This is a genomic window from Siculibacillus lacustris (assembly GCF_004328075.1).
Lineage (GTDB): Bacteria > Pseudomonadota > Alphaproteobacteria > Rhizobiales > Ancalomicrobiaceae > Siculibacillus > Siculibacillus lacustris.
In genome coordinates this window covers 1-112,526 of sequence record NZ_SJFN01000016.1, presented here as the reverse complement: position 1 = coordinate 112,526, position 112,526 = coordinate 1, and the positions used below count along the sequence as shown (strand labels likewise).

The window sequence follows — 112,526 nt, the reverse complement described above, 5'->3', positions numbered from 1 at the left end:
GGCTTGGCCGCGGCGACGTCGGGCAGCGACGGCGGCCGCGGGGCCGGCGACGGGACCGGCGACGGGCCGGCGACCAACGACCGCATCGCCGGCGTGGGTGCCGCTGCCTCGGCCTCGGCGCGCGACGGTTCGGCGGCCCGCGCCGCCGGCGTCTGCAGCACGTCGAGGCGAACCGGGCGCGGCGGCGAGAACAGGAAGCCCTGGCCGAGGCGGATGCCGAAATCGAGCACGTCGACGACGTCGGCCTCCCGTTCGATGCGGTCGGCGATCAGTTCCATGCCGAAGCGCTGGAAATAATCGGAAAGATCGGCGGGATGGATGTCGGTCGCCAACTCGTCCGGGCGATGGAGCAGGCGATCGGCCGAGATCTTGACGTAACGGAATCCGAGGTCGGCGAGATTCTGGAAGCTGATCTTGAGATCGGTGATCTGGTCGACCGAGAAGTGGAAGCCGAGGCCGGCCAGCGCCCGCAGGCCCTCGAGTTCGATCGGTCCGAGCGAGCGCACCGACGCCTGCGTGAACTCGAACACCAACATCTCGCAGAGGTCGCGGTTCTTCTCCATCACCTGGACGAAGTCGCGGAAGAAGTCGGCGTGGCCGAGACTGGCCCCGGACAGGTTGAGGAACACGCCGACGTCCTTCGAACGGGCGGTCAGGCGGCGCAGGATGTTGACCGACTTCAACAGGATCTGCTCGTCCAGCGCGGCGATGAAACCGCGGCTCTCGGCGAGCGGGATGTAGTCCGACGGGTGGATGACCTCGCCGTCCTCGGCGCGCAGGCGGGCGAGCGCCTCGTAGAAGCGGGCCTTGCGCTGCGGCAGGGTGACGATCGGCTGCAGCAGCAGCTCGATGCGGTCGGCATCGATGGCGCGGCGCACCAGATCGAGGAAGCCGTCGGGATCGAGATGGTCGAAACGATCGGGCACGAAGGCGGCGGCGCCGGGCCGCGGGACGCGCTCGGGCGGGGCCGCCTTCACCGCCGGCGCGGCGGCCTGACGGGCGGTCGTGCCCGCGGTCGAGCGGCCTTCGGCGACGGCGATCTCCAGATCGGCGACCGTCTCGATCACCTGACGGGTCAAGGTGCCGATCACTTCGATCTCGGCGATGACCTGATCGAGTTCGTCGCGGCTGCGACGCGGCTGTCCGTCCTCGAGGGCGGCCAGCCGCCGCTCGACGGCTTCGAGATCGCCGCCGAACACCTTCAACAGACGATCCATCGCGGCGAGGCGGGTCTCGGTCTCGCGCCGGGCGCGGCGGCGCAGCCCGTCGAGGCGCACCAGGATCAGAGCCACCAGGGCGAGACCGGCGAAGGCGATGGCCATGCGGCCGCTCGCCTCGAACTGGAAATAGGCGACGACACCGGCGGATGCCGCGGCGATCGGGAGACAGATCGCGATGAAGATGTCGGCGAAACGCTGCATGTACCAACCTGCGCCCCGACCCGCGGCCGTCCGCCGAGTCGATTCGGGCGAACTATGCGTGATTCAGCGCCGCGAGGCCAATCGAACCGGGGCGCCGCGGCGCGCCGACCGGGGTTTTCCACGGGCGCCGTACCGCGGGGGCGAGATCCCGCGCGACGCTCCGGCGGGCCGGCTCGCGCAGCCGTGAGGCGGCCCCCCTTGACCTCGACGGGGCGGCGTCGCCAATTGAACCGAAGAGCGGGAACCGCCGTCGCATCCGGCGACCGGCGGTGTCCGCATCCCTCGAGGAGTCTTCACCGATGCTCACCCTGGACGTCGACGGCATGACCTGCATGGGCTGCGTGCGCAGCGTCAAGGCGGCGCTGGAGAAGGCCGATCCGTCGGCCAAGGTCGAGATCGATCTGGCCAGCGGCCGGGTCGAGATCGAAGGGGCGATCGCCGCCCCGGCCGCCCGCCAAGCGATCGAGGCGGCCGGGTTCGACGTGCGCGGCTGACGCCGAGCCCGGGCTCCGCCCTTCGCGGTCCTTGTCGGCGGCCGGTCCGCCGGGCATAAGGCGCCGTTGACCCTCGGGGAAGGCACCGGCGCCCATGTCGTTCTTCGGCCTCTATCTGCGCGCGCTCGGTCTGGTCGGTCCCGACCGGCGGCTGGCCTACGGGCTCGCCGCGGCGGCGGTGATGCTGGCCTGTCTCGGCTTCGCCGAGCCGGTGCTGTTCGGGCAGGTGGTCGACGCGCTGACCGGCGACCGGCCGGCGCTCGGAATCGTCGCGATCTGGGCCGGCCTCGGCTTCGTCGGCATCGCCGCCAACATCTTCGTGGCGCTGCACGCCGACCGCCTCGCCCATCGCCGGCGGCTCGAGGTGATGAAGAGCTTCTTCGAACACGTGGTGCAACTGCCGGCGGCGTTCCATTCCGAGGAACAGTCGGGCCGCCTGATCTCGGTGATGCTGCGCGGCACCGACCATCTGTTCACCCTGCTCCTGTCGGTGTTCCGCGAGCACCTCACCGCCTTCGTGATGCTGGTGGCGCTGATCCCGGTGTCGATCTGGATGAACTGGCGGATGGGCCTGCTGCTGGTCGGGCTGATGGCCGTCTACGGCGTGCTGTCGGTGATCGTCGTCGCCAAGACGCGGTTCGGACAGGAGCGCGCCGAGGCCTATCATTCCGAACTGTCGGGCCGGGTGGTCGACGTGATCGGCAACGTCTCGGTGGTGCAGAGCTTCACCCGGCTGCAGGAGGAGGCGCGCGCCATCCAGCAGATCATGGGCAACCTGATCGCCGCGCAGTTCCCGGTGCTGAACTGGTGGGCGCTGGCCTCGGTGCTGACCCGGGCGGCGGCGACGATCACGGTGGTGTCGCTGTTCGCGCTCGGCGCGGCGCTGCACGCCCGCGGCGACATCACCGTCGGCGAGATCGTCGCCTTCGTCGGTTTCGCGACGATGGTGATCGGCCGGCTCGACCAGCTCACCCAGTTCCTGTCGACCCTGGTGTTCGAGGCCGGCGGCATGCGCCAGTTCTTCGAGGTGCTCGACGAACGCTCGACCCTGCTGGAGAAGCCCGGCGCCCCGGCGCTGGCGGTGACCGCCGGGCGGGTGGCGTTCGAAGGCGTCGAGTTCCGCTATCCCGGCGCCAGCTCGGGGGTGTTCGATCTGAGCTTCGTCGCCGAGCCGGGCCAGACGGTGGCGATCGTCGGGCCGACCGGGTCGGGCAAGTCGACGGCGCTGGCGCTCCTGCAACGGGTGCGCGACCCCGATTCCGGCCGCATCACCATCGACGGCCAGGATCTGCGCGACGTCACCGTCGACTCGATCCGCCGAGCGATCGGCGTGGTGTTCCAGGATCCCGGCCTGTTCGATCGCTCGATCGCCGAGAACCTGCGGATCGGCAAGCCCGACGCCAGCGACGAGGAGATCCGCCGGGCGGCGCGGTTCGCCGAGGCCGAGGGTTTCATCGAGGGCAAGCGGGCGGGCTACGACACCCGCGCCGGCGAGCGCGGCCGCGGGCTGTCGGGGGGCGAGCGGCAACGTCTGGCGATCGCCCGGGCAGTGCTGAAGAACGCGCCGATCCTGATCCTCGACGAGGCGACCAGTGCGCTCGACACCGAGACCGAGGCACGGATCAAGCGGGCGCTCGACCAGTTGATCGCCGACCGCACCACCTTCGTGATCGCCCACCGGCTGTCGACGGTGCGCTCGGCCGATCAGATCCTGTTCCTGGAGGCCGGGCGGATCGTCGAACGCGGCCGGTTCGACGAACTGGTCGCCCGCGGCGGCCGCTTCGCGGCGCTGGTCGCGGCCGGCCGCCTCGACGACGAGGACGCGGTCGATCAGCCGGGATGACGCCGCGGACACCTTTCGCAGCGACGGCGGGCTCGCACGGGGCGGCGCGCCTTGACTCCGACCCTCCCGCTCCCTATCTCCGACGAGCGGTTGGCACTCCGCTCCACAGAGTGCCAACGTGCAACCCGTTCTTCCGGTCGGAACGACTCTGCCGCGGCACCCCGAGGGACGCCGGCACGGTCGCCGGACCGGCGTCTCACGTTTCCCCGAGAGGATCTGACGATGGCCATCACCTTCCGCCCGCTCCACGACCGCGTCGTGGTCAAGCGCATCGAAGCCGAGACCAAGACCGCCGGCGGGATCATCATCCCCGACACCGTCAAGGAGAAGCCCCAGGAAGGCGAGATTCTGGCGGTCGGCCCGGGCGCCCGTGACGAAGCCGGCAAGCTCGTCCCCCTCGACGTCAAGGCCGGCGACAAGGTGCTGTTCGGCAAGTGGTCGGGCACCGAAGTCAAGATCGACGGTCAGGACCTCCTGATCATGAAGGAGAGCGACATCATGGGCATCGTCGGCTGACGCCGAGCCCTTCGCGCTCCCGCATTCCCCTTCCTCATCCGGAGTAGGCCCTCATGGCTGCCAAGGACGTCAAGTTTTCCTCCGATGCGCGCGATCGTATGCTGCGCGGCGTCGACATTCTCGCCAACGCCGTCAAGGTGACGCTCGGCCCCAAGGGCCGCAACGTCGTGATCGACAAGTCCTACGGCGCGCCGCGGATCACCAAGGACGGCGTCACCGTCGCCAAGGAGATCGAGCTCGAGGACAAGTTCGAGAACATGGGTGCGCAGCTGCTGCGCGAAGTGGCCTCGAAGACCGCCGACCTCGCCGGTGACGGCACCACCACCGCCACCGTGCTGGCCCACGCGATCGTCAAGGAAGGCGTCAAGTCGGTCGCCGCCGGGATGAACCCGATGGACCTGAAGCGCGGCGTCGATCTCGCCACGCAGGCGGCGATCAAGGACCTCGAGGGCCGCTCCAAGAAGATCAAGACCTCGGCCGAAGTCGCCCAGGTCGGCACGATCTCGGCCAACGGCGAACTGGCGATCGGCGAGATGATCGCCGAGGCGATGCAGAAGGTCGGCAACGAAGGTGTCATCACCGTCGAAGAGGCCAAGACCGCCGAAACCGAACTCGACGTCGTCGAAGGCATGCAGTTCGATCGCGGCTATCTCTCGCCCTACTTCATCACCAACGCCGAGAAGATGATCGCCGAACTCGAGGATCCCTACATCCTGATCCACGAGAAGAAGCTGTCGAACCTGCAGGCCCTGCTGCCGGTGCTCGAAGCCGTGGTGCAGACCTCCAAGCCGCTGTTGATCGTCGCCGAAGACGTCGAGGGCGAGGCGCTCGCGACGCTCGTCGTCAACAAGCTGCGTGGCGGCCTGAAGATCGCCGCGGTCAAGGCGCCGGGCTTCGGTGATCGCCGCAAGGCGATGCTCGAGGACATCGCGATCCTGACCAACGGCCACGTGATCTCCGAGGATCTCGGCATCAAGCTCGAGAACGTGACCCTCGACATGCTCGGCCGCGCCAAGAAGGTGACGATCTCCAAGGAAGCCACCACCCTGATCGACGGGGCCGGCGCCAAGGACGACATCACCGCGCGGGTCGCCCAGATCAAGGCGCAGATCGAGGAGACCACCTCGGACTACGACAAGGAGAAGCTCCAGGAGCGTCTCGCCAAGCTGGCCGGCGGCGTCGCGGTGATCCGCGTCGGCGGCGCCACCGAGACCGAGGTCAAGGAGCGCAAGGATCGCGTCGACGACGCGCTGAACGCCACCCGCGCCGCGGTCGAAGAAGGCATCGTCCCCGGCGGCGGCGTGGCTCTGCTGCGCGCCAAGAAGGCCGTGGCGGCGCTGACCTCCGACAACGCCGACGTCCAGGCCGGTATCCACATCGTCCTGAAGGCGCTCGAGGCGCCGATCCGGCAGATCGCCGAGAACGCCGGCTGTGAAGGCTCGATCGTCGTCGGCAAGCTGCAGGAGTCCGAGGACGAGAACCTCGGCTTCAACGCCCAGACCGAAGAGTTCGTCGACATGATCGCCGCCGGCATCATCGACCCGACCAAGGTCGTGCGCACGGCGCTCCAGGATGCGGCTTCGGTCGCCGGCCTGCTGATCACCACCGAGGCGATGATCGCCGAGCGTCCGAAGAAGGACGCGGGTCCGGCGATGCCGGGCGGCGGCATGGGCGGTATGGGCGGCATGGACTACTGAGGCCCGCCGTCCCCGATCCCGGGGGCGACGATCTCGGATCCTCACCTTCCGAACACCGAGAGAGGCGGCTCCCCCCGGGGGGCCGCCTTTTTCGCGTCGGAAACGCGAACTTCCACAAATCGGCGACTTCGTAACGGAAACGACAGGTCTCGCTGCGATCATGGCCCATTCCCTGCCGAGACCCCCGTGGCGCACCACGGTGTCGGGTCCAGAGGAGGGGCGCGGTGCCGTTCTTCTATTGGAACCCCAGCTTCGAGATCGGGATCGCCGCCGTCGATGCGCAACATCGGCGGCTGGTCGATCTCGTCAACGCGCTCGCCGCGACGATCACCGACGGCGGCAAATTACCGCAGGCCGAAGCCCTGCTCACCGATCTGATGCGCTACGCGGGCGAACATTTCGCCGACGAAGAGCGGCTGATGATCGGCGTGGCCCTGGCCGATGCCGAGTTCGACCGCCACTGCCAGTCCCATCGCGCCTTCGAGACCAAGGTCCGCGAGATCGCCCGGCGCAGCGACCTGATGCAGGCCGACGTCGCCGAGGAGGTGCTGGAGTTCCTCACCACCTGGCTGGTGTCGCACATCCTGGTCTCCGACCGGAAGATCGCCACGGCGCTGCAGGGCCGCGCGGAGCCGGAGGCCGAAGCCGAGACGCCGCTGATCGGCGTGTCGCTGGTCGAGCGGGTGCTGATCCGGGCGCTGGGGGAAACCGAACGGCGCTTCCGCCTGATCTCCGACTATACGCCGACGCTGATCTGGGTCTGCGATCCCCACGGCAACCGCGGCTACGTCAATCGCGCCTGGCCGGCGTTCGTCGGCATCGACGAACGCGGCGCGGAGAGCTGCGACTGGTTGGCCTTCGTCCATCCCGAGGACCGGCCGGGCTACGAGGCGCTGCTCGCCGCGGTGATCGCCGATCCGCGCCCCGCCGAGACCGAATATCGCCTGCGGCGGCCCGACGGCACCTGGGCCTGGGTGCTCGAACGCATCCTGCCGCGCCATGACGACGGCCGGACCTTCCTCGGACTGATCGCCTCGGCAACCGACGTCACCGCGATCAAGCGCTCGGAAGTGCTGCTCGCCCGTGCCAATCGCGAACTCGAACAGGAGGTGGCGCGGCGCACCGCCCAGCTCGAACAGCTGATGTTGACCGATCCCCTGACCGGGGTCGGCAACCGCCGCTTCCTGACCACCCGTCTCGACGAGGAGATCCAGCGGGCGCGCCGCGGCGGCCATCGGCTGACCGCCGCCTTCGTCGACCTCGATCACTTCAAACACATCAACGACCGCCACGGCCATCCGGTCGGCGACCGGGTGCTGACCCGGGTCGCGACCTGCCTCCGGGCCAATCTGCGCGAGACCGACATTCTCGGCCGCTTCGGCGGCGAGGAATTCGTGGTGCTGATGGTCGAGACGGGGTTGGACGATGCGATGCGGCTCGCCGAGCGCCTGCGCGGCGCGGTCGAACGCATCCGTCTGATCGGACTCGATCTGACGGTGTCGGCGAGCGCCGGGCTCGCCGAGTGGCGGGACGGCGAGAGCGGTGAGGCGCTGCTCGAGCGGGCCGACCGGGCGCTCTACCGCGCCAAGGAGAGCGGCCGCAACCGCTGCATCGCCGAACGCGCAGCGTGAGGCGCCGAAGGCGTCCTCACCCCAGAGCCGCCTCCAGCGCGTCGGCCATCTCGGCGTCGGCGGCGAAGACCCAATCGAGTCGCGCGACGGTGACGGTCGCGGCGCCGCGCGCCCGCAGCAGATCGGCGACCGCGGCGACGCGGGCGCTCGGGACGTGCAGGGTCAAGGGTCCGCCCGCGGCCGGCAGACCGAAGGGCGCGGTGGCGCCGAGGGCGGCGACCGCGGCGAGCGCGCCGGCGGCGTCGTCGAGGCGGGTGCGGACCTCGCGGGTGCGACGGGCGCGGGCTTCGGAGGCGACGCGATCGAGGATGGTGCGGGCCTGGGCGCGGGCGAGGTCGGACCAGGCCGCGTTGCGCGAGGCGACGAGATGGGCCTGGCTCTTCAGGATGACGCCGTCCGACAGGATCTTCAGATCGTTGGCGGCGAGCGTCGAGCCGGTGGTGGTGATGTCGACGATCGCTTCCGCGGCACCGGACGCCGGCGCGCCTTCGGTCGCCCCGAGGCTCTCGACGTTGCGATAGTCGGCGATGCCGTGCTCGGCGAAGAAGCGGCGGGTGAGGTTCAGATATTTGGTGGCGATGCGCAGCTGGTGGCCGTGGCGGGCGCGGAACTCGGCGGCGACGTCGGCGAGGTCGGCCATGGTGGCGACGTCGATCCAGGCCATCGGCACGGCGACCACCACGTCGGCGAAGCCGAAGCCGAGTTCGGTGACGAGGTGGACCTTCTGAGCCCAGGCCGGCACGGTCTCCTGGACCAGATCGAGGCCGGTGACGCCGAGATGGACGTTGCCGACGGCGATCTCGCGGGTGATCTCGGAGGCCGAGAGGAAGGCGATCTCGACGTCGTCGATGCCGCCGAGGCGGCCGCGATAGTTGCGGGCGCCGCCGGGCTGCAGCACCGGCAGGCCGGCGCGTTCGAAGAAGGCGTTGGCGTTTTCCTGCAGCCGACCCTTGGAGGGAACGGCGATGACGAGGCGATCGGTGCTCACGCCCGTTCCTCCCGTTGCGGTTCGAGACCGTAGCCGGCGACGCCGAGGCGATCGAGCCACATCGAGAAGCCGCAGGCCGGCACCGCCGCCGAGGCCCCCAGGCGCTCGAGCAGGCCGTCGTAACGGCCGCCGCCGATCACCGGTCGATCGTCGGTGCGCTCGGGATCACGCATCTCGAAGACGAAGCCGGTGTAGTAGTCGAGGTTGCGGCCGAAATGGGCCGAGAAGATCGGCCGGTCGAGATCGAGGCCGCAGTCGCGGAAGGCGTCGTTGCGGGCGGCGAAGAGATCGAGGGCCGGCCCGAAGGAGAGACCCGTGTCGCGCTGGAAGGCGTCGAGGGCGTCGACGGCGCGGTCGGGCGAACATTCGATCGCCAGATAGCGCTCGAGCACCGTCGCGGTCGCCGCGGTGAAGCCCTTGTCGGCGCCGAGCGCGGCGCGTTCGAGGAAGCGTTCGGCGATCTCGTGGGCGGTGCGGCCGCCGACGGCACGGATGCCGGCGAGGCCGATCAGGTCTTCGACCACCTGACGCGCCGCTTCCGGTTCGGCCCCGGCCAGCGCGCCGAGCAAGCCGGCATGGCGGACGATGTCGCCGGCGTCTTCGCCGGCCAGCCGCCGGATGGTGCGGGCGAGGCGGGCGGGGTCGCCGAATTGGCCGCGCAGGCGGCGGCGCAGCGGCGGCGCGAGCCCGAGGGCATCGAGCAGCGCGAGGAACAGGCCCTCGTCGCCGATCTTGACGATCGGTTCCTCGAGCCCGAACAGGCCGGCGGCGCGATGGGCGAGAGCCGCCACGTCGGCGTCGGCGGCGGCGCGGTCGGTGTTGCCGAAGAGTTCGATGCCGGCCTGGAGAAACTCGCCGGATTCGTCGCCCCTCTGGCGGAACACCGGGCCGAAATAGCCGAGCGCCGCCTCGCGGCCGAGTTCACCGGCCTCGAGATAGTGGCGGCAGATCGGGATCGTGAAGTCGGGGCGCAGGCAGAGCTCGCGGCCGTCGACGTCGGAGGTGAGGTAGAGCCGGCGGCGGATCTCCTCGCCGGCGGTGTCGAGGAACAGATCGGCGGGCAGGAGGATCGCCGGCTCGACCATCTCGGCGTCGACCTCGCCCTGGAACAGGGCGATCAGCTGCGCGGTCGGGTCGGCGGAGGCCAACGCGTCGTCGTCGTCCTCGCCGGCGAGCAGCGCCAGAGCCTCGGCGAGGTCGTCGGGCGTGGCGATCCCGGCCTCGGCGAGCATCGCCACCATCTTGTCGGCGTGCGGCGCGCGGGCGCCGGGCTGGTAGGGCGTGCCGGCGGGGGTGAAGCCTTGGGGACGGCGGGGCGCCATGACGGGATCTCCCGGGGTTCGGCGTCAGGAACGGGCGGCGGGCTTGCGCAAGATGCCGCCGTGGCTCTGCCAGATGTCGGCGACGACCTCGACGAAACCGGGGGTCTCCGCGGTTCCGACGAGCGGCGCTTCGACCTGGGCGGGCCGGGCGGCCTTGTAGTCGGCGTTGGACTTGTAGGCTTCGGCGGCCTTGGCGCCCTCGATCAGGTCCTTGATCTGGACGACGCCGGCCTCGCGCTCGTTGGAGCCCTGGATGACGACGCAAGGCGACTTGCGGCGGTCGGCGTATTTCATCTGGGCCTTCATGCCGGAAGAGCCGAGATACATCTCGGCGGGGATGCCGGCGTCGCGCAGCTGCTTGGTCAGATTGAGATAGTTGCCGGCCTGATCCTTGTCCATCACCAGCACCACGACCGGGCCGAGATCGGCGGCGTCGGCCAGGATCGGGCTGTTCACCGCCTTCAGGGCCGACATCAACCGCGATACGCCGATCGAGAAGCCGGTCGCCGGCACCGGTTCGGGCAGGAAGCGCGAGACGAGGCCGTCGTAACGCCCGCCGCCGCCGACCGAGCCGAAACGGACGATCTGGCCGTCGTCGTTGGGGACTTCGAAGGTCAGTTCGGCCTCGTAGACCGGGCCGGTGTAGTACTCGAGGCCGCGGACGACGGAGGGGTCGATGCGGATGCGGTCGGAGTAGCCGCCGGCTGCCACCAGGGCTTCGATGTCCTGGAGTTCGCGCAGGCCTTCGACGCCGCGTTCCGCGAAGAGGGCCGTGAGCTTGGTCACCAGATCGGCCGACCACGGCTCGCCGACGAACATCAGGACCGGCTCGATCTGCTCGTCCGTCAGTCCCGCACCCTTGGTGAAGTCGCCGCTCTCGTCCTTGCGCCCCGCGCCGAGCAGCAGCCGGACGCCGTCGGGGCCGAACTTGTCGAGCTTGTCGATGGCCCGCAGCACCGACAGACGCCGCCCGGCGTTCTCGTCGCCGGAGAGGCCGATCGCCTCCATCACGCCGTCGAGGACCTTGCGGTTGTTGACCTTGATCACATAGTCGCCGCGCTTCAGGCCGACCGCTTCCATGGCGTCGGCCATCATCATGCAGATCTCGGCATCCGCCGCGACCGATCCGGTCCCGACCGTGTCGGCGTCGAACTGCATGAACTGGCGGAAACGGCCCGGGCCGGGCTTCTCGTTGCGGAACACCCAGCCGCAGCGGTAGCTGCGATAGGGCTTGGGCAGCACCGCCCAGTTCTCGGCGGCGTAGCGGGCGAGCGGCGCGGTGAGGTCGTAACGCAGGCTCATCCACTGCTCGTCGTCGTCCTGGAGTGAGAAGACGCCCTCGTTGGGACGGTCCTGATCGGGCAGGAACTTGCCGAGCGCGTCGGTGTATTCGACGAGCGGCGTCTCGACCGCCTCGAAGCCGTAGAGCTCGTAGACGGCGCGGATCGCGGCGAGCATCGCCTCGGTCGCCTTGACGTCGTCGGGACCACGATCGACGAAGCCGCGGGGCTTGCGCGCCTTCAATCTCGCTTCGTTTGCCATGGGTCCCTGCCTCGTCACGTCGCCGACACGAAAAGCCCGCGGCGAAGGCGGGCGAGAGGTTCCTAGACCGGATCGCCGGGCGCGACAAGCACCGCCGACCGTCGCCCGCGACCCGTGGTCGCGGGGGCTGGCGCGAGAAGCCCTGCAAAAGCCGCACAGAGGATTGAAACCTCCCCACAATTCCGCCACGGTACGCCCACATCAAGCGCCCGCGGGTCGCCGTCTCCTCGGCGCGCCGTCCGATATCGTTGCGCCGCACGTCCCCCCGCCGTCGATCGAGAGGCGATCTGCCCCATGGAGCTCGCAATTCAGGCCGCCCCGGTTCCACCGACCGCTCCGGAACTGTCGATCGTGGTGCCGACCTTCAACGAGAGTGCCAACGTTCCCGAACTGGTGCGGCTGCTCACGCTGGCGCTCGACGGAATCGCCTGGGAAGTGATCTTCGTCGACGACGACAGCCCGGACGGCACCTCGTCGGTGGCCAAGGCGGTGGCGCAGCGCGAACCGCGGGTCCGCTGTCTGCGCCGCGTCGGCCGGCGCGGTCTCGCCGGCGCCTGTATCGAGGGGATCCTGTCCAGCGCCGCGCCGATCGTCGCGGTGATGGACGCCGACCTCCAGCACGACGAGACGATCCTGCCGACCATGCTCGCGGCGATCCGCGACGGCGCCGAGCTGGTGGTCGGCAGCCGCTACGTCGACGGCGGCTCGTCGGGCAGCGGATTGTCGTCGATCCGCCAATGGGGCAGCGAGACGGCGACCAAGCTCGCCCGGCGCTTCCTCCACATCGAACTCGGCGACCCGATGAGCGGCTTCTTCATGCTGCGCCGGGAGAAGGTCGAGGCGATCGCCGGCAGTCTGTCACGCGAGGGCTTCAAGATCCTGCTCGACATCGTCGCCTCCAATCCGGAGCCGCTGAAGACCGTCGAAGTGCCCTTCACCTTCCGCGAGCGCCAGGCCGGGGAATCCAAGCTCGACAGTCTGGTGACCGCCGAATATCTGGGGCTCCTGTTCTCCAAACTGTCCGGCGGCTTGGTGCCGGTGCGCTTCCTGATGTTCCTGGCGGTCGGCGCGTCGGGCGTAGTGATCCATCTGGCGGCGCTCAAGGTGTTCTACCACGGCCTGTTGATGCGCTTCTCCTGGGCCGAGTTCGCCGCGACCATGGTGGCGATGACCTGGAACTTCGTGCTCAACAACCAGCTGACCTATCGCGACCGCCGGCTCTCGGGCTTCAGCTTCCTGGTCGGGCTGGTCACCTTCTACGTGGTGTGTTCGCTCGGCACCTTGGCCAACGTCGGCGTGGCGAGTTGGCTGTTCGAGATGCATTCCGGATTGTGGCTGGCCGGCTTCGCCGGAGCGGTGATGAGTTCGGTGTTCAACTACGCCGCCTCGTCGGTGCTGACCTGGCGCAAGTGAGCGCGGCGGTGACGTCTCCGGCGGTGCCCCGGCTGCCGCCGCGGCGGCTGATCGCGGCGCTGCTGATGCTGACCGCGGTGCGGCTGGTGTTCGCCGCGGTCGCCGGCTCGACCGACGACGAGGCCTATTACCGGCTGTGGTCGACGACCCTGCAGGCCGGCTATTACGACCATGCGCCGATGGTCGCCTGGGTGATCCGGGCGGGCCGGGTGATCGCCGGCGACGGCACGTTGGGCATGCGGTTGTTCGCGCCTAGCTCGACCCTGGTCGGCTCGCTCCTCCTGTGGCGGACGGTGGCGCTCGCCGAAGGGCCGACCATCGCGACCCGGGCGGTGCTGTGGTTCAACGCGACGATCCTGATCGGCGCCGGATCGGTGCTGATCACCCCCGACACGCCCTCGGTGTTCTTCTGGGGGGTGACATTGTGGGCGCTGGCCGAGCTCGCCGCGTCGCGTGAACCCGGCTGGTGGCTGGTGGTCGGGGCGGCCGCGGGCCTCGGGCTGGCGTCGAAATATTCGGTGCTGTTCCTCGGGCTCGGAATGCTGGTGTGGCTGGCGGGGGTGCGCTCCGAGCGGCGGTGGTTCGGCTCGTGGCAATTGTGGGCGGGCGGCGCGCTGGCGCTGGCGTTGTTCGCGCCGGTGATCGCCTGGAACGCCGCGCACGAGTGGATGTCCTTCGCCAAACAGTTCGGCCGCACCGTGCCGCACGGGCTCCGGCCGGAGAAGCTCTTCGAATTCCTCGGCGTGCAGATGCTGCTGATCGGCCTGCCGATGGTGCCCTTCGTCGGGCTCGGGTCGCGTCGCGCGTATCGCGCTTGGCGGGCGGGCGAGGCGCTGCGGGCCCTGCCGCTCGCCACCTCGCTGCCGTTCCTCGCCTATCTCCTGTTCCATTCGCTGCACGGCGGCATCGAGGGCAACTGGCCGGCGCCGCTCTATGCGGCCGGTGCCTGGATGGCGGCGGCGGCGGTCGGCGAGCTCGGGCCGGCGCAGCTCCGGCTGCGGAAACTCGCGGCGGCGGTGGCGCCGATCGGCTTCGGGCTCGGTGCGCTGCTCTATGTCCACGCCAGCCTGCCGATCCTGGTGTTGTCGCCGGAGCGCGATCCGACCGCCCAGATGCGCGGCTGGGACGCCTTCGCGGCGGCCGTGGACGCGCGGGCGCGGGCGGTGGGCGCGGCATGGATCGCCGTGCCGACCTATGCGACGGTCGGCCAGTTCGCGCTGCGGCTCGGGCCGGAGCGCGTGCTGCAACTCGGCGAGCGGGCTCGCTGGACCTATCTGCCGCCGCCCGATCCGGCGCTGGTGGCCCAGCCGGCGCTCTACGTGGCGCGGGTCCGGCGCGATCCGATCGACGCCTATCGCGACCGTTTCCGCTCGGTGGAAAACCTCGGCACGATCGACCGGGTCGCCGGCGGGCGGGTGGTCGACACCTATGCACTGTGGCGGCTGGCCGATCCGATCGGCGCGCCGCTGCGCTGAAGCCTCACGGGCCGGTGACCACCCAGCGCTTCAGAAAGAACAGGCTGCGGTCGTAGGCGTGATCGGCGGCGGTCTTGTTGAAGCGGCGCGAATTCGGCTCGGAGGCGAAACCGCTCTGGGTGTCCGGATAGACGAAGGCCTCGAACACCCGGCCGGCGCCGATCATCCGCTTCTCCAGCGCCTCGAGCGCCGGGGCGCTGCGCGGATCGCCCTCGACCCAATGGAACTGCACCGGCACCTTGAATTCGGCGGCGCGGTCGGGCGACGGCGGCTGCACGTAATAGGCGACCGCCGCCTTGACCCGCGTCCCGCTCAGGGCGAATTGCAGCGCGAAGGAGCCGCCCCACACGAAGCCGAGGGCGGCGATCGCGCCGGAACAGTCGGGATGGTGCTGGAGGAGATCGGCGGCGGCGTCGAGCACCAGGAGATGCTCGGCGGGAACGATCCGGGCGAGGATGTTCTGGCCCTCGTCGGAATTCTCCTGGGTCAGGGTGTAGGGCGACAGCAGATCGGGCACCATCACCACGAAACCGTCGAGGGCGAAGCGGCGGGCCAATTGGCGGAAGAACGAATTGGGGCCGCGCTGGTCGGGGATCAACAGCAGGCCGGGCCGCTTGGCGCCGCCGCGCGGGCGCACCAGGAGGCCCTTGTAGACCTGTTTGCGGGCCTGGAAGGTCACCGTCTCGGTGAGGAGCCGCGGGTCGGAGGCGTCGGCGTCCTGAGCGCGGGCCGGGCGCGGCGCGCCGACGGCGACGGCCCACACCGTGGCGAGCGCGCCGGCCACGAAGCCGCGACGGTCCGGCGCGGCGGGCGTCGGAGCGGGGCGAGCGGGCGGCAGCGGCGAGCGGGAATCCGACATGAGGTCCGACTTCGGTTGCGTCATCAAGGGCGGGCGCGCCGACGCGAGTCGCAGCCCGCCCGGCGGCGCCACTATGGCGAAGGGCGCGGGCAAAGACAAAGCGCCGCGTCGCGGGACCCGGGCGGCGCGAGAATGCGTCAGCGCGGGCGGACGAAGCGGGCGCGCTCGGCCTCGACCGCGTCGCGGCACGCGTAGCCCTCGAGGTGATCGTTGACGATCCCCATCGACTGCATGAAGGCGTAGCAGGTGGTCGGCCCGACGAAGGCCCAGCCGCGGCGGCGCAATTCCTTGGACAGCGCGGTCGATTCGGGCGTCGCCGCGAGGGCCGACGCGGCAGCCCTGGTCAGGCGGGCCGGCCGGCTCGCAGGATCGGGTTCGAAGCGCCAGACGAAGGCGGCGAGCGAACCTTCACGGTCGACCAGCTCGAGGCAGCGCCGGGCATTGGTCAGAACCGCTTCGATCTTGCCGCGGTGGCGGACGATGCCGGCGTCGGCGAGAAGGCGGGCGCGATCGGCGTCGTCGAACTCGATCAGGGCGCGGGCGTCGAAGTCGGCGAAGGCTCGGCGGAAGGCCTCGCGCTTGCGCAGGATGGTCAGCCATGACAGGCCGGACTGGAAGCCCTCAAGGCAGAGTTTCTCGAACAGGCGGCGGTCGTCGGCGACCGGCCGGCCCCATTCCTCGTCGTGATAGGCGACGTAGAGCGGATCGGCGCCGGGCCACCAGCAGCGCACGCGATCGTCGGCGCCGCGCGTCAGGCCGTCGGCCAGGTCGGTGGCGGCGGGCCCGCCGGCCGGTTCGATCGTCCCCATCGCTGCGCCCTCCCCGGTGCGAATCGCCGTTTCGCACTCGATCTTAGTCGACGAGAACAAAATGAAAACGGGCGCCGTCGGGCGCCCGTCGTCGAAGGGGTGGTGCGCGATCCTCAGGCGAACAGCGCGTCGATGTCGTCCTGCGAGGCGATGCCGGCGTCGTTGTCGAGCGACGGTCCGTTGAGCAGAGCCTGATCGCCGAGGCGATGTTCGAGCTCGACCTCGATCTCCTTGAAGCTCTCGACGCCGCCCCAGATGTCCATCATCTTGACGATGCGTTCCTCGACGAAGCGCAGGGTGTTGACCACCTTGGTGATGCGCTGACCGGTGAGGTCCTGGAAGTTGCAGGCTTCGAAGATCTGGACGATCTGTTCCTGGATGTCGGCGGAGATGCCCTGATCGTCGCCCTTGAGCTTGGCGGTGAGGATCGCGGCGCGTTCGTCGATGTGTTCGGCGGCGGCGAGGATGGTCTCGGTCGCGTGCTCGGTGCCCTCGACGACGGCGTCGAGTTCCCAACTGACCCGGGACAGTTCCTGACCGTTGCAGCCGGAAACGTGCAGCGTGGCGATCTCGCGCTTGGTGCGGTTGATCGCCTCGTAGATCGCGTCCATCTCGGCCTTGATGCGCAGCGCCTCGTGCTGATCACGGCGGAGCTGTTCGAGAGCCTTCTCGCTCAGTTCGTGCGCCGGTTCGACCTGGGCGCGCAAATTTCTGACTTCGCGCAGGAGCTCCTGGTGGCGCTCCTCGGCGCGATCGCCCGCAGTCGATCCCGACGATCCGCCGGCTGCGAACGCCTCGATGCGGAACACCTTCCTAGTGGCCATGGGGCAGAGCCTCGTGCGTCGTATCGTCCTACTGCCGACATGGTTAGCCGGGCGTCCTTAAGGAATCGTTCCTGTATGCGACGAGCGGAACGGCGATCTCCAGGAATGGCGCCGTCGCCTCGATCCGCCCCCGAGATTCGGTGTCAACCATCCGTCAACCATGACGAAACCTTTCCGAGAAGGTTGCGATGAAAAGCCTTCGCGTTCACGGATCGTCGACCATGGCGGGCCAGTCTCTGGGGGAAGACACCCGGCCGGGTGCTCCCCGGCGAGCGAATCGGACACCGACGATGCTGCGACCCCTGCCCTTCTCTCTGGCGACGCTGTGCGCCGCCGCGACCCTCGCCGGCCCGGTCTCGGCCGACGATCGTTACGTCGAACGGCCGCCGGTGGTGCTGTCGGCCAATGCGATCGAGCCGTGGACGGCGCAACTGCGCCCGAGCTACCGCGACGTGACCGGACCGGTGACCTTCGCGCCGTTCCGGGCCGGCGCGCCGGCGGTGGTTCACTTCTCGGCCGGTTCGGCGATCATGCCGGCGGCGCCGCGCGAAGCGCCTGTGCGCCAGGCGGCGCTCGCCGCGGCCCCCGACGAACACGCCATCGAGCCGCGACTGCTGCCGACCGAGGTCGACTATCACGGCCGCGAGGCCCCGGGCACGGTGGTGATCGATACCGGCGAGCGTTATCTCTATCTGGTCGAGGCGGGCGGCAAGGCGCGTCGCTACGGCGTCGGGGTGGGACGACCGGGCTTCCAGTGGGCGGGCGTCCACACCGTCACCCGCAAGGCGGAATGGCCCGATTGGACGCCGCCGCCGGCGATGCTGAAGCGCAAGCCCGACCTGCCGCGCCACATGGACGGCGGACCCGACAATCCCCTCGGCGCGCGCGCCCTCTATCTCGGCTCGACCGAATATCGAATCCACGGATCGAACGAGCCCTGGACGATCGGCAAGGCCGTCTCCTCGGGCTGCATCCGGATGCGCAACGAAGACGTCACCGATCTCTATCGCCGGGTGCCGGTCGGCACGCGCGTGATGGTGCTCTGAGCTTCGGGGCTCGGCCCGAGCCCCGCCCCTTTCGCCCGCGCTCCCGCGCCGGCGTCCCGACCTTCCCCCTGGAAGGACGTGAACCCCCGGAAGGCACCGATCGTTCGATCGGGCGCCGCCGGGGGTTCCTTCGTTCGGGGCATGGTCAGACCGCGGGCACGGCGCGGCGGTAGAGGTGCCAGGTGGCGTGGCCGAGCCAGGGCAGCACCACCAGCAGGCCGAGGAACATCGGCAGGATGGCGATCGCCAGCATGGTGCCGATGAACACGCCCCAGCCGAGCATCACCCAGGGGGCGGCGAAGACGGCGCGGATCGACACGATCATCGCCGTGACGAAGTCGTGATCGCGGTCGAGCAGCAGCGGATAGGACAGGGCGCTGAGCGAGAAGATCACCGTGGCGATCACCCCGCCGATCAGATTGCCGGCCATCAGGAAGGCGACCCCGCGCGGCGTCGAGACGATCGCGGTGATCAGGTCGGGGGCTTCCAGCGGTCGCAGGCCGAAGAACAGCGCGTAGACGAAGCCGGCGGCGTAGATCCAGCCGATCAGGCCGAACACCGTGACCAGGGCCATGTAGCCGAGCTCGCGGCGGGCGTGCGGCGGCACCGCTCCGATCAGCGAGACGAAATCGGTCGATTCGCCGCGGCCGAGCCGGCGGCTGGTCTCGTAGAGGCCGGTCGCCGCGAAGGGCGCGACCAGCGCGAAACCGGCGGCCAGGGGATAGGCCAGGAACATCATGTCGAAGGTCGCGGCGATCCAGAACAGCACGTTGCCGGCGAGCACATAGACGGCGCCGACCAGCAGACCGAAGGTCGGCGCGGCGCGGAAGTCGCGCAAGCCGTCGGCGAGGCTCGCGGAAATGTCGTCGACGGTGATCGCCCGGACGCGCGGCTCCGTGGGGCGCAGGTCGAGGGGGCTGGTCGCAGCCACGAGGTCGGTCATGTCTTTTCCACCCGATCGGGCTCCATCGTGGGATGCGGAGCCTCCTGATGCGACAGATTGCCACAAGGGCGCGTGTTTTCAAACGATTCGAAAGGTGGGGGTGTCCCGGCGAGCCCGCGCCGATTTCCGGGCTTTCCGCGCGTTTCCGAGGATCGCGCGCCGAGGCGATCGGCCGCCCAGCGACGCTTTGCCGCGTCTCCGAGGTTCGACCGGGGCTGGACGGGCGGTTCGGAGCGGCCGGCGGGGCGGTGGGGCGTGGCCGCGCCCGGGTCACGACATGGCCCAATTTCCCGGTAGGACTCCTCGTCGGGGTCGGCTAGACACGGATTCGGAGTTCCGTCCTTCACCCATCGGAGTTTTCATATGAAGAAAGTCGTCATGCTCGCCGCGCTCGGCTTCGTCGCCGCCGCCGGTTCCGCTTCCGCCGCCGACGTCGCCGCGGGCGAGAAGGTCTTCGCCAAGTGCAAGATCTGCCACGCGATCGGCGAAGGCGCCACCAACAAGGTCGGCCCGCAGCTGAACGGCGTGATCGGTCGCAAGGCCGGCTCGACCGACTTCAAGGGCTACGGTGAAGGGCTGAAGAAGCTCGGCGACGAAGGTCTGGTGTGGGACGAAGCCAAGCTGACCCAGTACGTGAAGGACCCCAAGGCCTTCAACCCGACCACCAAGATGGCCTTCGTCGGCGTCAAGGACGACACCGATCTCGCCAACGTGGTCGCCTACGTCGCCCAGTTCGGCGCCGACGGCAAGCCGAAGTGATCCTCGGGCGCGCGCTACGAGCGCCGCCCGTCCGAACCGCGCCGCAGAGCCCCGGTCTTCACCGGGGCTCTTTCGTTTCGGACGCCCGGCTCACTCGTGATCGGGGGCGTGGGCCCGGCGGATGCTGCGGACCACCCAGAACACCAGTGCGACCACCACCGGCACGGCGAGGCCGGTGGCGAGGTTGGGGTCGAGGGCGAGGAGGTGGGCCTCCTTGGCGGCCTTGAACAGGTAGCCGAGCAGACCGACCACGTAATAGCTGACCGCCGCCACCGACAGACCCTCGACGGTCTGCTGCAGCAGGAGCTGCTGGCGCGAGCGGCGATTCATCGATTCCAGGAGATCGCGGTTCTGCTGCTCGAGGTCGACGTCGACCCGGGTGCGGAGCAGTTGCGCCGTGCGCGACAGTTTGCGCGACAGGGTGTCCATGCGCTCCTGCAGACCGGTCACCGTGCGCATCGCCGGCTCGGAGCGGCGCGCCAGGAAGTTCGACCAGGTGCCGTAACCGGGCACGTGGTGCTCGTGCAGGGTGGCGAGGCGATCCTTGACGATCTGGTCGTAGGCGCGGGTCGCGCCGAAGCGATAGGAGGCCTCGGCGGCATGGGCCTCGAGGTCGGCGGTCAGGCCCGACAGGCGTTCGAGCAGGCTGCGATTGGCGGCGAGACCTTCGGTCGAGCGGATCTCGGCGGTGAGGCCGGCGAGTTCGCGCTCGACGCGGCGCACTTCCGGCGCGCGTTCCTGGGCGGTCGGCAGGCCGAGCATGGCGAGGGTGCGATAGGTCTCGATCTCCAGCAGGCGCTGCACCAGGGCGCCGGCCTGCTGGTCGTTGAGCCCGCGATCGAGGCACAGGATGCGGGTGCGGCCGTCGCCGTCCTGGCGGAAGTCGGTGAGCGCCACGCCGCTGCCGCCATAGGCTTCCGAGACGCACAGTGCGGCCGGATCGAAGGGCGCGGCGGCGCCGGCGATGTCGCCGCGGTCCGACAGGAAGTCGAGGCGCACCGCCACCAGCATCGGGCCGGGGGCGACGAAGTCGCTGCCGAAGGGATGGCTCGACGGCAGTTCGGGAAACAGCCGGACGGGGTCCACCGCGGCGCCGTCCCAGGTGTAGGTGACGAATTCGGCGTGGCGTTCCCACTTCAACGAGCCGCCGCCGAAGGCGACGACATGGTGGCGGCTGTCCGGCCCCGGTCCGGGGGCGCCGCGCGCCCGGCAGAAGCGCTCGAGGAACAGGCGATCGTCCTCGAGCCGCTCGCGGTCGACGGCGAAGGCGTGGTGGAGGAACACCCGCGGCGCCCGGGTCGGGCGGAACGGCCGGGCATGGACCTCGCCGAGGATTTCGGCGCGGCGGGGATGGGGCTGGAACCCGTGGGGTGCCTCGGTGGCGGCCGGCGGCTCGACGGGGGGCGGGACGAGGCTCGTCATCGGGGCACTCTCGGGTCGGCGGCCGGCCGCGGCGGGCGCGGAAGGCACGGAGACCGTCGGGGGACGACGGCCGGGTCGGCGGCGACCGGCAGGGCCGTCGCGTGGCCGATCCTAGCGCGGCGAATCGGCCGGAGTCATCCGCCTTCGCCGCCCCGCGAAGGGGGCATTCGTCGATTTGACGGGGTCGCGAGGCGTCGTCTATGGTCGCCCCCTTCGCCCGAGACGATCGGGGCGGAGCAGAACCGGTCGCAGAGCCGGACGCGGCGATCCCCGAGCCGATCACGGCTCGATCGCCTGGGAACGAGGACCGGGGACCGCCATGACCACGCCCGCCACGCGCCCGAAGGTGGCGCTGTTCGTCACCTGTCTCGTCGACCTGTTCCGACCGACCGTCGGCTTCGCCGCGGTGAAGCTGCTCGAGGACGCCGGCTGCGACGTCGAGGTGCCGGAGGCGCAGACCTGCTGCGGCCAGCCGGCCTACAACAACGGTGATCGCGCCGACGCCCGCGACCTCGCCAAGCAGGTGATCGCCACCTTCGAGGGCTACGACCACCTGGTGGCGCCGTCGGGCTCCTGCGCCGGCATGATCCGCCACCACTATCCGGATCTCTTCGAGCGCGACGACCCGTGGCGGGCCCGCGCCGAGGCGCTCGCCGCCAAGACCCACGAGCTGGTGTCGTTCCTCACCGACCAGCGCGGCGTGACCGCGACCGGCGCCGCCCACCACGGCACGGTGACCTATCACGACAGCTGCTCGGGGCTGCGCGAGCTCGGCATCCACGATCAGCCGCGGCGCCTGCTGGCGGCGATGGACGGGGTCGAGCTGATCGAGATGAAGGACCCCGACGTGTGCTGCGGTTTCGGCGGCACCTTCTCGGTCAAATATCCCGAGATCTCGGGGACGATCGTCGACAAGAAGGCGGTGGCGGTCGAGGCCAGCGGGGCGACGACCCTGCTCGCCGGCGACCTCGGCTGCCTGCTCAACATGGCCGGCCGGCTGACCCGGCGCGGCTCGAAGGTCGCGGTGCGCCACGTCGCCGAGGTGCTGGCCGAGATGGCCGACGGGCCGGCGATCGGCCGCGGCGCCGGCGAGCCGACGGAGGACGCGCGATGAAGATCACGTCCCCGTCCTTTTCGGACAACGCCCACGCGGCGCTCGGCGACGCCAACCTGCAGAAGGCCCTGCTCAACGTCGAGAAGGGCTTCATCGGCAAGCGCCTGAAGGCGGCGGCGGCGCTGCCGGAGTTCGAGGCGCTGCGCGACGAGGGGCGCGACCTCAAGAACCACGTGCTCGCCCATCTCGACCTCTACCTCGAGGCCTTCGAGCGCAAGGTGGTGGCCTCCGGCGGTCAGGTCCATTGGGCCGAGACCCCGGCCGACGCGCGGGCGATCATCGCCGACATCTGCCGGCGGCTCGGCGCCAAGACGGTGACCAAGGGCAAGAGCATGATCTCCGAGGAGATCGAGCTCAACGAGCATCTGGAAGCGATCGGCATGCGGCCGGTCGAGACCGATCTCGGCGAATACATCATCCAGCTGCGCGGCGAACATCCGAGCCACATCATCGCCCCGGCGGTGCATCTGACCAAGGAACAGGTGGCGGCCGACTTCCGCCGGGTCCACACCCATCTCGACCCGGCCCGCGATCTCGGCGAGGCGGTGACCATGCTCGGCGAGGCGCGCACCGTGCTGCGCGAGCAGTTCCTGGTCGCCGACGTCGGCATCACCGGCGCCAACTTCCTGGTGGCCGAGACCGGATCGACGGTGATCGTCACCAACGAAGGCAACGGCGACCTGACCCAGACCCTGCCGCGCGCCCACATCGTGCTGGCGACGCCGGAAAAGGTGGTGCCGACCCTCGAGGACGTCGACACGCTGATGCGGCTGCTGGCCCGCTCGGCGACCGGTCAGGAGATGTCGGTCTACACCACCTTCTCGACCGGGCCGCGGCGCACGGGAGATCCCGACGGGCCGGAGGAGTTCCACGTCGTCCTGCTCGACAACGGCCGCTCGGCGATGCTCGGCACCGAGTTCGAGGAGATGCTGCGCTGCATCCGCTGCGGCGCCTGCATCAACCATTGCCCGGTCTATCATGCGATCGGCGGCCACGCCTACGGCTGGGTCTATCCCGGGCCGATGGGCTCGGTGCTGACCCCGACCCTGGTCGGCGTCGACAAGGCCGGCCATCTGCCCAATGCCTCGACCTTCTGCGGCCGTTGCGAGGCGATCTGCCCGATGCGTATCCCGCTGCCGCGGATGATGCGGGCGTGGCGGACCCGCGAGTTCGATCGCGCCCTCAATCCGGCGACCCAACGCGCGGGACTCGCGGTCTGGGCGTTCTTCGCCAAACGGCCGCGGCTCTATCGCTGGGTCAATCGGATCGCCGCGACGGTGCTGACCCGGTTCGCGGGCAAACGCGGCCGCATCGCCAGACTGCCGCTGGCCGGCGGCTGGACCAGCGTTCGCGACATGCCGGCGCCGCAGGGCGGGACGTTCCAGGATCAATGGAAGGCGCGCCGCCGCGCCGCCGCCGCCACCGACAGCGAGACCCGCCGATGACCGCCCGCGACGCCATTCTCGCCAAGATCCGCCGCTCGCTGAAGGTCGGCGGCGCCGACGACGGCGATCGCCGCGCCGCGGTCGCCGAGCGGCTGCGGGTGCACGCCCCCGGCCTCGTGCCGGCGCGCGGGCACCTCCCCGCCCGGGCCCGCGTCGATCTGTTCGTGACCATGGCCGAAGCGGTGTCCTCGACGGTGACCCGGGTGGCTTCGGCCGACGCGGTTCCGGCGGCGATCGCCGATTATCTGCGGTCCCACAATCTGCCGCAGGCGATCCGCCGCGGCGCCGATCCGCGCCTCGCCGCCCTGCCCTTCGCGGACCAGCCACAGCTGACCGTCGAAGTCGGCGCCTCGCGCGGCGGTGACCCGGTGGGACTCAGCCATGCGCTCGCCGGCGTCGCCGAATCCGGCACGGTGGTGCTGACCTCGGGCGCCGACAATCCGACCACGCTGAACTTCCTGCCCGAGCACCATCTGGTGGTGGTGCGGGCCTCGGAGGTGGTCGCCGACTACGAGACGGTGTGGACGCAGGTGCGCGGAACGTGGGGCGAAGGCCAGATGCCGCGCAACGTCAATCTGATCACCGGCCCGTCGCGATCGGGCGACATCGAGCAGACCATTCTGCTCGGCGCCCACGGGCCGCGGTCGCTGCATCTGATCGTCGTCGACGATCTCGAGCCGACGGACTCGTGAGCGCCCATCAAGGGCGTTGATCGATCGGATCAGCAAGATTCGCTGGATCTCGCGACGCGCTTCGGCGCCATGGTCGCGGGGTCGGCCGCGCGTCGCGGCTCCCATCCCTCGATCGCGAGGCCAACCGATGTCCACTTCCGTGCCGCCCGCCGATCGCCCGATCGACGCCGCCCCGGCGCCGGCTCCGGCCGCGCCGCGCCGTGGCGAGGGCCGCTTCGGCCCGTTCGAGGTGGGGCTCTACGCGATCACCGTGTTCGCCTGGTCGACCAGTTGGATCGCCATGAAGGCGCAGATCGGCGTGGTCCAGCCGGAGGTGTCGCTGCTGTGGCGCTTCCTGATCGCCGCCGGGGCAATGTGGATCTGGGCGGGGATCAAGGGCAGCCGGCTGCGCTTCGGGCTCGGCGATCATCTGCGCTTCGCCGCCCTCGGGGCGCTGCTGTTCTCGACCAACTTCGATCTGTTCTACCATGGCGCGAGTCACCTGCCGTCCGGCCTGCTGTCGGTGGTGTTCTCGCTCGCCTCGGTGGTCAACCTGCTGATGGGGCGGGTGCTGTTCGGCCATGCGATCTCGGGGAAGGTGGCGCTCGGAGCGCTGATCGGCTTTCTCGGCGTGGCGGCGATGTTCCGGCCGCAGCTGATGCAGGCCGACTTCGCCGCCGACGGGGCGCTCGGCCTCGGCCTGTGCGTGCTCGGCACGATCTGCTTCTGCTCCGGCAACATGGTGTCGAGCCGCATCCAGTTGCGCGGCGTGTCGGTGGTGTCGGCGAGCGCCTGGGGCATGAGCTGGGGCTGCGTGTTCCTGGCGATCGCGACGGCGGTCGGCGGCCTGCCGGTGGCCTTCGACACCGGCGCGCCCTACGTGATCTCGCTGCTGTGGCTGTCGCTGGTGTCGTCGGTGGCGGCCTTCTGGGCCTATCTGACCCTGCTGGGGCGGATCGGCGCGGGGCGGGCCGGCTATGCCACGGTGATGTTCCCGGTGTTCGCGCTGGCGATCTCGACGGCGGTCGAGGGCTACGTCTGGACGGTCTCGGCGGCGATCGGTCTCGCCCTGGTGCTGGCCGGCAACCTGTTCGTGCTCCGGCGCTGACATTTCGAGGCGAATGGTCGGCAAAGCCTTCACGGAGTGTGAACGTCCTCGGCGTAGAACGGAATCCGGGAACGTTTTGGAGTAATTTCGATGCCCGTCTCTGCGCCGGCGCGGACGCCGGCTCGGCCCCTCAATCGGGCTCCGCCCCGGCGCGGAGGCCCGCCCCACGCGGCGGCACACGCGGCGGCGCACTCGGCCCCCCATGGGATGAGCCTGCGCGAGACGACCACGCTGGTGGCCGAAGGGGTGGGCATGGGCGCGGCGGTCCTGGCGCTGGTCGCGCTGGTCTGGTTCGTCGGCAATACCGGCCTGAAGTTCGATCCCAACGCCCGCTTCGGCGAAGCCTCGGCACCGCCGCCGGTCCCGACCCGCACCACGACGATCTACCGCGATCTGCACAACGGTCAGGTCATGGTCACCGAGATCGACGGCAACACGATGCGCGTCAAGGGAACCATGGCCAAGGAAGACCTGCCGATCGCCGGCAACATGTACCGCGAGCCGCGGCGCATGGGCATCGACCCGTCGTCCGACGCCAACGACCGGCTCAACGCCTTCAGCCAGACCTTCAAATAACCGCCGCGGTCACGCGCCGACCGGACGCCCGTTCGACAGGTTGTCGAGCGACGACACGATGTGGCCGGCGAGCGCCGCGACCACCTCGGTCGGCCGCCCGCGGCTGCGCAGCAGGCCGATCTCGACCGGCGGCAGGCGCGGCAGACCCTCGGCCTCGCCGAGCACCCGCATCCCCGGGCGCAGCGCCGATTCCGGCAGCACCGACACCGCCAGCCCGGCCAGCACCGCGGCGCCGACGGCGCTGGAGTTCCAACTGACGTAGAGCAGGCGATGGCGCCGGCCGACTGCCTCGAGGGCCTCGAGGGCGGCGCGACGCCAGTCGCAGGTCGGCCGCCCGAGGGCCACCGGCAGCGGATCGAGATCGGCGGCACAATGGCGTTGCGACGCCACCCACAGCAACGGCTCGCGGCGGATCACCTCGGCGGTGCCCCTGTCGCGGACATGGGTGATGATCGCCACGTCGAGCTCGCCGGCGACGATCGCCTCGGCCAACATCGGCGTCGGGGCGCAGACCACGGTCACCTCGGCACGCGGGTTGGAGGCGGCGAAGCGCGCCAGAATCTCCGGCAGGAAGCGATCGGCATAGTCGTCGGCGGTGCCGAGGCGGACGCGACCGGTGAGCTCGGCCTCGCCGAACAACGCCAGGGTCTCGTCGTTGAGCCGCAGCAGCCGACGGGCATGGGCGAGCAGCCGTTCGCCGTCCTCGCTGAGACGCGACTGGCGGCCGTCGCGGGTGAAGATCGGTTTGCCGATCCGCTCCTCCAGCCGACGCATCTGCATCGACACCGCCGACTGGGTCTTGTGCACGGTGTCGGCGGCGCGGGTGAAGCTGCCGCTCTCGGCGATCGCCACGAAGGTACGCAACTGGTCGAGGTCGAGGGTGGCCGGCATGGGGAGCCTCATCAAAATTCTTGAAGCCCGACATTAAAAACATTCGCTGGATCGATCAATCGTCCTCCGGCATGGTCGCGATGTCCACATCGGCACGTCGATCCGCCGCGGGAATCCTCGGGATTCCGGCGCCGGACCCGCCTTGTCCGAATTCCGACCGCCTCCGGCCCTCGCCAAAGGAGAGTCCCATGTCGTTCTCGCCGCGCCTCGCCCTCACCGCCCTCGTTCCGGCCGTCGCCGCCACGACGAAGCGCGTGATCGCCGCCGGTCAGGCGATGTGGCGGATCCGTCGCCACCGCCGCGAGGTCCATGAACTGCTGAATTACGACGCCCGGGCGCTGGCCGACATCGGCCTGACCCAGGGCGATCTGATGGCGGCACTGTCGTTGCCGGCGCTCAGCGATCCGTCGCGCCGGCTGGTGGTGCTGGCGGTCGAACGGCGCGCCGGACGGCGGGCGCAGATCCGCGAGCAGCTCGCCGCGCGGATCGCCGGGCCGGCCCCGGCCTCGCCGCTCCCCGGGCGTCTCGACGCGGTCTGCCGCTCGACGGCGGGCGGCTGAGCGACCGCCGCGGCGCGCGCTCAGAGGGCGCCGGACGGTCCGGTGCCGTCGGCGCTCGCCCGACGGGCCTCGGCCGCGGCGGCCTCCGCCCAGAAGCGGTCGAACATCACCTCGAAGGCCCGGGCCTGTTCGACCTGGGCCTCGCGCCCCGCCTCGAACAGGCGGCCGACGGTGTCGCCGGGCGGCGGCACCACGTCCTCGGGGCGCAGCGGTTCGTCGATCGGCGGGCCGCCGTTGTTGAAGCCGCGCATGAACTCGCCGAGGATCTCGCCGAAGGGATTGCTCGGGCCGAGCGGATTGGGCGTCTCCTTCAGGGTCTTGCCGACGAGCCGCGCGGTGTTCGGGCCGATCGTGTCGGTCAGGATCTCGTCGAGGGTCGGGGCCGCCCGCGGCTTGGGCTCGAAGGCCGCGCCGAGCGCTTCGGTCAGCGGATGGCTGCGCAGGCCGGCGGCGAAATTGGCCATCAGCGTCTCGCCGGCGATCGGCAGGACGATCTCCAGGGTGCGTTTGTCGACGCCCGAGAAGCCGGCGACCTGATCGATCACCAGGCCGGTCAGCTCGCGCGAGCCGAACAGGCGACCGAGCGCCTCGCCGCCCGGCATCGCCGCGGCGAAGTCCGGCTTGGGCTTCACGAAACCCATCATCTCGGCCAGCCCGCGCGGATCGGCGGCGCGGCGGCGCAATGCCGCGGCCAGCGCCGGGCGCAGCGCATCGACCGCCGAGGTCGCCTGATCCGGGGTCAGACCGAAGCGCGCGGCGGCCTCGCCGACCTTGGCGAGATCGACGAATCGACGCATCGTCTCGGCGGGTTCGAGCATGACGTTCTCCTCCTCGAGAAATTCGCGAAAAGATCATCCGCCGTCGCGGGTACGACGTCAAACGAACTCGGAAATCGCGTCGATCGTCGCATTCGGCTGAACGATCCCACGACGATTTCGCATTTGTCGCTGCTCCACCGCCCCGCTATGGTTCCGGCCCGAAACAGGAAGGGCGGCGAGATGGCGCGCGATACGACCGACGAGCGACCGATCGAGGGCCGCGATGACCTGATCGCGTGGATCGCCGCGGGCTCGAAGCCGGCGGCGGCGGGCCGGATCGGCACCGAACACGAGAAGTTCCCCTATTTCACCGCCGACCACGGCGCGGTTCCCTACGAGGGGCCGGCCGGCATCGGCGTGCTGATCGAGCGGCTCGGCGAGCGGCTCGGCTGGGAGGCGATTCGCGACGGCGAGGCGGTGATCGGTCTCGCCGATCCGCACGGCGGCGGCGGCGCCATCAGCCTGGAGCCCGGCGGCCAATTCGAACTGTCGGGGGCCCCGCTCGTCGACCTGCACGCCACCGCGGCGGAGCTCGCCGCCCATCTCGCCGACGTGGCAGCCGTCGCCGATCCGCTCGGCATCGCCTTCGCCGGGCTCGGCACCTCGCCGAAGTGGACGCTGGCCGAGACGCCGGCGATGCCCAAGTCGCGCTATCGGATCATGGCCGGCTACATGCCGAAGGTCGGCACGCGCGGCCGCGACATGATGTTCCGCACCTCGACCGTCCAGGTCAACCTCGACTTCGCCTCGGAAGCCGACATGGTGGCCAAGCTCAGGGTCGGGCTGGCGCTGCAGCCGATCGCCACGGCGCTGTTCGCCGCCTCGCCGTTCCTCGACGGGCGGCCGAGCGGCTATCTGTCGACGCGCTCGGCGATCTGGCTCGACACCGACCGCCACCGCACCGGCATGCTGCCGCAGGCCTTCGATGCCGGTTTCGGCTTCGGCGGCTATGTCGACTGGGCGCTCGACGTGCCGATGTATTTCGTCAAGCGCGGCGACACCTATCACGACGTCACCGGCACGACCTTCCGGGCCTTCCTGGACGGCGCGCTGGCCGAGCGCCTGCCCGGCGTGGTGCCGGAGATCGGCGATTGGACCAACCACGTCGGCACGCTGTTCCCGGAAGTGCGGCTGAAGCGCTACCTCGAGATGCGCGGCGCCGACTGCGGCCCGGCGAGCCACGTGGTGGCGCTGCCGGCGCTGTGGGTCGGGCTGCTCTACGACCCCGGCGCCCTCGAGGCGGCCGGCCGGTTGATCGCCGACTGGACGACGGCGGAGCAGCAGGCCTTGCGCGACGCGGTGCCGCGTTCGGCACTGGCGACGCCGTTCCGGTCCGGCACGGTACGCGACGTCGCCCGCGAGCTGCTGGCGATCGCCCGGAGCGGGCTCGCGGCGCGGGCGATCGTCGATTCCACGAGCGGCCGCGACGAGACGGTGCATCTCGACGTGCTCGACGAGATCGTCGCCTCGGGCCAGACGCTGGCCGACCGGCTGCTCGCCGATTTCCACGGTCCCTGGGCCGGCGCCATCGACCGCGTACTCGACGCGACGCGGTACTGACTCCCTCACCAGTCGCCGAGCACCGCCTGGACCACCGCCAGGGCGGCGACGGCGGCGGTGTCGGCGCGCAGGATGCGGGGGCCGAGGGGGATCGCGGTGACGAAGGGCGCGGCGTGCAGGCGCGCCCGTTCCTCGGCCGCGAATCCGCCCTCCGGGCCGATCAGCACGGCGAGCGGCCCGCGCGGCAGGCCGGCGAGAAGGCCGAGCGGATTGGTGGTGTCGGCGTGTTCGTCGCAGAACAGCAGGCGCCGGTCGGGCTCGCGGGTCGGCCAGGCGTCGAGCAGGGTCGCGAGGTCGACCGGTTCGGCGACCTCGGGCAGTGCCACCAGACCGCATTGTTCGGCGGCTTCGACGACGTTGGCGCGCATGCGCTCGAGATTGAGCCGGGTGACCTGGGTGTGGCGGGTCAGCACCGGGCGCAGGCGCGCCGCGCCCATCTCCACCGCCTTCTGCACCATGTAGTCGAGGCGGGCGTGTTTCAGCGGCGCGAACAGCCAGTCGAGATCGCCGAGGGGGGCCTGCGGGCGGGTCTGTTCGAGGAGCGTCAGGCGGCAGTCGCGGCGGCCGATCGGATGGATCTCGGCCAGCCACTCGCCATTGCGGCCGTCGAACACCAGGACGCGGTCGCCTTCGCCGAGGCGCAGCACGGTCAGGAGATAGGCGGCCTGTTCGCGCTCGAGCGCCGGCTCGGCGCCCGTCGTGAGCTCGGCGGCGAGGAACAGACGCTGGAGGCGGTGATCGGAACGGGGGGGCATGGGCGGCGTCACGGTTCGAGGGCGATCCGAGCCTTATACCCGCCGCGCGGGCGTCCGGCGCTGCCGAATTTCGGGCCGCGGACGCCCGCGTGCCTCAGCGCGGCTTGGCCAATGCTGCGGCACGCAGGGCGGTGAGCGTCGTGGTCGGGGTGATCGCTTCCGGCGACACCTTCAGATGGACCAGCGCCGGCCGGTCGGCGGCGAGCGCCGCGGTCAGCGCCGGGACGATCTCGTCGGCGGTCGACACCGTCAGGCCGAGGGCGCCATGGGCGCGGGCGAGTGCGGCGAAGTCCGGGTTGGCGAGCGTCGTGGCGTGGACCCGAGCCGGGAACTCCCGCTCCTGGTGCATCCGGATGGTGCCGTAGATGCCGTTGTCGACGACCAGCACCACGATCCGGGCGTCGGCCTGGACCGCCGTAGCCAGCTCCTGGGAGGTCATCTGGAAACAGCCGTCGCCGGCGAAACAGATCACCGGCCGGTCGGGGTGGGCGAGCTTGGCGGCGATCGCCGCCGGCAGGCCGTAGCCCATCGAGCCGGAGGTCGGCGCCACCTGCGTGGCGAAGCGGCGGAACCGCCAGAAGCGGTGGATCCAGGTGGCATAGTTGCCGGCGCCGTTGGTCAGGATCGCGTCCTCGGGCAGGCAGGCCCGTAGCGCAGCGATCACCGCGCCCATCTGCACCGCCCCCGGAGTCGCCGGCAGGTCCTCGCTCCAGGCGAGATAGTCGGCATGCGCCGCCGCCGTCCAGTCGGCCCAACGAATCCCGGCCGGCGGCGGCTGCAGCGCTTCCGCCGCCGCCGCGAAGGCCGCGGGCGTGGCGTGGATCGCCAGGTCCGGGCGATAGACCCGGCCGAGTTCCTCGGCGCTCGGGTGGACGTGCACCAGGCTCTGCTTCGGCACCGGAATGTCGAGGAGCGTATAGCCCTGGCTCGGCACCTCGGCGAGCCGGCCGCCGATCAGCAGGATCAGGTCGGCCCGGTCGATGCGCGCCCTCAGCGCCGGATTGAGCCCGATGCCGACGTCGCCGGCATAGTGCGGATCGAGGTGATCGAACAGCATCTGGCGGCGGAAGGAACAGGCGACCGGCAGGTCGAAGGCTTCGGCGAAGCGCGCGAAGCGGCGCACCGCCGTCTCGCTCCAGCGGCTGCCGCCGAGGATCACCAGCGGCCGCTCGGCCGCCCACAGGCGCTTCTGCAGATCCCACATCTGATGCAGGCCCGGATGGGTCTCGGTGGCGACCGCCGGCCGCACGTCGCGCGCCGTCGCCGCCTCGCCGAGCACGTCTTCCGGCAGCACCACGACCACCGGCCCCGGTCGGCCGGCGGTCGCCACCGAGAAGGCGCGGCCGACCATCTCGACCATCCGCTCGGGATCGTCGATCACCGCCACCCACTTGGCGACCGAGCCGAACACCCGGCCGTAGTCCATCTCCTGGAAGGCGCCGCGTTCGCGAAAGCCACGATCGATCTGGCCGACGAACAGGATCATCGGGGTGCCGTCGTGCTCGGCGACGTGCAGGCCGGCGAAGGCATTGGTGGCACCCGGCGCGCGGGTCACCATGGCGATGCCCGGCCGGCCGGTGAGCTTGGCGGTGGCCTCGGCCATGATCGCCGCGCCGGATTCGTGGCGGGCCACCACGGTGGCGATGGGGCTGTCGGCGAGGGCGTCGATCACCGCGAGATAGCTCTCGCCGGGCACCAGGAACACCCGTTCGACGCCGTTCACCTCCAGCGTCTCGACGAGCAGGCGGGCCACGGTGGTGGGGTGGGTCGGGGTGGACATACGGGATCTCCCTGAGTCGGTGCCCCGTCGTCTTCTCACGCGCCGGCCCGCGCGGAAAGAGAGTCCCTCGTCGAAGATCACAGGGATGTTCGCGTCCGCCCGGTCGATCTCACGGCGGCAGGACGGTGACCACCTGGAAGGTGAACAGATCGCCGTCCTCGTCCTTGATCGACACGTATTCGCCGACCACGAAGGGATGGGCGCCGAAGCGGTAGCCGGCCTCGGCATCGTCGTTGCCGCTGATGTCGTAGCGGAACGCCCAGGACCCGCCGGGGCGATGCACCAGATGGCCGATGTCCTGGACCTCCGCTCCCCAGAACCGCCGCACCCGACACTTGTCGCGCAGGCGCCGCCAGGCCTCGGCGTCGATGCGCCCGTCCTCGGCGAGCGGCGCCAGGAATTCGTAGCCGTGGCGGGCCGAGCCCATCGGGAATTCCTTGGTTCTGGCCAGATTGAGTCTGATCTTCTTCAATCCCGAATTGGGCATCGACGGAGCCTCCCTCGCGCGACGTCGCTCATCTATCGACCGGCGGCGCGTGAACGACATTGACCTCCGTCAACGCGATCCTGCGCGAACCATGCGAGGATGATTCACGTGGGGGATTCCGCCGACGGATCGAGGATGCGACGGCATGTCCGAACCAGACCGCCCCGCCACCCGGCAGGTTCCCGCGATCGGCTCGCCCGCCGATGCCGCCGCCGATCCCCTCTGGGCCGAAGTCGCCGCCTTCCTCGGACGCGCCGAGACCCATGGGCTCGCCGCGCCGCCGACCCGCATCGACACCCATGCCGCGGCGGTGTTTCTCGCCGGGCCGCTCGCCTACAAGATCAAGCGGCCGGTGCGCTTCCCCTATCTCGACTTCTCGACCCCGGCCCGCCGCGCCGCCGCCTGCCGCCGCGAGATCGCCGTCGATCGGCCGATCGCCCCGGAGATCTATCGCCGGGTGGTGGCGATCACCCGCGCCGCCGACGGTGGTCTGGCGATCGGCGGGGCCGGCGAAGCGGTCGAATGGGCGGTCGAGATGAACCGCTTCGACGAGGCCGCGACCCTCGACCGGCGCCTCGCCGCCGGTCCGCTCGACACCGCGCTGGTCGACCAGCTGGCGGTCGTGGTCGCCGACGCCGAGGCGCGCGCACCGGTCGGCGACTGGCGCCGCTGGCGCGCCGATCTGGCGGTATGGGTCGGGCAGAACGCCGACGCCTTCGCCGCCCGGCCCGACCTGTTCGCCCCCGACGCCGTCGCCACGCTGACGCGGGCGACCCTCGCCCGCCTCGACGACCTCGCCGAACTGCTCGACGAACGCGGCCGGCTCGGCTTCGTCCGCCTCGGCCACGGCGACCTCCACGCCGCCAACGTGGCGATCGTCGACGAGCGGCCGCTGCTGTTCGACGCCATCGAATTCGACGACCGCATCGCCACCGGCGACGTGCTCTACGACGCCGGCTTCCTGGTGATGGATCTGATCCGCCGCGGCGATCGCGCCGCCGCCCGGCGCTTCCTCGATCGCCTGCTGATCGAGACGGCGCGGCGCGAGGCGCGGCCGCCGCGCGGCCGGCCGGTCGCCGCCGCCCTGCTCGCCGAGATGGACGGGCTCGCCGCTCTGCCGACCTTCCTGTCGATCCGCGCGGCGCTGCGCGCCAAGATCGCCGTCGCCACCGCCGCGTCGCTGGTCGGCGAGGCCCGCGCCGCCGGCGAGGCCGCGGCCCGTCGCCTGTTCGCGGCGGCCGAGAGCCATCTCGACCCGTGCCCGTCGATGTTGGTGGCGATCGGCGGCCTGTCGGGCTCCGGCAAGTCGACCCTCGCCCGGGCGCTCGCCGACGATCTCGGGCCGGCGCCGGGCGCGGTGGTGCTGCGCTCCGACGAGATCCGCAAGCTCCTCGCCGGGGTCGAGGATCGCACCGCCCTCGATCCGGCCGGCTATACCGCCACCGCCTCCGACCGGGTCTACGACGTGCTGACCGCCGCCGCCGGCCGGGCGCTCGCCGCCGGGCGCTCGGTGATCGTCGACGCGGTGCACCTGCGCCCGCGTGAACGCGACCATCTCGCGGTGCTGGCCCGCGGTGCCGAGGTGCCGTTCCTCGGCCTGTGGCTCGACGTCGATCCGCCGATCGCCGCCGACCGGGTCGGGCTGCGCAGCGGCGACGCCTCCGACGCCTCGCCGGCGGTGGTCGCCTGGCAGGCCGCGGTCGATCCCGGCCGGCTCGACTGGCAGCGCCTCGATGCCAACGGCGACGCCACGGCACTGGTCGCGGCGGCCCGCCGACGCCTCGCCGCGGTGGTGCCGTCGCGCAGCGACTCCGCGCCGCCCCGGCCCTGACCTCGCCGTCGTCCCGCGACCGACGCCGCGGGCCTCGCCTCAGACCCCCATCGCCGGATCGAGATCGGCGATCATCAAGGTCACCACGGCGATCGATTCGTCGTCCGGCGACGACTTGACCTTGAAGCCCAGCGCCTCGCACATCTGGATCATCACCCGGTTCTCGCGCAGGATCTCGCCTTTGACCGCGGTGATGCCGTCGGCCTTGGCCCATTCGATCATCAGGCGCATCAGCTTCCAGCCGAGCCCCTGGCCCTTGAGGTTGGAGCGCAGCAGGATGGCGTATTCGCCGGTGACGTGATCGGGATCGGCGTGCAGCCGCACCGCGCCGAGCAACTTGCCACTCTCCTTCTCGATCGCCGCGAAGGCGATCGCCCGCTCGTAGTCGAGCTGGGTCAGCTTGGCCAGGAAGGCGTGGTTGAAGTCCTTGATCGGCGCGAAGAACCGCAGGCGCAGATCCTCCGGCGTGACCTCGGTGAAGAAGTCGGCGTAGAGCGCCTCGTCCTCCGGGCGGATCGGCCGCATCAACACCTCGCGCCCGTCCTTGAGGCGGGTCTCGCGTTCCCACTCCTTGGGATAGGGGCGGATGGCCAGACGCGGGTGACCGATCTTGCCGATCCGGCCGGTCACCGGCGCCAGCCGGACGCGGGCGTCGAGGGTGATCACCCCCTGATGGTCGGCGACGATCGGGTTGAGGTCGAGCTCGCGGATCTCGGGGATGTCGGCGGCGAGCTGGCTGAGCTTGCACAGGGTCAGGGCGATCGCATATTCGTCGGCCGGCGGCCGATTGCGATAGCCGGCCAAGAGCTTGGCGACGCGGGTCTGGGCGATCATGGCATGGGCGAGGTTCATGTCGAGCGGCACCAGATCGAGCGCCCGGTCGGCGATCACCTCGACCGCGGTGCCGCCGCGCCCGAACACCACGGTCGGCCCGAACACGAAGTCGTCGGCGATGCCGGCGAGCAGTTCGATGCCGAAACGGCGGTCGATCATCGGCATGACGATCACCCCGTCGACAGTCTTGTCGGGGAAGCGGGCGCCGATCCGGTCGATCAACTCGCGGGTGGTCGCCGCCACCGCCGCCTCGTCGGCAAGTCCCAGGCGCACGCCGTCGACGTCCGACTTGAAGGCGATGTCGCGCGAGGCGATCTTGACCGCCACGCGGTGGCCTTCGGCGAAGTGGACCCGCGCCACCGCCACCGCCTCCTCGGGCGTCGCCGCGAAGGTGGTCGGCACCACCGGGATGTCGTAGCTCTGCAAGAGCGCCCGCACGTCGACCGGGCCGAGCCATTCGCGGCCTTCCGCGATCGCCGCGCGGACGATCGCCCGCGCCGCTTCCGGGTCGGGCACGAATTCCGCCGGCAGGGGCTCCGGCATGGTCATCAGCCGTTCCTGGGCCGCGACGTAGCGCACCAGATGGCCGAAGGAACGCACCGCTTCCTCGGGCGTCGGATGGCACGGCACCCCGGCGACGTGGAGGATGTGATCGACCTCGTCGGAGAGATCGAGAAACGAGGTCAGGATCGGCTTCTTGCGGCCGAGCCGCTTGGCCTGATCCTGGGCGATCGCCGCCACCGAACGGGCGATCGCCGCGGTGTCGGCGAAGGCCGAGGGCGAATGCAGGACGATCACCGTCTCGACGCCGGGATCGGCGAGCATCGCCTTGATCGCCGTCTCGAAGGCTTCCGCCGGCGCGTCGTCGGGCAGGGTCATCGGATTGGCCGCCTCGCGACCGCTGCGGGCCACCGTCGACAGCGCCGCGACCGTCGACTCGGCGATCTCGACCAGGATGCCGCCGGCGGTCTGGAGGTGGTCGGCGGCGATGGTCGCCAGACTCCGGCCGTTGGCCACCACCGCCACCCGCCGGCACGGCGTCGGCTTGACCCGGGTGATGGTCTCGGCGGCGTCGAAGAGTTCGTCGATGCTCTCGACGCGGACCAGGCCGGCTCGCCGGAAGGCCGCGTCATAGACCCGGTCGGACGCCGCGAGCCGGCTCGAATGGGTGGCGCCGATCATCTGCTTGTCGCGGGAGAAGCCGGAGCGCAGCACGATCACCGGCTTGGTCCGCGCCGCGGCGCGGGCCGCCGACAGGAACTTCGACGGCGACCAGATCTGTTCGAGATGCACCAGGATCGCCCGCGTCCGATAATCCGCGGTGAAATGGTCGAGCAGGTCGCCGACGTCGACGTCGACCTTCTGGCCGAGCGACACCACCGCCGAGAAGCCGACGGCATGGCGTTCCGCCCAGGCCAGCGTCGAGTTGATCACCGCCGCCGAGCGCGACAGGAGCACCAGATCGCCCTTCTTGGCCGGTCGATAGCCGAGGCTGAGGTCGAGCCCGGCGTGCGGCGCCATCACCCCGAGGCTGCCCGGGCCGACCATCCGCAGGTCGTATTGGCGGGCAATCTGCATCGCCCGGCGGGCGATGGCGAAAGGCCATTCGTCATAGCCGCGCGACAGGAACAGCACCGCCTTGGTGCCGCGCTTGCCCAGCGTCTCGACCACGTCGACGGCGGTGCGTCCGCCCGACATCACCACCGCGAGGTCGGCGGCGCCCTCGAAGGCGTCGAGCGAGGCGACCACCCCCTGGGTCCAGCCCTCGGGCGGCGTGATGCCGGCCAGCGTCACCCGTCCCTTGAAGTCGGAGCGGGCGAAATTGGCGAAGAAGGCGCTGCGCGCCGCCTCCCCCAGGGTATCGGGTCCGACCACGACGATCGAGCGCGGTTGAAACAGGCCGTCGAGATTGCGAGTCGACATGAGCGCTCCACTTCCTCCCGTCGGCGCGACGCGCCCTGTGGCGGGTCGCCGGCCGACCCCGATCCCGGCCTCGCGGCCGGCTCGGTCGTTCCCCCCCCGAAAGCCGCGCGACCCGGCCTCCCGCCGGTCCCGCCGCTCCCTCCTCGCGCCCGCCGTCGCGGACACACGAACGACGCCGCCCCATCGATCATCGGGACCGAGGGGACGCCGTCGGACGTCGTCTGGCCGGTGCGGGCGCGCGCCCGCCGCCGGAATCGGATCAGTGCGCCATCAGGACCGGCAAGGTCATGGAGGCGAGAATGCCGCGGGTGGCGCCGCCGAGCAGGAATTCCCGGACCCGCGAATGACCGTAGCCGCCCATCACCAGAAGATCGAAGGAGCGATCGGCGGCGTGGTCGAGCAGGGCGTCGGCGACCGGGATGTCCGGCGCCTCGATCGGCGTCACCTCGACGTCGAGGTCGTGGCGGGCGAGCCAGGTCGCGAGTTCGGCGCCCGGCTGACCGGAGGCGGAACCGGCACGGCCGACCAGGACGATCGCGATCTTCTCGGCGCCGACGAGCAGCGGCAGCGCCGCATGGACCGCCCGCGACGCGGCGCGCCCGCCGTCCCAGGCGATCATCACCCGGCGGAAACCGCCGCCGCCGCGGTTGATGTAGGGCACCAGCAACAGCGGCGCGGTGCCTTCGAACAGCGCCGCCTCGATCATCATGTCGCGCATCGGCTCGGAGCGGTCGGGGTCGTCCTGACCGATCACCACCAGATCGGTGGTGCGGCAGGCCGCGACGAAGCCCTCCGGGGCGCCGCCCATCAGGATCTCGGCGGTGCGGGTCTCCGCCGACACGCCGCTCTGGCGGGCCGCCTCGGCGAAGCGGGTCACCGCCGACTGCGCCGCCTCGACCGCCTGGGTGCGGGCGCGTTCGATCACCTCGACCGGCAAGGGCGCGACCACGAAGCCCGGCACGATCGGATCGACCGCCAGGGCGACGCCGGTGGCGTGGGCCCCGAGGCGGGCGGCGAGGTCGAGGGCCAGCGACGGACCCGGCCCGATTCCCGGCACCGTCGCTTCGGCGCCGGCCTTCGGCTTGCCACGACGCACGTCGTCGGTGGCGTGGCCGTTGTCGAGCAGCACCAACATGTCCTTGATCGCCATGGCGGGCCCTCCTCCAGAGGTGGTCCTGCCCCGCGCGTCGGGATGGTCCCGCGCGTCGGGAGGACGTGGTCGAGACTGTCGCCGATCCGCGCGCGAGGTGCCTTGATCGACCGCAATCGTCACATCGTGCCCGGATACTTCCCCCCGTCGACCAGAATGTTCTGGCCGATCAGAAAGGCCGCCTGGACCGAGCACAGGAAGGCGCAGATCTCGCCGAATTCCTGCGGATCGCCGAGCCGGCCGGCGGGGATCTGGCGAACTGCCGCCGCGCGCGCCGCCTCGAGCGAGATCCCGGTCCGCTCGGCCTCGGCCTTCAGGGTCGCTTCGATTCGGTCGGTGGCGAAGGTGCCGGGCAGGAGGTTGTTGATCACCACGCCCTTGGGCGCCATCTCGCGGGCGAGCCCGGCGGTGAAACCGGTCAGGCCGGCGCGGGCGCCGTTCGACAGGCCGAGCACCGGGATCGGCGCCTTGACCGCGGCGGAGGTGATGTTGACCACCCGCCCGAAGCCGCGCGCCGCCATGCCGTCGACGTAGGCCCGCATCAGCATGATCGGCGTCACCATGTTGGCCTCGATCGCCCGGGCCCAAGCCTCTTCGTCCCAGTCGCGGAAATTGCCGGGGGGCGGGCCGCCGGCGTTGTTGACCAGGATGTCGGTCTCCGGCCGGGCCGCCAGGATCGCCGCGCGGCCTTCCTTGGTGGTGACGTCGCCGGCCAGCGTGGTCACCGTCGCGCCGGTCGCCCGGCGGATCTCGTCCGCCGTCGCCTCCAGGCGTTCGGCGCCGCGGGCAGTGATCAGCACGTCGCAGCCAGCCGCCGCCAGTGCCATCGCCGAGGCCCGTCCGAGCCCCTTGGAGGCCGCACACACGACGGCGCGCCGTCCCGCGATTCCGAGATCCATGGTCGTCTCCCCGAGTGTCGCGTCGCCATGAGGCGACGCCTCTAGAGCGGTTTCCGATCTGATTGCATCAGTTCGAAAACCACTCTGGTCTTCTGTCGGAGCAAGTTCTCGTCGATCAGGCTGTTTCAGCCTGATCGGAACATGCTCTAGAACAGCGATCCCTGGCTCGCGCCGGGGGGGCGCCGGCGTTGCGGCCGCGGTGCGTGGCGGGCCTCGCCCGTCGCCGCGTCGCCCGAGCCCTCTGGGCCGGCACCGGCGGTCACCGCCAGGCGGCCGTCGGCGAATTCGAGGGTGAGGCCGGCGCCGACCGCGACGCCCGCCGCCGCGCGTACCGGCCGATCCTCGGCGTCGCGCACCAGCGCGAAGCCGCGCGCCAGCACGCTGCGATAGGACAGCACCGCGAGCAGCTTGCCCGCCCCGTCGAGCCGATCGCGGCGGCGTCCGAGGGCGACCTCGACGGCGCGCGCGGCGCGTTCGCCGAGCCGAGTCAGGCGTTCGCCGCCGGTGGCGATGGCGCGGGCGAGCGTGGTCGGCGACAGCCGGCCGGAGACCCGGGCGAAGCGCGTCGCATGGACCCGCGTCGCGGTCTCGAGCGCATGGGCGAGCCGGCCCGAGGCGAGGTCGAAGCGCTGCTGCGCCGTGGCGATCAGGTTGCGGCCGGCGGGCAGCGCACGAGCCGCCGAGCGCAGCTCGCCGCGCCGGCTCTCGAGGCCACGCCGGGCGGCGCCCGACAACCGTACCCCGAAGGTCGCGACCTGATCGAGCAACTCGCTGCGCACCGGCAGGGCCATCTCCGCCGCGCCGGTCGGGGTCGGAGCGCGCAGGTCGGCGACATGGTCGAGCAGGGTCCAGTCGGTCTCGTGGCCGATCGCCGAGATCAGCGGGATCCGGCAGGCCGCCGCGGCCCGCACGACGATCTCCTCGTTGAAGCTCCACAGGTCCTCGAGGCTGCCGCCGCCGCGCGCCACGATCACCACGTCGGGCCGCGGGACGGCGCCGCTGCCGTCCTCGGGCAGGGCATCGAAGCCGGCGATCGCCGCCGCCACTTCCGCCGCAGACGTATCGCCCTGGACGCGCACCGGCCAGACGATCACCCGCACGGGAAACCGATCGGCGATGCGGTGCAGAATGTCGCGGATCACCGCGCCGGTCGGCGAGGTGACCACCCCGACCACCTTGGGCAGGCGCGGCAGCGGCCGCTTGCGCGCGACATCGAACAGGCCTTCGGCGGCCAGCGCCTTGCGCCGCGCCTCGAGCAGGGCCATCAGCGCCCCGACCCCGGCGGGTTCCAGCGCCTCGATGACGATCTGGTACTTGGACGATCCGGGGAAGGTGGTGAGCCGCCCGGTGGCGATCACCTCCATGCCCTCTTCCGGCTTGAAGCGCAGCTTGCCGAACGACCCGCGCCAGACCACCGCGTCGATCCGCGCGCCGTCGTCCTTCAGCGAGAAATAGGCGTGGCCCGAGGAATGCGGCCCGCGATAGCCGGAGATCTCGCCGCGCAGCCGGACGTGGCCGAACCCGTCCTCGATCGATCGCTTGACCGCCTGGGCGAGCTCCGAGACGGAGAATTCGACGACGTTGGGAGTGGCGGAATCGCTCAAGGGGGATCCTCGGATGGTCGGCGGGCGAAGGTGGAGCGCCGCCCCCTCCGCGTCAAGCGCGGCGGGGACCCGACACGCGGGCGGCCCCGAGCACCGCCCGTGCGCGGAGCCCCTCCCCGCGTCACCCCAACAGGTCGGCGAGCGCCAGGGCGACCACCTTGGTCGCGCCGCGCAGATCGGCGAGCGGCAGGCGTTCGTCGGCGCGGTGGGCGTTGGCCTCGGTGATGGTGCGCGGGCCGGCGCCGTAGAGGACGATCGGCACTCCGGCGGCGGCGTAGTGGCGGGCGTCGGTGTAGAGCGGCACGCCGACGGTGGCGACCGCCACGCCGAAGATCTCGCCGGCCCGGGCCGACAGGGCGCGCGCCAAGCGCTCCGAGCCCGGCAGCGGGGTCAGGGGGCGAGCGAGCAGGATGCGGTTGATCGTCACCCGGGCGTCGGGATGGGCGGCGGCCGCGGCGGCGATCAGTTCGCGCAATTCGCTCTCCACCGCCGCCGGGGTCTCCTCGGGGATCATCCGGCGATCGAGACGCAGCGTCACGCGATCGGGCACGACGTTGGTGTTGATGCCGCCCTCGATCAGGCCGACGGTCAGCTGCGGCGAGCCGATGCCCGGGGTCGCCGAGACGCGGCCGGCGAGCGAGCCGCGGAAGGCATAGAGGGCGGTGAGCACGCCGGTCGCCGCCTCCAGCGCGTCGACGCCGGTATAGGGAATGGCGGCGTGGGCGGAGCGGCCCTCGACGACGATCTCCAGATGCAGACAACCGTTGTGGGCGTCGACCACCGCATAGGAGAAGCCGGCGGCGATCGCCAGATCGGGGGCCGAGATCTTCTCGTCGAGGAGCCACTTCGGGCCGATCTCGCCACCGGCTTCCTCGTCCCAGGTGCCGTGCAGTTCGATCGTGCCGTTGAGCGCGACGCCGGAACGTTCCAGCGCCAGCAGGGCGAAGGCGTAAGTGGCGAAGTCGGACTTCGACACCGCGGCGCCGCGCCCGTACATCCAGCCGTCGCGGATCTCCGCGCCGTAGGGGTCGGCGGTCCAGCCGTCGCCGGGCGGCACCACGTCGCCATGGGCGTTGAGGGCGATCACCGGGCCGCCGGTGCCGAAGCGGCGGCGGACCACCAGGTTGGTCGCCGAGATCATGCCGGCGGCGGCGACCGCGGCGGTGGGCACGGGATGGCGCTCGACGGTGAAGCCGAGACCTTCGAGCAGGCCGGCGGTGACCTCGGCGTGGTGCGCGCAGTCGCCCGGCGGGTTGTCGGACGGGGTCCGGACGAGTTCGGCGAGGAACGCCACTTCGGCTTCGAAGGCCTCGTCGACGAGGGCGGGGATGCGCTGCAGTGCGGGGTCGGCCATGGAAAGTCGGTCCTCGGGGGCGATCGCCGGAATCGGCAGGGGCGACCATAGCGTCTCGCCGCGCTTGCCGCGACCCTTTCGCAAGTCGCTTCGGACGCGAAAAGGGAGGCCTCGCGGCCTCCCCCTTCGGATCTCGCAGGTCCGCGATGCGGTCAGGCGGCGCGCACCGTCGCCAGGAAGCGCGACAACTCGTCCTTGAGGGTCTCCGACTGCTGCGACAGGTCGCGCGCCGAGGCGAGCACTTCGGTCGCGGCTTCGGAACTCTCGGAGGCCGCGCGGGTGACGCCGCCGATGTTGGCGGAGACCTGCGACGTGCCCTCGCTGGCCTGAGAGACGTTGCGGGCGATCTCACGGGTGGCGGTGCCCTGCTGGTCGACGGCCGAGGCGATCGCCGCGACGATGCGGTCGAGGTCGCCGATCACGTCGGTGATGCCGCCGATCGCCGCAGCCGACTGCTCGGTCGAGGACTGGATGCCGCCGATCTGCTGGGCGATGTCGGAGGTGGCCTTGGCGGTCTGGTCGGCGAGCTGCTTGACCTCGGCGGCGACCACCGCGAAGCCGCGGCCGGCCTCGCCGGCGCGGGCCGCCTCGATGGTGGCGTTGAGCGCCAGGAGGTTGGTCTGGGAGGCGATGTTGTCGATCAGCTCGACGACCTTGCCGATCTTCTGGGCGGCCCCGGCGAGGTCACGGACGCGGGCGGCGGTGACCTCGGTGTCGTGGGTCGCCCGCCCGGTGACCCGGGCGCTCTCGTCGACCTGACGCTTGATCTCGCCGATCGAGGCGGACAGTTCTTCCGCCGACGCGGCCACCGTCTCGACGTTGGCGGAGGCTTCTTCGGAGGCAGTGGCGACGGCGACCGACTGGGCGGAGGCCTGTTCGGCGGCCGCCGACATGCTCTGGGCGGCGCGCTCGAGGCGCACCGAGGCTTCGGCGACGTTGCCGACCACGCCGCCCATGGCGGTCTCGAAGGCGTCGGCGAGGCGGCGCAGTTCGGCCTTGCGTTCGATCTCGGCCGCCGCGTCGCGGGTCTCACGCTCGGCGCGCAGGCGCTCGGCCTCGATCAGGTTGTTCTTGAACACCTCGACGGTACCGGCCATCTGGCCGATCTCGTCGCGGCGGCGGGCGCCGGGGACGACGACGTCGCGTTCGCCGGCGGCGAGGCGGGCCATCGCGGCGCTCATCGCCACCACCGGGCGGGAGATGCCGCGACCGAGGAAGACGGCGAGCAGCAGGCCGACGGCGAGGCCACCGGCGGCGAGGGCGCCGACCAGGGTGCGGGCCTGACCGACCAGACCGATCAGCGCGGTCTCGAGCGAGCTCGCCTGGAGCTCGGCGGTCTCGGAGATCTCCTTGGCGACCGCGGCGATGTTGTCGGCCTCGCGGGTCATCGATCCGGCGACGAGGTCTTCGGTGCGCTGATTGCCCTGGGTGATCTTGTGGAAGGCGTCGGCATAGAGCTCGATCGACTCGGTGAGCTCCGCGGCGATCGCCTTGATGCCGTCGTTGTCGGCGGTGCTGTCGAGCATGGAGATCGCGGTGCGGGCGATGTCGAGATGGGTGTCGGCTTCGGCGGTCAGCCCCGGATCGGTGGCGAGGAGAAGCTTGGCGACGCGCATCCGCGCATGGAAGATGTTGGCGAGACCGCGCCAGCCGAGATCGCGCAAGGGGGTCGAATCGGTCCACTTGGCGAAGGTCAGAACCTTGTCGAAGTTCTCGGACAGCTTGGCCCCCTGCGGATCGACGACCTCGGTGACCAGTTTCGTTTTGAATTTCTTGAGGCCGCGGACCTCGGTGAAGTTCTCGGCATAGATGCCGAAGCTCTTGGCGATGCGCTCGACCAGTTCGTGGTTCTTGGCGTCGGCCATCTCGAACTGAGCGCGACGCAACTGCGCGAGGAACTTCTCGCCGACCGCTCCGGCGGCGCGATCGGCGTCCTTGACGTCGGCCAGGAGATACTCGCGGACCAGGGCGCGATAATTGCGGAAGCCGACGTCGAGGTCCTTGGCGAGGACCGATTCGGCGTTGTGCTGCTGGTAGGTGGCGACGCTGCTGTCGACCTCGATGAAGGCCAGGAAGCCGATGCCCGAGACGATCGCCAGGATCGTCAGGACGCCGGCGAAGCCGAGCGAAATCTTCATCCCGATCGAGCGGAGCCAGGAAACCGACGTCGAACTCGTCGCAGAGACCGTTTTCGCGGGAGCGGACTTGGAGCGCATGCCTGATTTCCTCTCGAGATCCTCGCTGCCGGGTCACACGCGCATCCGGCGCGCGAGGTCGAAGCGTCGAGTTCCATCTCGTCAGGAAAGCCCCAGACTCTTAATAAAGCCTCAATAGATGGTCGGTCGACTTGTGAAATTACAGTTTCCCTGATCAATTCCAGCAATGGCATCGAGAATCTCGAGGGATGGCCGACCCAACTTGAAGTAATTATATCGTATAATTTTCGCATCTTCACGGCAAATCCGTGATCGTCCCCTCGCGACACCGCGAAAATGCGCAGCCCTCGGCGAGTCGAGTCGTGGAAGGATCGAATCGAAGTGCGAGTCGACTCGAGTCGAAACGCTTCGGATCCCTTCATGTTGCGCCGCGTCATTGGTGCATAAACGGCCGTCGACAGCCTCGGCGCGCGGTTCAGACCGCGCGGCCGGCGATCCAGGTCTTGGCGATCGCCCGTTCGTCGCCGAGGATCGCCAGCGCGAACAGGCGATCCTCCAGGGTTTCCGACAGATCGTCGCGGGCGGCGAGCACCGCGGTGGCGCGCGGGTCGACGAGCACCAGATCGGCGACGCGACCGGGCTCGAGGGCGCCGATCTCGCCGTCGCGGGCGAGCGCGCGGGCACCCGCCAGGGTGGCGAGATAGAAGGCGCGGGTGGCGGTGAGGCCGCCGCCGGCGAGCCGGGCCACCTCGATCGCCCGACCCATGGTGGCGAGCATCGACCACGAGGTGCCGCCGCCGACGTCGGTGGCCAGCGCCACGCGGATCGGGTGCTCGCCGCCGGCGAAGCGGGCGAGGTCGAACAGGCCGGAGCCGAGGAAGGTGTTGGAGGTCGGGCAATGGACCGCCACCGAGCCGCTCTCGGCGAGGCGGCGGCGTTCGGCGAGGTCGAGATGGATGGCATGGCCGAACAGGCTGCGCGGCCCGAGCAGGCCGAAGCGGTCGTAGACGTCGGTGTAGCTCTTGGCCCAGGGAAACAGCGCCCGCACCGTCTCGATCTCGCGCCGGCTCTCCGACAGGTGGGTCTGCATCAGGCAGCCGGGATGGGCGGCCAGCAACTCCCCGGCCATGCGCAGCTGGGTCTCGGTCGAGGTCACCGCGAAGCGCGGGGTGACGGCATAGACCAGCCGCCCGCGGCCGTGCCAGCGCTCGATCAGCGCGGCGCTCTCGGCGATGCCGCGGTGGGGATCGTCGCGGACGCTGTCGGGGCAGCCGCGGTCCATCAGGGTCTTGCCGGTGGCGATCGCCATGCCGCGGCGTTCGGCGGCGGCGAACAGGGCTTCGGCGGCGACCGCATGGGACGAGGAATAGACCGCCGCGGCGGTGGTGCCGTTGGCGAGCAGGCGGTCGAAGAAGATTTCCGCGGCGGCGGCGGCATGGGCGGCGTCGGCGTAGCGCGCCTCCTCGCGGAAGGTGAAGCGCTCCAGCCATTCGAGCAGATCGCGGCCGGGGGCGGCCTGCATCCGCCACTGGGGGAAATGGAGATGGGCGTCGACGAAGCCCGGCATCAGCAGAGACGTGCCGTAATCGAGGCGTTCGGCGGCGGCGAAGGCGGGCGGCAGATCGGCGGCCTCGCCGGCCCAGCGGATGCGGCCGTCGTCGCCGACCACCACGGCGCCCTTCTCGCGGTAGACCACCGCCGTCTCGCCGGCGGTCTCGGGATCGTCGCGGAAACTCAGGGTGCGGGCGAGATGGACGGTGGTCATGGGGCGGGACGGGCCTCCCTCTCGGCGAGATCGACGATGCAGCGGATCAGCGCCTCGACGGCGAGGCCGATGTCGCGGGGCGACGACCATTCGCGCGGATTGTGGCTGATGCCGTCGCGCGAGCGGACGAACAGCATGGCGGTCGGCATGGTGCGGGCCATGGCCATGGCGTCGTGGCCGGCGCCGGAGGTCAGCCGCCGGGTGTCGAGCCCGAGCGAGCCGACGGCGCGGGCGAAGGCCTCCTGGAGGTCGGCGTCCATCGGGCAGGTCGGGACGTCGACGAAGCGCTCCAGGGTGAAGTCGAGACCGCGGCGCTCGGCGATGCGGCGGGCCTCGTGGCCGATGCGGTCGATCGCCACGAGGCGCGGCGCATCGGAGCCGGCGCGGACGTCGAGGGTCGCCTCGACGCGGCCGGGCACGGTGTTGCCGGCGCCGGGCGACACCGCCACCCGGCCGACCGTGGCGACCAGCCCGCCGGTGCCCTGACGGCCGATCCGCTCGACCGCCAGCACGATCTCGGCGAGGCCGGCGAGGGCGTCGCGGCGCAGGTCCATCGGCACGGTGCCGGCGTGGCCGGCGGTGCCGACCAGGGTGAAGCCGAAGCGCGACTGGCCGGCGATCGAGGTGACCACGCCGAGCGGCAGGTCCCAGTGCTCGAGGCGCGGGCCCTGCTCGATGTGGACCTCGAGCCAGCCGACCACCCCGGTGGGATCGATACGCGCGGCGGGGATCGCCTCGGGGTCGCGGCCGAAACGGCGCAGGGCCTCGTCGAGGGTGACGCCGTCGCGGTCGGCGGCGGCGAGCCATTCGCGGCGAAAGGTACCGGTGGCGGCCGAGGACGACGACAGAGCGGTGGGGAAGCGCACCCCCTCCTCGTCGCCGAAGGCCAGGATCTCCAGCGCGAAGGGCAGTTTCAACCCGCGCCGGTCGATCTCTTCCGCGGCGATCAGGCCGGCGACCACCCCGAGGCAGCCGTCGAGGCTTCCGGCGTCGATCACCGTGTCGATGTGGCTGCCGATCAGCAGGGTGCGGGCGTGGTCGGGGTCGAAGTCGGCGGGGCGGCGGCCGCGCAGGGTGGCGACCGCGTCGAGGGTCACGGCGAGGTCGCGCTCGCGCATCCAGTCGCCGACCAGATCGAGGGCGCGGGCATGGGCGGTCGACAGATAGGTGCGGGTGACGCGGCCGGGCTCGTCGGTCACCAGCGCGAGCGCATCGAGCAGGGCGACGGCGCGCGAACCGAGGGAGAGGGCGAGGGACTCGATGGTCGGGGCGAGATCGGTCACGGGGAGACGCGGTCCTCCAGGCGGAAACGAACGATGCGAGTGATCTGGTCGAGGGCTTCGGCGAATTCGACGGCGGGGGTGTTGGCGAGGCGGCGTTCGAAGGCCGCGAGGATGGTCTCCTTGGTCGCGCCCTTGACCGCCAGGATGAAGGGAAACGCGAACTTGTCGAGATAGCGGCCGTTCAAGTCTTCGAAACGGGCGAATTCCGCGTCGGTCAGGGCCGACAGGCCGGCGCCGGACTGTTCGCGCCGCGACTCCGGCGCCATGTCGCCGGCCCGCGCCGCCCGCCCGGCGAGATCGGGGTGGGCGCGGATCAGCGCGAGGCGATCTTCGGCCGGGGCGGCGCGGAGGGCGTCGACGAAGGCCGCGATCATCGCCTCGCGCGAGGCATAGGGCCGTGCCGCGGCCGCCGCCCGGGCGACCCAGGGCGAATGTTCGGCGACGTCGCCGAACCGCAGGACGAAGGCTTCCGCCGACAGCGCGTTGACTTCGTCGATCGTCGGACCCACGCGTCCCCTCCCCTCACGGATGTGCGGCGACCCAGGCGCCGAGCAGGGCGCGTTCGGCGTCGGTGATGCCGGTCTCGTTGCCGAGCGGCATGGCGTCGGTGTCGATCGCCTGCGCCTTGATCAGCGGCGCGAAGCGGGCGAGATCGGCGGCGGTGCCCAGTGTGACGCCCTTCGGGGCTTCGGTGAAGCCTTCGTGGGTCGGCCGCTCGGCGTGACACATGGTGCAGTGCTTGGCGGTCAACGCCAGGACGGCGGCGTCGGAGACCACCGCGCCGCCGGTGGGCGCCGCCTTGGGGGCCGTCAGGATCAGGGCGGCGACCAGCCCGAGGGCGGCGAGCGCCGGCGCCCAGACGATCTTCACGAGCGAATCACCGGCCTCGTGGCGGACGATGAAGTGGCGCATCGGGCCGCCGATCACCAGGATCAGCGCGACCAGCAACCAGGACTGGGGATGGTTGGTCAGCACCGGATAATGGTTCGACACCATCATCAACAGGACCGGCAGGGTCAGGTAGGTGTTGTGGACCGAGCGCTGCTTGGCGATGGCGCCGAGGCGGGCGTCGGGGGTCTCGCCGGCGATCAGTTGCTCGACCATGCGGCGCTGGCCGGGGATGATCACCCGGAAGACGTTGGCGGCCATGATCGTGCCGACGAAGGCGCCGACATGGATCAGCGCGCCGCGCCCGGAATAGACGTGGGTGAAGCCCCAGGCGGCGCCGACGATCAGCGCGAAGACCACCGCGGCGAGCGGCAGCGTGGTGCGCCCGAGCGGCGAGCGGCAGATCGCGTCATAGATCAGCCAGCCGGCGGTCAGCGAGACGATCGAAATCGCGATCGCCATCCACGGGTCCATCGCCAGGATCTTCGGATCGATCAGATAGGCCCGGGCATTCAGCCAGTATTGCACCGACAGGAGCACGATCCCCGAGACGAAGGTCAGGTAGGCGTCCCACTTGTACCACTTGAGGAACGCCGGGAAGACCGGCGGCGCCACGGTGTAGCGGTCGACGTGATAGAAGCTGCCGCCGTGGACCAGCCAGGCGGAGCCCGCCACCCCCGGCCCGTTGCCGGCTTCGCGGCGGAACGAGACGTCGAGGGCGACGAAGAAGAACGAGGTCCCGATCCAGCCGATCCCGACGATCAGATGGAACCAGCGCGTCAGAATGTTCATCCAATCGGCGGCGTAGGCGAGCATGGGGACCTCTCCACATGGAACGGGCGGAGCCTCGGCTCCGCCCGCTCGCGTTCGACGATGATCGAGTTGTATGCAATGCCCGCGCCATCAGGCGCGAGGATCACTGCGGGAGCTTGTCGTCGATGCCCTTGACGTACCAGTTCATGCCGAGGATGGCGCCGTCGTCGAGATCCTTGACGGTGGTGCCGTCCTGCTTGGTGATCGTCCCGCCGAAGGGCTTGAGCGTGCCGGACTTGATCGCGGCGATGGTCTTCTCCGCCATGGCCTTCACGTCGGCCGGAACGTTCTTGATCTCGGGCAGGAAGACCGCGCCCTTGGCGATGCCGTCCCAGGTGTCGGCCGAGGCCCACTTGCCTTCGAGCTCGAGCTTGACGCGCGAGATGTAGTAGGTCGCCCAATCGTCGACGATCGAGGTGATCTGGGTCTTGGGCGCGAACTTGCCCATGTCGGAGGACTGGCCGAAGGCGAGGATGCCCTTTTCCTGGGCGACCTGGAGCGCGGCGGTCGAGTCGGTGTGCTGGGTCAGGATGTCGGCGCCCTGGCCGATCAGCACCTTGGCGGCGTCGGCTTCCTTGCCCGGATCGTACCAGGAGTTGACCCACACGACCTTGATCTTGACGTTGGGGTTGACCGACTGGGCGCCGAGCATGAACGAATTGATGCCGGAGACGACTTCCGGGATCGGGAAGGACACGATGTAGCCGATGGTGTTCGACTTGGTCATCTTGCCGGCGATCTGGCCGATCACGTAGCGGCCCTCATAGAAGCGCGCGTTGTAGATCGCGACGTTCTCGGCCTTCTTGTAGCCCGTGGCGTGCTCGAAATGCACGTTGGGGAACTTCTTGGCGACCTTGATGGTCGGGTCCATGAAGCCGAAGGAGGTGGTGAAGATCAGCTTGTTGCCGTCGCGGGCGAGGCGCTCGATGGCGCGCTCGGCGTCGGGGCCTTCGGGGACGTTCTCGACGAAGCTGGTCTGGACCTTGTCGCCCAGCGCCTTCTCGACCGCCAGACGGCCCTGATCGTGCTGGTAGGAATAGCCGAAGTCGCCGACCGGGCCGACGTAGACCCAGGCGGCCTTCAGCTTGTCGGCGGCGAGTGCCGGGCCGCCGAGGCCGGTGGCGAGCGCCACCGAGCCGAGAAGCGCGCTCCGCATCGCATCGCGGCGGGTGAGCGCAGACCGATTCTTCATGGGGACTTCCTCCGTTACGAACGAGTGCGGTAGTCGAGACCAGGATCGCCCGTCCGACCGCGCACGGCCGAGCATCCGAAACTTCACCGATCGGGGACGAAGGATTGGCCGAGGCAGGCGGGCGTGTCGGCCCGCGCCGCGCCGCGCCGCCTCGAGATGACGACCAGCGCCACGATGGTGACGACATAGGGCAGCGACGACAAGAGCTGCGACGGCACGCCGATGCCCAATCCCTGGACAAAGAAGCCGAGAATCGTCACCGCGCCGAAGAGATAGGCGCCGGCGACCAGACGGCCGGGCAGCCAGGACGAGAACACCACCAGGGCCAGGGCGATCCAGCCGCGCCCGGCGGTCATGTTCTCGACCCACTGCGGCGTATAGGCCAGCGACAGATAGCCGCCGCCGAGCCCCGACAGGGCGCCGCCGAACAGCACCGCCCCCCAGCGCACGCCGATCACCGAATAGCCGAGGGCATGGGCCGAGGCGTGGTTGTCGCCGACGGCGCGCAGGACCAGACCGAGGCGGGTGCGGAACACCACGTGGGAGACCACCGCGGCGAGCGCCAGCGACAGATAAACGAGCAGGTCCTGGCCGAAGATCAGCGGTCCGAAGAACGGGATGTCGCTGAGGCCGGGGATGTGCAGATGAGGCAGGCGCACGCCGGGCTGGCCGACGAAGCGTTCGCCGATCAGTCCGGACAGACCGAGGCCGAGCAAGGTCAGGGCGAGGCCGGTGGCGACCTGGTTGGCGACCAGATTGAGGGTCAGGACGCCGAAGGGGACGGCCAGCGCCGCTCCGGCCAGCGCCGCGGCGATGATTCCGAGTTCGGGCGAGCCGGTGGTCAGGGCCACCGCGAAGCCGGCCACCGCGCCCATCACCATCATGCCCTCGACGCCGAGGTTGAGCACGCCGGCGCGTTCGGTGACCAGTTCGCCGAGGCCGGCGAGGAGCAGCGGCGTCGAGGCGGTGACTATGGTCAGCAACACCGCTTCGAGCGCATGGAGGTCGAAGTTCATCGTGCGGTCTCCCCGGCGGGCAGGCCCGGCACGAAGCGCAGGCGATAGAGGATCAGGGTGTCGCAGGCCAGCACCCAGAAAAGCAGCACCCCCTGGAACACCCGCGCCGCCTTGTCGGAGAGGCCGAGCGCGACCTGCGCCGCCTCGCCGCCGAGATAGCTGACCGCCAGCATCAGCGCGGCGACGATCACCCCGATCGGATCGAGGCGGCCGAGGAAGGCGACGATGATCGCGGTGAAGCCGTAGCCGGGCGAGATGTTGGGCTGGAGCTGGCCGACGGTGCTGGTCAGCTCGATCACCCCGGCGAGACCGGCGAGGCCGCCCGACACCAGGAAGGCGAAGACCACCATGCGGTCGGAGGAGAAGCCGGCGAAGCGACCGGCGCGCGGCGCCTCGCCGAGGACGCGGATCTCGAAGCCCTTCATGGTCCGGCGCAGCAGCACGGCGAGCGCCACCGCGGCGACCAGGGCGAACAGGATGCCCCAGTTGAGGCGCCCGTCGCCGATGGTCGGCATGGTCTGCCAGCCGTCGAAGGACACCGACTTGGGGAAGTTGTAGCCGTGGGGGTCGCGCCAGGGGCCGCGCACCAGCCAGTCGAGCAGCAGTTGCGCGACATAGACCAGCATCAGGGACACCAGGATCTCGTTGGCACCGCTCTTGATCTTGAGCAGCGCCGGGATCAGCCCCCACAGCATGCCGCCGAGCACGCCGAGCGCCAGCATGGCGACCAGGGTCAGCGGCGACTGCCAGGAATTGGCGAAGATCGGCACCAGCGACCCGGCCAGCGCTCCGGCGGTCAGCTGGCCTTCGGCGCCGATGTTCCAGACGTTGGCGCGATAGGCGATCGACAGGCCGATGCCGATCAGGATCAGGGGCGTCGCCTTGACCACCAATTCCTCGATCGACCACAGCGACGAGAAGGGCTCGAGGAAGAACACCCACAGGCCTTTGAGCGGCGGAATGCCGATCGCCGCGAAGATCACCGCGCCGGTGAGCAGGGTCGCCACCACCGCGGCGATCGGCGAGACCACCGCCATGATCTTGGAGCGCTCGGGGCGCTTCTCGAGTTCAAGGCGCATGGCCGTCGTGCTCCCTGAGTTTCACGGCTTCGTCGACATGGGCCGGGCCGCCATGGGCACCGCCCATCAGCAGGCCGATCTTCTCCAGCGACATGACATGGGCGTCGTAGCCGGGCGACAGATGGCCGCGCGAGATCACCGCGATGCGGTGGGCGATCTCGAAGATCTCGTCGAGGTCCTGGCTGATCATCAGGACGCCGGCACCTTCGCCGGCGAGATCGACCAGCGCCTGACGGATCAGCGCGGCGGCGCCGGCGTCGACGCCCCAGGTCGGCTGGTTGACCACCAGCACCAGCGGCTTGCGGTCGAGCTCGCGGCCGACCACGAATTTCTGCAGGTTGCCGCCGGACAGCGAGCGGGCCTCCGGATCGGGCTTGCCCTTGCGCACGTCGAAGGTCTGGGCGACGCGGGCGGCGGTCTTGCCGGCCCGGCGGAAGTCGAGGAAGCCGGCGATGCGGCGCATGGCGTCGGAGACCAGCGTGTCGCGGGTCAGGATGACGTTCTCCGACAGGCGGAAGGCCGGCACCGCGCCGTGGCCGAGGCGCTCTTCGGGCACGAAGGCGGCGCCGAGCGCCCGGCGGGCGGTGACGCCGAGATGGCCGCAGGGCGTGCCTTCGATCACCACCGCGCCGGGGCGATCGACGCGGCGCTCGCCCGACAGGGCGTCGAACAGTTCCGACTGGCCGTTGCCGGCGACCCCGGCGATCGCCAGGATCTCGCCGGCCCGCACCTCCAGGGTCACGGCGGCGAGCGCCACCGCGAAGGGGCCGTTGGCGGCGAGGTCGAGATTGTCGCAGTAGAGCCGGGTCGGCCCGCCGGTGCGCGGCTGTTTCGGCCGGATCGAATGGATCTCGGCGCCGACCATCAGGCGGGCCAGGCTCGCCGCGGTCTCGAGGCTCGGGTCGACGCGGGCGACCACCTTGCCGTGGCGCAGGATGGTCGAGGCGTGGCAGAGGCGCTTCACCTCCTCCAGGCGATGCGAGATGTAGAGGACGGCGCAACCTTCGGAGGCGAGGCGCTCGAGCGTCAGGAACAGCTGGTCGGCTTCCTGAGGGGTGAGGACGGCGGTCGGCTCGTCCATGATCAGCAGGCGCGGCTCCTGGAGCAGACAGCGGACGATCTCGATGCGCTGGCGCTCGCCGACCGACAGATCGGCGACGGTGGCGCGCGGTTCGAGCGGCAGGCCGTAGTCGCGCGACACCCGGGCGATGCGCTCGCCGAGCGCCTTCATGTCGTGGTCGCCGGTCAGCGCCAGGGCGATGTTCTCGGTGACGCTGAGCGCCTCGAACAGCGAGAAATGCTGGAACACCATGCCGATGCCGAGGCGGCGGGCGGTGCCGGGGTCGGCGATGGTGACCGGTTCGCCGTGCCAGAAGAAGCGGCCTTCGGTCGGCTGCAGCGAGCCGTAGATCATCTTGACCAGGGTCGACTTGCCGGCCCCGTTCTCGCCGAGCAGCGCGTGGATCTCGCCGGGGCGAATCGCCAGATCGACATGGTCGTTGGCGGTGAAGTCGCCGAAGCGTTTGACGATGCCGCGGGCCTCGACGAGGAATTCGCTCGTCGCGCCGGTCTCTCCGGTGCCCTGCGGCGACGGCTGGCTCACGTTCATACGCACTCCTCTCGCCCGGCGCGGACGACTTCGCGCGCCGCGCCTAGCGTGTTCCGTGCCACTCGGTCGGCGATCAGCAGTTCCACGGCGACCGACGCGGCGATGACCGCCGGCGCCTTGGAATCCACTCCCGCGACGCCGATCGGGCAGACCATACGCCGGATCGATTCCGACGAATGCCCGATTTGCAGCAGTCTGCTCGAAAAACGCGCACGCTTCGAGCGCGACCCGATACAGCCGAGGTAGGGCAGATCGGCGCGGCGCAGGCCGGCGTCGACCAGCGCCAGATCGAGGGCGTGATCGTGGGTGAGGATCACCGCGAGGCTGCCGGGCGGCGCGGCGATCATCTCGGCGACCGGGTCGGCCGCGGCGATCGGGGTGGCGTTGCCGGGCACCGCGCCGGGAAAGGCCTCGGGTCGGCCGTCGACCCAGCGGACCCGGAAGGGCAAGGGCGCCAGCGCCAGAATCAGGGCGCGGCCGACGTGGCCGGCGCCGAACACCAGCACCGGACGGCGCGAATCGCCGAAGCGTTCGACCAGATCGTCGCCGGTGAGCCCCACCGCACGATCGTCGTCGGGGACCGCGACGCGGCGGATGCGGTCGCCGTCGCGGCGGCCCACCGCCAGGAAGGGACCGCGGCTTTCGGTCACGGCCAGGGCGCGAGCCTCGTCGAGGGCGGCGGCGTCGAAGATCTCGATCAGCACGGTGACGCGCCCGCCGCAGCATTGGCCGAGGTCGGGGCCGAGCACCAGATCCTGGACGATCACCCGCGGCCGGCCTTCGGCCAGCGCCGCCCCGGCGATCGCCAGGGCGCGCCATTCGAAGGCGCCGCCGCCGATGGTGCCGGTGAAGCCGCCGTCGGGGCGCAGCAGCATCGCCGCGCCGACCTCGCGCGGCGCCGAGCCGGCGACGGCGGCGACGGCGATGCGGGCGAGGCGGCCCGAGGCAGCGAGTTCGGCGGCGAGGCGGCCCCAGGCGCCGATCACGCCGGGGCCCCTTCGACCGGATGCTTGACGGCACGCACCGCCGCGAGGATCGCCTCGGGCGTCGCGGGGGCTTCGAGCGGCGGCACCACCCCGGGGGCGAGCGAGGCGATCGCCCGCAGGATCGCCGAATGGACCGAGATCGCCAGCATCACCGGCGGTTCGCCGACCGCCTTGGAGCGGTGGACGCTGGCGACGCGGTTGCCGCCGTCCTCCCACAGCGCCACCCGGAAGTCGGCCGGCACGTCGAAGGCGGTGGGGATCTTGTAGGTCGACGGCGCATGGGTGCGCAGGCGGCCGCGGGAATCCCACACCAGTTCCTCGGTGGTCAGCCAACCGAGGCCCTGGACGAAGCCGCCTTCGATCTGGCCGAGATCGATCGCCGGATTGAGCGAGCGGCCGACGTCGTGGAGGATGTCGACGCGGAGCACCCGCATCTCGCCGGTCAGGGTGTCGATCACCACCTCCGAACAGGCGGCGCCGTAGGCGTAGTAATAGAATGGCCGGCCGTGGGCCTCGGCCCGGTCCCAGGTGATGTCGGGGGTGGAATAGAAGCCGGTCGCCGACAGCGACACCCGGGCGAGGGTGCACTGGCGCGCGACGTCGGCGAAGGACAGGTCGCGGTCGCCCAGCCGCGCGCGACCGCCCGCGAAGGTCACCGCCCGCGGCTCGCCGCCGAGCAGGTGGGCGACCACCACGGCCATGCGATCGCGGATCTCCTCGGCGGCGATCTGGGCGGCCATGCCGTTGAGGTCGGAGCCGGAGGAGGCGGCGGTCGGGGCGGTGTTGGGCACCTTGCCTGTCGTGGTGGCGGTGATGCGGACCTGGGCGACGGGGATCGCGAAGACCTCGGCGACGACCTGCGCCACCTTGACGTAGAGCCCTTGGCCCATCTCGGTGCCGCCGTGGTTCACGGTCACCGAGCCGTCGGAATAGACGTTGACCAGGGCGCCGGCCTGGTTGAGGTGGGTCAAGGTGAAGGAGATGCCGAACTTGATCGGGGTCAGAGCGATGCCGCGGCGCAGGATCGGGCTCGATGCATTGAAGGCGTCGATCGCCGCGACCCGGGCGCGGTAGTCCGAGGACTGCTCGAGGGCGGCGACCAGATCGGGCAGCACGCAGTCGTCGACCACCTGACCGTAGGGCGTGACGCCGTGATTCGCGGCGTCGACCGACGGGTAGAAATTGGCCTTGCGCACGTCGAGGGGATCGCGGCCGAGGCGCAGCGCCACGGCGTCGATCATGCGCTCGGCGAACAGCATGCCCTGGGGGCCGCCGAAGCCGCGGAAGGCGGTGGCCGAGACGGTGTCGGTGAGCAGGCGCCGGGTAGCGATGCGGGCGGCGGGATAGTCGTAGGCGTTGTCGGCGTGGAACATGGTGCGGTCGACCACGCCCTGGCTGAGGTCGGCGGAGGCGCCGCAGCGGGCGAGGAAATCGACGTCGACGCCGAGGATGCGGCCGGTCTCGTCGGTGCCGACCCGCCAGTCGACCCGGAAGTCGTGGCGTTTGCCGGTCATCACCATGTCGTCGTCGCGGTCGAGGCGGAGTTTGACCGACCGGCCGGTGATCCGGGCGGCCAGCGCGGCGATCACCGCCCATTGGGTCGCCTGGGATTCCTTGCCGCCGAAACCGCCGCCCATGCGCCGGCATTCGCAGACGATCGCCGCATCGGACAGGCCGAGGACGCGGGCGACGACGTGCTGGATCTCGGTCGGATGCTGGGTCGACGACAGGACCAGGATCTCGTCGCCCTCGCGGGGATGGGCGAAGGCGATCTGGCCCTCGAGATAGAAATGTTCCTGGCCGCCGATCGCCAGGCCGTCGGCGAAGCGGCACGGCGCGGCGGCGATCGCCGCGCCCGCGTCGCCCTTGCGGAATTCGTAGGGCGGCAGCACGTCGCTGCCGCGATCGAGGGCGTCGAACACGGTGATCGCCGGCTTCTCCGCCTCGACCTCGAAGACCGCGAGGCGGGCGGCGGCGCGCGCGCTGGCCCGGCTGGTGGCGACCACCGCGAAGACCACCTGACCCCAGAACTGGATCTCGGATTCGGCGAACACCGGATCGCCGCCGATCGACGGCGAACAGTCGTTGACCGCGGGAACGTCGGCGGCGGTCAGCACCGCGACCACGCCGGGATGGGCGCGCACCGCGTCGAGATCGACCTTCAGCAGGCGGCCGCGGGTCACCTCGCGGCACCAGCCGGGGGCGACGTGGAGGGTGCCGGCCGGCTCGTCGAGGTCGTCGATGTAGGCGGCGGCGCCGGCGACGTGGCGCGCCGCCGAATCGTGGGGCAGCGGGGCGCCGACGGCGCTGCGCGGCGCGGCGACGGGGGGGAACTCAGGCATGCGCGTCATGGCCGACCTCCTCGCGCAGGCCGAACACCCGGGTCTTGTGGCTCGGGGTGCCGGCGATTTCGGCGAGCGCCCGACCGAGCAGGCCGACCGCGGCCTCCATGCGGTAGTCGGCCGACGCCCGCATGTCGGTGAGCGGCGTGAAGTCGCCGCGCAACGCGTCGAGGGCCGGGCGCCAGCCGCCGGCGGACCGGAGCGAGGCGCCGACCAGCGCGGCCTCGGCCCCGGCGGCGCGCATCGGCGTGCCGGCCATGCCGCCGAAGGCGAGGCGGGCCTCGGTGATGCGGTCGCCGTCGAGGGTCAGGCGCAGGGCGGCCATCACCGAGGAGATGTCCTGGTCGTGGCGCTTGGCGATCTTGTAGGCGCGGAAGGCATGGTGGGCCTCGAGCCGCGGCACCACCACCCGAGTGACGATCTCGCCGGGCCGGCGATCCTGGCGGCCGTAGGCGAGGAAGAAGCGTTCGAGCGGGATCTGCCGCAAGGTGCCGCCGCCCCACAGTTCGAGCGACGCGTCGAGCGCGATCAGCGCCGGCGGGCTGTCGCCGATCGGCGAGCCGTTGGCGATGTTGCCGCCGAGCGTGCCGGAGGCGCGCACCTGGACCGAGCCGATGCGGCGGAACAGGTGGGCGAGGTCGGGATCCCAGGCGGCGAGGCGTTCGGCGGCCGCGGCGAGGCTGACGGTGGCGCCGATCGACAGGCCCTCGGCGGTCTCTTCGATGCGGTCGAGGCCGGCGATCCGGCCGAGATGGACGATGCGCGGCAGATCGCGTCCGGCCTTGGTGATCCACAGGCCGACGTCGGTGGCGCCGGCGACCAGGGTGGCGTCGGGGCAGGCCTCGAGGATGTCGGCGAGTGTGTCGAGCCGGTGCGGCGCGGCGAAGAAGCGGGTCTCGTCGCCGACGAACACCGCCGCGGCATCGGTGAGCCCGGCGAGCGCCACGGCGGTGGCGGCGGCGTGGGCGGCGAAGAGGTCGTCGGGGCGCTGGTCGGGACGGGCGTCGCAGGCCTCCAGCGCCGCGTCGACGATCGGCCGATAGCCGGTGCAGCGGCACAGGTTGCCCGACAGGCGATCGATCACCGCGTCGCGGTCGTGCCGGCCGGGGGTGGCGTAGAGGGTGAACAGGCTCATGACGATGCCGGGCGTGCAGAAGCCGCACTGCGAGGCATGGCGGCGGACCATCGCCTGCTGCAGCGGATGGAGCACCCCGCCCTCGGCGAGATCTTCGATGGTCACCACTTCGCAGCCGTCGACGGTGCCGAGCAGGCGGATGCAGGCGTTGATCGGCTCGTAGACGAGGCGGCCGTCGACCAGCCGGCCGAGCGCCACGGTGCAGGCGCCGCAGTCGCCCTCGGCGCAGCCCTCCTTGGTGCCGACGAGGCGGCGCTCCAGGCGCAGATGGTCGAGCAGCGTGGCGGTCGGGGCGAAGTCGGCGACCTCGATCACACGGCCTTTCGAGAGGTAGCGGATCGAGCGTCGGACCGTCATGTCAGCTCCCGCGATAGGTGGAATAGGCCCAGGGCGAAACCAGCAGGGGCACGTGATAGTGGAGGTTCGGATCGGCGATGCCGAAGCGCAAGGGGATCTCGTCGAGGAAGGCCGGATCGGGCAGATCGACGCCGTTCAGGAAGAAATAGGCGCCGGCGGCGAAGACCAGTTCGTAGGTGCCGGCGACCAGGGCGTCGCCCTCCAGCAGGGCGCCGTCGATGCGGCCGTCGGCATTGGTGTGGCGGGTCGCGAGATGCCGCCGCTCGCCGGTCGGGGCGATCGACCACAGTCGAACCTCCACGTCCGCCGCCGGGCGGCCGGTCGACGTGTCGAGGACGTGCGTGGTCAGTCTTCCCATGATCCCCCCTCGTCGGACGACGACGCGGTCCGCATTCGCTTCCGTCGAGCCGATCCCGACAAGATGAGCACAAACCCTGATTTGCAACAGCGGAGATTTTCGAACGAACCGCTCACCGAAAAGCATCGATCGGAGCGAAGAGCTGCATCTCGAGCAGCGGTTGCCCGTTCACGCGCCAGAGTCCGCGACATTGCGATCCCCCCAGGCCTCTTCGATGAAGTCGATCAGCGCCGCCAGCGCCAGACTCGGCACGATCCCGGCGCGCACCACCACCGCGAGGCGGTCGGGCAGTACGTCGGGATCGCCGAGCGGCACCCAGGCGATCTCGCCACGGCGCCGCTCGCTCTCGATGCCGACCGCGGTGAGAAACCCGACCGAGCGGGTGCGGGCGACCAGCGCCGACATCAGCCGCAGCGAATCGCATTCGGCGCGCAGCAGCGGCGGGCGCTTCAGCCGGGCGAGGGCCGGTTCGAGCGCGGCGCGCAGCGACAGGCCGCGGGCCGGCACCACCAGCAGCTCTTCGGCGAGATCGGCGAGGGTCAGCGACGGCCGATCGGCGAGCGGGTGGTCGGCGGCGAGGACGACGCCGAGCGCGTGGATCTCGCGATGGATCACCCGCAGAGAGTCCAAGGAGCCGGTGGAGAAGGTGAAGCCGAGATCGGCGCGGCCGTCCTCGACCAGGCGATTGACCTCCTCGGCGGTGGTGCGCACCAGGGCCACTTCGATGCCGCCGTAACGGCCCCAGAAGGCGGCGAGCAGGTCCGGCACGCGCTCGACCGCCATGCTCTCGACGGTGGCGATCCGCACCCGGCCCCGGCGCAGACCGCGCAGGGTGTCGAGTTCGGCGATCACGTCCTCGTAGCGCACCAGGGTGTCGCGGACCCGGCGGGCGAGCAGGGTGCCGGCCTCCGACAGGCGGAGGCCGCGCCCGACCCGGTCGAACAGGCGGATGCCGAGCTGCTCTTCGAGCAGCAGGATCTGGCGATTGACGGCGGAGGAGACGATGTTGAGGTCACGGGCGGCGGCGCGGATCGAGCCGACCTCGGCGACCGCGAGAAAATACCGGAATGCCGTCGACAGGATCGACGCGTCGCCGCGCATGGCGCACCTCCCCCGGGACGGACGGGGCGGTGGGCGACCCGGGTTCCGTGACGGTCGTCCAAGAGTTGACCGCGACGGCGCCGCGAATGCAACGATTCATCGCGCCCTGAGGCGATCGACGATCATCAGCAGCACCAGATTGACCCAGGCGCCGATCGAAGTGGCGAAGGCGAGGCCGGCGACGTCGTAGGTGTCGGAGAGGATGAACTTCAGCACGACGTTGACGCCGATGCCGACGAAGGCGATCCACATCGGCGTGCGGGTGTCGCCGCGGGCATGAAAGCCCGGCACCACCGAGCGCATCAGGACGATCGCCATCAGTCCGACGGCATAGGCCTGGAGGGTGACCGCGGCGCGGGCCACCGCCACCTGATCGAAGGCACCGCGGGCGAAGGCGAGGCGCACCAGCAGGTCGGGGATCGCCAGGAAGGCGACGACGAAGGGCGCGGTGAGGACGATCGACCACAGGATGGCGCGGCGCTGGGCGCGGCGGGCGCCGACGTCGTCGCCGGCGGCGAAACGCCGCGACAGTTCCGGCAGCAGCACCGTGCCGACGGCGATGGCGATCACCCCGATCGGCAACTGGTAGAGCCGATCGGCGTAGTACATCCCCGAGACCGCCCCCTTGGGCAGGGCGGCTGCGAGGATGGTGTCGACGAACATGGCGATCTGGGCGGCGCCCGAGCCGATGGTCGCCGGCCCGAGGCGCTTCAGAAAAGTCGTGACCTCGCCGGACAGCGCAGGCCGCAGCGGCACCAGGACCAGGCCCGCCGGCCGCATCGCCCAGACCAGCAGCGCCAGTTCGGTGACGCCGGCGAGCGCCACGCCGATCGCCGCGCCGTGGGGGGCGAACCACGGGTGACCGGCCGGGGCGAGCAGGGTCAGCGCGACGCAGGCGACGATGGCGATGTTGAACAGCACCGGCGCGCCGGCGGCGGCGGCATAGCGGTGATGGGCGTTGAGCACGGCGCCGTAGACGGTGACCACGGTGACGCACAGGAGATAGGGGAAGGTGATGCGGGTCAGCGAGGTGGTGAGGTCGCCGAGCACCGGATCGCCCTCGAAGCCGGGGGTGATCAGACCGAGCAGGCCGCGCGCCCAGATCTCGGCGGCGATCAGGATCACCACCTGCACGGCGATCAGGGCGCCGAGCACCCGGCCGGCGAAGGCCAACGCCCGCGCCTCGCCCTCGCGCTCCAGGGTGCCGGCATAGGTCGGCACGAAGGCGGCGTTGAAGGCGCCTTCGGCGAACAGGGCGCGGAAGTGATTCGGGATGCGCAGGGCGATGAAGAAGGCGTCGGCGATCGGCCCGGCGCCGATCACCCAGGCCAGCACCACGTCGCGGAGAAAGCCGGTGACCCGCGACAGCATGGTGAAACCGGATACCGTGCCGACCCGCCGCAGGAAGAGGGCGGCAGCGCCGCCGGGGCGAAGGGTCGCCATGTCGGTCCTCGATCGAGCCGGAGGTGGGAGCCGCCGGGCGGCGGCCGAGGGCCCGGCGCTAGCCGGCGAATGCGGCGGCGGCAAGACCGCGCGATCAGGCGGCGGCGCCGTTGCCCTGGCCGCCGGGATGGGCCTGCCAGATCTTCTGGCGATTGCGGATGGCCCGCGGCGCGGGGCCGAAGTAGCTGGGGGTCTTCACGAATTCCCGCGGGTGGAGGATCACGCTGGCGACCCGCTGGAACAGCGCCTTGGCCGAGATCGGCTTGCACAGCAGTTCGTGGATACCGAGCTTGCGCGCCTCGAGGATGCGCGAACGCTCGGTGTGGGCGGTGACCATGATCACCGGCACATAGGCGAAGGGGTTCTGGGGATTGCGGATCATCCGCACCATGTCGGCGCCGTCGAGGATCGGCATCACCCAGTCGAGGATCAGAATGTCGGGGTTGGCGCGGTCCATCGCCTCCAGCCCCGAGGCCCCGTCTTCGGCCTCGACGATGCGGCGCGCGCCGAAACCCTGCAGCATGGTGCGCAGGATCGTCCGCATGTAGGCGCTGTCTTCCACGACCAAGAAGGTCAGGGATGCAAGGTCGAGATTCACGGGTGGCCCTCCACAATCGGATTTTCACGGCGAAAGGTGAAGAAGCCGTTGCGTCGCGAAGGACTTCTCGCGGGATCACGTCCGCTCCCGACCTCGTGAGCGCCCGCGAGCCCGACGTGTCGAAAGTCGCGCCCCTTGATCGTGGTCAAAGTGGTTCGAATTCCTGTAAGTCTAAGATGCGAGATGCGGCAGGCTCGGGTGAGCCTTCCCGCCCGGTCCGCCGGGCAAACGGGATGCCACAGCTTCGTCGGGGAGGGAGTCGGCGGCGATCGACAACGATCCGCAGCCGGAGCCGACGAACGCGGCCCGCCGGGACATCGAAACGGCTCGAGGACGGACATGATTCAGGCGAAGGCTCACACGGATTACCAGTCGATCTTCGAAGGGGCGATCGACCAGCTCAAGGCCGAGAAGCGCTACCGGGTGTTCGCCGACCTGGAGCGGATCGTCGGCCGCTTTCCCCACGCGATCTGGCGCAAGGGCGATCAGGCCCGCGAGATCGTGGTGTGGTGCTCCAACGACTATCTCGGCATGGGCCAGCACCAGAGCGTGCTCGGCGCGATGATCGAGACCGCCTCGGGCATGGGCGCCGGCGCCGGCGGCACCCGCAACATCTCCGGCACCAACCATCCGCTGGTCGAACTGGAAGCCGAACTCGCCGATCTGCACGGCAAGGAGGCGGGGCTGGTCTTCACCTCGGGCTTCGTCTCCAACGAGGCGGCGATCTCGACCATCGCCAAGCTCATCCCCGACTGCCTGATCCTGTCGGACGAGCTCAACCACGCCTCGATGATCGAAGGCATCCGCCATTCCGGTTGCGAGAAGAAGATCTTCCGTCACAACGACGTCGAGCACCTCGAGGAGCTCCTCGCCGCGGCCGGCGACCGGGCCAAGCTCGTGGTGTTCGAGTCGGTCTATTCGATGGACGGCGACGTCGCGCCGATCGCGGCGATCTGCGACGCGGCCGAGCGCCACGGCGCGCTGACCTACATCGACGAGGTCCATGCGGTCGGCATGTACGGCCCGCGCGGCGGCGGCATCGCCGACCGCGAAGGGGTGATGCACCGCATCGACATCATCGAAGGGACACTGGCCAAGGCCTTCGGCACCCTCGGCGGCTACATCACCGCGAGCAGAGCGATCTGCGATGCGGTGCGCAGCCATGCCCCCGGCTTCATCTTCACCACCGCCCTGCCGCCGGCGATCGCCGCGGCCGCCGCCGCGTCGATCCGCCATCTCAAGCGGTCGTCGAGCGAGCGCGAGGCGCAGCAGCGTCAGGCGGCGCGCACCAAGGCGATCCTCGGGGCGGCCGGGCTGCCGGTGATGCCGAGCGAGACCCACATCGTGCCGGTGATGGTCGCCGATCCCGACCTGTGCAAGCAGGCCTCCGACCTGCTGCTCGAGAAGCACGGCATCTACATCCAGCCGATCAACTATCCGACGGTGCCGCGCGGCACCGAGCGGCTGCGCATCACGCCGACCCCCTATCACGACGACCAACTGGTCGAAGCCCTGCGCGACGCGCTGGTGGCGGTGTGGGCCGAGCTCGGGCTCGCCCTGACCGGGCCGATCGGTGCCGAGGACGCCGAACGCGCGGCGACTCCGGTGACCCGCGTGGCGGTGCCGCGGGCCGGCGGCTGAGCCCACGACCCTCGAACGAAATCCCAGCGGCCGCCCTTCGGGGCGGCCGTTTCGTTTCAGCGGGGGTCGCGCGGCGCGGCGTCGTCCGGCTTGGGGCGGGGCGGACCGGGCAGGTCGTCGTCGTCGAGGATGCGCCACTTGGCGCCCTCGAGATCCTCGTACTGGCCGGCGCGCAGCGACCACATGAAGGCGAACAGGCCGAGCAGCCCCAGCCCCAGGGCGATCGGAATCAGGAAGATCAGGACGTCCATGGTGCGGGCTGCCCCTCGTGTTCGGTTGCGGCCCGAGATCCGCGGTGCCCGACGATAGTCCCCGCGGCGCGCCCTGTCATCGCTCGGCGCCGAGGCGCAGGCGCAGGGCGTTGAGGGTGACCAGGATCGACGAGCCCGACATGGCGAGCGCGGCGATCAGCGGCGTCACCAGACCGGCGACGGCGACCGGCACGGCGATCAGGTTGTAGGCGACCGACAGTCCCAGATTCTGGATCATCGCCCGGCGAGCGCGGCGGGCGGTGCGCAGCGCCGAGAGCACCGGCGCCAGACGATCGCCGAGGAACACCGCGTCGGCGGCGGCCTGGGACAGGTGGACGGCGGTGACCGGCGACATCGAGACATGGGCGGCAGCCAGCGCCGGCGCGTCGTTGAGGCCGTCGCCGACCATCAGCACGGTGCGCCCCGCGGCCTTGAGAGCGGCGAGGCGGGCGATCTTGTCGGTGGGGGTGAGGCCGGCGGCCCAGGTCGCGACGCCGAGGCGGGCGGCGACCTCGGCCACAGCGGCTTCGCGGTCGCCCGACAGGATCTCCACCGCGCAGCCCTCGGCGACCAGCGCCGCCACCACCGCCGGGGCGTCGACCCTGAGGCCTTGCGCGAAGGCGCAGAGGATCGGCGGTTCGCGGCCGTCGGCATGGGCGACCAGCGAGGCGCCGGGGAAGCGGGCGAGCAGGGCGGCGACCGTCTCCGGCGCGACGCCGCACCAGGCCGGCGCACCGAGGCGCTCGAGTCGGCCGTCGATCTCGGTCTCGATGCCGAGGCCGGGGACTTCGCGGACGTCGGCCGGCGGCGCCCCGGCACGGGTGGCGTCGGCGAGTGCCATGCCGAGGGGATGGCGGCTGGCGCGGGCGAGGCGGCCGGCGGCGGCGAGGCGGTCGAGATCGACGTCGGCGGCGTTGAGCAGCCGCGGCTCGGGCAAGGTCAAGGTGCCGGTCTTGTCGAACACCACGGTGTCGACCACCGCCAGACGCTCGACCGCGTCGCCGGAATGGAGCAGCACGCCGGAGCGGAACAGGATGCCCGAGGTCACCACCTGGACCGCAGGAATGGCCAAGGCCAGGGCGCAGGGGCAGGTGATGATCAGCACCGAGACGGCGATCACCAGGGAATCGGCGGCGCCGCGCCCGGCCAGCATCCAGCCGATGGCGGTCAACAGGGCCGCGGAATGGACCACCGGGGCATAGGCCCGCGACGCCCGGTCGGCCAGCCGCATGTAGCGGGAGCGCGCCTGGGCGGCATTCTCGAGCAGGCGGTTGACCTCGTCGAGCAAGGTGCCGGCGGTGGCGGCGGTGACCCGCACCTTGAGCACGCCGGAGACGTTGAGGGTGCCGGCATGGACGCGGGCACCGGGACCGACCTCGACCAGGGTGGTCTCGCCGGTGACCAGGCTCTGATCGATGCCGGAACCGCCGTCCTCGACCACGCCGTCGACCGAGACGCGCTCGCCGGGGCGGACCAGCACCAGATCGCCGGGATCGACCCGCGACAGCGGCACGTCGCGGATCTCACCGTCGGCGCCGATCCGGGCGGCCGACTGGACGCGCAGCGCCGCCATGTTCTCGGCCACCGAGCGGGTGCGGCGGCGCATGTCGTGATCGAGGAAGCGGCCGGTGAGCAGGAAGAACAGCAGCATCACCACCGAATCGAAGAAGGCGTGTTCGGAGGAGCGCATCGTCTCGAAGATCGACAGACCGAGGGTCAGGGTGATGCCGATCGAAATCGGCACGTCCATGTTGGTGCGCAGGGCCTTCACCGCCCGAAAGGCCGAGCGGAAGAACGGCCGGCCGGCATAGGCGACGACCGGAATGGCGATCAGTGCCGAGACCCAGTGGAACAGGTCGCGGGTGGGAGCGTCGATGTCGGTGACGTTGCCGGACCACACCGAGACCGACAGCAGCATGATGTTCATCGCGCCGAAGCCGGCGGCGCCGAGACAGCGCAGCAGCTCCTTCGATTCGGAATCCTCTTCGGCGCTGCGCCGGCCGGGATCGAAGGGATGGGCGCGATAGCCGAGCCGCTCGAGCCGGGCGACGATCACCGTCGCGTCGGTGTCGCCCGGGCGCCAGTCGAGCGCCAACCGGTGGGTGGTGAGATTGACCCGGGCGGCGGCGACCCCCGGCAGGCTCTTCAGCCCGCGCTCGATGGTTCCCATGCAGGCGGCGCAGGTGATGCCTTCGACCGCCACGTCCATGTGGACGGTGCCGTCGGCGCGCGGCGTCGCGAAGGCGTTCCAGTCGCGGTCCGATCCGGTCATCAGCGGCGCGTTCATCCTCCGGTCTCCCGAGCGGCGCGCAGGGTCAGCGCAGGACCAGGGTGTTGTGCGAGAGGAACTCACGGCCTTCGGCGCCGTCGCCTTCGAGCACCAGATCCCACTTGCCGGGGGCGACGTCGGTGGCCGCGCCCTCGAACAGGCCGGAGCCCCCCGCCACCGCGGCCATCGCCACATGCCGATCGAGGGCGCGATTGGCCGGATGCTGCAGCGTCGCCTTGAAGGCCAGCCCCTGGATCGGCGCGCCGGTGGCATCGCGGGCCTCGACGCGCAGCACCGCGCGGCCGTCGGCGTCGCGCACCGCAGTCGCCGACACCTTCCAGCCGCGGGCGGCCTGGGCGCGGGCGGCGGCGATCTCGTCGTTGAAGTGCTGGCTGTCGCGATAGGAGCTCTCGGTCACGGTGCCGGGGAAGCTCGAGACGGCGCGATAGAGCATGTAGCCGTTGACGGCGAAGACGATGCCGAAGCAACCGACCAGGATCGCCAGCACGTGGCGGCCGGTCAGGCGGAATTCGGCGGGCTCGGGGGGCTGGTCGGCGCGCGACATGGGGTGGTCTCCGCTCTGGCATTCGCTGTGACGATCGGCGTGACCGCCGGCGGTACTCTGGCAACGCGTCGGGGGAAGCCCCCCGACCCCTTCGGGCGGGCGCGCTCACGGCGCCTTGAAGTAGTCCTTGGCGACCGCCGCTTCGCCTGCGGCGTCGGTCAGGGTGAAGGCGAGGTTGGTCGAGGCGGCCGGCGCGGCGGCGGCCGGTACCGTGACCAGCACCCGGATCTCGCGGGTCTGGTCGGCATCGACCGTCAGGGCGAGGCGATCGGTGCCGACCGCATGGGCCTCGGCGCTGTTGGAGTCGATCTTGGCGCCGGCCGGCAGGCCGACGATCGTCAATTCGAAGCGGCGGACCTCGGCATGCTTGTTGAGCAGCCGGACGGTGTAGCCGTTGCGGATCGAGCCGTCGGAATTGGCGACATAGAGCGGGTTGCGATCGTGCAGCACGTTGAGGCCGAGGGTCGCGCGGGTCGACAGCTGCACCGCCATCACCGCGACGGTCGCGGCGATCAGCCCGACATAGACCAGAGTGCGCGGCCGCACGAAGCGGAAGATCGGGCCTTCGCCGCGATCGCGCCGCTCGATGTTGATGTCGGTGTCATAGGCGATCAGGCGCGGCTCGCGGCCGATCTTGGTCATCACCGTGTCGCAGGCGTCGATGCACAGGCCGCACTGAATGCAGCCCATCTGCAGACCCTGGCGGATGTCGACGCCGGTCGGGCAGACCGCCACGCACTGGCCGCAGTCGATGCAGTCGCCGGCCGGGGCGCCCTCGGCGCGCAGGCGGTCGTTCGACTTCAGCGAGCCGCGCGGTTCGCCGCGATCGACCCGGTAGGAGACGTTGAGCGCCCATTCGTCGGTCAGCGCCGCCTGGATGCGCGGCCACGGGCACATGTAGAGGCAGACCTGCTCCCTGGCGAAGCCGGCGAGCAGATAGGTCGTGCCGGTCAGGATGCCGATCCACATGTAGGCGATGAACGACGCCTGGAAGGTCACCAGTTCCCGGACCAGGGTCGGGGCATCGGCGAAATAGAGCACCCAGGCGCCGCCGGTCCACCAGGCGATCATCACCCAGAGAAAATGGGTCGCCGCCTTGCGCCACAGCCTGTCGAAGCTCCAGGGGCCCTTGTCGCGGCGCATCTGGGTGCGGCGATCGCCCTGGACGAAGCGTTCGACCGCGAAGAACAGGTCGGTCCATACCGTCTGCGGACAGAGGTAGCCGCACCACACGCGGCCGGCCACGGCGTTGAGCAGGAACAGCACGAAGGCGGCGAGGATCATCAGGCCGGTGAGGTAATAGACCTCCTGCGGCCAGATCTCGACGAAGAAGAAGTAGAAGCGCCGCCCCGGCAGATCGATCAGGATCGCCTGGTCGGGTTGACCGGGCGCCCGCGTCCAGCGCAGGAACGGCAGGAAATAGTAGACGCCCAGGCCGGCGACCAGGATCGCCCACTTGATGCGCCGAAAAGTCCCCTGGACCGCCGCCGGATAGATCTTGACGTGGTCGGCATAGAGCCGGCTGTCGTCGGGCTCGTGCGGTCTCGCCGTATCGACGCTCATCGTGGTCGTCCTTCCAAAATCGCGAGCGTCGATCGAAGCGGCGCGGGTGATGCTGCACCGCGGTCGAGCCGGCCCCATGGTCCTAGGGCGTGTCGCGGCCTGCGACAAGTGGCCCTAGGCATCTGTACGGATGCCGTTTCGCGGTTCGAGCCCCGCAAATGCGTTCGAAAGCCGCCGCGTGGGCGTCGCAGACCCGGATTCCCGAGCGGTGGCGTCGCCGGCGAGCCCGCCCGGGACGCGACGAGGGAGGCGAGCGATCGCCTCCCTCGAAGATCGTCGCTGCGGCCGCGGCCGCGACGTCGAAGGGCTCGGGGACGGACGGCGCACCGCCGCCCCCGAACCGGGATCGATCACTTGCCGCCGCCCAGAGAGTGGACGTAGACGGCCAGCGACTTGATGGTGATCGGGTCGAGGCGGCCTTCCCAGGCGGGCATGACGCCGTGCTTGGGTTCGGTCACCTGGGCGATGATCTTGTCCTTGCCGGCGCCGTAGAGCCAGATCTTGTCGGTCAGGTTCGGCGCGCCGAATTCCTGATTGCCCTTGCCGTCGTCGCCATGGCAGGCGGCGCAGTTGTCGGCGAAGAGCTTCTTGCCGGCGTCGACGCCCGCACCCTTGGCGGCGGGATCGGACAGGGACACCACGAAGTCGGCGACCTGAGCGATCTCCTCCTTCTTCAGGACGGCGTCCTTGCCGAAGGCCGGCATCTGGCTGTCGCGGGCATCCTTGTGACCCGAGCGGATACCGAAGCGCAGGGTCTGGTAGATGTCGGCGAGCTTGCCGCCCCACAGCCAGTCGTCGTCCTGCAGATTCGGGAAGCCCGGACCGCCGGTCGCACCCGAGCCGTGGCACGGGGCGCAGTTGTCACCGAAGGCCGCCTTGCCGTTGGCCATGGCGAACTCGAGGTAGGCCGGGGTCGACTTGATCTTCTCCAACGGGGCCTCGGCGAGGCCGGCCGCATTGGCCAGACGCGCCTTGACGCCGTTGTCGTAGTCGGCGAGCGCGCCCGAGCGCATCTGCGCGCCGACGATGCCCGAGGTGTAGCCGCTGATCAGCGGCCACGACGGATAGACGAAGTAGTAGCCGATCGACCAGACGATGCAGGCATAGAACACGTAGAGCCACCACTTCGGCAGCGGCGTGTTCAGTTCCTTGAGACCGTCCCACTCGTGGCCGGTCGTCGTCTGACCCGACAGATGGTCGAGTTCCTGTTGTGCCATGGATCAATCCTCCCGCAGGGGGATACGCGAGGCCTCGTCGAAGGACCGCCGGTTGGACGGCCACAACGCATAGGCGAGAACACCCGCGAAGATGACGAAGAAGTAGACCAGTCCCCAAGTCTGGGCGAACTGGGCGACGGATGCGTAGCTGGACATGTCCGCTTCCTCCGTCAGCGCAGATTCGCCTTGTCGTCGTAGAGACTGAAGTCCACCAGGGTACCGAGCACCTGAAGGTAGGCGACCACGGCGTCGAGTTCGGTGAGCTTGCCGGGCTGTCCGGAGAAGTCACGAGCCACCGACTTCGGGTAGCGCTTCAGGAAGGCATCGACGTTCTTGTCGTCGGGGTTCTTCTGCGCCGCGACGTCCACCGCCACGTTGGCGATCTGGTCCTCGGTGTAGGGCACGCCGACGAGGGCGTTGGTCTTCACGACATCGGCGAGATGCCGGGTGTCGAGCTCGGTCTTCGCCAGGAAGGGATAGCCCGGCATGATGCTGTCCGGCACGACCGCGCGGGGATTGATCATGTGCTCGACGTGCCACTTGTCGGAATACTTGTTGCCGACGCGCGCGAGATCAGGACCGTTGCGCTTGGAGCCCCACTGGAAGGGGTGGTCGTACATGGACTCGGCGGCGAGCGAGAAGTGGCCGTAGCGTTCGATCTCGTCACGCATCGGACGGATCATCTGGCTGTGGCAGTTGTAGCACCCCTCGCGGATGTAGATGTTGCGGCCGGCGAGTTCCAGCGGGGTGTAGGGCCGCATGCCCTCCACCTTCTCGATCGTGCTCTTCAGGTAGAAGAGCGGGACGACTTCCACCAGACCGCCGATGGCGATCATGATGACGATCCCGAGGAGAAGAACGATGGAGTTCTTCTCGAAAATGGCGTGCTTTTCCATCAGAGACATGACGAGCGCTCCTTCACTCGGCCGGAGCCAGAGCCGGGGCGCCGGTGGCGACGCTTTCGGCGTCCTCACCATGAACCACGGTCATGTACAGGTTGTAGACCATGATCAGAGCACCGACGAGGAACAGAGCACCGCCGAGCGCACGGATCGCGTAGTAGGGATGCATGGCGGCCACGGTTTCGATGAACGAATACTCGAGGAAGCCGAGCTTGTCGTAGGCGCGCCACATCAGGCCCTGCATGATGCCGGAGACCCACATCGCGCAGATGTAGAGGACGATGCCGATGGTGGCGGTCCAGAAGTGCCAGCTGACGAGCTTCAGCGAGTACACTTCCTTCTTGTTCCACAGCCACGGGAACAGGCAGTAGAGCGCGCCGAAGGACACGAAGCCGACCCAGCCGAGGGCACCGGAGTGCACGTGGCCGATGGTCCAGTCGGTGTAGTGGCTGAGACCGTTGACCGACTTGATCGACATCAGCGGACCTTCGAAGGTCGACATGCCGTAGAAGGCGACCGAGACGACCAGCATGCGCAGGATCGGATCGGTGCGCAGCTTGTCCCAGGCCCCCGAGAGGGTCATCAGACCGTTGATCATGCCACCCCACGACGGCATCCACAGCATGATCGAGAAGGTCATGCCGAGGGTCGAGGCCCATTCGGGCAGCGCCGTGTAGTGCAGATGATGCGGGCCGGCCCAGATGTAGAGGAAGATCAGGGCCCAGAAGTGGATGATCGACAGGCGGTAGCTGTAGACCGGCCGATCGGCGCGCTTGGGAACGAAGTAGTACATGATCGCGAGGAAGGCCGCGGTCAGGAAGAAGCCCACCGCATTGTGGCCGTACCACCACTGGATCATGGCGTTCTGGACGCCCGAGAAGACCTGGACCGACTGGTAGGAGTAGATCGAGATCGGAACGTGGACGTTGTTGCCGAGGTGCAGAACCGCCACCGTGACCAGGAAGGCCAGGAAGAACCAGTTCGCCACGTAGATGTGCGGCTCCTTGCGCTTCCACAGGGTCATCAGGAAGGTCAGGAGATAGACCACCCAGACCACGGTCAGCCACAGGTCGGCGTACCATTCGGGTTCGGCATATTCCTGGCCCTGGGTCACGCCGAGCAGGTAACCCGTGCCGGCGATGACGATGAAGGCGTTGTAGCCGAGCACCACGAACCACGGCGTGACGATGCCCGGCAGGCGCGCCTGACAGGTGCGCTGGACGATGTAGAACGAGGTGGCGAGCAGCACGTTGCCGCCGAAGGCGAAGATCACCGCCGAGGTGTGGAGCGGCCGCAGGCGGCCGAAGGCGATCCACGGCAGATCGAAGTTGAGTGCCGGGAACGCGAGCTCGGAGGCGATGATCACGCCGACCAGGAAGCCGGCGATGCCCCAGAACATGGCGGCGATCGACGCGAACTTGATCGGTGCGTAGTTGTAGTTCGGCCGACCGTCGACCGTCTGCACCGGCTGGGCGATCCGATCCTGGAAGCCCTTGACGATGAGGAAGATGCCGGCCGCCGCGAAGATCGCGCCGACCACGGCGTGAAACGCCATCTGAGGTTCCCAAGCCTTGCCGGCAAGGATCACGCAGACGACGGCGAGAAGCGCGAGGAAGATCGAATAACCGATCTCCTCGAGCGTGAATGCCTTTGTCTCGACTGGTCGAGCCATCGTTCGCCCCGTTTGTTCTAGTCGATACGCCCCCGGGCGACTCGTCCCGTCGATCCGGCCTCGGGGAAACCCCGGGGTTCGGACCGGCGACACGGCCACCCGCCTTCTCATCCGGCGTCCCGGCGCCGTCCACCGGTCGTCCGGTGGGCGGCGTCGGCGCGCCGTAAGGTATCGGTCGGACCGTAGATCGGACCTCGCGCCGCATACTTTGATTCAGGTCAACATGACCCGAACGTCTAAGAGAGCGGCGAACGGTCGCGATGCGTCGGTCTGACGCACGAAAAAGACATTACCTGCGACCTCCTCCAATCAGCAGGCCGGTCAAATACCTATCGACGAACGACTCGGCCGGTTTTTCGCGGGTCTGCGCGACGATCCTTCGCAGCCCCTCGCCGCCGCCGCCGCCGGGCCCGTCGCGGATGCCCCTGCGAGATCCGGAAAGCTACTGTTTTCAAGCGGTTTCGGGGGGCGTAGAAGCGTTTCGAGGTGTGCGCGAACGGCTGCGACGCACCCCGAACGGCATCCGGAAACTCTGTCTCCGATGACGGCGGGTGGTGTTGTCCCCAGATTCGTGCCGAAGATCGCCGATGACGGGACGCGCCTGCGCGGCCCCGTTTTGTGTTGTCCGCGATTCCGTGTCATGTCTGAGGGGTCTGGAGAGGCCGCCGGCGACGGGTTCGGACCGGGATCCGACGTCCCGCGCCGGAACCGGCGTCGCCGATCTGGCGCGCCTTCGGGCAGGCCTGCGGCGAAGGCGGTTGATTCCGGTCAAGGCCGGACGAGGAGAACGCGCGCATGGTGCCGGCGATGCCGAACCCGATCGAACTGAAATACGCCACCCGCAGCGTGCCGCGCTACACCAGCTATCCGACGGCGCCGCACTTCGACGCGAGCGTCGACGCGACCGCCTATGGCGCCTGGCTCGCCGGCCTCTCCGCCGCCGCGCCGGTGTCGCTCTATCTGCACGTGCCCTACTGCCGGATGATCTGCCACTATTGCGGCTGCCACACCAAGGCGGCGCTGCGCGACGATCCGGTGATCGACTATGCGCAGGGTCTCGTCGCCGAGATCGATCTGGTCGCCGCGGCGATCGGCCCGCGCCGGCTCCCGGTCGGCCACATCCACTGGGGCGGCGGCACGCCGAGCCTGCTGCCGGCCGATTCGCTGCGCGCCGTAGTGGCGCGCCTGCGCGAGGCCTTCGACTTCGTCCCCGACACCGAACACGCCATCGAACTCGACCCGCGCACCGTGACGCCGGAGCTGGCGGCGGTGTTGGCCGAGGTCGGGGTGACCCGGGCGAGCCTCGGGGTGCAGGACTTCGATGCCACCGTGCAGGCCGCGATCGGCCGGATCCAGCCGCTGGAGACGGTGGCGGCGGCAGTCGAGGCGCTGCGCGGCGCCGGCATCGCGGCGATCAACTTCGATCTGATGTATGGCCTGCCGCATCAGTCGGCCGAGACCATCGAGACGACCATCGCGCTCGCCCACACCTTCCGGCCGAGCCGCATCGCGCTGTTCGGCTATGCCCATGTGCCGTGGTTCAAGAAGCACCAGCGGCTGATCGACGAGGCAGCGCTGCCTGGGGCGAGCGAGCGGCTTTCGCTCGAGCACACGGCGCGGAGCGCGCTGGAACGGCTCGGCTACGCGGCGATCGGCCTCGACCATTTCGCCGCGCCCGACGACGAGATGGCGGTGGCGGCACGGGCCGGACGGCTGCGGCGCAATTTCCAGGGCTACACCACCGACGCCTGCGACACGCTGATCGGGCTCGGCGCCTCGTCGATCGGCCGGACGCCGGAGGGCTTCGCCCAGAACGATCCCGACATCGGCCGCTGGCGCCGCGCGGTCGAAGCCGGCCGGCTGCCGACCGCCAAGGGCCGGGCGCTCGACGCCGACGACCGGCTCAGGGCGGCGATCATCGAGCGGGTGATGTGCGACTGGGAGGTCGATCTCGCCGCGGTCTGCGCCGCGCACGGGGTCGGCATCGACGCGGTGGCCGACGCCTTCGAACGGCTCGACGAGCCGCTCGGCGACGGTCTGGCGGTGCTCGACGGGTCGCGGCTGGTCGTCACCGAGGCGGGCAAGCCGCTGGTCCGGATCGTCGCGGCGGCCTTCGACGTCTATCTGGCGCGGGCCACGGCACGGCATTCGCTGGCGGTGTGAGGGTCGGCCCGCGCCACGGGCCGGCTCCGATTCGATCTCTCCTCAATCCACCGCGATCGGGGCGACGATCGCGCCGAGCGTCGCCACCAGATCGGCGGGCGCGATGGCGATCTCCAGGCCACGGCGACCGCCGGAGACATGGACCCGCGCGACCGCCGTGAGGGCCTCGTCGGCGACCACCGGCAACGGCCGTTTGGTGCCGAAGGGCGAGATGCCGCCGAGGACATAGCCGGTCAGGCGTTGGGCGTCGGCCTTGTCGCCCATCTCGGCGCGTTTCCACCCCAACGCCCGGGCCGCCGCCGGCAGGCCGAGCTTGCGGGCGACCGGCACCAGGGCGAGCGCATGGGCCTTGGCGCCGTCGCAGACCACCAGCGTCTTGAACACCGTGGCGGGATCGAGCCCGAGCTTGTCCGCGGCCTCCAGGCCATAGGCCTCCGCGCGCGGATCATGGGCATAGTCGAGGAGATCGAAGGCGATCTTCTTCGATTTCAGGAAGGTCGTGGCGGGGGTGGCGGCCAAGGTTCGGCTCCGGGAACGAACGTCGCGGCGCGAACCTAGGACCGGCCGGCCACTCGGGCAAGTCGGTCGGTGACGCCGCGCACTCTCAGCCGCGCGCGGCGCGATCGTCCAACTCGAATGGACGCGCACCTCACCGCTTCGGCGCATGCCGGTCGGCCGGCCAACGGCGGTGATGCGGTTGCGGGGCCGTCATTCGATGGCGATCGACCCGCGGCGTTTCGGGGCGGACGGTCGGTGACCGCCCACCGGATCGCCGTGGCGTTTCGACCTCGGCTCAGATCGTCGACCGAGGCCGGCCGCGCCGCCGGGCGAGATCGGGGGAAGTGTCGGGGGGCAGGTGGTCGTAGACGGTGCCCTTGAGCGATTCCGACATGGTGCGCGCATGGCGATGGAGGATCGCCAGATGGCGCGGGTCGGGCTCGGCCGGAATCGAACTGCTCAGCCCGACGATCGAGAAGACCCCGGCGAGCTGGTCGCCGTCGCGCAGGATCGGTACCGACAGGGTGTTCACCCCGTCGATGATCTCGGATTCGGCGGTGTCCCAGAGCCGCTCGCGGATGAGCTCGAAGCGCGCCCGCAACTCGTCGCGATCGACGATCGTCTTGGGCGTCAACCGGACGAGGTCGCGCGCCAGGGCGCGATCGACGAGATCGGGCGACGAGAAGGCCAGCACGACCCGGCCCTGGGCGGCGGCATGGGGCACCGGCCGATTGCCCGGCCGAATCGACACGTAGACGCGCGCGTAGATGTTCTCGGCGACGCTGACGACCTGGGTCTCCCAACCGATCGGCACGGCGAGCAGCGCGGTCTCCCGCGTCTCGTCGCGGATCGCGGTCAGATAGGGTGCGGCGATCTCGCGCAGATTGAACTGCTCGGCGACCGATTCGCCGAGTTGGACGAGCTTCCAGCCGAGCCGGTACCGCTCCGTGCCGCCGTCCTGTTCGATCACGCCGAGTTGGCGCAGCGTCGTCAGATGACGGTGGATCTTCGCCTTCGTCTCGTGCATCGCGTTGGCGATCTCGGTGAGGCGGAGCGGTCGACCGGCCGCCGACAGTTCGTCGAGGATGCGGAACGAGGTGCCGACGGACTGGACGGACAGGTCTTCGTGACCGCCGGCCGCGTCCTTGCCGTTCGGCCCGCCGGCCGGCTTCGAGAAATCGTCGCTGATCATCGCCCACTCTACCAATCACATCCGACCCGGCCGGCCGACGCCGAGGGATCGGTGGGCGCCCGTGGACGGGGCCGCATTTTCACGCCGTCGCGTCGAAGGGCGAACCTAAGGCAAACGCGATCGGATCGCCACCGCCGCGACCCGAACGGGCGCAGGCCCGCCGCCCCGGGGGGTGGCGGGCCTGGGGTGGGTCACCGCGAGACGACCGGGGCGAAGGTCGGCTCGGCGCGGCGGGACTGGTTGAGCTTGGGGATCACCAACATCACCAGACCACCGATCACCATCATCGCGGCCATCGCGTAGAGGCCGAATTCGACCTGATGGGTCAATTGCTTCACCCACCCGAGGATGAACGGCATGGTGTAGCCGCCGAGATTGCCGATGGTCGCCATCAGAGCGATGCCGGCGGCGGCCGCGGCGCCCCCGAGGATCGTGCCGGGCAGCGCCCACATCACGGCGAGACCGGCCAGCGCTCCCGACACCGCGACCGACAGGCCGAACAGCGAGATGTAGGGATTGAAGCCGAACAGGCCGCTGAGCACCAGACCGCCGGCGCCGACGAAGGCGCAGATCGCGGTGTGCCACTTGCGCTCGCCGTGGCGGTCGGAGTGCTTGCCGACGACGATCATGGCAATGCTGGCGCAGGTGAAGGGGATGGCGGTGAGGAGGCCGTTGAACAGCAGGTTGTTGACGCCGAGATCCTTGACGATCTGCGGCAGCCAGAACGACAGGCCGTAGGTCCCGCCGAGCAGCGAGAAGTTGGTGATCGCCAGCAGCCAGACGTTGGCGTCCCGCAGCGCGTCGATGAAGCGATGGCCGTAGCCGGCCGCCCGCTTGCCGGCCTCTTCCGCGACCAGGGCGTCGACGACCAGAGCGCGTTCCGAGGCGTCGAGCCACTTCGCCTTCGCCGGCCCGTCCTCGAGGTAGAAGAACGAGATCACGCCGCCGACGACCGCCGGGATGCCTTCGAGCAGGAACAGCCACTGCCAACCGTGCAGCCCATAGGCGCCCGAGAAGGTCTGCATGATCCAGCCCGACAGCGGACCGCCGATGACGCCGGAAAAGGCGATGCCGAGGAAGAAGATCGCGCAGATCTGCGAGCGCAGGCGCGCCGGGAACCAATAGGTCAGGAACAGAATGATGCCCGGATAGAAGCCGGCCTCGGAAATGCCGAGCAGGAAGCGCAGGACGTAGAACTGGGTCTCGCTGGTGACGAACATCAGGCCGGCGGAGACCAGGCCCCAGACCACCATGATACGGGCGATCCAGATCTTGGCGCCGAAACGTTGCAGGGCGAGATTGCTGGGGATCTCACAGACACAGTAGCCGAGAAAGAAGACACCGGCGCCGAAGCCGAAGGCGGCGTCGCCGAGGCCGATGTCGACCGACATCTGCAGCTTGGCGAAACCGACGTTGACCCGGTCGAGGAAGGAAATGACGTAGAGAATCAGGAGGAAGGGCAACAGCCGCATGGCGATCTTGTTGTAGACGCGCCATTCCGTCTCCTGGGATTCCGAGAAGTTCGATCGCGGTAGAAAGACCATCGGTGCGTCCTCCATTGTCGTTGTTCGTTGTTGGGCGGAGCACCGGCGGCGCACCCGCGGACAGTATCGCGCCCGACGGCCCGCCGCGAGCTTCGTCGCGGTTCGTGGTCGTCGAGAGGTGTCTCGTCGTCGCCGGAGCGGCCGCCCCGAACCGATCGGGACGGGCCCGGCGGCGCCGAACGAGGGCGCCGGCAAGCGATCAGGGGCTCGCAAGCCGTTCGGGTCGCCGTCCCTCGGGTTCATTTTGTATCGAGATACGAGACGTTTTATCGACTTGAGATACGGTATGCCGCATTTTCGAAATTCGTCAAGCCGGGCTTCCGACGGATTCGCCCCCCATCCGCGGACCACGGCGATCGACCTGCGGCGGTGACGACGTCGCCGACCGAGGCCCCGCCCCTCGCGGGCGCGGGGACCCGCGTAGCGGCCGACCGCAGGGACGGCGGCGTCGATCGTCCCGGCCGACCGCCCCGCCGGGCCGACCGATGCGCGGCGATCGCGCCCTCTGCCTGCGACAATCTGACCGACCGGGATCGAATCCGTCCGCCGGTTCCAACCGAGGCCTCCGGGTGCGGCGGTGAAAACCGCCGCCGAGCCGGTTGACGAGGCCGGGTCCGAGATCTAACGTATATCGCAATTCGGAATTAAATATCGTATTTCGAGACGACAGACAGACGGTTCACGACGGGAGCTCCCGCCCGAACCCTCCTGACGCAACTCGAAGACCCGAGGAAACGACGATGCCCATGACGTTGCCCCGCCTGACCAAGGGCGGAATCAAGACCGGAACCTTCGTGAAGACCGCATCGGCCCAGGTGATCGAGATTCTCGGCCTGAGCCGCCTCGACTTCGCGGTGATCGACGCCGAACACGCCCCCTTCGATCGGCTCACCCTCGACACCATGACCATCGCGAGCGTCGCCGTCGGCCTGCCGCTGTTCGTCCGCATTCCCGAGCCGACCGCGGCGGTGGTGCTCACCACCCTCGATCTCGGCGTCGCCGGCCTCCTGGTGCCGCACGTCGACACCGCCGAACAGGCCCGCGACATCGTCGCGATGACCCGCCATCGCGGCGGTCGGCGCGGCTTCTCCGGCAGCCCGCGCTTCGCCGGCTACGGCACGAAGCCGATGGCGAAGGCGCTCGACGCCGGCGAGACCGCCTTCCTGATGTGCCAGATCGAGAGTGCCGAGGCGGTCGAGAACGCCGCCGCGATCGCCGCGGTCGACGGCGTCGACGGATTGTTCGTCGGTTATGCCGACCTGTCGTTGTCGATGGGGCTGGAGAACCCGCAGGATCCGCGGGTCACCGCCGCGGCGGCGCGGGTGTTCGAGATCGGCCGCGCCGCCGGCAAGACCGTCGGCATGTTCATCGGCTCGGCCGCCGAACGCGACCGCTACGCCGCCCTCGGGGTCGACTGGTTCGTCGTCTCCTCCGACCAGACCCTGCTGCGACAGGCCGCCGACGCCGTCTGCCCGCCGCTCGCCTGAGACGCTCGCGCCCTCCGCCGGCCGATCGGCGCGGCGCGATCGGGGCGCGCGACCCACCAATTTTCCGTCCACGGAGTTCGACATGTCGAAGACATCCCGCCCGCTCGCCCCCGCGCTCCTCGCCTTCTACGACACGCCGCCGGTGGAGACCGGCCCGGGCGTCGCCACCTGGATCGGCCGCGGCGCCAATTTCGCCACCGCCGTCTCGCAGGTCGCGGCCGGCGCGGTGCTCGAACGCGCCGCCAACCCGGACGAATACGTCGTCCTCAGCAACGATCTCTCGCTGCGCATCGTCGCCGGCGGCGAGACGGTCGAGGTCGAGCCCGACATGCTGGTGATCGTGCCGCCCGGCGCCAGCCGCATCGAGGTGCTCTCGGCCGGCCGTCTCGTGCGGGTGTTTTCCGGCGAAGCCGCGGACATCCTGGCGAAGGCCGCCAACGCCGCCGACTATGCCGACGGCGCGCCGCTGGTCGCGCCGCTGACGAGTTGGCCGGAACCGGTCGGCGGCTATCGGCTGCGCGCCTATCGGCTCGCCGAACACGTCACCCCGGGCTCGTTCCTGCGCGTCTTCCAGACCCGCAACCTGATGGTCAATCCGTTGGTGCCGTGGCTCGAGCCGCGCGACGTCCACAAACTCAGCCCCCATTCCCACGGCGATTTCGAACAGGGTTCGCTGGCGCTCGAGAGCGACTGGCTGCACCACCTGCGCACGCCCTGGACCCCGGATCTCGACGACTGGCGCGACGATCTCCATGCCGCCATCGGCAGCCCGTCGCTCACCGTGATCCCGCCGACCATCGTCCACACCAGCCGTTCGACCGGCCGGATGGGACGTCTCGTCGACGTCTTCGCACCGCCGCGCTTCGATTTCGCCCAGCAGGGCGTGGTCCGCAACGCCGCCGACTATCCGATGCCGTCGACCGCCGCCTGAGCGGCCCGGCCGCCCTCCGCGCTCGCGAAAGGACCCCCATGACCACCGTCGCTCCCGTCGCCACCGCCCATGACCCCGCCCATATCGAGGACCTCCTGAAGGGCGCCGTCGACCTCCACTGCCATTCCGGCCCTTCGGTGATGCCGCGCTATTGCGACCACATCGAAGCCATGCACGAGGCGGCCGACGCCGGGATCGCCGCGCTGCTGCTCAAGGATCACTATTATTCGGCAACGCCGATCACCGAGATGCTCAACAAGCACTTCGGCCATCTCGGCGTGACCCTGCTCTCCGGTGTGCCGCTCAACAACACCACCGGCGGCCTCAACATCTATGCGGTCGAACACGGCATCAAGCTCGGCGCCCGGCTGGTGTGGATGCCGACCTTCTCGTCGAAGAATCACATCGACCACCACAAGAAGGAGCAGGAGGCGTTCGAGAAGAAGTTCCCGCAGACCGCCAAGAAGATGCTCCATCCGACGCCGCTGACCGTGGTCGACGAGGCCGGGAAGCTGCGCCCCGAGGTCGGGCCGATCCTCGACCTGATCGCCGAGGCCGACATCGTTCTCTCCTCCGGACATCTCCACATCTCGGAGATCTGGCCGCTGTTCGAGGAGGCCAAGGCGCGCGGCGTCAAACGCCTCCTGTGCAACCACCCGACCTTCGTCGTCGACGCGACCCTTCCGGACGTGCGCCGGCTCGCCGAAATGGGCGTCTATGTCGAACACTCGATGTGCATGTGGGTGCCGGAATCGAAGTTCTGCTTCTACACCACCGAGTTCCTGAAGGAGCTGATCGAAGCCGCCGGCGTCGATCGCACCATCCTCGGCTCGGATCTCGGCCAGAAGGGCAACCCGACCATCGCCGACGGCTTCCGCTCGGTGATCTCGACCTGCCTGACCATCGGCTGTTCGGACGCCGACATCCGCAAGATGATCTCGACCAACGCGCGGGCGCTGATCGGTCTCGATCTGCCCTGAGCGGCTGCGGCCCGGAGGGTCCGAGATGGACGGATAGCATCTCCTACCGGACGCCGAACCGAAGCTGCGCGGATGGGATCCGACCGCCCTCGACGCCGTCCTCGCCCGGGCGACCGGTTGTGTCGCCTTCGGGCGGGGCGAGTCCCTCGGCGTCGACATCGTCGTCGCAGATCGTGTGACGCGCATGGCGATCCCCGACGCGGGAGCCGCCGAACAGCTCAGGGCCGCCGTCCGTCGTCACGGCGTTCCGCTCACTCAATCCCTCGGCCGATGGGTCTCCCGGGCGTTCGGATGCGCGCCCCCCGACGCCCTGGATCGGCCGACCCACCTCGACGAAAGACCGCGATGAACCTCCTCGTCGTCCATGCCCATCCCGAACCCCGCTCCTTCACGGCGGCGCTCAAGGACACCACCGTGGCCACCGCCGGTGCCGCCGGCCACGTCGTCGCGGTCTCCGACCTCTACGCCGAAGGGTTCGACCCGGTCGGTGGCCGGGGTGACTTCACCACCGTCGCCGATCCCGAGCGCTTCCACTACCAGAGCGAACAGGCGCTGGCGGCGGCCGAGAACGGCTTCGCGCCCGAGATCCTCCGCGAGCAACGGCGGCTCGCCGCGGCCGATCTCCTCGTCCTGCATTTCCCGATCTGGTGGGGGGCGCCGCCGGCGATCCTCAAGGGGTGGTTCGACCGCGTCCTCGCCTTCGGCTTCGCCTATCGCGACGGTACGCGGTTCGAGAGCGGCCTGTTGGCGGGCAAGACCGCCGTCTGCGCGCTCACCACCGGCGGGACCCCCAAGCGCTTCTCCGAGGGCGACGCCTACGGCCCGATCGAGAAGGTGCTGTGGCCGGTCCAGCGTCTGGCGCTCGAATATCTCGGCATGAAGGTCCTCGACCCGTTCGTCGCCTATGCGGCGCCGCGCGTCGACGACGGCGCCCGCGCCGCGATGCTCGCCGCCTGGGCGCAACGCCTCTCCGACATCGTCGCGGCGGCCTGACCCCGCGGCCCGGTCCGTTCCCGAAAACCCGAGGAAGATCCCATGTCCATGGCCCATGACACCGAAGAACTCGAGGCCCACGTCGATCGTCTGCTCGTCGGCGCGATCGATCCCCACGTCCATTCCGGACCATCGATCGCGGCGCGCGCGCTCGATCATCTGGCGTTGGCGCGGCAGATGTCGGCGGCCGGTTTCGCCGCGGTGATCACCAAGGATCACGACTATGCCGGCGTCATGACCGCCGCATTGATCGCCGCGAACTTCCCCGAGCTGAAGACCAAGGTCTACTCGGGGATTGCCCTCAACAACGTCGTCGGGGGTCTCAACCCCTATGCCGTCGAGCACACCGCCGCCATGGGCGGCAAGGTGGTGTTCATGCCGACGCTGGCCGCGGCGCATCATCTGAAGTGGGAGAAGACGTCGGGTTGGGTTCATCCCGCCTCGACGCAGAAGATCCGCGCCGCGTCGGCCGTGCCGGTGCTCGACGGCGCCGGCCGGGTCAACGACGCGACCAAGGAGATCCTCGACGCGGTCGCCCGCACGGGACTCGCCCTGGAGAGCGGCCATCTCCACATCTCCGAGACCCTGTTGGTGTTCGAAGAGGCGCGCCGCCGCGGCGTTCGGGCGCTGATCCTGACCCATCCGGAGGACATCGTCGAAGCGACGCTCGGCGACGTACGCGACCTCGCCGCGCAGGGCGTCTTCGCAGAGCACTCGCTGTGCATGTTCCTCGAGGGGTCGAAGTTCAAGACGCGCTCCACCGAGGACCTGCGCGACCAGATCGAGGCCGCCGGCCCCGATCAGACCATCCTGTGCTCCGACCTCGGACAGGTCGGCGTCTTCAGCCCGCTCGAAGGCTTCCGGCGGGGCGTGAAGCTGTGCCTCGAACTCGGTTACGACGACGCCCAGATTCGCAAGATGGTGTCGCTGAACGCCGCCCGCGCCTTCGGCCTCGAGGCCGACGTGGCTGCCGCGACCGCGGCCTGACCGTCGACGGAGGCCGCGCCCCCTACCGAGGGACGCAAACCCGATCGCGGTTCATTGCCTGCGGTCGGGCCGCAGCGGACCGTCCGGATCTCGGATGACCGAGTCGAGGCCGCAGGCCGACGCGCGGCCTGCGAGGGTCGCGCCGGTGCCGGCGGACGAAAGCTCACGGCCGGCCGGCCGCGATGCTCGACCGCGCGGGGGAGGGAAACGGCGTTCGTCGGATTGCTCTCGCCCGGGAAGCGTGCCCCACCATCGCGCCCGAGCGACGGGACGCGCGCCGCCCTCGGGCGCGGCCGCCTCAGCGCGTACCGGTGAGGTGGCAGACGCCGCAGACGTCGGTGATGCGGATGCGGTCCTGCTTCTCGATGGCGATCAGACCGCGGCGCTTCAGATCCGAGATCACCCGGCTGACCGTCTCGATGGTCAGACCGAGGAAATCGGCGATCTCCTGGCGGGTCATGGTCAGTTCGACCACCTGCTCGTCCTTGTCGCCGCGCGGGCCGGCGCAATCGGCGACGCCGCGGTCGGGCACGAAACGCATCAGGAAGGTGGCGACCCGCTCGAAGGCCGACTTGCGGCCGAGCAGCACCGCGTGGTCGTGCAGGCGCTCGATCTGGCGGCGCAGGCAGCGCGACACGTGGCCCTGGAACTCGGCGGAATTCTCGAGCTCACGGCGATCGAGGATGCGCACCACGCAGGGCGTCAGGGTCTCGGCGTTGCAGTCGAAGGCCTTGCCGGCGACCACCCCGAACAGCGAATCCGGGCCGACGATCTCGACCAGCTGACGCCGGCCGTCGGGCAGCAGCTTGAACAGCATCACCGCGCCTTCGAGCAGCTCGTAGACCCGTTCGGCCGGGTCGCCCTCGTAGAAGATGGCGTCGTGACCGGCGAGCCGCTGGGTCTTGACCCGTTGCGAGCGGGCGAAATCCTGCCAACCGTCGTCGGCCTCCAGGGGTGCCCCCTTGGCGAGGGCGCCGGCATTGCCCCAGCCGCGATCCGTGTAGGCCATGATGTCCTCCTCCTCGCCGTCCTCGGCCCACCCGCCGCACGTCGTGCGTCGGTCGTCCGCGTGCCGAGCGCGGATGCGGTCCACGTCTTTCGTGGCCGTCGGGAGATCCTCCGGACCCGTTCGCCCCTTCCCGATTTCGTCTGCCGGCCCGTCATTCCGGCGACCGAGGAGGGCGACGGGGAGGTCTCCCATCGAGGATCGAAGCTAGAAACACCTTGCCGGCTTCACAATCCCGTTCGCATACTTACGTCGAATGGATTAAGCGATTGCACAAATTTCAGGCGCCGCCACGGGGGGCGGAACGCCTTCGACCGTCTCGAGCAGGGCGGTCAGCGCTTCGGCGGAGAGCGGCTTGCGCAGGAGCTGCACCGGCGGCAGATCGCGCAGTTCCCCGTCGATGGCCTTCTGGGTCTGACCGGTGATGGCGACGATGCGCGGCATCGGGCTCAGCCGGGCGAGCCAGCGGATCACCTGCGCGCCGCCGATTCCCGGCAGGCCGAGGTCGACGATCACCGCGTCGGCGGCGCCCGGCGGCGAGGCTTCGAAGAAGCTCTCGGCGTCCGGATGCAGCACCACGTCGAGCCCATGCGCCTGAAGAACGAAGCGCAGGCTGTCCGCGACCCCCGGGTCGTCCTCGAGAACGTGCACGTAACCCACAGGCGCAAAAGGCGCCCCGGGCGCGGGAGATGACATCGGAATACTCTCGGCAGGTTGCAGCAGCATAGAGTGTGCCGCGAAACGCCGGGGAATGGCATCCGTAGTCTTCCCGAGGAGCGATCACCAGGACGTCATCACAGACGTTCCGGCGTAGAGATCAGCCGTGCTCGCCGGTCAATACGATCCGCACCAGATCGGCGGCATTGCGCGCCCCGAGCTTCTCCATGATGCGGGCGCGATGGACTTCGATGGTGCGCGGCGAGATCCCGAGATGACGTCCGGCTTCCTTGTTGGAAGCTCCGGCGGTGATCTGTCCGAGGACTTCGATCTCGCGCGGGGTCAGCAGCTCGCGGCCGGGGAAGTCGTGGGTGACCGCGCCGGCCTTGTGCTCGTCGGTGCCGCGCCGGGCCTGGGCGTCGAGCGCCTCCTGGACGCGGCGGATGATCTGCTCGGCGTCGAAGGGCTTCTCGATGAAGTCGAAGGCGCCGTACTTGATCGCCGTCACCGCCATCGGGATGTCACCCTGGCCGGAGATGATGAAGATCGGCGCCGGATAATGATCGGCGTTGAGGGCCTTGAGGATCTCGAGCCCCGAGCGCCCGGGCATGTGGACGTCGAGGAAGACGCAGGCCGGCTGGCGCGTCTTGACCGCATCGAGGAAGGCGTCGCCGGTCTCGAAGCCGGAGACCGAATAGCCCTCGAGTTCGAACACCACCGACAGCGCGTCGCGAACCGCCGGGTCGTCGTCCACGATGTAGATCGCCTGGTCGGCCTTCTGGGTACGCACCACCATCATCGTTCACCTCGATTGGTCGGATGGAGCCGGGGCGCTCCCTCCGATCGTTTCATCCCGCCTTACCGGACGCCGCCGGGGTCAAGGGCAGCGACAACACGAAGGTGGCGCCGCGTCCTTCCCCGCCGGGTTCGACCAGAAGATCTCCGCCGTGGTTCTGAGCGATCGAGCGCGAAATCGCAAGCCCGAGCCCGAGTCCCGACTTCTTCGACGTGGCGAAGGCCTTGAACAGCGAGCGCACCGTCTCTTTGGGAATGCCGGCGCCGCTGTCTTCGACCTCCACCGACAGACGGCCCTCGCCGACGCGCACCGCGATGCGGATCCACCGCTCCTGCCGGGTGCGCACCGCCTCGATGGCGTTGCGGATCAGGTTGATGAGGATCTGCTGGATCTGGACCGGGTCGACCTCGATCCGCGGCAGATCGATCGCCTCGTCGCGGACCACTTCGACGCCGGCGCCGTCGTTGCCGAGCAGGGTCAGTTCCAGAGCCTCGTCGATCAGCTTGCCGAGATCGACGGCCTGACGGTCGGGTTCGCGCTTCTCGACGAAATGACGCATGCGCTGGATGATCGAGGAGGCGCGTTCGGCCTCGCGGCTGGCCTTGGACAGAATCTCCAGGATCGCCGGATCGGGGCCGGTCTCGTCGCCGTCGCGGGTCAGCTTGCGCTTCAAGGCCTGCAGATAGAGCATCACCGCGGTCAGCGGTTGGTTCAATTCGTGGGCGATGGCCGCGCCCATCTCGTCCATGGCGTTGACCCGGGCCATCTGGACCAGTTGCGCCTGGAGCTGGTTGAGGCGCTGCTCGACTGCCTTGCGCTGGCGCAGATCGCGGATGATGCCGATGAACTGGCGGCCGTCGGGGGTGCGGGCCTCGCCGACCGACAGCTCGATCGGGAACACCGTGCCGTCGGCGTGGCGGCCACGCACCTCGCGGCCGATGCCGATGATCCGCCGCTCGCCGGTGGCGAGATAATTCGCCAGGTAGGAATCGTGGTCGACCGAGAATTCCGGCGGCATCAACTCGCGCACATTGCGACCGACCATCTCGGCCACGGGATAGCCGAACAGATCCTCGCAGGCCTTGTTGAAGATCAACATGCGGCCGCGTTCGTCGATCACGATGATGCCGTCCACCGCGGTATCGAGGACACTGAGGAGGCGCGCCTCGGAAACGGTCGGCGGCTGCGATGTCACGAGCGATCTCTCCTCAATCCCGGCAGATCCGGTCCCGGACCGCGAGGCGGCGTTCGGAACCCCGGCGCACCGCTGCATCGGATCACCGGAGATCTACCTATTCCATGACGGGAATTCTACCGAAACTCAAGGGACTCGCGACGGTTCTGCGAGCCAGGCGACGATCCGGGCGGCGGCCTCGGCGATACTGTCGGGACTGCGGGCGAAGCACAGGCGCAGGAAGCCGGCGCCGGCGGTGCCGAAGGCGGTCCCCGGGGCCAGCCCGACGTTGGCCTCGTCGACCAGCCGCAGGCCGAGGCGCGCGGTGTCGGGTTCCCCGTCGACGGCGAAGAACAGGTAGAATCCGCCGCCCGGCTCGGCGAAGCGGACCCGCGGTTCGGCCCCGAGCGCGGCGATCAGCAGGCGCCGGCTCTCGCCGATGCGGGCGAGCTGGTGGGCGAGGAAGCCCTCGCCGTGGTCGAGGGCGGCGACCGCCCCGCGCTGCAGGAACACCGCGACGCCGGAGGTCGAATACTGCACGAGGTTCTCGATCACGTCGCCGAGTTCGGGCGGCGCCTCGATCCAGCCGACCCGCCAGCCGGTCATCGCCCAGTTCTTGGAGAAGGTGTCGACCCAGACGATGCGGTCGTCGGGTTCGGCGACGTCGTGGAACGACGGGGCGCGGGGGCTGCCGTCGAAGACGAAGCGGCCGTAGACCTCGTCGGCGACGATCCACAGGCCCGAACGGCGGGCGATCGCCAGGATCGCCGCCAGTTCCTCGCGGGTGGCGGTCCAGCCGGTGGGATTGCACGGGGTGTTGAGGAAGATCGCCCGGGTGGTCGGGCCGACCGCCGCGGCGAGGCGGTCGAGATCGAGGGTCCAGCCGCTCGGCGCGAAGGTCATCGGGATCTCGACGACGCGGGCGCCGCGCAGGGCGATCGCCGCCGGCACGTTGGGCCAGGACGGGGTCGGCACCAGCACCTCGTCGCCGGCCCCGACCAGGGCGGTGGCGGCGATCTGGATCGCCTGCATGCCCGAACCGGTGACGAAGAAGCGCTCGGGGGCGGCCGGCCGGCCGTAGAGCCGTTCGGCGTTGCGGGCGAGGGCGGCGCGCAGATCGGGGATGCCGCGCTGCCAGGTGTAGAAGGTCTCGCCGGCGGCGAGCGAGCGGGTGGCGGCGTCGCAGACGAAGCGCGGCGTGGCGAGATCGCCCTCGCCGGCCCACAGCGGGATCAGGCCGGCGCGATCGCGGCCGTAGTTCATCACCTCGACGATACCGGACGGCGGGGCGGCGAGCGCCTCGGGGCGCAGGCCGGCGCGGAGATCGGACATGACGGCTTCCTCGTGGGCGAACGCGACGGGCGAGGCGGCAGGCCCCCGCCCGTGCGGCGATCCGGCCTTGTCCCATGACCGCCCGCGCTCCGCAACCTTCGCGGGGGCGCCCGGCCCGGCCCGGCGGCGCCGATGGACAGGATCTTCCACATGTGCTCGATTGAGCCGCGGTCCGATGGCGCCGAGGCGCCGCGGCGGCACGATTTTCATTCGAAGGGGAGAAGGCCGCCGATCGATGCTCCAAGGCTGGTTGGTCCTGGCGATCGCCCTCGTCTACATCGGTATGTTGTTCGCGGTCGCCCATTACGGTGACCGCAACGCGGAACGCTGGTCGTCGGTCTCCGGACGACCGCTGATCTATGCGCTGACGCTCGGCGTCTATTGCACCTCCTGGACCTTCTTCGGCTCGGTCGGTCTCGCCGCCACCAAGGGCTTCGACTTCCTGACCATCTACGTCGGACCGATCGTGCTGTTCACGATCGGTTTCCCGATCTTCCGACGGGTGGTCAAGCTCGCCAAGTCCGAGCGAATCACCTCGATCGCCGACTTCATCGCGGCGCGCTACGGCAAGAGCCAGCCGCTCGCCGCGGTGGTGACGTTGATCGCCTTCGTCGGCATCGTCCCCTACATCGCCCTGCAGCTGAAGGCGGTGTCGCAATCGGTGTCGACGCTGGTCGCCCATCTCGATTTCGGCATCGGCCCGGCGCCGTTCCACCCCGACGTGCCGCTGACCGTGGCGATGTCGATGGCCGCCTTCGCCTGCCTGTTCGGCACCCGCCAGATCGACGCCACCGAGCACCAGACCGGCCTGATGCTGGCGGTGGCGACCGAGTCGGTGGTCAAGCTGGTGACCCTGTCGGCGGTCGGCCTCTATGTGCTGTTCGTGCTGTTCGACGGCCCGTCCGACCTCTACGCGGCGGTCGAGGCCAATCCGATCAGCGCGCCGATGTTCACCCGCGGCCTGTCGGGCGGCAACTGGATCGTGATGTCGCTCCTGTCGTTCTTCGCGGTGCTCTTGCTGCCGCGGATGTTCCACGTGGCGGTGGTGGAGAACCGCACGGCGACCGAGATCGGCGTCGCGCGCTGGCTGTTCCCGGCCTATCTGGTGGCGATCAACCTGTTCGTGGTGCCGCTGGCGATGGCCGGCATGGTGCGTTACGGCACGGCGATCGACGCCGACACCTATGTCCTGCGCCTACCGCTCGACGCCGGCGCCGACCTGATCACGGTGACCGCCTTCATCGGCGGGCTTTCGTCGGCGACCGCGATGGTGATCGTCGCCTCGGTGGCGCTGGCGGTGATGGTCTGCAACGAGGTGGTGGCGCCGATCCTGGTGCGGCGCGCGGGGCGCGACGGCGAGGAAGAGCCCAACATGGTGCGCCAACTGCTGATGGCGCGGCGCATCGCTATCCTGGTCATCCTGATGCTGGCCTATGCCTATCACCGGGCGGTGGCCGACGCCTCGGCGCTGGCCGACATCGGGCTCCTGGCCTTCGCGGCGATCGCCCAGTTCGCGCCGGCGTTCTTCGGCGCGCTGTTCTGGCGGCGCGGCACGGCGCGCGGGGCGATCGCCGGGATTCTCGCCGGCTTCGCGGTGTGGTGCTACACGCTGGCCCTGCCGACCTTCGTGGAAGCCGGTTACGGCTCGTCGTCGCTGCTGCTGCACGGGCCCTTCGGCCTGTGGGTGCTCAGGCCGCAGGCGCTGTTCTCGCTGGCCTTCGATCCGCTGGCGCACGGGGTGTTCTGGAGCCTGCTCGCCAACGTCGTGGTGTTCGTGTCGGTGTCGATGACCCGGGCGCCGGAACCGATCGAGCGGCTGCAGGCCAACGTCTTCGTGCCGTCGGAATTCACCCCGACGCCGGCGCTCAGGCGCTGGCGCACCGCGGTGACGGTCGACGACCTGATCTCGACGGTGGCGCGCTATCTCGGCGAGGATCGCACCAACCGCGCCTTCGCCGATTTCGGCCGCACCCACACCCTGCCGCTGGTCGGCGACCGTCAGGCCGATCTGCATCTCCTGCGTTTCGCCGAACAGTTGCTCGCCTCGGCGATCGGCGCGGCCTCGTCGAGGCTGGTCCTGTCGCTGCTGGTCAAGCGCCGCGACCCATCGACCAAGGCGGCGATCAAGCTGCTCGACGACGCCTCGGCGGCGATCCAGTACAATCGCGATCTGCTGCAGATCGCCCTCGATCAGGTCGGACAGGGCATCTCGGTGTTCGACCGCGAGCTCGGGCTGATCTGCTGGAACCGCCAGTTCCGCCAGATCCTCGATCTCGGCCCGGAGTTCGCCCAGGTCGGGGTGTCGCTGCAGGCGATCGTGCGCGACCGCGCCGAGCGCGGCGAATTCGGCTCGGGCAATCCCGAGCGGATCATCCGCGACCGCCTCGACCGGCTGGTGCGGCGGATGGAGACCTACCACGAGCGCCTCGCCTCGACCGACGCGGTGATCGAAGTCCGGACCTCGCCGATGCCCGACGGCGGCATCGTCACCACCTGGACCGACATCACCGAACGGGTCGCGAGCGCCGAAGCGCTGGCGCGCGCCAACGAGACCCTGGAGCGGCGGGTGCGCGAGCGCACCGAGGAACTGACCCGGCTGAACAGCGAATTGTCGCGGGCCAAGGCCGAGGCCGACGAGGCCAACATCGGCAAGACCAAGTTCCTCGCCGCCGCCGGCCACGACATCCTGCAGCCGCTCAACGCCGCCCGGCTCTACGCCACCTCGCTGGTCGAGAAGACCGAGGGCGGGCCGCTCGCCACTCATGCGGTCAACATCGACCAGTCGCTCGACGCGGTCGAGGAGATCCTCGGGGCGCTGCTCGACATCAGCCGCCTCGACACCGGCGCGCTCAAGCCGGAATTCGGGGTGTTCCGCATCGACGAGATCCTGAAGCAGCTGAAGCTCGAGTTCGAGCCGATCGCCCGCGACCGCGGCCTCGACTTCCGGGTGCTGCCGTCGAGCCTGTGGGTGCGTTCCGACCGCCGCCTGCTGCGCCGGCTGGTGCAGAATCTGGTGTCCAACGCCATCAAATACACCCAGCACGGCCGGGTGGTGGTGGGGTGCCGGCGCAAGCGCGGGCGGCTCACCGTCGACGTGCTCGACACCGGGCTGGGCATCCCGGAATCCAAGCAGAAGATCATCTTCCTGGAGTTCCAACGCCTCGACCAGGGCGCCAAGATCGCCCGCGGCCTCGGCCTCGGATTGTCGATCGTCGAGCGCATCGGCCGGGTGCTGTCGCATCCGATCGGCGTCAAGTCGGCGCCGCATCAGGGCTCGCACTTCTGGGTCGACGTGCCGACCGCCGCGCCGATCCCCGAGACCGCCACCGTCGAAGGCCAGCCGCGCCTGTCGGCGGCGCGCTTCGACGGGATGAGCGTGCTGTGCCTCGACAACGAGGAGAAGATCCTCGACGGCATGGAGGCGCTGCTGGTCGGCTGGGGCGCCGAAGTGGTCAAGGCGCACGACCAGAAGGAGGCCTCGGCGATCCTGTCGCAGCGGGTCAAGGAGCGCGGCCACGGCGTCGATCTGCTGTTCGTCGACTACCATCTCGACGACGGCAACGGCATCGACGCGGTGGTGCAGCTGCGCTGGCGCTTCGGCAGCGAACTGCAGGCGGCGCTGATCACCGCCGACCGATCCCCGCAGGTGCGCGAAGCGGCGGCGGAGAAGTCGATCTCGGTGCTGAACAAGCCGGTCAAGCCGGCGGCGCTGCGGGCGGTGCTGGCGCAATGCCGGGCGGCCAAGGCGGCGGCGGCGGAGTGAGGGGCGCGCCCTTCGGCGTCGACCTCCGCGGCCGGGCATGCCCCGCGCATGACGAAGCCGCCGCACCTCGCAGGCGGCGGCTCGGTTCGTAGGGATAAGGGCCGCTCAGCTGCCGATCGACTGCCAGTGGCCGGCTTCGATCTTGGAGGCGGCGATCACCGCCTGGGTGCGGCTCTCGACGCCGAGCTTCTGCAGGATCGCCGAGACGTGGGCCTTGACGGTGGCTTCCGAAACGCCGAGCTCGTAGGCGATCTGCTTGTTGAGCAGGCCTTCCGACAGCATCATCAGCACGCGGACCTGCTGTGGCGTCAGCGTCGACAGGCGCTGCACCAGCTTGCCGGTCTCGTCGACGGGCATCGAGGAGATGTCGACGTCGGCCGGGGTCCAGACGTCGCCGGCCATCACCGTCGACAAGGCCTCGCGGATCGAATCGGTGCCGAGCGACTTCGGTACGAAACCGGCGGCGCCGAATTCCATGCAGCGCCGGATGGTGCCGGGGTCTTCGTTGGCGGAGACCACGACGACCGGTACGGTCGGATACTGGGCGCGCAGATACATCAGGCCCGAATAGCCGCGGACCCCCGGCATGTTGAGATCGAGGAGCACCAAATCGACGTCCTCGGCCTCTTCGAGGATCTTCGAGACCGCCTCCAGCGACCCCGCTTCGGCGATCACCACACCGTCGAACATGCCCTCGAGAGTCTGGCGCAACGCGCCGCGAAACAGCGGATGGTCGTCCGCGATCACGAACCGATAGCCCGGATTGTTCGCCAATCCCGTTCCCCCTTGCAACCTCGGCCTGCGGTCGGCTCGGATCCGCGGCGCCCGCTCGTGCGCGACGCCACGACCTCCGAGGTGACCGTTTCCGATCGAGGCGACGAAGCGCGGCTCCGCCGTCTCGGCGACCTCCCGTCGCACACCCTGTATGAAGTATCGATCCCCGAGCAGCGCGGCGCAAGGCTCCAGAGGTGCAGTGCACCCGAATAAGCTGCTCACCTTACGTATTGTTTCGTTTTCCGTGCAATTTTCCCGCTCATTCGCAAGAAATTCGGAATTCCATCGGCGGGATTCGGATGCGCGCCGGGAGGGGTTCCGTCGCGGCGCCGCGCCTGTATCGTGGTTGCCCGCCGCCGCCGACCCGCTCGGCGGCGCCTCCCCTCCCCTCGCCGCCCGGAGATCGCCTTGTCCGACCTGCGCCACAGCCTGTTTCCCGAGATCGTCCCCCATACCGTCGGTCGTCTGAAGGTGTCCGAGCTGCACGAGCTCCATTGGGAAGAGTGCGGCAATCCGGCCGGCAAGCCGGTGGTGTGCCTGCACGGCGGTCCCGGCGGCGGCATCACCGAGACGATGCGCCGGCTGCACGACCCCGCCGCCTACCGCATCGTTCTGTTCGATCAGCGCGGCTGCGGCGCCTCGACACCGCACGCCGAACTCGCCGAGAACACCACCTGGGATCTGGTCGCCGACATCGAGCGGCTCAGGGTCCATCTCGGCATCGAGCGCTGGCAGGTCTACGGCGGGTCCTGGGGCTCGACGCTGGCGCTGGCCTATGCCGAGACCCATCCCGACAAGGTCAGCGAGCTGATCCTGCGCGGGATCTTCACGCTGCGGCGCAAGGAGCTGCTGTGGTTCTATCAGGAGGGGGCGAGCCTGATCTTCCCCGACCTGTTCGCCGCCTATCGCGATTTCATTCCGGAAGCCGAGCGCGACGACCTGATCTCGGCCTATCACCGCCGCCTGACCGGGCCCGACGAGGCGGTGCGGCTCGAAGCGGCGCGGCGCTGGGCGACCTGGGAAGGGGCGACGCTGTCGCTGCTGCCCGATCCGGCGCGGGTCGCCTCGTTCGGCGCCGACCGATTCGCCCTCGCCTTCGCGCGGATCGAATGCCACTTCTTCATGAACCGCGGCTTCTTCGACGCCGACGACCAGCTGATCCGCGACGCGACCCGCCTGAAGGACATTCCCGGAGTGATCGTCCACGGCCGCTACGACATGTGCACACCGCTGTTCATAGGCTGGGATCTGTCGCGGATGTGGCCGGAGGCGGATTTCCACATCGTCGACGACGCCGGCCACACCATCACCGAACCGGGCATCGTCCACCGCCTGGTCGAGGCGACCGAGCGGTTCAAGCATCGCCCGGCGTGATCGAGGCGGTCACGGGGCGGGCGCGTCGCCCGCCCGAGTGCCGATGAAATGCAGCGCCAGCGACCGGCGATGAGCCGAATCGCGGTGTTCGAGCAGCCACACCGCCTGCCACGTCCCGAGGTCCATGCGGCCGTCGCGGACCGGCACCGCGAGGCTCACCCCGGTCAGCGTCGATTTGACGTGGGCCGGCATGTCGTCGTCGCCCTCGAGGTCGTGACGCCACGGGGCGTCGCGGGGCGCGAGGCGATCGAGGGCATCGAGCAGGTCGGGCACCACCTCCGGCGAGGCGTTCTCCTGGACGGTCAGCGACGCCGAGGTGTGGCGGACGAACACCGTCAGCAGTCCGTCGCCGGCGCCGAGCCCGGCGAGCCACCGGTCGAGCGCGGCGGTGACGTCGACCCGCGCGCGCGGCCGCGTCGCCACGGTGAGGCGGGCGGTGGCCTGAACCGTCGGCGTGGCGAGGGTGGTCGTGGTGACGTGCGGTTCGGACAGGAGAGCCTCCCGGGAGCACAGGGTCGATCGGACGCAGTGTAGCGGCTCGCGGCTTCCGCGGCGCGGCGATTCGCCCCTGGGAGGCCGGTGCCACGCTGTCGCCGCATTGGCTGGTCACCCCTCGGTCCCGGTCGCGTGAGACCGAATCCCGACCGTTCCCCCGGCGCCGCCCATTGAACCGAACGGGCGGGGACGCTATGAGGGGGCCGGCTCTCAAGCACACTCGAGGAACGGTGAGGACGATGACCGTCACTGGCGCGAATTCCGTAGGCAGACCGACCCGGCTCCTGATCGCCGCGTCGATGGGCGCCGCGGCCACCCTCCTGGCGCTCGGCGCGGCCTCGGCTCAATCGAGCGACGCGGCCGGCACCGACGCCTGGATCAAGCTGTGCCGCACCGACGACAAGACCAAGAAGGAACTCTGCAAGACCGCCTATGACCTGCGCACCCCGAGCGGCCAGTTCCTGGCTTCGGTGGCGGTGGTCGAGGCGTCGGGCGAGGCGCGCAAGATCGTCGAGTTCATCATGCCGACCGCGCTCCTGCTGCAGCCGGGGCTGAAGGTCCAGATCGACCAGGGCAAGACCGACGAGGCGAAGTTCGGCATGTGCGCGCCGGACGGCTGCGTCGCCCAGTTGGTCGGCAACGACGCCTATGTCGCATCGCTGAAGAAGGGCACCAGCCTGACCGTGACGGCGTTCGGGCAGGCCTCCAACCCGGTGACCTTCACCTTCCCGCTCGGCAGCTACAAGAGCGCGAGCGAAGGCAAGCCGATCGACGCCGCGGCGCTCAAGAAGCGCGAAGAGGCGATCGCCGCCGAAGTCCAGCAGAAGCAGAAGAGCATCGAGGATCAGCTGCGCGACGAGCAGCGCAAGGCGCAGCAGTCCAAGCCCTGATCGCCGGCTCTCGGCATCGTTTCGAACGGGCCCCGCGGGGCCCGTTCGCATGTTCGAACGTTTCGGGCCGGTCAGGACCGGTCGAGCTGCTCCACCGCGGCGATTTCGCGATGCAACTCGGCGAGCGAGCGGTCGATCTCGGCCCGCTGCTCCTCGAGCACCGCCGCCTGACGGTCCAACGCCTCGCGGACGCGGCTCCAGCGGCCGGGACCCGGGCGCGGCCGGGTGAGCAGATCGAGCAGGTCGCGGATCTCGATCAGGCTGAGGCCGATGCGCTTGCCGCGCACGATCAGGCGCAGACGCCGCCGATCCTCGCCGTCGTAGGTCCGGGCCGAACCGTTGCGCTCCGGCGACAAGAGACCCTTGCCCTCGTAGAACCGCATCGCCCGCAGCGTCACGTCGCATTCGCGCGCCAACTCCCCGATCGACCACAGCCGGTCGTCCCGAGGCCGCGCGGCATCGAGAAGCGTGGCGATGGTGTCGGACTCGCCCGAGCCTTCACCCGAGCCGCCGTCTTCCAGGAATTCTTTTCTCATTGCTGTCGTCGATCACCTTCTGGCGGATTGAAGCGGCGCGACCATCCTACCGGGATCGCGCGCGTGGAACATGCCGAAATAGCGGACAAGAAACTTTCGTCAACTGCCTCCAGGTATGGCAGCCATTCAAAGCTGTTTTACTTTCGAGCAAGAGCCTGTTCGGTTGTAATTTTTCGCAGGCGCCGCATTACGCGGGCGGGCGGGTGCGAATACGGAGCGGTGTCTCGGCCGGAGCGTGCGGCGCTTCGTCGCGTGGCCGCGCGGTAGTGCGCTACCCCCCACTCGAGATTTCGCAACCTTCGTTACGTTCTCCCTACCGCCGGCGACGTTTCTTAACGCGTTGTTTACCCTGATCGAAAAATCTGTGGTCGCAGCCGTGCTCGGATCGCGACCGAGTCGGGTCGGTCGACCGACCGACGGCACGACCCGTCGCGAAGGACGGATCGGCGATCGACGCCGACGGAGGAACGACATGTCTTGGGGTGGCCGCAACAGCGACGACGAGATCCGCGACCGCGTCCTCGATGCGGCCCGCCGATCGGGATTGTCGGTCGGGGCCTTCGTCGACGCCCTCGGCGGATCGGCGGCTCCCGCCGCCGTGGCGCGCCGCGACGACCGCGCCGTGCCGGTCGAACTCGACCGCCAGCTGGGCGTCCTGTCCGATCGCCTGAAGCGCCTGTCGGCGGCCGACGGCGAACGGCGCCGGCCCCGCCCGCGCGGCCGCGACCGCGACCCGGAATTCGACGAGATCGCCGCGACCCTCGATCGGCTCGGCCGCAGCGGCGACCGCGAACCCCGCCGGGCGCCCCGCGCCGGCGGCGAGGGCGACCTCGGCGCCATCCTCACCGCGCTGGACGGGCTCGACCGCCGGGTGCGGGCGCTCGGCGACCCGCGTCCCGCGCCCTTCCCCGAGCCCGAGCCGCCGCGCCGGGTCGCGCGCGCCGAGCCGGCCCCGACCGCGCTGGCCGACCTCGATCGGGCGATCGCCGAGATCGCCGAACGGCAACAGGCGCTGGAGCGCGGTCAGGCGGAGCGCCAGACCCGGGCGGGCAGCGACCTCGACCGCCATTTCCAGGCGCTGTCGGAGAAGATCGACCTGCTGCGCGGTCGCGACGACCGCGAATCGACGACCGTGCTGATCGGCGAGATCCGCGCTCTGCGCGAGACCATCGAGCGGCGGGCCGGACTCGGCACCGACGTCTCGGGCGAGTTGCGGCGGCTGACCGGCAAGATCGACGATTTGGCGGCGCTGAAGCCGGCCCGCGAGACCCTCGAACCGGTGATGACCGAGATGGGGCGGCTGCGCGACGCGGTGCTGCAGGCCGATGTCGAAGGGTCGCTGCGCAGCCTGGAGGCCGGCTACGGCCGCATCGTCGGCCGCCTCGACGAGATCAAGCAGGACATCGGCGCGCCGAACGTCGGCTCCCGCATCGATTCGGAGATCTCCGAGATCCACGGCCTGTTGCGCAGCGTGCCGCAGGTCGGTCAGGTGGCGGCGATCGAACGGGCGCTGCGCGATCTCGCCGACAAGGTCGAGACGCTGGCCGCCCGCGACGACGACCCGCGCACCGCCCAGATCGAGCGGCGGATCGCCGAATTCAAGAACCAGATCGAGCAGATCGATCCGACGCCGATGATCAAGGCGCTCGACCAGCGCCTGAAGCTGCTCGGCGACAAGCTCGACGGCATCGAGCGGGCGACCCGCGGACCGGTGTCGCCCGACCGGGTCGCGGCGTTGTTCGACGAGATGCGGACGATCGCCGCCGGCGGGCGTGTCGGCGAGGAGATCCGTGCCGTCGAAAAGCGGCTCGGCGAACTCGCGGCGCGTATCGCCGAGGCCGAACGGCGGCGGCCCTCGGCCGAGGACACCGATCGGCTGCACGACCGCATCGCGGCGATCGCCGGCAAGATCGACGCGATCCAGCAACCGTCCTTCGATCCCAAGGCGATCGACGCCCTGGAAGCGACCATCGCCCGGCTCGACGAAGTGCTCGCCCGTCAGGCCGAGCCGCGGCCGGCGCCGTTCGACGCCCGCGTCGACGAGATCATCGCCCGGCTCGACCGCGATCCCCAGCCGACCGCCGACGTCGAGGCTCTGACCCGCGAAGTCGCGGCGATGCGGCGCGATCTCGCCCGGACCGGATCGAGCGACCTCGAGGCGCAGATGCGCTCGCTGGTCGATAAGCTCGAGCGGTCGTCGGCGCCGGACGCCGACGACGAGACGCTCGCCCAGATCGAAGATCACCTCGTCCGCATCTCCGAGCGGCTGGCGACCAGCGAGGAACGCTTCGCCGGCTTCGAGACCCTGCAGGACCACATCCGCCGGCTCGACCAGCGGCTGGAGACCCAGCACGTCGAGGCGATCGGCGCGGCGCGCGACGCCGCCCGCGAGATGGTGCGCGAGATCGGCCAAGTGCGCGGCGACGGCGCCGGCGAGACGGTGATGCGCGCGCTGCAGGACGACCTCCGGGCGCTGCAGTCGGCGGCCCGCGACACCGAGACGCGGACCAACGACACGCTGATCTCGCTGCACGACGCCCTGACCGGGATCGTCGGCCGGCTGTCGGCGATCGAGAAGATCGCCCAGAGCTCCGCCCGCCAGGCCGCCGCCCGCAACCCCGGCACCGCGGCGAGCGACGCCGCGCTGGCCTCGGTCGCGACCGGGCTCGAGCAGACCCTGCACGCGCCCACCGCCGCTCCGACCGGCGCCGCGACGCCGACGCCGACGCCGACGCCCGCCCCGGCGATCCGCGCCGACTCCCTGCCGATCCCGCCCCCGGTGCGGGCGACTGCGACGATCGCCGGCCGGCCGGTCGAGCCGGTGCCGGCACCGGTCGCCCAGGCGCGGCTGCGCGACCTGCTCGGCCCGCTCGGCGAAGACACCCGTCCGTTGGAGCCGGGCTCCGGCAAGCCGAGCACCCGCGGCGCCGCGGCGCGCGGTGCCGCGCCGCAGCCCGAAGCCGCCGCCGAGTCCGGTTCGGCCGCCGCGCGCAAGGCCGACTTCATCGCCGCCGCCCGCCGCGCCGCTCAGGCCGCGGCGACCGCCGCCGCCGATCCCGCCCCCGAGGTGCGTCCGGCGCCGACCGCGGACACCGCCGCGGACGCCTCCGACGACCCGAAGGCGACCGGTCCCCTGTCGCGGATCGGCCAGGCGCTGAAGAACCGCCGCCGGCCGCTGGTGCTGGCCACCGCAGCGGTGGTGCTGGCGATCCTCACCCTGCGGCTGATGCCGATGGGCGAGACGTCGGCGCCGCAGAGCGCCCGCATCGATCGTCCGGCCGCGACGCAGACGGCGACCGCGACGCCCGCCACCGCGACGACGTCGGCGAGCCCGCGCCTCGACGCCAAGCCCGCCGACCGCGTCGCCGCCGACCGCAGCGCCGAACGGGCGCCGAGCGAGCCGCGCCCGACCGAATCGCGCGCTACGGAGACCCCGCCGCACGCCGTGCCCGACGTCGCCGCCGTCACGCCCCCACCGCCGCCGGCCGCGCCTCAGCCCACCGCGAACACTTCGTCGCTGGTGTCGCCGGCCCCGACCGCCTCGGTGGCCCGCCGCTTCGGCGAGATGTCGGCGCCGCGACCCGACGGCAGCCTGCTGTCGGCACCGACCACCACCGGTTCGATCCCGCCGCAGGAGTCCCGCGCGCCGGCCACCCCGGCCGCGCCGGCGATCGCCGCCGCGACACCGGCTCCGACGACCGCGACGGCGCCGACCGCTCCGACGGCCCCGAGCGCGACCGCGGCGCCTGCCCCGGCGGTCGACCTCGCGACGCTGCCGCCGACGATCGGTTCGGAGACCCTGCGCCGCGCCGCCCTGTCGGGCGATCCCAAGGCGGCTCTGGAAGTCGGCCTGCGCTTCGCCGAAGGCCGCGGCGTGCCCGCCGACCCGACCCAGGCCGGCACCTGGTTTCGCCGCGCCGCCGAGGGCGGTTCGGTTCCGGCGCAATACCGCTGGGCGGTGTCGCTGGAGAAGGCGCTCGGCGTCCCCCGCGACACCGAGCAGGCCAAGCGCTGGTACACGGCGGCGGCGGAAGCCGGCAACGTCCGGGCGATGCACAATCTCGGCGTGCTCTACGCCAATGCCCGCGACATGACCGCGGCGATCCCGTGGTTCCAGAAGGCCGCCGACCGCGGCCTGAAGGACAGCCAGTTCAATCTCGGCATCATCCACGCGCTCGGCTCGGGCGTCCGCCAGGATCTGGCGGTGTCCTACAAGTGGTTCGCGCTGGCCGCTCGCCAGGGCGACACGGAGGCCGAGAAGAAGGTCACCGACGTCACCGCCCATCTCGACCGGGTGACGCTGGCGACCGCCCGGATGGCGGTGCAGACCTGGGTGCAGCAGAGCGTCGACGTCGCGGCCAACGACGAGGCGGCGGCGTGGAGCGAGGCCAAGCCCGCGCCGGCCACCGCCGCCAAGACCTTCGACGGAGACGCGGTCATCAAGGTGCAGAACCTGCTCAAGGCGGCCGGCGTCTACGGCGGACCGGCCGACGGCGAGATGGGTCCGCGCACCCGCACGGCGATCCGCACCTATCAGAAGAAGATCGGCCAGCCGCAGACCGGCGAGATCGACTCGCGCCTGCTGGAAGTGCTCAGCGGCGGCCGGACGATGTGACGCCGACGGGATCCGCGTCGCCGATCTCGGCGGCGCGGCGGCCCATCATCCAGGTCAGGCTGACGCCGCGGGCGCCGAGGAAGCCGAGGAAGGCCGCCCACAGGCCGTGGTTGCCGAAGGCCGGCACCAGGAGCGCCACCGCCGCGAGATAGACGGCGAGCGACAGCACCATCATCCGCGCCATGTCGCGCGACCAGGTCGCGCCGATGAACACCCCGTCCATCTGGAAGGCCAGCACCGCGGCGAGCGGCGTCGCGGCGGCCCAGGGCAGATAGCGATGCGCCGCCGCGACCACCGGCGGCGAGGTGGTCATCCAATCGATCAGCGTGCCGCCGCCGGCGATGACCACCAGCGCGGCGAAGGCGGCGAGGCCGGCGCTCCAGCCGAGGGTGAGGCGCACCGCGCGATCGAAGGCGGGGCGATCGCCGGCGCCGACGGCGCGGCCGACGAAGGTCTCCGCCGCCGCGGCGAGGCCGTCGAGGAAATAGCCGGCGAGCAGGAAGAACTTCTCCAGGATCGCATTGGCGGCGAGGATCACCTCGCCGAGGCCGGCGCTCTGGCGCGAAAACCATACGAAGGCGCCGAGCAGAGCGAAGGAGCGGATCATGATGTCACGGTTGAGCGTCGCCATGGCGAACAGCGAGGGGCCGTGCAGCACCTCGCGCCAACTCGGCCAGCGCGCTCGCCGCCCCCCGACCGCGACCACCGTCAGGCCGAGGGCGAGCGCGAGGCCCTCGGCGATCACCCCGGCGGTCGCCACCCCGGCGACGCCGAGGCCGAGGCCGGAAACCAGCAGCACGGCGCCGGCGATGTTGACGCCGTTGACCACGGTCTGCAGCACCAGACCGACCGAGGCGCGGCCGAGGCCGAGCAGCCAGCCGAACACCGCGTAGTTGCCGAGCACCAGCGGCGCCGCCCACAGGCGGATGCGGGCATAGGTGCGGGTCGCCCTCTCGACCGCCGGGCCGCCGCCGACGAAGGCGACGCCGAGATCGACGATCGGCGCGGCCAGCACGACGATCGCCAGACCGCAGAGCGTCGCGGTGACCAGGGCGCGCAGCAGCACCGCGCGGACCTCGCGTCCGTCGGCACGGCCGCTGGCCTGGGCGGTCAGCCCGGTGGTGCCGGAGCGCAGGAAATTGAAGGTGCAGAACACCAGATCGCACAGGATCGACCCGAGGGCGACGCCGCCGAGCGCCGCGGGATCGCCGAGCCGCCCGATCACCGCGGTGGCGACGAGGCCGACCAGCGGCGTGGTGACGTAGCCCAGCGTCATCGGCACGGCGATGGCGAGGACCTCGCGATGACCGATCGGCGCCGCCCGCATCACCGGGCGCGACCACCGGAGAGGCGCATCACCAGCCAGATCGGCACCACCACCACCGCACCCCAGGCGAGGTAGCGCAACAGCCCCGAGAAGGCGCCGAAGCCGAGGGCGACCACCCGCTCGACGAAGCGGTCGAAATCGAAGATCAGGCGGCGGACCAGGGTGAAGGGATCGAAGCCGAGGGTGTCGAGGACGAAGCCGACCACCAGCGACAGCACCAGAAGCCACAGCAGGGTCCGGATCGGCGATCCGCCGGTCAGGCGGACGAGGAAGTTGTTGTCCATGGGGCCGGGCTCCGTGCGAGGGCGTCGCGTCGACTTACCACGCGGGCGCCGGTCGGGTCGAGGGCCGGGGACCGGCAGGGAGACTTGCCTCGCCGGGCAATATCTGCGCTTTGGCGACGATGTCGCATCGGCCCAGGAGCTCCCCATGATCGCGGCATCGGCCGTCTCCCCACTCGCCTCCGGCGACCCGACCGCCGATCGGCGGCACGGCTGGGCGCGCGATCTCGCCGAGACCGGTCGTCCGGGCGAGGCGGCGGAATTGATGGAACAGGCGCTGGAACTGGTGCCCGAGTGGGCGGCGGGCTGGTTCGCGCTCGCCACCTTCCGCGAGGCGGCGGGCGACGCCACGGCGGTGGCGGCCTACGTCCACGCCCTCGCGCTCGATCCCACCGACCGCTGCGGCGCGGCGCTGCGGCTCGCCCGGCTCGGGGCGGCGGGCGGTCCGGTCGACGGCTCGGCCCATGTCCGCGCCCTGTTCGACGACTATGCGCCGCGCTTCGAGGCGGCCCTGACCGGAGCGCTCGACTACCGGGGACCGCAACTCCTCGCCGCGGCGATCGAGCGGGTGGCGCCGGGCCGCCGTTTCGCCATGGGCCTCGACCTCGGCTGCGGAACCGGCCTGATGGCGCGGGCGATCCGCGACCGGGTCGATCGGCTCGCCGGCGTCGACCTGTCGCCGGAGATGGTCGCGCGGGCCCACCGCACCGGTCTCTACGACGCTCTCGCGGTCGGCGAACTGGTCACCGATCTCGCCGGCCGGGCGGCGGGCAGTTGCGACCTGATCACCGCCGCGGACGTGTTCTGCTACCTCGGCGATCTTCGGCCGGCCTTCGCGGCGGTGGCGCGGATCGCCACGCCGGGGGCGCTGTTCGCCTTCTCGGTGGAGCGGGCCGAGGCGGTCGGCGTCGATGATCGGGTGATGCTCGGCGACGGCCTGCGCTTCGCCCATCCCGAGAGCCATCTCGATGCCGCCGCGGCCGCCACCGGGTTCGGGGCGCGGACGATCGAGATCGCGCCGTTGCGCCTCGACCGCGGGGCGGCGGTGATCGGCTCGATCATCACCTTCACGAAGTCGTGATCGCGCCGCGGCCGAGATGAACCGAACCTGAACGCCGTGCTCAGGGTTGATGCAGGTGACCCGCGGCATTGTGGCTTCCGAGGACCACACCGCCGAACCGCGCGGGGTCCTGGAACCCCGAGGATCACCATGCGGACCGTCAGAGTCGCCTTCGTTCTCGTCGCAGCCCTCGGCACCATGGGACTCGCCGGTTGCGAGACCACCGAGGGCGACGCCTACTACGCGTCGCGGACGACCTACCGGTCGGTGCCCGACGAGGGCTATCGCCGGGTGATCGTCGAAGACGACGAGGTCTATGCGCCCGCCCCGGTCTACGTCGGACGGCCGCGCTGGGATGGCCCGATGTACCACCGGCCGCGGCCGGAACCGCAGGTGTGGGGGCCGCCGCGGCGCGAGCCGGGCTGGCAGCCGCGCCCCGATCGCCGGCCGCCCTTCGTCGACCGGCCGCCGCCCCCGCCGGCCGTGGCGCGACCCGCCCCGACCTTCCAGCCCGCCCGCCCGCGCGGCCCCGCCGAAGCCGCCCCGCACGGCCGTCGCGGCCCGCACGGCGAATGGCTGGCGAACTGACCATGTTGCCGGCTTCCGCTTCGCCCGCGGAAGCGTAGAATCGATGCCAAGATCTCGCGAGCGGCCGCCGGTCGTCTCGCTCTCGACAGGAGTACCGAGATGAACAAGATCCTCACCTGCCTGATCGCCGCGGCAACGCTGGCGACCACCCTGGCCCCGGCCCAGGCCTATGACCCGTGGCGCCATCGCGGCTATCACGGCGGCTATCATCGCGGCGGCGGCGGCAACGTCGGTGGCGCCGTGGCGGCCGGTCTGGTCGGCGGCCTGATCCTCGGCGGTCTCGCCGCCCAGGCGTCGCAGCCGTCCTACGTCTACGACGACGAAGAGCGGGTGGTGGTGCGCCGCCGTCCGGTCCGCGTCTACGACGACGAGGACGTGGTGGTGGTCCGGCGGCGCGCCCATGCGCCCTATTGCCAGACCTTCATCAAGTACGACATGTACGGCAAGCCCTACGAGTACAAGGACTGCAACTGATCGGCGCGGCGCGTCGACGGCGGCCCGCGCCACCGTCGACGCGACCACCTGACGATCTCCGCATCCTCGCCCGCCCGGGTGACGCTCCGCGTCGCCCGGGCGTTCGTCGTCGCCCCTCGACGGCGACGGCGGCGACGGGTACCTCAGGGGCGTGACCGATCTCGATGCGCCCTCGCCGCTGCCCGCGCCCTTCGCCGCCTGGTTCGCGGCGAACGGCTGGAGCCTGCGCGCCCATCAGGCGCGGCTGCTGGCCGAGGCCGAAGCCGGGCGCTCGGTGCTCCTGGTGGCGCCGACCGGGGCCGGCAAGACGCTGGCCGGCTTCCTGCCCAGCCTGATCGCGCTGGCCGGACGGCCACCGGCGCGACCGAAGGAGCGGCGCGGCATCCACACGCTCTACGTCTCGCCGCTCAAGGCGCTGGCCGTCGACGTCGCCCGCAACGTCGAGCGGCCGATCGCCGCGATGGGCCTGCCGATCCGCCTCGAGACGCGCACCGGCGACACCCCCGCCCACAAGCGCCAGCGCCAGAAATACGATCCCCCCGACATCCTGATGACCACGCCGGAGCAGGTGGCGCTGCTCTTGGCGAGCCGCGAGGCGCCGGCCCTGTTCGGCGGCCTGACCACGGTGATCTTCGACGAGCTCCATGCTCTGGTTACCTCCAAGCGCGGCGATCTGCTGGCCCTCGATCTGGCGGGTCTGCGGCGACTGGCGCCGGGCTTGCGCGCCGTCGGCCTGTCGGCGACGGTCGCCGATCCCGCCGAGCTCGCCGCCTGGCTGATGCCGCAGCGCCCCGACGGGCCGCGCGTCGAGGCCGAGCTGGTGATCGCCGCGGCCGGCGCGCCGCCGGAGATCTCGATCCTCGCTTCGGCCGAGCGGATCCCGTGGGCCGGCCATCTCGCCGTCCATGCCCTGCCGGAGGTGCTGGCGGCGGTGGCCGAGGCCAAGACGGCGATCGTCTTCGTCAACACCCGCGCGCAAGCCGAATTGGTGTTCCAGGAACTGTGGGCGGCCAACGACGCCGGCCTCCGCATCGCGCTGCATCACGGGTCGCTCGACGTCGCCCAGCGCCGGCGGGTCGAGGCGGCGATGGCGGCGGGCGGCGGCCCGGGCGGGCTCGACGCGGTGGTCGCCACCTCGACGCTGGACCTCGGCATCGACTGGGGCGACGTCGATCTGGTGATCCACGTCGGTGCGCCGAAGGGCGCGAGCCGGCTCGCCCAGCGCATCGGCCGCGCCAACCACCGCCTCGACGAGCCGAGCCGGGCGCTCCTGGTGCCGGCCAATCGTTTCGAGGTGCTCGAATGCCGCGCGGCGATCGAGGCCAATGCCGAAGGCGCCCAGGACACGCCGCCCCTGCGCTCCGGGGCGCTCGACGTGCTCGCCCAGCACGTGCTCGGCACGGCGGTGGCGGCGCCCTTCGATGCCGATGCGCTCTATACGGAAGTGACCTCGGCGCTGCCCTACCGCGATCTGAAGCGGGCGCGGTTCGACCGGGTGGTCGACTTCGTGGCGACCGGCGGCTACGCGCTGTCGGCCTACGAGCGCTGGGCCAAGATCCGCCGCACCGCCGACGGGCTGTGGCGGGTGTCGAACCCCAAGATCGCGCAGGTCTGGCGGCTCAACGTCGGCACCATCGTCGAGATGCCGATGCTCAAGGTGCGGCTGGTCAAGAACCCCGGCGCCCGGATCCCGGCCTGGGGCGGGCGCGTGCTCGGCGAGATGGAGGAGTATTTCTTCGAGACCCTGACCGCCGGCGACACCTTCCTGTTCGGCGGCGAAGTGCTGCGCTTCCTGGCGATCCGCGAGCAGGAGGCGATCGTCACCCCGGCCAAGGGCAAGGATCCGCGCATCCCGTCCTACATGGGCGGCAAGTTCCCGCTGTCGACCCATCTGGCGGCGCGGGTCCGGGCGATGATCGCCGATCCGGGGCGGTGGGCGAGCCTGCCCGGACAGGTCCGCGAATGGCTGGAGCTGCAGCGGCTGCATTCGCGGCTGCCGCGTCCCGACGAGTTGATGATCGAGACCTTCCCGCGCGGCGAGCGGTTCCACATGATCGTCTATGCCTTCGAGGGCCGGCTCGCCCATCAGACGCTCGGCATGTTGCTGACCCGGCGGATGGAACGGGCGGGGCTCAGGCCGCTCGGCTTCGTGTGCAACGACTATTGCCTCGGGATCTTCGCGGCGAGCGATCTCGGCGCGGCCTTCGCAGCGCGGCGACCGGCGCTCGACGATCTGTTCGACGAGGACATGCTCGGCGACGACCTCGAGGCGTGGCTGGCCGAGAGCGCGCTGTTGAAGCGCACCTTCCGCAACTGCGCGATCATCGCCGGCCTGGTCGAGCGCCGCCATCCGGGCCAGGAGAAGAACGGCCGGCAGATGACCGTGGCGACCGATCTGGTCTACGACGTGTTGCGTTCGCACCAGCCCGACCACATCCTGCTCGAAGCGACTCGCTCCGACGCCGCGACCGGCCTGCTCGACATCCGGCGGCTGGCCGAGATGCTGGCGCGGGTGCGCCGTCACATCGTGCACGCGCGGCTCGACCGGATCTCGCCGCTGGCGGTGCCGGTGATGCTGGAGATCGGCCGCGAATCGGTGGCCGGGGGAACCGAGGAGATTCTGTTGCGCGAAGCCGCCGAAACCCTGATCGCCGAGGCGACGCGGCGATGACCGGCCTCGCACCCTCGGGTCTCGCCACGATCGACGACCGCGCGGCCTCCGACACGTTCGAGGTCTGCGGGGCGCAACTGACGGCGCTGCCTTCGGGTGCTGCGTGGTGGGCGCGCGAAGCGACGTTGATCGTCGCCGATCTGCATTTCGAAAAGGGCTCGGCCTTCGCCCGGCGCGGCGCGCTGTTGCCGCCGCATGACACCCTCGCCACCCTCGCCCGCCTCGCCGCCGACGTCGCGCGCACTACCCCGGCCCGGGTGATTTCGCTCGGCGACGCCTTCCACGACGGTTTCGGCCCGGAGCGCATGGGCGACGAGGCGCGCGCGCAACTCGCCGCGCTCCAGGCCGGGCGCGACTGGGTGTGGGTCGCCGGCAACCACGACGCGGAGCTGATCGGCGAGGTCGGCGGTCGTTGGGTCGACACACTGACGCTCGGGCCGCTGACCTTCCGCCACGAACCGGCGCGGGGTCGCGCCGGCGAAGGCGAGATCGCCGGCCACCTCCATCCGGCGGCACGGGTGCGGGTGGCGGCGGGGACGGTGCGGCGGCATTGTTTCGTCGGCGACGGGCGCCGGGCGATCCTGCCGGCCTATGGCGCCTATGCCGGCGGGCTCGACATCGCCTCGCGGGCCTTCGCCGGCCTGTTCGCGCTCGACGCCGTGGTGGTGCATCTCCTCGGCGAGGGCTGCGTCCACCGCTTCCCCTCCGGCGAAGTGGCCGGGCTCGGGGTCAATCGCGACGAAACAGCACGCCGCCGAGCCAGCCGGTGACCAGCGCCATCGCCACGGCGAGCAGCCCGTAGAGGATCGGCCGATGGGTCGCGAGGTCGGCGACCCCCTGTTCGAAGCCCGACTTGGCGACGATCAGATCGAGGGTCTGGTCGGCGAGCGGCCGGCCGTCGGCGAAGAGGGTGACGCGCGCCCGATAGGGGCCGATCGGCACGTCGGCGGGAATCGGCAGGGTCGCGCTGAACAGCCGGCGGCCGAGAAAGGTGACGCCGGTCGGCTGCTCGGCCCAGCGGCCGTTGCTCGACTGCAGCCGGTGCAGGGCGAGGCGGAAGGCGGCGGTGCGGGCGTCGGCGGCTTCGGTGACGGTGCCGGCGAAGCCGGCCCGGCCGAGCCCGAGCCGGGCGGCGGTGGCGGCATCGGTGACCCGGTCGAGCGGCAGGGTCGAGGCGACCGCCGCGAACAGCGGCACGTCGGCGATCACCAGGGACTCGCGGTTGATCCACAGGCCGGCGACCGGCTCCTTGCGGCGCACCACCACGGCGCGGCGCGGCCCGGTGAGGCTGACCACCACATCCCAGCCGCGCGGGCGCGGAGGGTCGTTCGGATCGGCCTCGATGGTGCCGAACACCGTGACCTCGGTGCCGGTGAAGTTCGATTCGATCGACACCCGGTCGCGCGACAGCGCCGCCACCAGGGTCTCGGCGGCGACCGGCACCGGCGCAGCAGTGGCGAGGGCGAAGGCCAGGGCGCGGGCAGCGCGGGTGCGGCTCACGGGGCACCCCCGACGACGCGGGAGATGGTGTAGACCTCGGCCGGCGGCACCACCAGCTCGACCGCGAAGCGGGCGCCGACCGCCAGGATCAACAGGCCGAGCAGCGCCCGGAGATGTTCGCCGCGCAGGCGCCGGCCGACCTCGGCGCCGAATTGGGCGCCGATCACCCCGCCGACCATCAGCAACAGCCCGAGCACCAGATCGACGGTCTGGTTGGCGGCGGCCTGGAGAAAGGTGGCGAAGGCCATGGTCGCGACCATCTGCACCAGCGAGGTGCCGACCACCAGATTGGACGGCACGCGCAGCAGGTAGATCAGCGCCGGGACGATCAGGAAGCCGCCGCCGATGCCGAGCAACGTGCCGAGAAAGCCGATCCCCAGGCCCAGCGCGATCACCGGCACGGCCGAGATCTCCAGCCGCGAGCGCGGGAAGGCGACCTGCAGGGGGAGCGTGCGCAGCCAACCGGTCGGGCTCGGCCGACGGGGCGGCACGACCTCGCCGCGATGGGCCGACCACAGGGCGCGCAGCGATTCCCCGACCATGAAGGCGCCGACCGAGCCGAGGAACACGACGTAGCAGAGGGCGATCACCAGATCGAGCTGGCCGAACCGGCGCAGCGCCGCGAAGACCCAGACGCCGACGCCCGACCCGGCCATGCCGGCGGTGAGCAGGTAGGTCGCGAGTTTCCAGTCGATGGCGCCGCGCCGCCAATAGGCCAGCGCCCCGGAGGTCGAGGAGGCGACCACCTGGGCCGAGACGGTGGCGACCGCAACCGCCGGCGAGATCCCGGCGAAGACCAGCAGCGGGGTCAGCAGGAAGCCGCCGCCGACCCCGAACATCCCCGAGACGAAGCCGACCGCCGCGCCGAGGCCGAAGATCGCGAACATCTCGACCGGCCATTCGGCGATCGGCAGATAGAGCAGCATGATCTCCGGCCCCCTCGCCTCCCGCCCGCCGCTCAGCCGCGCGGGTCGCGCTCCGCCCAGACGTCGGTGCGGGTGCCGACCAGCTCGCCGATCGAGCCGAGACCCTCGCGGGTCAGCCGGGCGGCGAGACCCTTGCGGATCCGCGCCGGCAGGAACGGTCCGGCGTAGACCAGCCCCGAATAGACCTGGATCAGGTTGGCGCCGGCGGCGATCTTCTCCCAGGCGGTATCGACCGAATCGATGCCGCCGACCCCGACGATCGGCAGGGTCGGGCCGACCAGCCGGCGCAGGCGGGCGAGCATCACGGTCGCGCGATGGAACAGCGGCCGTCCGGACAAGCCACCCGATTCGCGCGCGCCGACCGGATCGGTCAGGCCGCCGCGGTCGAGGGTGGTGTTGGAGACCACCAGACCGTCGACGCCGGCGGCGAGGACTTCGGCCGCGACATCGGCGAGGCCGGCGTCGTCGAGATCCGGGGCGATCTTGAGCAGCACCGGCACGCGGCGCCCGACGCGCGTCGCCACCGCATCGCGGGCGGCGAGCGTCCGGCCGAGCAGTTCGGCGAGCGCCGCGCGGCCCTGGAGATCGCGCAGGCCCGGCGTGTTGGGCGAGGAGACGTTGACGGTGAAGAAGGCGGCGAGATCGGCGAAGGCCTCGATGCCGGCGACGTAGTCGGCGACGCGGTCGACCGAGTCCTTGTTGGCGCCGATGTTGACGCCGATCAGGCCGGGACGGCCGCGCCGCTTCGCCAGGCGGGCGGCGACCGCGGCATGGCCCTGGTTGTTGAAGCCGAAGCGATTGACCACCGCCTCGTCGGCGGGCAGGCGAAACAGGCGGGGCCTGGGGTTGCCCGGCTGGGGGCGCGGCGTCACGGTGCCGATCTCGACATGGCCGCAGCCCAGACGCAGCAGGGCGTCCGGCGCCTCGGCATTCTTGTCGAAGCCGGCGGCGATGCCGACCGGATCGGGGAAATGCAGGCCGAAGGCCTCGACCGCCAGCCGCGGATCGGCGGGACCCCCGAAGCGCGGGAAGGGCACCGTCGCCAGGGCGCGAATGGTCAGGCCGTGGGCGACTTCGGGATCGAGACGGAACACCAGGGGCCGCAGCAGGCGGTAGAGATCGATCACGCGGCGAGCTCCGGAAAGCGATGGCGGCCGTCGGGGCCGAGCGGCAGGTCGTCGACCCGGATCACCGCATCGAGCGCCAGGGCCGCATAGAGATGGGGAAACAGCGCGCCGCCGCGCGACGGTTCGAAGCGCAGCGCCGGGCCCAACGCCGCGGCGTCGACGGCGACGAGCAGCAGATCGTCGCGCCCGGCGAAGTGGCGCGCCGCGGTCTCGGCGACCTGTTCGGCGGTGGAGAAATGGACGAAACCGTCGGCGAGATCGACCGGCGCACCGTCGAAGCGGCCGGCCGCGACCGCCGCCGCCCAGGCCGGGCGATCGACGATCTTGTAGATGATGGGGGGCACGGGCGCTCTCCTCGGCTGGTCACGACGGGTCCGGGCGGGCGGACGGTAGTCGCCGCGGGACGTCGCCGCAAGCCTCGGCCGAAGGGATGCGGCGACGTTGCAACTTGAGATTGATCCATCTCGTTTCCGCTCATCCCCGAATCGGAGCACCATGGTGCACCTTTCGTCGATCCCGCGGCCGCACCGGTCGGATTTTTGCCGGTGTTCGATGCGACGGCTCGGAACGGCGGGTCGAAAGAACCGCCGCCGGAGCGAGTCTGCGAGATCGAGCGAAGGCAGGCGAAGCGACGAGAGATGCGAGGGGACGATGACGAGGGGACGGCCGAGCCTGGATCATACGAAACTCTGGGCCGCCATCGATGCGATCGCCACCCGTCACGGGTTGAGCGCATCGGGGCTCGCCCGCCGCGCCGGGCTCGACGCCACCGCCTTCAACAAGTCCAAGCGCCATACCGGCGACGGCCGGCCGCGCTGGCCCTCGACCGAATCGATCGCCAAGATCCTCGACGCCACCGGCACCGAGCTTGTCGACCTCGTCCATCTGATCGCCGAGCCCGCCGCACGTCCCTGCGCGGTCGGCGCGGTCCCCTCGCCGGTCGCCTTCGCCCCGATCACCCGGGCGGGCGCGGTCGGTTTCGCCGACGACGGTGGACAACCGGCCGCGGTGAACGGTGCGGAGCGGACGGCGTTCGCCGAAAGCGGGGAATCGCTCTATGCACTGGAGGTGACGATCGACACGCTGCGACCGTTCTATCGGCCGGGCGACGTGTTGATCGTCTCGCCGACGGTGCAGATCCGACCGGGCGACCGGGTGGTGGTGCGGACCGCCGACGGCGGGATCGCCGCCCAGGTCTATCGCGGACACCACGGCGGCGAGATCGAACTGACGGCCCTGGCGGAGACCGGAGCGACGACCCGGATCGCCACACAGGCCGTCACCTGGTTGGCGCGAATCCTGTGGGCGAGCCAATGACCGGCGCACGCACCTTGCGAATCTGGGCGGGAGTCGCGGCGGTGGGGCTGGTCGGCGGACTGGCGCTGGGGCTGGTCGCGCCCGGCGAGGCGCCGGAACTGGCGACCGCGGTGGCGCCGCTGCCGCCGCGCGCCGACAATCCGGTGGCCGTCGCGACCGCCGAGCTCGGCCCGCGCGATACCGCTGCCCTCGCAGAGACCGCCCCGCCGGCGCCGCCGGTCGAGACCACCGCGTCGATCCCCGCGCCGCAACCGGCCGGCGTGCCGCCGCCGGCCGATCCGCCGATCGCGGCGCCACCGGTCGCCGCCGATGCTCCCGTGCCGGTTTCGGCGCCCGTCGCGCCGCCCGTCGCCGTCACCCTGCCCCCTTCCCCCTCGGCCGAACCGGTCGCGGTCGCGGTGCAGACCACCGCGAAGATCGCCGTCGCCGCCGCGCCGACCGTGGCGCCCGCCGGCCCGCCGGCCCCGGAGGTGCGCCCCGCCGCCCCCGCGGTGCGGGTGATC

The 112,526-nt window shown here is 70.5% G+C and carries 94 protein-coding genes and 1 pseudogene; 35 read left to right on the top strand and 60 right to left on the bottom strand.

What is annotated here, in order from left to right; translation table 11 throughout:
* Positions 1-1,421 (bottom strand): EAL domain-containing protein (locus EYW49_RS12265; RefSeq protein ID WP_131309865.1); only part of this gene is annotated, 1,421 nt, incomplete at its 3' end.
* A gap of 299 nt (positions 1,422-1,720) precedes the next feature.
* On the opposite strand from EYW49_RS12265, the gene EYW49_RS12260 reads away from it, so the two are divergent.
* From EYW49_RS12260 to EYW49_RS12240, 5 genes are all read left to right on the top strand, one after another.
* Positions 1,721-1,915, top strand: a complete 195-nt coding sequence (locus EYW49_RS12260) for a heavy-metal-associated domain-containing protein (RefSeq protein ID WP_131309864.1) — start codon at positions 1,721-1,723, stop codon at positions 1,913-1,915.
* 94 nt (positions 1,916-2,009) lie between these two features.
* The gene (locus EYW49_RS12255; RefSeq protein WP_131309863.1) at positions 2,010-3,758 is read left to right on the top strand and encodes a glucan ABC transporter ATP-binding protein/ permease; all 1,749 of its coding nucleotides are present in this window, start codon (positions 2,010-2,012) and stop codon (positions 3,756-3,758) included.
* Positions 3,759-3,980: 222 nt separating this feature from the next.
* Positions 3,981-4,274, top strand: coding sequence for a co-chaperone GroES (groES, locus tag EYW49_RS12250; RefSeq protein WP_131309862.1), 294 nt, complete (start codon positions 3,981-3,983; stop codon positions 4,272-4,274).
* Positions 4,275-4,327: 53 nt separating this feature from the next.
* A complete protein-coding gene (gene groL / locus EYW49_RS12245) occupies positions 4,328-5,971 on the top strand; it encodes a chaperonin GroEL (protein WP_131309861.1) in 1,644 nt (547 codons plus the stop codon).
* A 224-nt stretch (positions 5,972-6,195) separates the two neighbouring features.
* Positions 6,196-7,602, top strand: coding sequence for a GGDEF domain-containing protein (locus EYW49_RS12240; RefSeq protein WP_131309860.1), 1,407 nt, complete (start codon positions 6,196-6,198; stop codon positions 7,600-7,602).
* A 16-nt stretch (positions 7,603-7,618) separates the two neighbouring features.
* On the opposite strand, the gene hisG is transcribed toward EYW49_RS12240, so the two are convergent.
* Genes hisG through hisS form a run of 3 tightly spaced genes read right to left on the bottom strand, consistent with a single transcriptional unit; the run spans position 7,619 to position 11,454 of the window.
* Positions 7,619-8,590, bottom strand: a complete 972-nt coding sequence (gene hisG / locus EYW49_RS12235; RefSeq protein ID WP_131309859.1) for an ATP phosphoribosyltransferase — start codon at positions 8,588-8,590, stop codon at positions 7,619-7,621.
* The gene (locus tag EYW49_RS12230; protein ID WP_228259595.1) at positions 8,587-9,912 is read right to left on the bottom strand and encodes an ATP phosphoribosyltransferase regulatory subunit; all 1,326 of its coding nucleotides are present in this window, start codon (positions 9,910-9,912) and stop codon (positions 8,587-8,589) included. Before EYW49_RS12230 ends, hisG begins: the two co-directional genes overlap by 4 nt.
* 24 nt (positions 9,913-9,936) lie before the next feature.
* A complete protein-coding gene (gene hisS / locus EYW49_RS12225) occupies positions 9,937-11,454 on the bottom strand; it encodes a histidine--tRNA ligase (RefSeq protein WP_131309858.1) in 1,518 nt (505 codons plus the stop codon).
* Between the two features lie 294 nt (positions 11,455-11,748).
* Here hisS and EYW49_RS12220 point away from each other — a divergent pair, with 294 nt between their 5' ends.
* Together EYW49_RS12220 and EYW49_RS12215 are read left to right on the top strand one after the other, a co-directional pair.
* Positions 11,749-12,867 carry a glycosyltransferase gene (locus tag EYW49_RS12220; RefSeq protein ID WP_131309857.1) on the top strand — a complete coding sequence of 373 codons (1,119 nt, stop codon included), beginning with the start codon at positions 11,749-11,751 and terminating at the stop codon, positions 12,865-12,867.
* 8 nt (positions 12,868-12,875) lie between these two features.
* Positions 12,876-14,342 (top strand): glycosyltransferase family 39 protein, encoded by a 1,467-nt coding sequence (locus tag EYW49_RS12215; RefSeq protein ID WP_131309856.1) that lies wholly within the window; start codon positions 12,876-12,878, stop codon positions 14,340-14,342.
* Positions 14,343-14,346: 4 nt separating this feature from the next.
* On the opposite strand, the gene EYW49_RS12210 is transcribed toward EYW49_RS12215, so the two are convergent.
* From EYW49_RS12210 to EYW49_RS12200, 3 genes are all read right to left on the bottom strand, one after another.
* Positions 14,347-15,201, bottom strand: a complete 855-nt coding sequence (locus EYW49_RS12210; protein ID WP_165498224.1) for a dienelactone hydrolase family protein — start codon at positions 15,199-15,201, stop codon at positions 14,347-14,349.
* Between the two features lie 137 nt (positions 15,202-15,338).
* Complete coding sequence (locus tag EYW49_RS12205) at positions 15,339-16,010, bottom strand: DNA-3-methyladenine glycosylase I (RefSeq protein WP_131309854.1); 672 nt, start codon at positions 16,008-16,010, stop codon at positions 15,339-15,341.
* A gap of 113 nt (positions 16,011-16,123) precedes the next feature.
* Positions 16,124-16,834: a protein phosphatase CheZ gene (locus tag EYW49_RS12200; protein ID WP_131309853.1), complete on the bottom strand. Its 711-nt coding sequence runs from the start codon at positions 16,832-16,834 to the stop codon at positions 16,124-16,126.
* A gap of 290 nt (positions 16,835-17,124) precedes the next feature.
* Here EYW49_RS12200 and EYW49_RS12195 point away from each other — a divergent pair, with 290 nt between their 5' ends.
* The gene (locus EYW49_RS12195) at positions 17,125-17,880 is read left to right on the top strand and encodes a L,D-transpeptidase (RefSeq protein ID WP_131309852.1); all 756 of its coding nucleotides are present in this window, start codon (positions 17,125-17,127) and stop codon (positions 17,878-17,880) included.
* 145 nt (positions 17,881-18,025) lie between these two features.
* Here EYW49_RS12195 and EYW49_RS12190 read toward each other — a convergent pair whose 3' ends face one another.
* Complete coding sequence (locus EYW49_RS12190; protein ID WP_131309851.1) at positions 18,026-18,823, bottom strand: DUF2189 domain-containing protein; 798 nt, start codon at positions 18,821-18,823, stop codon at positions 18,026-18,028.
* 363 nt (positions 18,824-19,186) lie between these two features.
* Between EYW49_RS12190 and EYW49_RS12185 the strand changes: the two genes are divergently transcribed.
* Positions 19,187-19,582 carry a c-type cytochrome gene (locus EYW49_RS12185; protein WP_131309850.1) on the top strand — a complete coding sequence of 132 codons (396 nt, stop codon included), beginning with the start codon at positions 19,187-19,189 and terminating at the stop codon, positions 19,580-19,582.
* A 90-nt stretch (positions 19,583-19,672) separates the two neighbouring features.
* Here the strand turns inward: EYW49_RS12185 and EYW49_RS12180 are convergent, their stop codons facing one another.
* The gene (locus EYW49_RS12180; protein ID WP_131309849.1) at positions 19,673-21,004 is read right to left on the bottom strand and encodes a DUF3422 family protein; all 1,332 of its coding nucleotides are present in this window, start codon (positions 21,002-21,004) and stop codon (positions 19,673-19,675) included.
* A 319-nt stretch (positions 21,005-21,323) separates the two neighbouring features.
* Between EYW49_RS12180 and EYW49_RS12175 the strand changes: the two genes are divergently transcribed.
* From EYW49_RS12175 to EYW49_RS12155, 5 genes are all read left to right on the top strand, one after another.
* Positions 21,324-22,118 (top strand): (Fe-S)-binding protein, encoded by a 795-nt coding sequence (locus tag EYW49_RS12175; protein WP_131309848.1) that lies wholly within the window; start codon positions 21,324-21,326, stop codon positions 22,116-22,118.
* Positions 22,115-23,563: a LutB/LldF family L-lactate oxidation iron-sulfur protein gene (locus tag EYW49_RS12170; protein WP_131309847.1), complete on the top strand. Its 1,449-nt coding sequence runs from the start codon at positions 22,115-22,117 to the stop codon at positions 23,561-23,563. Before EYW49_RS12175 ends, EYW49_RS12170 begins: the two co-directional genes overlap by 4 nt.
* Positions 23,560-24,255, top strand: coding sequence for a LutC/YkgG family protein (locus EYW49_RS12165; protein WP_131309846.1), 696 nt, complete (start codon positions 23,560-23,562; stop codon positions 24,253-24,255). The genes EYW49_RS12170 and EYW49_RS12165 overlap by 4 nt, the downstream gene beginning before the upstream one ends.
* A 127-nt stretch (positions 24,256-24,382) precedes the next feature.
* The gene (locus EYW49_RS12160) at positions 24,383-25,342 is read left to right on the top strand and encodes a DMT family transporter (protein ID WP_131309845.1); all 960 of its coding nucleotides are present in this window, start codon (positions 24,383-24,385) and stop codon (positions 25,340-25,342) included.
* Between the two features lie 207 nt (positions 25,343-25,549).
* Positions 25,550-25,918 (top strand): hypothetical protein, encoded by a 369-nt coding sequence (locus EYW49_RS12155; RefSeq protein ID WP_131309844.1) that lies wholly within the window; start codon positions 25,550-25,552, stop codon positions 25,916-25,918.
* Between the two features lie 9 nt (positions 25,919-25,927).
* On the opposite strand, the gene EYW49_RS12150 is transcribed toward EYW49_RS12155, so the two are convergent.
* The gene (locus EYW49_RS12150; protein WP_131309874.1) at positions 25,928-26,809 is read right to left on the bottom strand and encodes a LysR substrate-binding domain-containing protein; all 882 of its coding nucleotides are present in this window, start codon (positions 26,807-26,809) and stop codon (positions 25,928-25,930) included.
* Positions 26,810-26,997: 188 nt separating this feature from the next.
* Between EYW49_RS12150 and EYW49_RS12145 the strand changes: the two genes are divergently transcribed.
* The gene (locus tag EYW49_RS12145; protein ID WP_165498223.1) at positions 26,998-27,369 is read left to right on the top strand and encodes a DUF1127 domain-containing protein; all 372 of its coding nucleotides are present in this window, start codon (positions 26,998-27,000) and stop codon (positions 27,367-27,369) included.
* Between the two features lie 20 nt (positions 27,370-27,389).
* Here EYW49_RS12145 and EYW49_RS12140 read toward each other — a convergent pair whose 3' ends face one another.
* Positions 27,390-28,187 (bottom strand): DUF937 domain-containing protein, encoded by a 798-nt coding sequence (locus tag EYW49_RS12140; RefSeq protein ID WP_131309842.1) that lies wholly within the window; start codon positions 28,185-28,187, stop codon positions 27,390-27,392.
* Between the two features lie 180 nt (positions 28,188-28,367).
* On the opposite strand from EYW49_RS12140, the gene EYW49_RS12135 reads away from it, so the two are divergent.
* On the top strand, positions 28,368-29,747 hold the full coding sequence (locus EYW49_RS12135; protein ID WP_131309841.1) for a glutamate--cysteine ligase: 1,380 nt from the start codon (positions 28,368-28,370) through the stop codon (positions 29,745-29,747).
* A gap of 5 nt (positions 29,748-29,752) precedes the next feature.
* Here the strand turns inward: EYW49_RS12135 and EYW49_RS12130 are convergent, their stop codons facing one another.
* The 3 genes from EYW49_RS12130 to EYW49_RS12120 all read right to left on the bottom strand — a co-directional run bounded on the left by EYW49_RS12130 (position 29,753) and on the right by EYW49_RS12120 (position 32,769).
* Complete coding sequence (locus tag EYW49_RS12130; RefSeq protein ID WP_131309840.1) at positions 29,753-30,502, bottom strand: 16S rRNA (uracil(1498)-N(3))-methyltransferase; 750 nt, start codon at positions 30,500-30,502, stop codon at positions 29,753-29,755.
* 94 nt (positions 30,503-30,596) lie between these two features.
* The gene (locus tag EYW49_RS12125; protein ID WP_131309839.1) at positions 30,597-32,282 is read right to left on the bottom strand and encodes a thiamine pyrophosphate-binding protein; all 1,686 of its coding nucleotides are present in this window, start codon (positions 32,280-32,282) and stop codon (positions 30,597-30,599) included.
* A 109-nt stretch (positions 32,283-32,391) separates the two neighbouring features.
* Positions 32,392-32,769, bottom strand: coding sequence for a hypothetical protein (locus EYW49_RS12120; protein ID WP_131309838.1), 378 nt, complete (start codon positions 32,767-32,769; stop codon positions 32,392-32,394).
* Between the two features lie 145 nt (positions 32,770-32,914).
* On the opposite strand from EYW49_RS12120, the gene EYW49_RS12115 reads away from it, so the two are divergent.
* On the top strand, positions 32,915-34,600 hold the full coding sequence (locus EYW49_RS12115; RefSeq protein ID WP_131309837.1) for a bifunctional aminoglycoside phosphotransferase/ATP-binding protein: 1,686 nt from the start codon (positions 32,915-32,917) through the stop codon (positions 34,598-34,600).
* A gap of 39 nt (positions 34,601-34,639) precedes the next feature.
* Here the strand turns inward: EYW49_RS12115 and EYW49_RS12110 are convergent, their stop codons facing one another.
* The 21 genes from EYW49_RS12110 to EYW49_RS12010 form a co-directional block, all read right to left on the bottom strand.
* Positions 34,640-37,357 carry a bifunctional acetate--CoA ligase family protein/GNAT family N-acetyltransferase gene (locus EYW49_RS12110; RefSeq protein ID WP_131309836.1) on the bottom strand — a complete coding sequence of 906 codons (2,718 nt, stop codon included), beginning with the start codon at positions 37,355-37,357 and terminating at the stop codon, positions 34,640-34,642.
* A gap of 259 nt (positions 37,358-37,616) precedes the next feature.
* Positions 37,617-38,507 carry a universal stress protein gene (locus EYW49_RS12105; protein ID WP_131309835.1) on the bottom strand — a complete coding sequence of 297 codons (891 nt, stop codon included), beginning with the start codon at positions 38,505-38,507 and terminating at the stop codon, positions 37,617-37,619.
* A 119-nt stretch (positions 38,508-38,626) separates the two neighbouring features.
* A complete protein-coding gene (locus EYW49_RS12100) occupies positions 38,627-39,406 on the bottom strand; it encodes an SDR family oxidoreductase (protein WP_131309834.1) in 780 nt (259 codons plus the stop codon).
* Positions 39,407-39,552: 146 nt separating this feature from the next.
* Positions 39,553-41,010, bottom strand: coding sequence for an exodeoxyribonuclease VII large subunit (gene xseA / locus EYW49_RS12095; RefSeq protein ID WP_131309833.1), 1,458 nt, complete (start codon positions 41,008-41,010; stop codon positions 39,553-39,555).
* Positions 41,011-41,131: 121 nt separating this feature from the next.
* Positions 41,132-42,364: a M20/M25/M40 family metallo-hydrolase gene (locus EYW49_RS12090; RefSeq protein ID WP_131309832.1), complete on the bottom strand. Its 1,233-nt coding sequence runs from the start codon at positions 42,362-42,364 to the stop codon at positions 41,132-41,134.
* 152 nt (positions 42,365-42,516) lie between these two features.
* Positions 42,517-44,502 carry a methyl-accepting chemotaxis protein gene (locus EYW49_RS12085; RefSeq protein ID WP_131309831.1) on the bottom strand — a complete coding sequence of 662 codons (1,986 nt, stop codon included), beginning with the start codon at positions 44,500-44,502 and terminating at the stop codon, positions 42,517-42,519.
* 493 nt (positions 44,503-44,995) lie between these two features.
* Positions 44,996-46,285, bottom strand: a complete 1,290-nt coding sequence (guaD, locus tag EYW49_RS12080; RefSeq protein ID WP_131309830.1) for a guanine deaminase — start codon at positions 46,283-46,285, stop codon at positions 44,996-44,998.
* Positions 46,282-47,568, bottom strand: coding sequence for an allantoate amidohydrolase (locus EYW49_RS12075; RefSeq protein ID WP_228259594.1), 1,287 nt, complete (start codon positions 47,566-47,568; stop codon positions 46,282-46,284). Before EYW49_RS12075 ends, guaD begins: the two co-directional genes overlap by 4 nt.
* Positions 47,565-48,077, bottom strand: a complete 513-nt coding sequence (gene uraD / locus EYW49_RS12070) for a 2-oxo-4-hydroxy-4-carboxy-5-ureidoimidazoline decarboxylase (protein ID WP_131309829.1) — start codon at positions 48,075-48,077, stop codon at positions 47,565-47,567. The genes EYW49_RS12075 and uraD overlap by 4 nt, the downstream gene beginning before the upstream one ends.
* A gap of 13 nt (positions 48,078-48,090) precedes the next feature.
* Positions 48,091-49,272 carry a urate hydroxylase PuuD gene (locus tag EYW49_RS12065; protein ID WP_131309828.1) on the bottom strand — a complete coding sequence of 394 codons (1,182 nt, stop codon included), beginning with the start codon at positions 49,270-49,272 and terminating at the stop codon, positions 48,091-48,093.
* Between the two features lie 100 nt (positions 49,273-49,372).
* On the bottom strand, positions 49,373-50,425 hold the full coding sequence (locus EYW49_RS12060) for a BMP family ABC transporter substrate-binding protein (protein ID WP_131309872.1): 1,053 nt from the start codon (positions 50,423-50,425) through the stop codon (positions 49,373-49,375).
* A 119-nt stretch (positions 50,426-50,544) separates the two neighbouring features.
* Positions 50,545-51,477, bottom strand: coding sequence for an ABC transporter permease (locus EYW49_RS12055; RefSeq protein ID WP_131309827.1), 933 nt, complete (start codon positions 51,475-51,477; stop codon positions 50,545-50,547).
* Complete coding sequence (locus tag EYW49_RS12050) at positions 51,474-52,556, bottom strand: ABC transporter permease (RefSeq protein ID WP_131309826.1); 1,083 nt, start codon at positions 52,554-52,556, stop codon at positions 51,474-51,476. The genes EYW49_RS12055 and EYW49_RS12050 overlap by 4 nt, the downstream gene beginning before the upstream one ends.
* Positions 52,546-54,165 carry an ABC transporter ATP-binding protein gene (locus EYW49_RS12045; RefSeq protein WP_131309825.1) on the bottom strand — a complete coding sequence of 540 codons (1,620 nt, stop codon included), beginning with the start codon at positions 54,163-54,165 and terminating at the stop codon, positions 52,546-52,548. Before EYW49_RS12045 ends, EYW49_RS12050 begins: the two co-directional genes overlap by 11 nt.
* On the bottom strand, positions 54,162-55,151 hold the full coding sequence (gene xdhC / locus EYW49_RS12040) for a xanthine dehydrogenase accessory protein XdhC (protein WP_228259593.1): 990 nt from the start codon (positions 55,149-55,151) through the stop codon (positions 54,162-54,164). Before xdhC ends, EYW49_RS12045 begins: the two co-directional genes overlap by 4 nt.
* Positions 55,148-57,502: a xanthine dehydrogenase molybdopterin binding subunit gene (xdhB, locus tag EYW49_RS12035; RefSeq protein ID WP_407695474.1), complete on the bottom strand. Its 2,355-nt coding sequence runs from the start codon at positions 57,500-57,502 to the stop codon at positions 55,148-55,150. Before xdhB ends, xdhC begins: the two co-directional genes overlap by 4 nt.
* Complete coding sequence (xdhA, locus tag EYW49_RS12030) at positions 57,486-58,985, bottom strand: xanthine dehydrogenase small subunit (protein ID WP_131309824.1); 1,500 nt, start codon at positions 58,983-58,985, stop codon at positions 57,486-57,488. Before xdhA ends, xdhB begins: the two co-directional genes overlap by 17 nt.
* A gap of 1 nt (position 58,986) precedes the next feature.
* Entirely contained in the window at positions 58,987-59,343 is a 357-nt protein-coding gene (gene uraH, locus EYW49_RS12025; RefSeq protein WP_131309823.1) for a hydroxyisourate hydrolase, read from the bottom strand.
* Between the two features lie 168 nt (positions 59,344-59,511).
* A complete protein-coding gene (locus tag EYW49_RS12020; protein WP_131309822.1) occupies positions 59,512-60,444 on the bottom strand; it encodes a LysR family transcriptional regulator in 933 nt (310 codons plus the stop codon).
* Positions 60,445-60,540: 96 nt separating this feature from the next.
* Positions 60,541-61,887 (bottom strand): murein biosynthesis integral membrane protein MurJ, encoded by a 1,347-nt coding sequence (gene murJ / locus EYW49_RS12015; protein ID WP_131309821.1) that lies wholly within the window; start codon positions 61,885-61,887, stop codon positions 60,541-60,543.
* 94 nt (positions 61,888-61,981) lie between these two features.
* Positions 61,982-62,485 (bottom strand): response regulator, encoded by a 504-nt coding sequence (locus EYW49_RS12010; protein WP_131309820.1) that lies wholly within the window; start codon positions 62,483-62,485, stop codon positions 61,982-61,984.
* 339 nt (positions 62,486-62,824) lie between these two features.
* On the opposite strand from EYW49_RS12010, the gene hemA reads away from it, so the two are divergent.
* Positions 62,825-64,126 (top strand): 5-aminolevulinate synthase, encoded by a 1,302-nt coding sequence (hemA, locus tag EYW49_RS12005; protein ID WP_131309819.1) that lies wholly within the window; start codon positions 62,825-62,827, stop codon positions 64,124-64,126.
* A 56-nt stretch (positions 64,127-64,182) separates the two neighbouring features.
* Here hemA and ccoS read toward each other — a convergent pair whose 3' ends face one another.
* From ccoS to ccoN, 8 genes are all read right to left on the bottom strand, one after another.
* Positions 64,183-64,377, bottom strand: coding sequence for a cbb3-type cytochrome oxidase assembly protein CcoS (gene ccoS / locus EYW49_RS12000; protein ID WP_131309818.1), 195 nt, complete (start codon positions 64,375-64,377; stop codon positions 64,183-64,185).
* Positions 64,378-64,453: 76 nt separating this feature from the next.
* Positions 64,454-66,649 (bottom strand): heavy metal translocating P-type ATPase, encoded by a 2,196-nt coding sequence (locus tag EYW49_RS11995; protein ID WP_131309869.1) that lies wholly within the window; start codon positions 66,647-66,649, stop codon positions 64,454-64,456.
* A gap of 43 nt (positions 66,650-66,692) precedes the next feature.
* On the bottom strand, positions 66,693-67,211 hold the full coding sequence (locus EYW49_RS11990; RefSeq protein ID WP_131309817.1) for a FixH family protein: 519 nt from the start codon (positions 67,209-67,211) through the stop codon (positions 66,693-66,695).
* 105 nt (positions 67,212-67,316) lie between these two features.
* Entirely contained in the window at positions 67,317-68,774 is a 1,458-nt protein-coding gene (gene ccoG / locus EYW49_RS11985; protein ID WP_131309816.1) for a cytochrome c oxidase accessory protein CcoG, read from the bottom strand.
* A 350-nt stretch (positions 68,775-69,124) separates the two neighbouring features.
* Positions 69,125-69,991: a cytochrome-c oxidase, cbb3-type subunit III gene (ccoP, locus tag EYW49_RS11980; protein ID WP_131309815.1), complete on the bottom strand. Its 867-nt coding sequence runs from the start codon at positions 69,989-69,991 to the stop codon at positions 69,125-69,127.
* A 3-nt stretch (positions 69,992-69,994) separates the two neighbouring features.
* Entirely contained in the window at positions 69,995-70,147 is a 153-nt protein-coding gene (locus EYW49_RS11975) for a cbb3-type cytochrome c oxidase subunit 3 (protein ID WP_131309814.1), read from the bottom strand.
* A 14-nt stretch (positions 70,148-70,161) separates the two neighbouring features.
* Entirely contained in the window at positions 70,162-70,896 is a 735-nt protein-coding gene (ccoO, locus tag EYW49_RS11970) for a cytochrome-c oxidase, cbb3-type subunit II (protein ID WP_131309813.1), read from the bottom strand.
* Positions 70,897-70,909: 13 nt separating this feature from the next.
* Complete coding sequence (gene ccoN / locus EYW49_RS11965) at positions 70,910-72,565, bottom strand: cytochrome-c oxidase, cbb3-type subunit I (protein ID WP_131309812.1); 1,656 nt, start codon at positions 72,563-72,565, stop codon at positions 70,910-70,912.
* 795 nt (positions 72,566-73,360) lie between these two features.
* Between ccoN and hemN the strand changes: the two genes are divergently transcribed.
* Positions 73,361-74,728, top strand: coding sequence for an oxygen-independent coproporphyrinogen III oxidase (hemN, locus tag EYW49_RS11960; RefSeq protein WP_228259592.1), 1,368 nt, complete (start codon positions 73,361-73,363; stop codon positions 74,726-74,728).
* 42 nt (positions 74,729-74,770) lie between these two features.
* Here the strand turns inward: hemN and ybaK are convergent, their stop codons facing one another.
* The 3 genes from ybaK to EYW49_RS11945 form a co-directional block, all read right to left on the bottom strand.
* Positions 74,771-75,247, bottom strand: a complete 477-nt coding sequence (ybaK, locus tag EYW49_RS11955) for a Cys-tRNA(Pro) deacylase (RefSeq protein WP_210215685.1) — start codon at positions 75,245-75,247, stop codon at positions 74,771-74,773.
* Between the two features lie 274 nt (positions 75,248-75,521).
* Positions 75,522-76,418 carry an IclR family transcriptional regulator gene (locus EYW49_RS11950; protein WP_131309810.1) on the bottom strand — a complete coding sequence of 299 codons (897 nt, stop codon included), beginning with the start codon at positions 76,416-76,418 and terminating at the stop codon, positions 75,522-75,524.
* A gap of 191 nt (positions 76,419-76,609) precedes the next feature.
* Positions 76,610-77,962 carry an MFS transporter gene (locus tag EYW49_RS11945; RefSeq protein ID WP_131309809.1) on the bottom strand — a complete coding sequence of 451 codons (1,353 nt, stop codon included), beginning with the start codon at positions 77,960-77,962 and terminating at the stop codon, positions 76,610-76,612.
* 740 nt (positions 77,963-78,702) lie between these two features.
* Between EYW49_RS11945 and EYW49_RS11940 the strand changes: the two genes are divergently transcribed.
* The 5 genes from EYW49_RS11940 (at position 78,703) to EYW49_RS11920 (ending at position 83,340) form a co-directional block, all read left to right on the top strand.
* Positions 78,703-79,449 carry an HpcH/HpaI aldolase family protein gene (locus EYW49_RS11940; RefSeq protein WP_206365455.1) on the top strand — a complete coding sequence of 249 codons (747 nt, stop codon included), beginning with the start codon at positions 78,703-78,705 and terminating at the stop codon, positions 79,447-79,449.
* Positions 79,450-79,531: 82 nt separating this feature from the next.
* Positions 79,532-80,380, top strand: coding sequence for a hypothetical protein (locus EYW49_RS11935; RefSeq protein ID WP_131309808.1), 849 nt, complete (start codon positions 79,532-79,534; stop codon positions 80,378-80,380).
* Positions 80,381-80,418: 38 nt separating this feature from the next.
* Positions 80,419-81,360 (top strand): DUF6282 family protein, encoded by a 942-nt coding sequence (locus tag EYW49_RS11930; protein WP_131309807.1) that lies wholly within the window; start codon positions 80,419-80,421, stop codon positions 81,358-81,360.
* A gap of 345 nt (positions 81,361-81,705) precedes the next feature.
* Entirely contained in the window at positions 81,706-82,353 is a 648-nt protein-coding gene (locus EYW49_RS11925; protein ID WP_165498222.1) for an NAD(P)H-dependent oxidoreductase, read from the top strand.
* 42 nt (positions 82,354-82,395) lie between these two features.
* Positions 82,396-83,340 (top strand): DUF6282 family protein, encoded by a 945-nt coding sequence (locus EYW49_RS11920; protein WP_131309805.1) that lies wholly within the window; start codon positions 82,396-82,398, stop codon positions 83,338-83,340.
* A 298-nt stretch (positions 83,341-83,638) separates the two neighbouring features.
* Here EYW49_RS11920 and EYW49_RS11915 read toward each other — a convergent pair whose 3' ends face one another.
* The 5 genes from EYW49_RS11915 to EYW49_RS11895 all read right to left on the bottom strand — a co-directional run bounded on the left by EYW49_RS11915 (position 83,639) and on the right by EYW49_RS11895 (position 88,305).
* The gene (locus EYW49_RS11915; protein ID WP_131309804.1) at positions 83,639-84,349 is read right to left on the bottom strand and encodes a helix-turn-helix domain-containing protein; all 711 of its coding nucleotides are present in this window, start codon (positions 84,347-84,349) and stop codon (positions 83,639-83,641) included.
* Positions 84,350-84,607: 258 nt separating this feature from the next.
* Positions 84,608-84,997, bottom strand: a complete 390-nt coding sequence (locus EYW49_RS11910) for a response regulator (protein ID WP_228259591.1) — start codon at positions 84,995-84,997, stop codon at positions 84,608-84,610.
* Positions 84,998-85,163: 166 nt separating this feature from the next.
* The gene (locus tag EYW49_RS11905; protein ID WP_228259590.1) at positions 85,164-85,802 is read right to left on the bottom strand and encodes a response regulator transcription factor; all 639 of its coding nucleotides are present in this window, start codon (positions 85,800-85,802) and stop codon (positions 85,164-85,166) included.
* 49 nt (positions 85,803-85,851) lie between these two features.
* Positions 85,852-86,994, bottom strand: a complete 1,143-nt coding sequence (locus tag EYW49_RS11900) for a two-component system sensor histidine kinase NtrB (protein ID WP_228259589.1) — start codon at positions 86,992-86,994, stop codon at positions 85,852-85,854.
* Between the two features lie 126 nt (positions 86,995-87,120).
* Positions 87,121-88,305, bottom strand: a complete 1,185-nt coding sequence (locus tag EYW49_RS11895) for a pyridoxal phosphate-dependent aminotransferase (RefSeq protein ID WP_131309801.1) — start codon at positions 88,303-88,305, stop codon at positions 87,121-87,123.
* A 235-nt stretch (positions 88,306-88,540) separates the two neighbouring features.
* Between EYW49_RS11895 and EYW49_RS11890 the strand changes: the two genes are divergently transcribed.
* Entirely contained in the window at positions 88,541-92,068 is a 3,528-nt protein-coding gene (locus tag EYW49_RS11890; protein ID WP_131309800.1) for a hybrid sensor histidine kinase/response regulator, read from the top strand.
* Positions 92,069-92,173: 105 nt separating this feature from the next.
* On the opposite strand, the gene EYW49_RS23445 is transcribed toward EYW49_RS11890, so the two are convergent.
* Complete coding sequence (locus tag EYW49_RS23445; protein WP_228259588.1) at positions 92,174-92,842, bottom strand: response regulator transcription factor; 669 nt, start codon at positions 92,840-92,842, stop codon at positions 92,174-92,176.
* Positions 92,843-93,259: 417 nt separating this feature from the next.
* Between EYW49_RS23445 and pip the strand changes: the two genes are divergently transcribed.
* A complete protein-coding gene (gene pip / locus EYW49_RS11880; protein WP_206365456.1) occupies positions 93,260-94,216 on the top strand; it encodes a prolyl aminopeptidase in 957 nt (318 codons plus the stop codon).
* 9 nt (positions 94,217-94,225) lie between these two features.
* On the opposite strand, the gene EYW49_RS11875 is transcribed toward pip, so the two are convergent.
* Positions 94,226-94,639 carry a secondary thiamine-phosphate synthase enzyme YjbQ gene (locus EYW49_RS11875; protein WP_228259587.1) on the bottom strand — a complete coding sequence of 138 codons (414 nt, stop codon included), beginning with the start codon at positions 94,637-94,639 and terminating at the stop codon, positions 94,226-94,228.
* A 311-nt stretch (positions 94,640-94,950) separates the two neighbouring features.
* Between EYW49_RS11875 and EYW49_RS11870 the strand changes: the two genes are divergently transcribed.
* Positions 94,951-95,601, top strand: coding sequence for an invasion associated locus B family protein (locus EYW49_RS11870; RefSeq protein ID WP_165498221.1), 651 nt, complete (start codon positions 94,951-94,953; stop codon positions 95,599-95,601).
* Positions 95,602-95,672: 71 nt separating this feature from the next.
* Here the strand turns inward: EYW49_RS11870 and EYW49_RS11865 are convergent, their stop codons facing one another.
* Positions 95,673-96,137, bottom strand: coding sequence for a MerR family transcriptional regulator (locus EYW49_RS11865; protein ID WP_131309795.1), 465 nt, complete (start codon positions 96,135-96,137; stop codon positions 95,673-95,675).
* Between the two features lie 472 nt (positions 96,138-96,609).
* On the opposite strand from EYW49_RS11865, the gene EYW49_RS11860 reads away from it, so the two are divergent.
* A complete protein-coding gene (locus EYW49_RS11860) occupies positions 96,610-100,752 on the top strand; it encodes a peptidoglycan-binding protein (RefSeq protein WP_131309794.1) in 4,143 nt (1,380 codons plus the stop codon).
* Here the strand turns inward: EYW49_RS11860 and EYW49_RS11855 are convergent.
* Together EYW49_RS11855 and EYW49_RS11850 are read right to left on the bottom strand one after the other, a co-directional pair.
* Positions 100,730-102,079 (bottom strand): MATE family efflux transporter, encoded by a 1,350-nt coding sequence (locus EYW49_RS11855; protein WP_131309793.1) that lies wholly within the window; start codon positions 102,077-102,079, stop codon positions 100,730-100,732. The two genes, EYW49_RS11860 and EYW49_RS11855, sit on opposite strands and share 23 nt — an antisense overlap.
* The gene (locus tag EYW49_RS11850; protein ID WP_131309792.1) at positions 102,079-102,363 is read right to left on the bottom strand and encodes a DUF6460 domain-containing protein; all 285 of its coding nucleotides are present in this window, start codon (positions 102,361-102,363) and stop codon (positions 102,079-102,081) included. Before EYW49_RS11850 ends, EYW49_RS11855 begins: the two co-directional genes overlap by 1 nt.
* Positions 102,364-102,508: 145 nt before the next feature.
* On the opposite strand from EYW49_RS11850, the gene EYW49_RS11845 reads away from it, so the two are divergent.
* From EYW49_RS11845 to pdeM, 5 genes are all read left to right on the top strand, one after another.
* Entirely contained in the window at positions 102,509-103,441 is a 933-nt protein-coding gene (locus EYW49_RS11845; RefSeq protein ID WP_131309791.1) for a class I SAM-dependent DNA methyltransferase, read from the top strand.
* Between the two features lie 129 nt (positions 103,442-103,570).
* Positions 103,571-104,008 carry a hypothetical protein gene (locus EYW49_RS11840; RefSeq protein ID WP_131309790.1) on the top strand — a complete coding sequence of 146 codons (438 nt, stop codon included), beginning with the start codon at positions 103,571-103,573 and terminating at the stop codon, positions 104,006-104,008.
* 99 nt (positions 104,009-104,107) lie between these two features.
* The gene (locus EYW49_RS11835; RefSeq protein WP_131309789.1) at positions 104,108-104,482 is read left to right on the top strand and encodes a hypothetical protein; all 375 of its coding nucleotides are present in this window, start codon (positions 104,108-104,110) and stop codon (positions 104,480-104,482) included.
* A 151-nt stretch (positions 104,483-104,633) separates the two neighbouring features.
* Positions 104,634-107,153: a ligase-associated DNA damage response DEXH box helicase gene (locus EYW49_RS11830; protein ID WP_131309788.1), complete on the top strand. Its 2,520-nt coding sequence runs from the start codon at positions 104,634-104,636 to the stop codon at positions 107,151-107,153.
* Positions 107,150-107,923, top strand: coding sequence for a ligase-associated DNA damage response endonuclease PdeM (gene pdeM, locus EYW49_RS11825; protein WP_131309787.1), 774 nt, complete (start codon positions 107,150-107,152; stop codon positions 107,921-107,923). The genes EYW49_RS11830 and pdeM overlap by 4 nt, the downstream gene beginning before the upstream one ends.
* Here the strand turns inward: pdeM and EYW49_RS11820 are convergent.
* The 4 genes from EYW49_RS11820 to EYW49_RS11805 are packed head-to-tail and all read right to left on the bottom strand — an operon-like array spanning position 107,883 to position 111,050.
* On the bottom strand, positions 107,883-108,653 hold the full coding sequence (locus EYW49_RS11820; RefSeq protein WP_131309786.1) for a TIGR02186 family protein: 771 nt from the start codon (positions 108,651-108,653) through the stop codon (positions 107,883-107,885). The two genes, pdeM and EYW49_RS11820, sit on opposite strands and share 41 nt — an antisense overlap.
* Positions 108,650-109,579: a sulfite exporter TauE/SafE family protein gene (locus EYW49_RS11815; RefSeq protein WP_131309785.1), complete on the bottom strand. Its 930-nt coding sequence runs from the start codon at positions 109,577-109,579 to the stop codon at positions 108,650-108,652. The genes EYW49_RS11820 and EYW49_RS11815 overlap by 4 nt, the downstream gene beginning before the upstream one ends.
* Positions 109,580-109,611: 32 nt before the next feature.
* Positions 109,612-110,706: a quinone-dependent dihydroorotate dehydrogenase gene (locus EYW49_RS11810; protein WP_131309784.1), complete on the bottom strand. Its 1,095-nt coding sequence runs from the start codon at positions 110,704-110,706 to the stop codon at positions 109,612-109,614.
* Positions 110,703-111,050, bottom strand: a complete 348-nt coding sequence (locus EYW49_RS11805) for a DUF952 domain-containing protein (protein ID WP_228259586.1) — start codon at positions 111,048-111,050, stop codon at positions 110,703-110,705. Before EYW49_RS11805 ends, EYW49_RS11810 begins: the two co-directional genes overlap by 4 nt.
* Positions 111,051-111,357: 307 nt before the next feature.
* On the opposite strand from EYW49_RS11805, the gene EYW49_RS11800 reads away from it, so the two are divergent.
* Positions 111,358-112,023: a LexA family transcriptional regulator gene (locus EYW49_RS11800; protein ID WP_131309782.1), complete on the top strand. Its 666-nt coding sequence runs from the start codon at positions 111,358-111,360 to the stop codon at positions 112,021-112,023.
* A pseudogene (locus tag EYW49_RS23005) lies at positions 112,020-112,526 on the top strand (hypothetical protein); the annotation flags it as partial. The gene EYW49_RS11800 and the pseudogene EYW49_RS23005, both read left to right, overlap by 4 nt.

Bases quoted from the DNA above. Each gene is read 5' to 3' on its own strand.
- EYW49_RS12260 (WP_131309864.1), top strand. From the start codon at position 1,721: ATGCTCACCCTGGACGTCGACGGCATGACCTGCATGGGCTGCGTGCGC.
- EYW49_RS12255 (WP_131309863.1), top strand. From the start codon at position 2,010: ATGTCGTTCTTCGGCCTCTATCTGCGCGCGCTCGGTCTGGTCGGTCCC.
- groES (WP_131309862.1), top strand. From the start codon at position 3,981: ATGGCCATCACCTTCCGCCCGCTCCACGACCGCGTCGTGGTCAAGCGC.
- groL (WP_131309861.1), top strand. From the start codon at position 4,328: ATGGCTGCCAAGGACGTCAAGTTTTCCTCCGATGCGCGCGATCGTATG.
- EYW49_RS12230 (WP_228259595.1), bottom strand. From the start codon at position 9,912: ATGGCGCCCCGCCGTCCCCAAGGCTTCACCCCCGCCGGCACGCCCTAC.
- hisS (WP_131309858.1), bottom strand. From the start codon at position 11,454: ATGGCAAACGAAGCGAGATTGAAGGCGCGCAAGCCCCGCGGCTTCGTC.
- EYW49_RS12220 (WP_131309857.1), top strand. From the start codon at position 11,749: ATGGAGCTCGCAATTCAGGCCGCCCCGGTTCCACCGACCGCTCCGGAA.
- EYW49_RS12210 (WP_165498224.1), bottom strand. From the start codon at position 15,201: ATGTCGGATTCCCGCTCGCCGCTGCCGCCCGCTCGCCCCGCTCCGACG.
- EYW49_RS12205 (WP_131309854.1), bottom strand. From the start codon at position 16,010: ATGGGGACGATCGAACCGGCCGGCGGGCCCGCCGCCACCGACCTGGCC.
- EYW49_RS12200 (WP_131309853.1), bottom strand. From the start codon at position 16,834: ATGGCCACTAGGAAGGTGTTCCGCATCGAGGCGTTCGCAGCCGGCGGA.
- EYW49_RS12195 (WP_131309852.1), top strand. From the start codon at position 17,125: ATGCTGCGACCCCTGCCCTTCTCTCTGGCGACGCTGTGCGCCGCCGCG.
- EYW49_RS12190 (WP_131309851.1), bottom strand. From the start codon at position 18,823: ATGACCGACCTCGTGGCTGCGACCAGCCCCCTCGACCTGCGCCCCACG.
- EYW49_RS12185 (WP_131309850.1), top strand. From the start codon at position 19,187: ATGAAGAAAGTCGTCATGCTCGCCGCGCTCGGCTTCGTCGCCGCCGCC.
- EYW49_RS12180 (WP_131309849.1), bottom strand. From the start codon at position 21,004: ATGACGAGCCTCGTCCCGCCCCCCGTCGAGCCGCCGGCCGCCACCGAG.
- EYW49_RS12175 (WP_131309848.1), top strand. From the start codon at position 21,324: ATGACCACGCCCGCCACGCGCCCGAAGGTGGCGCTGTTCGTCACCTGT.
- EYW49_RS12170 (WP_131309847.1), top strand. From the start codon at position 22,115: ATGAAGATCACGTCCCCGTCCTTTTCGGACAACGCCCACGCGGCGCTC.
- EYW49_RS12165 (WP_131309846.1), top strand. From the start codon at position 23,560: ATGACCGCCCGCGACGCCATTCTCGCCAAGATCCGCCGCTCGCTGAAG.
- EYW49_RS12160 (WP_131309845.1), top strand. From the start codon at position 24,383: ATGTCCACTTCCGTGCCGCCCGCCGATCGCCCGATCGACGCCGCCCCG.
- EYW49_RS12155 (WP_131309844.1), top strand. From the start codon at position 25,550: ATGAGCCTGCGCGAGACGACCACGCTGGTGGCCGAAGGGGTGGGCATG.
- EYW49_RS12150 (WP_131309874.1), bottom strand. From the start codon at position 26,809: ATGCCGGCCACCCTCGACCTCGACCAGTTGCGTACCTTCGTGGCGATC.
- EYW49_RS12145 (WP_165498223.1), top strand. From the start codon at position 26,998: ATGTCGTTCTCGCCGCGCCTCGCCCTCACCGCCCTCGTTCCGGCCGTC.
- EYW49_RS12140 (WP_131309842.1), bottom strand. From the start codon at position 28,187: ATGCTCGAACCCGCCGAGACGATGCGTCGATTCGTCGATCTCGCCAAG.
- EYW49_RS12135 (WP_131309841.1), top strand. From the start codon at position 28,368: ATGGCGCGCGATACGACCGACGAGCGACCGATCGAGGGCCGCGATGAC.
- EYW49_RS12130 (WP_131309840.1), bottom strand. From the start codon at position 30,502: ATGCCCCCCCGTTCCGATCACCGCCTCCAGCGTCTGTTCCTCGCCGCC.
- EYW49_RS12125 (WP_131309839.1), bottom strand. From the start codon at position 32,282: ATGTCCACCCCGACCCACCCCACCACCGTGGCCCGCCTGCTCGTCGAG.
- EYW49_RS12120 (WP_131309838.1), bottom strand. From the start codon at position 32,769: ATGCCCAATTCGGGATTGAAGAAGATCAGACTCAATCTGGCCAGAACC.
- EYW49_RS12115 (WP_131309837.1), top strand. From the start codon at position 32,915: ATGTCCGAACCAGACCGCCCCGCCACCCGGCAGGTTCCCGCGATCGGC.
- EYW49_RS12110 (WP_131309836.1), bottom strand. From the start codon at position 37,357: ATGTCGACTCGCAATCTCGACGGCCTGTTTCAACCGCGCTCGATCGTC.
- EYW49_RS12105 (WP_131309835.1), bottom strand. From the start codon at position 38,507: ATGGCGATCAAGGACATGTTGGTGCTGCTCGACAACGGCCACGCCACC.
- EYW49_RS12100 (WP_131309834.1), bottom strand. From the start codon at position 39,406: ATGGATCTCGGAATCGCGGGACGGCGCGCCGTCGTGTGTGCGGCCTCC.
- EYW49_RS12090 (WP_131309832.1), bottom strand. From the start codon at position 42,364: ATGGCCGACCCCGCACTGCAGCGCATCCCCGCCCTCGTCGACGAGGCC.
- EYW49_RS12085 (WP_131309831.1), bottom strand. From the start codon at position 44,502: ATGAAGATTTCGCTCGGCTTCGCCGGCGTCCTGACGATCCTGGCGATC.
- guaD (WP_131309830.1), bottom strand. From the start codon at position 46,285: ATGACCACCGTCCATCTCGCCCGCACCCTGAGTTTCCGCGACGATCCC.
- EYW49_RS12065 (WP_131309828.1), bottom strand. From the start codon at position 49,272: ATGCTCGCCTACGCCGCCGATTGGATGAACATTCTGACGCGCTGGTTC.
- EYW49_RS12060 (WP_131309872.1), bottom strand. From the start codon at position 50,425: ATGCGGAGCGCGCTTCTCGGCTCGGTGGCGCTCGCCACCGGCCTCGGC.
- EYW49_RS12055 (WP_131309827.1), bottom strand. From the start codon at position 51,477: ATGAACTTCGACCTCCATGCGCTCGAAGCGGTGTTGCTGACCATAGTC.
- EYW49_RS12050 (WP_131309826.1), bottom strand. From the start codon at position 52,556: ATGCGCCTTGAACTCGAGAAGCGCCCCGAGCGCTCCAAGATCATGGCG.
- EYW49_RS12045 (WP_131309825.1), bottom strand. From the start codon at position 54,165: ATGAACGTGAGCCAGCCGTCGCCGCAGGGCACCGGAGAGACCGGCGCG.
- xdhB (WP_407695474.1), bottom strand. From the start codon at position 57,502: ATGACGCGCATGCCTGAGTTCCCCCCCGTCGCCGCGCCGCGCAGCGCC.
- xdhA (WP_131309824.1), bottom strand. From the start codon at position 58,985: ATGACGGTCCGACGCTCGATCCGCTACCTCTCGAAAGGCCGTGTGATC.
- uraH (WP_131309823.1), bottom strand. From the start codon at position 59,343: ATGGGAAGACTGACCACGCACGTCCTCGACACGTCGACCGGCCGCCCG.
- EYW49_RS12020 (WP_131309822.1), bottom strand. From the start codon at position 60,444: ATGCGCGGCGACGCGTCGATCCTGTCGACGGCATTCCGGTATTTTCTC.
- murJ (WP_131309821.1), bottom strand. From the start codon at position 61,887: ATGGCGACCCTTCGCCCCGGCGGCGCTGCCGCCCTCTTCCTGCGGCGG.
- hemA (WP_131309819.1), top strand. From the start codon at position 62,825: ATGATTCAGGCGAAGGCTCACACGGATTACCAGTCGATCTTCGAAGGG.
- ccoS (WP_131309818.1), bottom strand. From the start codon at position 64,377: ATGGACGTCCTGATCTTCCTGATTCCGATCGCCCTGGGGCTGGGGCTG.
- EYW49_RS11995 (WP_131309869.1), bottom strand. From the start codon at position 66,649: ATGACCGGATCGGACCGCGACTGGAACGCCTTCGCGACGCCGCGCGCC.
- EYW49_RS11990 (WP_131309817.1), bottom strand. From the start codon at position 67,211: ATGTCGCGCGCCGACCAGCCCCCCGAGCCCGCCGAATTCCGCCTGACC.
- ccoG (WP_131309816.1), bottom strand. From the start codon at position 68,774: ATGAGCGTCGATACGGCGAGACCGCACGAGCCCGACGACAGCCGGCTC.
- ccoP (WP_131309815.1), bottom strand. From the start codon at position 69,991: ATGGCACAACAGGAACTCGACCATCTGTCGGGTCAGACGACGACCGGC.
- EYW49_RS11975 (WP_131309814.1), bottom strand. From the start codon at position 70,147: ATGTCCAGCTACGCATCCGTCGCCCAGTTCGCCCAGACTTGGGGACTG.
- ccoO (WP_131309813.1), bottom strand. From the start codon at position 70,896: ATGTCTCTGATGGAAAAGCACGCCATTTTCGAGAAGAACTCCATCGTT.
- ccoN (WP_131309812.1), bottom strand. From the start codon at position 72,565: ATGGCTCGACCAGTCGAGACAAAGGCATTCACGCTCGAGGAGATCGGT.
- hemN (WP_228259592.1), top strand. From the start codon at position 73,361: ATGGTGCCGGCGATGCCGAACCCGATCGAACTGAAATACGCCACCCGC.
- EYW49_RS11950 (WP_131309810.1), bottom strand. From the start codon at position 76,418: ATGATCAGCGACGATTTCTCGAAGCCGGCCGGCGGGCCGAACGGCAAG.
- EYW49_RS11945 (WP_131309809.1), bottom strand. From the start codon at position 77,962: ATGGTCTTTCTACCGCGATCGAACTTCTCGGAATCCCAGGAGACGGAA.
- EYW49_RS11940 (WP_206365455.1), top strand. From the start codon at position 78,703: ATGCCCATGACGTTGCCCCGCCTGACCAAGGGCGGAATCAAGACCGGA.
- EYW49_RS11935 (WP_131309808.1), top strand. From the start codon at position 79,532: ATGTCGAAGACATCCCGCCCGCTCGCCCCCGCGCTCCTCGCCTTCTAC.
- EYW49_RS11930 (WP_131309807.1), top strand. From the start codon at position 80,419: ATGACCACCGTCGCTCCCGTCGCCACCGCCCATGACCCCGCCCATATC.
- EYW49_RS11925 (WP_165498222.1), top strand. From the start codon at position 81,706: ATGAACCTCCTCGTCGTCCATGCCCATCCCGAACCCCGCTCCTTCACG.
- EYW49_RS11920 (WP_131309805.1), top strand. From the start codon at position 82,396: ATGTCCATGGCCCATGACACCGAAGAACTCGAGGCCCACGTCGATCGT.
- EYW49_RS11915 (WP_131309804.1), bottom strand. From the start codon at position 84,349: ATGGCCTACACGGATCGCGGCTGGGGCAATGCCGGCGCCCTCGCCAAG.
- EYW49_RS11905 (WP_228259590.1), bottom strand. From the start codon at position 85,802: ATGATGGTGGTGCGTACCCAGAAGGCCGACCAGGCGATCTACATCGTG.
- EYW49_RS11895 (WP_131309801.1), bottom strand. From the start codon at position 88,305: ATGTCCGATCTCCGCGCCGGCCTGCGCCCCGAGGCGCTCGCCGCCCCG.
- EYW49_RS11890 (WP_131309800.1), top strand. From the start codon at position 88,541: ATGCTCCAAGGCTGGTTGGTCCTGGCGATCGCCCTCGTCTACATCGGT.
- EYW49_RS11870 (WP_165498221.1), top strand. From the start codon at position 94,951: ATGACCGTCACTGGCGCGAATTCCGTAGGCAGACCGACCCGGCTCCTG.
- EYW49_RS11865 (WP_131309795.1), bottom strand. From the start codon at position 96,137: ATGAGAAAAGAATTCCTGGAAGACGGCGGCTCGGGTGAAGGCTCGGGC.
- EYW49_RS11860 (WP_131309794.1), top strand. From the start codon at position 96,610: ATGTCTTGGGGTGGCCGCAACAGCGACGACGAGATCCGCGACCGCGTC.
- EYW49_RS11855 (WP_131309793.1), bottom strand. From the start codon at position 102,079: ATGCGGGCGGCGCCGATCGGTCATCGCGAGGTCCTCGCCATCGCCGTG.
- EYW49_RS11850 (WP_131309792.1), bottom strand. From the start codon at position 102,363: ATGGACAACAACTTCCTCGTCCGCCTGACCGGCGGATCGCCGATCCGG.
- EYW49_RS11845 (WP_131309791.1), top strand. From the start codon at position 102,509: ATGATCGCGGCATCGGCCGTCTCCCCACTCGCCTCCGGCGACCCGACC.
- EYW49_RS11840 (WP_131309790.1), top strand. From the start codon at position 103,571: ATGCGGACCGTCAGAGTCGCCTTCGTTCTCGTCGCAGCCCTCGGCACC.
- EYW49_RS11835 (WP_131309789.1), top strand. From the start codon at position 104,108: ATGAACAAGATCCTCACCTGCCTGATCGCCGCGGCAACGCTGGCGACC.
- pdeM (WP_131309787.1), top strand. From the start codon at position 107,150: ATGACCGGCCTCGCACCCTCGGGTCTCGCCACGATCGACGACCGCGCG.
- EYW49_RS11815 (WP_131309785.1), bottom strand. From the start codon at position 109,579: ATGCTGCTCTATCTGCCGATCGCCGAATGGCCGGTCGAGATGTTCGCG.
- EYW49_RS11800 (WP_131309782.1), top strand. From the start codon at position 111,358: ATGACGAGGGGACGGCCGAGCCTGGATCATACGAAACTCTGGGCCGCC.